Source organism: Azospirillum brasilense, assembly GCF_003349955.1.
Lineage (GTDB): Bacteria > Pseudomonadota > Alphaproteobacteria > Azospirillales > Azospirillaceae > Azospirillum > Azospirillum brasilense_B.
This window is the reverse complement of the sequence record NZ_QLKQ01000015.1, coordinates 1-98513: the sequence shown is the minus strand read 5'-3', so window position 1 is coordinate 98513 and position 98513 is coordinate 1. Positions and strand designations below refer to the sequence as shown.

General features: G+C 68.2%; 89 protein-coding genes, 1 tRNA gene and 1 pseudogene. 46 read left to right on the top strand and 45 right to left on the bottom strand.

What is annotated here, in order from left to right:
* Nucleotides 1-159: 159 nt before the first annotated feature.
* Complete coding sequence (locus DXK32_RS09445; protein ID WP_114858279.1) at nucleotides 160-702, bottom strand: DUF2934 domain-containing protein; 543 nt, start codon at nucleotides 700-702, stop codon at nucleotides 160-162.
* 162 nt (nucleotides 703-864) lie between these two features.
* On the bottom strand, nucleotides 865-1401 hold the full coding sequence (locus DXK32_RS09440) for an acyloxyacyl hydrolase (RefSeq protein WP_247877071.1): 537 nt from the start codon (nucleotides 1399-1401) through the stop codon (nucleotides 865-867).
* A 284-nt stretch (nucleotides 1402-1685) separates the two neighbouring features.
* Between DXK32_RS09440 and DXK32_RS09435 the strand changes: the two genes are divergently transcribed.
* The 4 genes from DXK32_RS09435 (at nucleotide 1686) to DXK32_RS09420 (ending at nucleotide 5247) form a co-directional block, all read left to right on the top strand.
* Nucleotides 1686-3245, top strand: a complete 1560-nt coding sequence (locus DXK32_RS09435; RefSeq protein ID WP_205215681.1) for an AAA family ATPase — start codon at nucleotides 1686-1688, stop codon at nucleotides 3243-3245.
* Nucleotides 3246-3383: 138 nt separating this feature from the next.
* On the top strand, nucleotides 3384-4250 hold the full coding sequence (locus DXK32_RS09430) for a universal stress protein (RefSeq protein ID WP_114858264.1): 867 nt from the start codon (nucleotides 3384-3386) through the stop codon (nucleotides 4248-4250).
* 152 nt (nucleotides 4251-4402) lie between these two features.
* Nucleotides 4403-4663: a hypothetical protein gene (locus DXK32_RS09425; RefSeq protein ID WP_114858263.1), complete on the top strand. Its 261-nt coding sequence runs from the start codon at nucleotides 4403-4405 to the stop codon at nucleotides 4661-4663.
* Nucleotides 4664-4887: 224 nt separating this feature from the next.
* Nucleotides 4888-5247, top strand: coding sequence for a hypothetical protein (locus tag DXK32_RS09420; RefSeq protein WP_114858262.1), 360 nt, complete (start codon nucleotides 4888-4890; stop codon nucleotides 5245-5247).
* 73 nt (nucleotides 5248-5320) lie between these two features.
* Here the strand turns inward: DXK32_RS09420 and DXK32_RS32605 are convergent, their stop codons facing one another.
* The 3 genes from DXK32_RS32605 to folK form a co-directional block, all read right to left on the bottom strand.
* A complete protein-coding gene (locus tag DXK32_RS32605) occupies nucleotides 5321-5479 on the bottom strand; it encodes a hypothetical protein (protein WP_205215680.1) in 159 nt (52 codons plus the stop codon).
* Nucleotides 5480-5686: 207 nt separating this feature from the next.
* Nucleotides 5687-6109: a dihydroneopterin aldolase gene (locus DXK32_RS09415; protein ID WP_247877070.1), complete on the bottom strand. Its 423-nt coding sequence runs from the start codon at nucleotides 6107-6109 to the stop codon at nucleotides 5687-5689.
* Nucleotides 6110-6221: 112 nt separating this feature from the next.
* The gene (folK, locus tag DXK32_RS09410) at nucleotides 6222-6728 is read right to left on the bottom strand and encodes a 2-amino-4-hydroxy-6-hydroxymethyldihydropteridine diphosphokinase (RefSeq protein WP_114858261.1); all 507 of its coding nucleotides are present in this window, start codon (nucleotides 6726-6728) and stop codon (nucleotides 6222-6224) included.
* A 280-nt stretch (nucleotides 6729-7008) separates the two neighbouring features.
* On the opposite strand from folK, the gene DXK32_RS09405 reads away from it, so the two are divergent.
* From DXK32_RS09405 to DXK32_RS09395, 3 genes are all read left to right on the top strand, one after another.
* Nucleotides 7009-7470: a hypothetical protein gene (locus DXK32_RS09405; protein ID WP_114858260.1), complete on the top strand. Its 462-nt coding sequence runs from the start codon at nucleotides 7009-7011 to the stop codon at nucleotides 7468-7470.
* Between the two features lie 103 nt (nucleotides 7471-7573).
* A complete protein-coding gene (locus DXK32_RS09400) occupies nucleotides 7574-8224 on the top strand; it encodes an SRPBCC family protein (protein ID WP_114858259.1) in 651 nt (216 codons plus the stop codon).
* A 129-nt stretch (nucleotides 8225-8353) separates the two neighbouring features.
* On the top strand, nucleotides 8354-8734 hold the full coding sequence (locus DXK32_RS09395; RefSeq protein WP_114858258.1) for a c-type cytochrome: 381 nt from the start codon (nucleotides 8354-8356) through the stop codon (nucleotides 8732-8734).
* 84 nt (nucleotides 8735-8818) lie between these two features.
* Here the strand turns inward: DXK32_RS09395 and pepN are convergent, their stop codons facing one another.
* On the bottom strand, nucleotides 8819-11476 hold the full coding sequence (pepN, locus tag DXK32_RS09390; protein ID WP_114858257.1) for an aminopeptidase N: 2658 nt from the start codon (nucleotides 11474-11476) through the stop codon (nucleotides 8819-8821).
* A 114-nt stretch (nucleotides 11477-11590) separates the two neighbouring features.
* On the opposite strand from pepN, the gene DXK32_RS09380 reads away from it, so the two are divergent.
* Nucleotides 11591-11911, top strand: coding sequence for a CopG family ribbon-helix-helix protein (locus tag DXK32_RS09380; RefSeq protein WP_162801122.1), 321 nt, complete (start codon nucleotides 11591-11593; stop codon nucleotides 11909-11911).
* Nucleotides 11908-12204: a type II toxin-antitoxin system RelE/ParE family toxin gene (locus tag DXK32_RS09375; RefSeq protein ID WP_114858254.1), complete on the top strand. Its 297-nt coding sequence runs from the start codon at nucleotides 11908-11910 to the stop codon at nucleotides 12202-12204. Before DXK32_RS09380 ends, DXK32_RS09375 begins: the two co-directional genes overlap by 4 nt.
* Before the next feature lie 53 nt (nucleotides 12205-12257).
* Here DXK32_RS09375 and DXK32_RS09370 read toward each other — a convergent pair whose 3' ends face one another.
* From DXK32_RS09370 to DXK32_RS09320, 11 genes are all read right to left on the bottom strand, one after another.
* On the bottom strand, nucleotides 12258-12614 hold the full coding sequence (locus tag DXK32_RS09370; RefSeq protein WP_114858253.1) for a HesB/IscA family protein: 357 nt from the start codon (nucleotides 12612-12614) through the stop codon (nucleotides 12258-12260).
* A 16-nt stretch (nucleotides 12615-12630) separates the two neighbouring features.
* A complete protein-coding gene (locus tag DXK32_RS09365; RefSeq protein WP_114858252.1) occupies nucleotides 12631-13038 on the bottom strand; it encodes an iron-sulfur cluster assembly protein in 408 nt (135 codons plus the stop codon).
* Between the two features lie 23 nt (nucleotides 13039-13061).
* Nucleotides 13062-13529 carry a Fe-S cluster assembly sulfur transfer protein SufU gene (sufU, locus tag DXK32_RS09360; RefSeq protein WP_109069516.1) on the bottom strand — a complete coding sequence of 156 codons (468 nt, stop codon included), beginning with the start codon at nucleotides 13527-13529 and terminating at the stop codon, nucleotides 13062-13064.
* Nucleotides 13526-14800 carry a cysteine desulfurase gene (locus DXK32_RS09355; RefSeq protein WP_114858251.1) on the bottom strand — a complete coding sequence of 425 codons (1275 nt, stop codon included), beginning with the start codon at nucleotides 14798-14800 and terminating at the stop codon, nucleotides 13526-13528. Before DXK32_RS09355 ends, sufU begins: the two co-directional genes overlap by 4 nt.
* Nucleotides 14801-14814: 14 nt before the next feature.
* On the bottom strand, nucleotides 14815-16170 hold the full coding sequence (gene sufD, locus DXK32_RS09350) for a Fe-S cluster assembly protein SufD (RefSeq protein ID WP_114858250.1): 1356 nt from the start codon (nucleotides 16168-16170) through the stop codon (nucleotides 14815-14817).
* Nucleotides 16171-16172: 2 nt separating this feature from the next.
* Complete coding sequence (sufC, locus tag DXK32_RS09345) at nucleotides 16173-16925, bottom strand: Fe-S cluster assembly ATPase SufC (RefSeq protein WP_114858249.1); 753 nt, start codon at nucleotides 16923-16925, stop codon at nucleotides 16173-16175.
* A 32-nt stretch (nucleotides 16926-16957) separates the two neighbouring features.
* Entirely contained in the window at nucleotides 16958-18445 is a 1488-nt protein-coding gene (gene sufB / locus DXK32_RS09340) for a Fe-S cluster assembly protein SufB (protein ID WP_114858248.1), read from the bottom strand.
* Between the two features lie 49 nt (nucleotides 18446-18494).
* Nucleotides 18495-18977 carry an SUF system Fe-S cluster assembly regulator gene (locus tag DXK32_RS09335; protein WP_109069511.1) on the bottom strand — a complete coding sequence of 161 codons (483 nt, stop codon included), beginning with the start codon at nucleotides 18975-18977 and terminating at the stop codon, nucleotides 18495-18497.
* A gap of 265 nt (nucleotides 18978-19242) precedes the next feature.
* Nucleotides 19243-20256, bottom strand: coding sequence for a hypothetical protein (locus DXK32_RS09330; protein ID WP_114858247.1), 1014 nt, complete (start codon nucleotides 20254-20256; stop codon nucleotides 19243-19245).
* Between the two features lie 7 nt (nucleotides 20257-20263).
* Nucleotides 20264-20680: a phage holin family protein gene (locus DXK32_RS09325; RefSeq protein ID WP_114858246.1), complete on the bottom strand. Its 417-nt coding sequence runs from the start codon at nucleotides 20678-20680 to the stop codon at nucleotides 20264-20266.
* On the bottom strand, nucleotides 20677-21588 hold the full coding sequence (locus DXK32_RS09320) for a hypothetical protein (protein ID WP_114858245.1): 912 nt from the start codon (nucleotides 21586-21588) through the stop codon (nucleotides 20677-20679). The genes DXK32_RS09325 and DXK32_RS09320 overlap by 4 nt, the downstream gene beginning before the upstream one ends.
* Before the next feature lie 262 nt (nucleotides 21589-21850).
* On the opposite strand from DXK32_RS09320, the gene DXK32_RS33000 reads away from it, so the two are divergent.
* The 7 genes from DXK32_RS33000 (at nucleotide 21851) to DXK32_RS09285 (ending at nucleotide 31254) form a co-directional block, all read left to right on the top strand.
* Nucleotides 21851-23302, top strand: a complete 1452-nt coding sequence (locus DXK32_RS33000; protein ID WP_247877069.1) for a hypothetical protein — start codon at nucleotides 21851-21853, stop codon at nucleotides 23300-23302.
* Between the two features lie 811 nt (nucleotides 23303-24113).
* Nucleotides 24114-24653, top strand: coding sequence for a hypothetical protein (locus tag DXK32_RS09310; RefSeq protein WP_114858274.1), 540 nt, complete (start codon nucleotides 24114-24116; stop codon nucleotides 24651-24653).
* A complete protein-coding gene (locus DXK32_RS09305) occupies nucleotides 24646-25446 on the top strand; it encodes a response regulator transcription factor (RefSeq protein WP_205215679.1) in 801 nt (266 codons plus the stop codon). Before DXK32_RS09310 ends, DXK32_RS09305 begins: the two co-directional genes overlap by 8 nt.
* Nucleotides 25447-25528: 82 nt before the next feature.
* On the top strand, nucleotides 25529-27082 hold the full coding sequence (locus DXK32_RS09300; protein WP_247877068.1) for a sensor histidine kinase: 1554 nt from the start codon (nucleotides 25529-25531) through the stop codon (nucleotides 27080-27082).
* Between the two features lie 145 nt (nucleotides 27083-27227).
* Entirely contained in the window at nucleotides 27228-29813 is a 2586-nt protein-coding gene (locus DXK32_RS09295; RefSeq protein ID WP_114858242.1) for a cation:proton antiporter, read from the top strand.
* 16 nt (nucleotides 29814-29829) lie between these two features.
* Nucleotides 29830-30741 (top strand): DMT family transporter, encoded by a 912-nt coding sequence (locus DXK32_RS09290; protein WP_114858241.1) that lies wholly within the window; start codon nucleotides 29830-29832, stop codon nucleotides 30739-30741.
* Nucleotides 30742-30858: 117 nt separating this feature from the next.
* Nucleotides 30859-31254, top strand: a complete 396-nt coding sequence (locus DXK32_RS09285; RefSeq protein WP_114858240.1) for a hypothetical protein — start codon at nucleotides 30859-30861, stop codon at nucleotides 31252-31254.
* Between the two features lie 16 nt (nucleotides 31255-31270).
* Here DXK32_RS09285 and DXK32_RS09280 read toward each other — a convergent pair whose 3' ends face one another.
* From DXK32_RS09280 to rimI, 5 genes are all read right to left on the bottom strand, one after another.
* A complete protein-coding gene (locus DXK32_RS09280) occupies nucleotides 31271-32755 on the bottom strand; it encodes an alkaline phosphatase D family protein (RefSeq protein WP_114858239.1) in 1485 nt (494 codons plus the stop codon).
* 261 nt (nucleotides 32756-33016) lie between these two features.
* Complete coding sequence (locus DXK32_RS09275) at nucleotides 33017-33244, bottom strand: anti-sigma factor family protein (RefSeq protein ID WP_247877067.1); 228 nt, start codon at nucleotides 33242-33244, stop codon at nucleotides 33017-33019.
* A gap of 333 nt (nucleotides 33245-33577) precedes the next feature.
* Complete coding sequence (locus DXK32_RS09270) at nucleotides 33578-34051, bottom strand: sigma-70 family RNA polymerase sigma factor (RefSeq protein WP_035676146.1); 474 nt, start codon at nucleotides 34049-34051, stop codon at nucleotides 33578-33580.
* Nucleotides 34052-34506: 455 nt separating this feature from the next.
* The gene (locus DXK32_RS09255; RefSeq protein WP_114858237.1) at nucleotides 34507-35988 is read right to left on the bottom strand and encodes a RimK family protein; all 1482 of its coding nucleotides are present in this window, start codon (nucleotides 35986-35988) and stop codon (nucleotides 34507-34509) included.
* Nucleotides 35988-37193: a ribosomal protein S18-alanine N-acetyltransferase gene (gene rimI / locus DXK32_RS09250; protein ID WP_247877066.1), complete on the bottom strand. Its 1206-nt coding sequence runs from the start codon at nucleotides 37191-37193 to the stop codon at nucleotides 35988-35990. The genes DXK32_RS09255 and rimI overlap by 1 nt, the downstream gene beginning before the upstream one ends.
* Nucleotides 37194-37494: 301 nt before the next feature.
* Between rimI and DXK32_RS09240 the strand changes: the two genes are divergently transcribed.
* The gene (locus DXK32_RS09240; RefSeq protein WP_114858235.1) at nucleotides 37495-39993 is read left to right on the top strand and encodes a glycogen/starch/alpha-glucan phosphorylase; all 2499 of its coding nucleotides are present in this window, start codon (nucleotides 37495-37497) and stop codon (nucleotides 39991-39993) included.
* 285 nt (nucleotides 39994-40278) lie between these two features.
* Entirely contained in the window at nucleotides 40279-41295 is a 1017-nt protein-coding gene (locus DXK32_RS09235; protein WP_114858234.1) for an aspartate-semialdehyde dehydrogenase, read from the top strand.
* A 72-nt stretch (nucleotides 41296-41367) separates the two neighbouring features.
* Here the strand turns inward: DXK32_RS09235 and DXK32_RS32065 are convergent, their stop codons facing one another.
* A complete protein-coding gene (locus DXK32_RS32065; RefSeq protein WP_162801121.1) occupies nucleotides 41368-42009 on the bottom strand; it encodes a hypothetical protein in 642 nt (213 codons plus the stop codon).
* 271 nt (nucleotides 42010-42280) lie between these two features.
* Here DXK32_RS32065 and DXK32_RS09230 point away from each other — a divergent pair, with 271 nt between their 5' ends.
* The 3 genes from DXK32_RS09230 (at nucleotide 42281) to DXK32_RS09220 (ending at nucleotide 46084) form a co-directional block, all read left to right on the top strand.
* A complete protein-coding gene (locus DXK32_RS09230; RefSeq protein ID WP_103039104.1) occupies nucleotides 42281-43888 on the top strand; it encodes a peptide chain release factor 3 in 1608 nt (535 codons plus the stop codon).
* 206 nt (nucleotides 43889-44094) lie between these two features.
* On the top strand, nucleotides 44095-45684 hold the full coding sequence (locus DXK32_RS09225; RefSeq protein ID WP_247877065.1) for a sensor histidine kinase: 1590 nt from the start codon (nucleotides 44095-44097) through the stop codon (nucleotides 45682-45684).
* Nucleotides 45677-46084, top strand: a complete 408-nt coding sequence (locus DXK32_RS09220) for a response regulator (RefSeq protein WP_183178585.1) — start codon at nucleotides 45677-45679, stop codon at nucleotides 46082-46084. Before DXK32_RS09225 ends, DXK32_RS09220 begins: the two co-directional genes overlap by 8 nt.
* A 10-nt stretch (nucleotides 46085-46094) precedes the next feature.
* Here DXK32_RS09220 and DXK32_RS09215 read toward each other — a convergent pair whose 3' ends face one another.
* From DXK32_RS09215 to DXK32_RS09180, 8 genes are all read right to left on the bottom strand, one after another.
* Nucleotides 46095-46874: a LamB/YcsF family protein gene (locus tag DXK32_RS09215; RefSeq protein ID WP_114858270.1), complete on the bottom strand. Its 780-nt coding sequence runs from the start codon at nucleotides 46872-46874 to the stop codon at nucleotides 46095-46097.
* A complete protein-coding gene (locus tag DXK32_RS09210) occupies nucleotides 46871-47968 on the bottom strand; it encodes a biotin-dependent carboxyltransferase family protein (RefSeq protein WP_114858232.1) in 1098 nt (365 codons plus the stop codon). Before DXK32_RS09210 ends, DXK32_RS09215 begins: the two co-directional genes overlap by 4 nt.
* Nucleotides 47965-48687: a 5-oxoprolinase subunit PxpB gene (gene pxpB / locus DXK32_RS09205; protein WP_114858231.1), complete on the bottom strand. Its 723-nt coding sequence runs from the start codon at nucleotides 48685-48687 to the stop codon at nucleotides 47965-47967. The genes DXK32_RS09210 and pxpB overlap by 4 nt, the downstream gene beginning before the upstream one ends.
* Nucleotides 48688-48698: 11 nt before the next feature.
* Nucleotides 48699-50000, bottom strand: a complete 1302-nt coding sequence (locus DXK32_RS09200) for a TRAP transporter large permease (RefSeq protein ID WP_114858230.1) — start codon at nucleotides 49998-50000, stop codon at nucleotides 48699-48701.
* Nucleotides 50001-50003: 3 nt separating this feature from the next.
* On the bottom strand, nucleotides 50004-50513 hold the full coding sequence (locus tag DXK32_RS09195) for a TRAP transporter small permease (RefSeq protein WP_114858229.1): 510 nt from the start codon (nucleotides 50511-50513) through the stop codon (nucleotides 50004-50006).
* Nucleotides 50514-50670: 157 nt separating this feature from the next.
* Nucleotides 50671-51657, bottom strand: coding sequence for a TRAP transporter substrate-binding protein (locus DXK32_RS09190; RefSeq protein ID WP_114858228.1), 987 nt, complete (start codon nucleotides 51655-51657; stop codon nucleotides 50671-50673).
* A gap of 19 nt (nucleotides 51658-51676) precedes the next feature.
* Nucleotides 51677-52522, bottom strand: coding sequence for a putative hydro-lyase (locus DXK32_RS09185; protein ID WP_114858227.1), 846 nt, complete (start codon nucleotides 52520-52522; stop codon nucleotides 51677-51679).
* Nucleotides 52523-52565: 43 nt separating this feature from the next.
* A complete protein-coding gene (locus DXK32_RS09180) occupies nucleotides 52566-53528 on the bottom strand; it encodes a LysR family transcriptional regulator (protein WP_114858226.1) in 963 nt (320 codons plus the stop codon).
* Nucleotides 53529-53691: 163 nt separating this feature from the next.
* On the opposite strand from DXK32_RS09180, the gene DXK32_RS09175 reads away from it, so the two are divergent.
* On the top strand, nucleotides 53692-54876 hold the full coding sequence (locus DXK32_RS09175) for an efflux RND transporter periplasmic adaptor subunit (protein WP_247877064.1): 1185 nt from the start codon (nucleotides 53692-53694) through the stop codon (nucleotides 54874-54876).
* Nucleotides 54873-57995 (top strand): efflux RND transporter permease subunit, encoded by a 3123-nt coding sequence (locus DXK32_RS09170; protein WP_114858224.1) that lies wholly within the window; start codon nucleotides 54873-54875, stop codon nucleotides 57993-57995. Before DXK32_RS09175 ends, DXK32_RS09170 begins: the two co-directional genes overlap by 4 nt.
* A gap of 151 nt (nucleotides 57996-58146) precedes the next feature.
* Here the strand turns inward: DXK32_RS09170 and DXK32_RS09165 are convergent, their stop codons facing one another.
* Nucleotides 58147-59088: a LysR substrate-binding domain-containing protein gene (locus DXK32_RS09165; protein WP_114858223.1), complete on the bottom strand. Its 942-nt coding sequence runs from the start codon at nucleotides 59086-59088 to the stop codon at nucleotides 58147-58149.
* 100 nt (nucleotides 59089-59188) lie between these two features.
* On the opposite strand from DXK32_RS09165, the gene DXK32_RS09160 reads away from it, so the two are divergent.
* Entirely contained in the window at nucleotides 59189-59938 is a 750-nt protein-coding gene (locus DXK32_RS09160; RefSeq protein WP_114858222.1) for a sulfite exporter TauE/SafE family protein, read from the top strand.
* Between the two features lie 4 nt (nucleotides 59939-59942).
* Here DXK32_RS09160 and DXK32_RS09155 read toward each other — a convergent pair whose 3' ends face one another.
* Genes DXK32_RS09155 through DXK32_RS09145 form a run of 3 tightly spaced genes read right to left on the bottom strand, consistent with a single transcriptional unit; the run spans nucleotide 59943 to nucleotide 64922 of the window.
* On the bottom strand, nucleotides 59943-63089 hold the full coding sequence (locus DXK32_RS09155; protein ID WP_114858221.1) for an efflux RND transporter permease subunit: 3147 nt from the start codon (nucleotides 63087-63089) through the stop codon (nucleotides 59943-59945).
* Nucleotides 63090-63105: 16 nt separating this feature from the next.
* A complete protein-coding gene (locus tag DXK32_RS09150) occupies nucleotides 63106-64266 on the bottom strand; it encodes an efflux RND transporter periplasmic adaptor subunit (RefSeq protein WP_114858220.1) in 1161 nt (386 codons plus the stop codon).
* Nucleotides 64263-64922 (bottom strand): TetR/AcrR family transcriptional regulator, encoded by a 660-nt coding sequence (locus DXK32_RS09145; protein ID WP_114858219.1) that lies wholly within the window; start codon nucleotides 64920-64922, stop codon nucleotides 64263-64265. The genes DXK32_RS09150 and DXK32_RS09145 overlap by 4 nt, the downstream gene beginning before the upstream one ends.
* Before the next feature lie 342 nt (nucleotides 64923-65264).
* On the opposite strand from DXK32_RS09145, the gene DXK32_RS09140 reads away from it, so the two are divergent.
* The 3 genes from DXK32_RS09140 to DXK32_RS09130 all read left to right on the top strand — a co-directional run bounded on the left by DXK32_RS09140 (nucleotide 65265) and on the right by DXK32_RS09130 (nucleotide 69660).
* Entirely contained in the window at nucleotides 65265-66350 is a 1086-nt protein-coding gene (locus DXK32_RS09140) for a lytic transglycosylase domain-containing protein (protein ID WP_114858269.1), read from the top strand.
* A gap of 214 nt (nucleotides 66351-66564) precedes the next feature.
* Complete coding sequence (locus tag DXK32_RS09135; RefSeq protein ID WP_247877063.1) at nucleotides 66565-68568, top strand: methyl-accepting chemotaxis protein; 2004 nt, start codon at nucleotides 66565-66567, stop codon at nucleotides 68566-68568.
* A gap of 102 nt (nucleotides 68569-68670) precedes the next feature.
* Nucleotides 68671-69660, top strand: coding sequence for a small ribosomal subunit Rsm22 family protein (locus DXK32_RS09130; RefSeq protein WP_114858218.1), 990 nt, complete (start codon nucleotides 68671-68673; stop codon nucleotides 69658-69660).
* Nucleotides 69661-69663: 3 nt separating this feature from the next.
* On the opposite strand, the gene DXK32_RS09125 is transcribed toward DXK32_RS09130, so the two are convergent.
* Entirely contained in the window at nucleotides 69664-70782 is a 1119-nt protein-coding gene (locus DXK32_RS09125) for a DNA topoisomerase IB (protein ID WP_114858217.1), read from the bottom strand.
* A 145-nt stretch (nucleotides 70783-70927) separates the two neighbouring features.
* On the opposite strand from DXK32_RS09125, the gene DXK32_RS09120 reads away from it, so the two are divergent.
* The 3 genes from DXK32_RS09120 to DXK32_RS09110 all read left to right on the top strand — a co-directional run bounded on the left by DXK32_RS09120 (nucleotide 70928) and on the right by DXK32_RS09110 (nucleotide 74214).
* Nucleotides 70928-71239 (top strand): hypothetical protein, encoded by a 312-nt coding sequence (locus DXK32_RS09120; RefSeq protein WP_114858216.1) that lies wholly within the window; start codon nucleotides 70928-70930, stop codon nucleotides 71237-71239.
* A 74-nt stretch (nucleotides 71240-71313) separates the two neighbouring features.
* Nucleotides 71314-72939, top strand: a complete 1626-nt coding sequence (locus DXK32_RS09115) for an alpha-glucosidase family protein (protein WP_114858215.1) — start codon at nucleotides 71314-71316, stop codon at nucleotides 72937-72939.
* A 168-nt stretch (nucleotides 72940-73107) separates the two neighbouring features.
* On the top strand, nucleotides 73108-74214 hold the full coding sequence (locus DXK32_RS09110; protein ID WP_114858214.1) for a TRAP transporter substrate-binding protein: 1107 nt from the start codon (nucleotides 73108-73110) through the stop codon (nucleotides 74212-74214).
* 63 nt (nucleotides 74215-74277) lie between these two features.
* On the opposite strand, the gene DXK32_RS09105 is transcribed toward DXK32_RS09110, so the two are convergent.
* Nucleotides 74278-74898: a glutathione S-transferase family protein gene (locus DXK32_RS09105; protein ID WP_247877062.1), complete on the bottom strand. Its 621-nt coding sequence runs from the start codon at nucleotides 74896-74898 to the stop codon at nucleotides 74278-74280.
* Nucleotides 74899-75104: 206 nt separating this feature from the next.
* On the opposite strand from DXK32_RS09105, the gene DXK32_RS09100 reads away from it, so the two are divergent.
* From DXK32_RS09100 to DXK32_RS09090, 3 genes are all read left to right on the top strand, one after another.
* Complete coding sequence (locus DXK32_RS09100; RefSeq protein ID WP_114858212.1) at nucleotides 75105-76946, top strand: extracellular solute-binding protein; 1842 nt, start codon at nucleotides 75105-75107, stop codon at nucleotides 76944-76946.
* A gap of 32 nt (nucleotides 76947-76978) precedes the next feature.
* Entirely contained in the window at nucleotides 76979-77368 is a 390-nt protein-coding gene (locus DXK32_RS09095) for a response regulator (RefSeq protein ID WP_247877061.1), read from the top strand.
* A gap of 222 nt (nucleotides 77369-77590) precedes the next feature.
* Nucleotides 77591-78043, top strand: coding sequence for a hypothetical protein (locus tag DXK32_RS09090; protein ID WP_114858210.1), 453 nt, complete (start codon nucleotides 77591-77593; stop codon nucleotides 78041-78043).
* Nucleotides 78044-78089: 46 nt separating this feature from the next.
* Here the strand turns inward: DXK32_RS09090 and DXK32_RS09085 are convergent, their stop codons facing one another.
* The gene (locus tag DXK32_RS09085) at nucleotides 78090-79292 is read right to left on the bottom strand and encodes an E22 family MetX-like putative esterase (RefSeq protein ID WP_114858209.1); all 1203 of its coding nucleotides are present in this window, start codon (nucleotides 79290-79292) and stop codon (nucleotides 78090-78092) included.
* 410 nt (nucleotides 79293-79702) lie between these two features.
* Here DXK32_RS09085 and DXK32_RS09080 point away from each other — a divergent pair.
* From DXK32_RS09080 to DXK32_RS09050, 7 genes are all read left to right on the top strand, one after another.
* A tRNA-Gln gene (locus tag DXK32_RS09080) sits at nucleotides 79703-79776 on the top strand.
* 412 nt (nucleotides 79777-80188) lie between these two features.
* Nucleotides 80189-80824 carry an XRE family transcriptional regulator gene (locus DXK32_RS09075; RefSeq protein WP_114858208.1) on the top strand — a complete coding sequence of 212 codons (636 nt, stop codon included), beginning with the start codon at nucleotides 80189-80191 and terminating at the stop codon, nucleotides 80822-80824.
* Between the two features lie 341 nt (nucleotides 80825-81165).
* Nucleotides 81166-82104, top strand: coding sequence for a YqaJ viral recombinase family protein (locus DXK32_RS09070; RefSeq protein WP_114858207.1), 939 nt, complete (start codon nucleotides 81166-81168; stop codon nucleotides 82102-82104).
* Nucleotides 82105-82134: 30 nt separating this feature from the next.
* Nucleotides 82135-82944 carry a hypothetical protein gene (locus DXK32_RS09065; RefSeq protein WP_247877060.1) on the top strand — a complete coding sequence of 270 codons (810 nt, stop codon included), beginning with the start codon at nucleotides 82135-82137 and terminating at the stop codon, nucleotides 82942-82944.
* A 39-nt stretch (nucleotides 82945-82983) separates the two neighbouring features.
* A complete protein-coding gene (locus DXK32_RS09060; RefSeq protein ID WP_247877059.1) occupies nucleotides 82984-83295 on the top strand; it encodes a hypothetical protein in 312 nt (103 codons plus the stop codon).
* A 39-nt stretch (nucleotides 83296-83334) separates the two neighbouring features.
* The gene (locus tag DXK32_RS09055) at nucleotides 83335-83655 is read left to right on the top strand and encodes a hypothetical protein (RefSeq protein WP_114858266.1); all 321 of its coding nucleotides are present in this window, start codon (nucleotides 83335-83337) and stop codon (nucleotides 83653-83655) included.
* Between the two features lie 89 nt (nucleotides 83656-83744).
* Entirely contained in the window at nucleotides 83745-84380 is a 636-nt protein-coding gene (locus DXK32_RS09050) for a LysE family translocator (protein WP_114858205.1), read from the top strand.
* A gap of 25 nt (nucleotides 84381-84405) precedes the next feature.
* Here the strand turns inward: DXK32_RS09050 and DXK32_RS09045 are convergent, their stop codons facing one another.
* Together DXK32_RS09045 and DXK32_RS09040 are read right to left on the bottom strand one after the other, a co-directional pair.
* Complete coding sequence (locus DXK32_RS09045; RefSeq protein WP_114858204.1) at nucleotides 84406-85515, bottom strand: diguanylate cyclase domain-containing protein; 1110 nt, start codon at nucleotides 85513-85515, stop codon at nucleotides 84406-84408.
* Between the two features lie 106 nt (nucleotides 85516-85621).
* Complete coding sequence (locus tag DXK32_RS09040) at nucleotides 85622-88015, bottom strand: Tex family protein (protein ID WP_114858203.1); 2394 nt, start codon at nucleotides 88013-88015, stop codon at nucleotides 85622-85624.
* A gap of 396 nt (nucleotides 88016-88411) precedes the next feature.
* On the opposite strand from DXK32_RS09040, the gene hyfB reads away from it, so the two are divergent.
* Genes hyfB through DXK32_RS09005 form a run of 6 tightly spaced genes read left to right on the top strand, consistent with a single transcriptional unit; the run spans nucleotide 88412 to nucleotide 95625 of the window.
* Complete coding sequence (gene hyfB / locus DXK32_RS09030) at nucleotides 88412-90469, top strand: hydrogenase 4 subunit B (protein WP_114858201.1); 2058 nt, start codon at nucleotides 88412-88414, stop codon at nucleotides 90467-90469.
* Nucleotides 90466-91422: a respiratory chain complex I subunit 1 family protein gene (locus DXK32_RS09025; RefSeq protein WP_205215677.1), complete on the top strand. Its 957-nt coding sequence runs from the start codon at nucleotides 90466-90468 to the stop codon at nucleotides 91420-91422. The genes hyfB and DXK32_RS09025 overlap by 4 nt, the downstream gene beginning before the upstream one ends.
* A gap of 1 nt (nucleotide 91423) precedes the next feature.
* A complete protein-coding gene (locus tag DXK32_RS09020) occupies nucleotides 91424-92086 on the top strand; it encodes a hydrogenase-4 component E (RefSeq protein WP_114858200.1) in 663 nt (220 codons plus the stop codon).
* Nucleotides 92083-93540 carry a hydrogenase 4 subunit F gene (locus tag DXK32_RS09015; protein WP_114858199.1) on the top strand — a complete coding sequence of 486 codons (1458 nt, stop codon included), beginning with the start codon at nucleotides 92083-92085 and terminating at the stop codon, nucleotides 93538-93540. The genes DXK32_RS09020 and DXK32_RS09015 overlap by 4 nt, the downstream gene beginning before the upstream one ends.
* A 10-nt stretch (nucleotides 93541-93550) precedes the next feature.
* Nucleotides 93551-95092 carry a nickel-dependent hydrogenase large subunit gene (locus DXK32_RS09010; RefSeq protein WP_114858198.1) on the top strand — a complete coding sequence of 514 codons (1542 nt, stop codon included), beginning with the start codon at nucleotides 93551-93553 and terminating at the stop codon, nucleotides 95090-95092.
* Nucleotides 95093-95103: 11 nt separating this feature from the next.
* Nucleotides 95104-95625: an NADH-quinone oxidoreductase subunit B family protein gene (locus DXK32_RS09005; RefSeq protein WP_114858197.1), complete on the top strand. Its 522-nt coding sequence runs from the start codon at nucleotides 95104-95106 to the stop codon at nucleotides 95623-95625.
* 7 nt (nucleotides 95626-95632) lie between these two features.
* Here DXK32_RS09005 and mazG read toward each other — a convergent pair whose 3' ends face one another.
* From mazG to DXK32_RS32600, 5 genes and pseudogenes are all read right to left on the bottom strand, one after another.
* Nucleotides 95633-96442 carry a nucleoside triphosphate pyrophosphohydrolase gene (gene mazG, locus DXK32_RS09000; protein ID WP_114858196.1) on the bottom strand — a complete coding sequence of 270 codons (810 nt, stop codon included), beginning with the start codon at nucleotides 96440-96442 and terminating at the stop codon, nucleotides 95633-95635.
* Between the two features lie 174 nt (nucleotides 96443-96616).
* Entirely contained in the window at nucleotides 96617-97036 is a 420-nt protein-coding gene (locus DXK32_RS08995; RefSeq protein ID WP_114858195.1) for a hypothetical protein, read from the bottom strand.
* Nucleotides 97037-97108: 72 nt separating this feature from the next.
* A complete protein-coding gene (locus DXK32_RS08990) occupies nucleotides 97109-97375 on the bottom strand; it encodes a hypothetical protein (RefSeq protein WP_247877058.1) in 267 nt (88 codons plus the stop codon).
* A 133-nt stretch (nucleotides 97376-97508) separates the two neighbouring features.
* On the bottom strand, nucleotides 97509-98321 hold the full coding sequence (locus DXK32_RS08985; RefSeq protein ID WP_114858193.1) for an inositol monophosphatase family protein: 813 nt from the start codon (nucleotides 98319-98321) through the stop codon (nucleotides 97509-97511).
* Nucleotides 98318-98513: pseudogene (locus DXK32_RS32600) on the bottom strand (hypothetical protein); the annotation flags it as partial. The pseudogene DXK32_RS32600 and the gene DXK32_RS08985, both read right to left, overlap by 4 nt.

The following is a 98513-nucleotide window of genomic DNA, read 5'->3' as shown; positions in this document are numbered from 1 at the left end:
GGGCGGGGGAGAGGGGGGGCGCGGTCACGCCCGAATGCTATCAAGCGCAACCACCCGCGTCACGTTGCCGCGACACGGGCGGTCATGTCCTGACGGAATGGCCGGATTGCGGCGCCATGCCGATCCGGCCGCCTTGCGGCCCCGTCAGCGGTTGTTCAGTCAGCGGTTGTTCAGCAGGTTGGCGATCTCGGCCTCGGCCAGCAGCCAATGGTCCATCTCGCGCCCGTTCGGCCGGCCCTCGCGCTCCCAAATCTCATAGGCGCGCTCCTGCACCAGGCGGGTCTTCTGGCCTTGCAGCAGGCCTTCCGCGATGTGCATGTTGATGCGCGACAGCGAGACCATCTTGCTCGCCTCGATGGAGCCCTTGGTCGCTTCCATGGTGGTGACGGTCACGTACTGCGCGAGATTGCGCAGGTTCGCCTTCACCTCGGAGTCCAGGGTGTTCTCCTCGTTCTGGAGCACCGTCTTGATGGCGACCCAAAGGCGCAGGTTGTGGTCCAGCGCGTGGCTCGCCTTCTCCGGCGTGTCGGCCTCGACCAGCAGGCTGGCGGCGTGCAGCAGAGCGACCGCGTCCTGCTCGATCGCCGCGAAATTGGTGTTCAGGACGATTTCCGCCCCGGTGTCGGTGGCGAGCGCCTCGGCCGCTTCAAGCGACGGAGTGGCTTCGACGGTCTTTGCGGTGGCGGTCTTGCGCTTGGCCATGATCGAATCCCCGGCGTTGGTCCCCGAGGTCAATAGAACCAGCCGTCATTAACAAGTGGTTAAGGCGAGTATTGCCAACCCCTTTGCGCAGCCTGCGCGGCAGAGGACAGGCCAAGTGATTCGCGGATGGTCATGTTGCGCCGCAAAACAAACGGCCATGTCTCAGCGTCCGGTGAACGCCCCGAACGGCATGCGGTAATAGAGTCCGAAGACGTTGTTGGCCGGTGTGGCGGCGTCCGCGGTGGGGCCGCTGGTGTCGATGCGGCTGTAGCCCAGGCTGAAGCGGGCTTGGTTCTCGAACTGGTAGCCGAGTTCAAGTTGGGAGCGGAACTCGACCACGCTTCCCGCCGCCGCCGGATCGCGCGGGGTGATCGGAAGGGTTCCGGCGCCGAAACTGGGCGTGAAGACGAAGGACGATCCTCCCAGGGGAACGTCGATCAGGATGCCGCCCATGCCGTGCAGGTTGCCGCCCGGCGCGGCGGGGGCCAGGGACACCCAGGGGCGCACCTCCGCGTAGCCGTCGAGCTTGGGCAGGAGGGAGGAGCCGATGCGGATCTTGTTGTGCAGATCAGACACCTTGGTGTCCGGCGTTTCCCCCATGCTGTAGGCGAGGCCGCCGATCTTCCAGTCGCCGATCCGGTCTTCGGGCATGGACACGGTCTGCGCGCCCGCGGGACCGGAGAGCGCGAGGCCCGCCATGGCAACCACCAGACAGAGGCACGAGGTCCCATGACGCACGGCGGCCTGCTCCCGATCGATCGTTGACCGTCCTACTCCGGCTGCTCCAGCCTACCGCGTCCGATCCCGGCGCGGTTGTGGCATTACGCGTTGCACCGCACCCCCGCGCAAGCGCGTAACGGTGCTACTCCCAGATGTCGTGCGCGCCGCCGCCCGCGTCAATGGTGGCAGGGCCGCCCTGTTTGCGGGGCCTGGGCGGTTGGCGGGACTCATCGGGGACCGCGGCGGCGTGCTAGACTGCCGTCATGCAGGACCCCGCTTCCGATACGGCGCAGGACCCGACGCCGATGGTGGCCGCCTTCCTCGCCGATCCGGCGAGCCACGGCGGGGCGGCGGTGGAGCTTGTCGAAACCCACGCCGCCATCGTCTTCCTGGCCGGCAACCGGGCCTACAAGCTGAAGCGCGCGGTCCGCTACCCCTATCTGGATTATTCGACGGTCGAGCGCCGCCGCGCCTCCTGCGAGGAGGAGCTGCGCCTGAACCGGCGCACCGCGCCGTCGCTCTATCTCGGCCTGGACTCGGTGGTGCGGCGGCCGGACGGCGCGCTCGCCTTCGGCGGCGGGGCGGCGGCGGGTGGAACGGCGCTGGACTGGCTGGTCGTGATGCACCGCTTTCCGCAGGACGCCCTGCTGGACCGCGTGGCGGAGCGGGGCGCGCTCGGCGACGACCTGGTCCGCGGCCTGGCCGATGCGGTGACGGCCTTTCACGCGGCCGCCGAGCCGCGCCCGGACGGCGGTGGGGCGGCGGCGATGCGGGAGGTCGTGGAGGGCAACGTCGCGGAGTTGCGCGCCCGCCCGTCCCTGTTCGAACCGGAGCGTGTGGAGCGGCTGGCCGAGCGGTCGGCGGACGCGCTGGAGCGTCTGGCCCCGCTGCTGGAGGACCGGCGGCGCTGCGGCTTCGTCCGGCATTGCCACGGCGACCTGCATCTGCGGAACATCGTGCTTCTCGAGGGAAGGCCGGTCCTGTTCGACGGCATCGAGTTCGACGAGCGGCTGGCGGTCATCGACGTCGCCTACGACCTCGCCTTTCTGCTGATGGATCTGGAGCGGCGGGGGCTGCGCCCGCAGGGCAACGCCGTGCTCAACCGTTGCCTGGACGCGACGGAGGACTACGGAGCCCTGGCCCCGCTGCCCCTGTTCCTGTCGGCGCGGGCGGCCGTCCGCGCCAAGATCGCCGCGACCACGGCGGCGCTGCGCCCCGGCGCCGATGCGGCGCGGAGGGCGGAGCGGGAGGCGGTGACCTATCTGGAGCGGGCGGTGGCGGCGCTGGAGCCGCCGCCGCCGCGGCTGGTCGCCGTCGGCGGCCTGTCCGGCAGCGGCAAGACCCGGCTGGCCCGCGCCCTGGCGCCGTCGCTGGGGGCGTCGCCGGGCGCCGTCGTCCTGCGCTCCGACGCGCTGCGCAAGCGCCTGTTCGGGGTCGGGGAGACGGAGCGGCTCCCCGCGGACGCCTACACGCCCGCGGTGACGGAGCGGGTCTATGCCGGGCTGCTGGAGCGGGCGCGGACCGTGCTGGCCGCCGGGCACGCCGTGGTGCTGGACGCCGTCCATGCCCGGCCGGAGGAACGGTCCGCCGCCGCCCGTCTTGCGGCGGACGCCGGCGTCCGATTCGACGGGATCTGGCTCGACGCGCCGCTGGACGCGCGGGTCGCCCGCATCGCCGCCCGCCGTGGCGACGCGTCGGACGCCACGGCGGAGGTGGCCGAGCGGCAGGCTGTCTATGATCTGGGCCCGATTGAATGGCTGCGCACGAATGCTGGCAGGGATGCGGGGGAAACGCTTGCGGCCGTGCTGGAGCGACTGGTGTAATTCCAGGTGGAACGGGCGCCGCCGGCTCCCCATGGTCTAGTATAAGGGCGGCGCGGCGCTGGAAACGGTGCATCCAGCCGCCGTTCCGACAGGCACCGTCCAGAAGATGGGCCGGCGGAAACGGCCCGGGGGGAGATCATGTCACTCAAGACGATCCTTGTGCCGCTGGCCGGACTCGACGGCGACACGGTGGCGCTGAACGCCGCGCTGAAGATCGCGCGCGAATTCGACGCCCATGTCGACGCCCTGTTCGTGTCGCTGGACCCGCGCGACGCCGTGCCCATGCTGGGCGAGGGCATGTCCGGCGCGATGGTCGAGGAGATCATGCGCGCCGCCGAAGGGGAGTCGAAGACCCACCTCCACACCGCCCGCCGGACCTTCGACGACGTGATCCGCGCCGCGGACATCGAGCTGCGCGACATGCCCACCGGCGTCGAGGCGCCGACCGCCCAGTGGCGGGAGGAAACCGGCCGCGTCGAGGAGGTGGTGCCGCGCGAGGGACGGCTGGCCGACCTTCTGGTCTTCGCCCACACCACGCTGGACAGCAACACCCAGGCCTACGCCACGGTGGAGAGCGCCCTGCTGGGGGCGGCCCGCCCGCTGCTGCTGGCGCCCGCCACCCTGCCGGACGAGATCGGGCGGACGGTGGCGCTCGCCTGGAACGGCAGCCCCGAATCGGTGCGCGCCCTGGCCGGGGCGATGCCCTTCCTGACCGGCGCGGACACCGTCCATGTGCTGACCGCCGAGACGTCCAACACCCAGGCTGCGGCAGGTCGTCGCATCGCCCACTATCTCGCTTGGCACGGCGTTAACGTTCAGGTAACCATATTGAAGCCGGGATCGGAACCCGTCGGCCAAGCCATCGTGAACAAGGCCGCGGAACTTGGGTCCGACCTCCTCGTGATGGGGGGCTACGGGCACAGCCGGATGCGGGAAATGATCCTGGGTGGCGTGACCCGCTATGTGCTGAATCACGCCGGACTGCCCGTGCTGATGGCCCACTGACGACGGGGCCGCTCTTTCAAAACAGCCGGGCTTCTTCGATCCGACGCGCGGCGCCGCGATGACGGGCGCCCTCCACGCCGATGGTTTTCAACCACAAGGGCCACCCGGACTCCGGTCCGGGCAAGGCCCGGCAATCGGGAAGGAAACGCGCCATGTTGACGATCGACGATTGCATCGCGCTCAGCGATCTGACCGAAGCGGAAATCGACGCCATCGCGGAGCATGAGCATCTGCCGGAAATCCTGGCGGTGGAACTGGGCTGCTGCCTTGCCCACGACGCCGAAGGCATCCGGCGGATCGCCCGCATCATCCGCGAGGACATCGAACGGGCCCGCAGCCATGGGCAGACCGTCCACGCCCGTCATCTGACGGTCGTCCTGGACGGCTTCGTGCACGAGCATCCGGCCCTGTAGCCGCCGCCCTGCGGGGGACGTCGACAGGAAGGAAACGCCCCACCCGCGCCGTGACGGCGGGTCGGGAAGCGGGGAGGCGCGGAACAACCGGCCCCCCGTCCGGTTGGCATTGGCGGGTTCGCGTCGGGGGGACGGCGGGGAGCGCGCTTGGCGCGCTCCCCCAACCGTCTGGAACACCGCGACGCGCTCTGTCTTGTTCCGCCGCCAGCAAAGGACGAACGCCCGTGACCTTGAAAACCATCCGCCTCGAACTGGCCCGCACCGCCGACCATCCGGAAGGCAGCGCGGAGCATGGCTATGAATTCACCGCGCCGCTGACCGCGGACGGCCACCTCGACCTTGAGGAATGGCGCAGCCGGAAATCGGCCTGCACGGTCCGCCGCTTCTGGCGCGGGGAGGACGAGCAGACCGGCCATCTCGCCCATCGGGGCAAGGGATGGCTGTTCGATTACGACGCCGACGACAGCGACGACGACGAACCGATCTTCCGCTTCGACCGTCACACGCTGGTGGAAGGGGAATACATTTCCATCACCGAGCATGACGGGGTGCAGCGCCCCTTCCGCGTCGTGTCCGTCCGCTGAGCGCCGGCGGGTGTCCGCGGTGGCATGCCTGTTCCGCCTGCCCGTTCCGGACCCGCAGCGCCCTTCCGCCCGGTCAGGCGGCCAGACGTTCCTCGCGGTCGCGCAAATTGCGCCCGACCTGTTCGAGGAGTTCGCGAAGCGTCTCGGCGGTCATGCCGTCGCGCGTCATCAGGGCGACGATGATGGGCTCGTCCAGGATTTCCGACAGGGTCGGAGCCGTCAATTGGTCCATGTTAACCCTCCCTGTTCATTCCGGCCGGCCTTGATGGCGGCGTCGTTTCCATTGTACGCAAGATACGGTATTTCGCAACAATGATGCGCCGCGAAATAAACTATCACAGTCGACGCAAGGGTAAAAAAGCGCTGACTGTTCTTGCCTGAACACGGCGGCGATGCCTACGCCGGCAATGGGGGTACCACGATGGAAGGGCGCGCGGGCTCAGCGGCCCGCGTCGCGGCTTCGCGTGAGCGTGACTCCGGACCCGGCGGTGTCGGGAAGCAGGGACGAAAGCTCCACGTCGACACGCACCTGGCGCACCTTCGGGTAGGCCAGGCACAGATCGGCGGCGCGGTCGGCCAGATAGTCGGGACCGGGCAGTCCCTCCTGCGCGCACAGCCGGCGCAAATCCTCGACGATGTCCTCGTAGGACATGACGGCGGCGATGTCGTCGGGGAAGCTCAGGCCGGGGTGGCTGACCTTCAACTCCAGGCTGATGTGGACGGTGGGGCGCCCGGAGCGCCCGGCGACCGACACGATCGCCGTGAAGTCACGCAGCAGGATGGTGTAGGTCGCCGCCGCGCCGGACAGGTCGGCGCCGAAGGGTCGGGAAACTGGGTCTCGGGAAACTGGGTCGTTGGCCAAAAAAAGCATCTCCTGGCGGGTGGCGGCCCTGGTCCATGCCCCCGCCAGGGGGTGGCCGCCTCGTCGCTGCGCCGTGCCCACTATAACGCAGGCGCCCGCCTGTTCGGCAAGGTCAGACCGTCACCGGAAGCTCCGTGCCGGTGCGGACCACCGTGTCGCGGCCTGGGACGGTGGCCAGCAGATCGTCGACGCTGCGCGCAATGGCCGGGTGCTGCAGATCGCCCGCGATGTCGGCGAGGGGGGCCAGCACGAAGGCGCGCTCCGCGATGCGGGGATGGGGGATCTCCAGCTCCGGCGCGTACATCACCAACTCGCCATAGAACAGGATGTCGATGTCGATGGGGCGTGGTCCAAAGCGGAGGCCGCCTTTCAGGTCGCGGCCCATCTCCGCCTCGATGCTCTTGACGTGGCTCAGGAGTTCCCATGGGCCGAGCGCCGTCTGGGCGCGCAACACCATGTTCAGGAAGGCCGGCTGGTCGGTCACGTACATCGGGGCGGTTTCGTAGACGGGCGACGCCAGAGTGACCCGGGCCTGCGGGGCAAGTCGCTGCTGCGCCGCCGACAGATTGGCGGCCCGATCGCCCAGATTGCTGCCAAGCGCAAGGTAGACCGTGGTCATCGCAGAACCGTCGCTAGTCGAAACCATACCCGTGTCAGTCATACCATGATCCTCCGTTCCATCAACCGTCAAAGCGCCATCACATCCAAAAGCCGTCGCAGCCAAAAGCCGCCACAGCCAAAAGCCGTCACATCCAAAACCGGCATTCCGTCCCCCGGAGTGGGCCTGGTCGGGGGCGGCGGGAGCACGCTCCGGTTTAGGTAGCCGGCTTTCTCCGGGAACCGCAAGCGGTGGGCGGGGTTGTGCCAGTCGTGCGATGATGCGTGGGAGGACGAGGGTCATGATGCTTCGGCATGTCGGAACGGCGGCGCTTCTCGGTCTGGCCGCGGCGCTTCTGGCGTCCTGCGCCACGGGACCGGACCCGCAGATCGCCCAGCGCGCCCAGACCGAACTGGTCGGGATGCCGAAGGAGCGGCTGTTCGCCTGCGCCGGGGTTCCGGCGCGGCAGGCCCAGGCCGGCGGGCGGGAATACTACACCTACGTGTCCGATCCCGGCGTCGCGGTCAGCCCGCTCGGCGGCAGCAGCATCGGGGTCGGTGGCTTCGGAGGGGGCGGGTCCAGCGGCGTCGGCCTCGGGCTGGGGTTTGGCCTCCCGCTCGGCTCCTCCTCGCCCGGCCTGTGCGAGGCCACTTTCGTCCTGGGGCCGAGCGGGGTCGTGGAGCAGGTGTCCTATCCCGGCAACGCGTCGCTGTCCGCCTGCACGACGATCGTCCAGAACTGCGTTCCGCCCGCCCCGCGCTGAACGGTGCCTTCCTGGCTGAAAGGGGGACTGTCGCCGGTCGCGGCCTTGCCGTATCGTCCGGCTATGGCTTGGCTGTGAGAACAAGGCAGGGGAGGACAACGGCATGGACATGAGCGGCAGCCAGCGCATCACGGCCCCGCGCGACAAGGTCTGGGCGGCGCTGAACGATCCGGACATCCTGCGCCAGTGCATTCCCGGCTGCGAGGAGGTGCAGAAGACCTCCGACACGGAATTCACCGCGAAAGTGGTCGCCAAGGTGGGACCGGTCAGCGCCAAGTTCTCCGGCAAGGTGACGCTGTCGGATCTCGACCCGCCCAACGGCTACACCATCACCGGCGAAGGCTCCGGCGGGGCCGCCGGCTTCGGCAAGGGCGGCGCCAAGGTCTCGCTGGAACCCGACGGCGAAGCGGCGACGGTCCTGTCCTACACCGCGCACGCCACGGTCGGCGGCAAGCTGGCGCAGATCGGTTCGCGTCTGGTGGACGCGACGGCGCGCAAGATGGCCGACGATTTCTTCAACCGCTTCACGGCTGTGGTGGGCGGACCGCCGCCCGAGCCGGCTCCCGCTTTGGTTGAGGAGCCTGTCGCGCGGAGCGCCGCGGCCCCGCAACCGGTCACGCCCGCCGTGGCGGCTCCCGCCCCGGAAATTCCGATTCCGCTTCCCGCCGCCCGCGGGCGCGGCGGCTTCTATGTGCCCTGGGCGGCGCTGGTCGTGGTGGCCGTTCTTGTCCTTCTTCTCGCCTGGATGAAATAACCCGTATTTGGTGTTTGTGCTTTGGGCGCGACACGTTGGGGGGTTGGCCTTAACCACAGAATGTGTATGCTGCGCCCGAACCTGCCGGCTCAAGAACGCCGGCCTCATCCGGAAGGGGGAATCTGACCAATGAACAAGCATATCCTGGGCGCCGCCCTGATCGCCGGCATTGCCATGGGCGCGGGCGCCGCGCAGGCCGCTGACGCCGCCGCCGGTAAGGACGTCTTCAAGCAGTGCATGGCCTGCCACACCGCGGAGCAGGGCAAGAACAAGGTCGGCCCGTCGCTGTTCGGCGTCGTCGGCCGCCCGGCCGCCTCGATCGACGGCTTCAAGTATTCCAAGCCGATGCAGGAGAAGGCCGCCGGCGGTCTGACCTGGACCCCGGACAACCTGAAGGCCTACATCACCGCCCCGAAGGAAGTCGTTCCGGGCGGCACGATGGCCTTCGCGGGCATCAAGGACGCCGGCAAGGTGGACGATCTGATCGCCTTCCTGGGTGAGCAGAAGTAAAGACGCCCGCGTTTCGGCGCGGGGTGGGGAAGGGCCGGAGGGGAAACCCTCCGGCCCTTTTCTTTTGGACCGACCGGCTTTGGGTCAGCCGGCGGCCTCCAGGCTCTTGCTCGCCACTTCGAAGACGTCCGGCGACAGGCCCGGCGTGGCGACGATGCGCTCCAGTTCGGCCTTCATCAGGGCGCGGCGCGGCGCGTCGTAGCGGCGCAGGCGCGAGAAGGGGCCGACCATGCGGGCGGCCACCTGCGGGTTCATCGGGTCGAGCCGCAGGACCTGGTCGGCGAGGAAGCGATAGCCCGCTCCGCTGGTGTCGTGGAAACGCACCGGGTTGCCGCCCGCGAAACCGCCGATCAGGGCGTAGACCTTGTTCGGGTTGCGGATCTCGAAGGCGGGGTGGGAGAGCAGGGCGGTCACCCGTTCCAGCGCGTCGGGCCGGTGCGAGGTCGCCTGCACGCCGAACCACTTGTCCACGACCAGCGCCTCGCCCTTCCAGCGTTCGTAGAACGCGGCGATGGCCTCGTCCCGCTCCGGAGCGTTGGAATTGCTGAGGAACTGGAGCGCCGCCATCACGTCGGTCATCGCCTGGGCGCCGCGATACTGGCCGAGGCAGAGGCCGAGCGCCTCCTCGTCCTCCAGCGCCATGAGGTAGGCGAGGCACAGATTCTTGAGAGCCCGCCGCCCGATGGCCGCGGCGTCCACCGAGAAGGGCTCGTTGCCCGCGTTGCGGCGGTGGGTGTCCAGCCAGCCGGGCCGCAGCGCCTCGGCCAGCCGGCGGCGGGCGAACTCGCGCACGGCGTGGATGGCGTCGGGGTCGATCACCTCCATCTGCGTGCCGAGGTAGCTCTCGGTCGGCAGCACCAGGGCCTGCGCGGCGAAGGCCGGGTCCTGGTCGGCGTCCTTGAGGACGGCGCCCACCGCGTCGATGAAGCTCTGGGGCAGCGCCAGCTCCCGCCCGGCCTGCCGGTCGGCGACGAGGGAGAGCAGCAACCGGGTCGCCAGCGTCTGCCCGGCCTCCCAGCGGTTGAAGGCGTCGCTGTCGTTGGCCATCAGGAAGGTCAGGTCACCGTCCGTCAGGTCGGCCCGCAGCTTCACCGGGGCGGAGAAACCGCGCAGCAGCGACGGCACCGGGCGGGCCGGCACGTCGACGAACGTGAAGGTCTGCTCGGCCTCGGTGATGTGCAGGGTGTGGCTGGCGCCAACGGGTTCCGCCTCGCCGGTCAGGCGCAGCGGCAGGTCCGCCCCGTCCGGACCGAGCAGGCCCATGACCAGCGGGATGTGCATCGGCTCCTTCACCGGCTGGCCGGGGGTGGGCGGCACGGTCTGCTTTACGGTCAGCCGGTAGGTCTTCGCGGCGTCGTCATAGGCGCCGCTCACGTCCAGCTCCGGCGTGCCGGCCTGCCGGTACCAGCGCTTGAACTGGGTCAGGTCGACGCCGGTGGCGTCGGACATCGCCGCGGCGAAGTCGTCGCAAGTGACCGCCTGCCCGTCGTGGCGCTGGAAATACAGGTCCATGCCCTTGCGGAAGCCCTGCGGCCCCAGCAGCGTGTGGTACATGCGGATGACTTCCGACCCCTTGTCGTAGACGGTGGGGGTGTAGAAGTTGTTGATCTCCACATAGCTGTCCGGGCGCACGGGATGCGCCATGGCGCCGGAATCCTCGGGGAACTGCACGGTGCGCAGGCGCTGCACGTCGGCGATGCGCTTGACCGCCCGCGAGTTCATGTCACTGGAGAATTCCTGGTCGCGGAAGACGGTCAGCCCTTCCTTCAGCGACAGCTGGAACCAGTCGCGGCAGGTGACGCGGTTGCCGGTCCAGTTGTGGAAATACTCGTGCGCCACCACCGCCTCGATGCCCAGGAAGTCCTGGTCGGTGGCGGTTTCCGGCTTCGCCAGGATGTATTTGGTGTTGAAGACGTTGAGGGACTTGTTCTCCATCGCCCCCATGTTGAAGTCGCCGACCGCGACGATGTTGAAGATGTCGAGGTCGTATTCCAGACCGAACACCTCCTCGTCCCAGCGCATCGACTTGATGAGCGAGCGCATGGCGTGGTCGACCTTGTCCTCGTTCCCCGGCTCCACATAGATGCGCAGGGTGACGTCGCGGCCAGACGCGGTGCGGAAACGGTCCTCCTGGTGAACCAGCGTGCCGGCGACCAGGGCGAACAGGTAGCAGGGCTTGGGGAAGGGGTCCTCCCACACGGCGCGGTGGCGCCCGTCGGGCAGGTCGCCGGAGTCCACCAAGTTGCCGTTGGACAGCAGCACCGGATAGCGCGCCTTGTCCGCGGTGATCGTGGTGGTGTAGCGGGCCATCACGTCGGGCCGGTCGGCGAAATAGGTGATCTTGCGGAAGCCCTCGGCTTCGCACTGGGTGCAGAAGTTGCCGGAGGACTTGTAGAGCCCCTCCAGCGCGGTGTTCTCCTGCGGCTTGATGCGGACGACGGTTTCCAGCGTGAAGGTCTCCGGCACGCTGTGGACGGTCAGATGGTCCGGCGTGACGGTGTAGTCGGCATCGCCCAGCGGCTGCCCGTTCAGCGCCACGGACACCAGTTCCAGCCGCTGCCCGTCCAGCGTCAGCGGCAGCGCCGCCGCGTCGTCGCGCGCCGGGTTGCGCCGCAGCCCGAGCTGCGCGCGGACCGTGGTCGCCTCCTCGCCGAGGTCGAAGAACAGATCGACCGTGTCGATCAGATGCGCGGGCGGGCGGTAGTCCTGCAGGCGGATGGCCTTGGGCGTGCCTTTGTCCATGGGGCTTTTCTCTAACCTTGTTTTGGCCGTGTCGGCGTCGCGGGGACGGACTCTAGCATGGAGAGTGGGGACGCGGGACGCCGTTGGACAGGGGGTGTTCCCCAACGGGAATCAATGGTGTCGCGCTGGGGTGCCGCGCTTGTCGGCGATGTGGAGCGTGACTATCATGAAGCGCGGAGGTGGACGATGGGCAAAACCGTTCGTGTGAATGCCGAAATCAGCGAGGACCTCAACGCCAGCCTGCAACGGCTTGCGGATGAGCATGGCTGGTCCAAGGATGTTTTGATCGAACAGGCGTTGCAGGCCTTTGTCCGCACCGAAGAACAGTTTGCAGCCGCGGTTCAGGACGGCATCACCGCTTGGCAGGCCGGCGATACGGTCGAGCATAGCGATGTCATCGCGGATTTCGAACGCCGCTATGGCCGAGCCCAATGAAGCAACCCCGCTGGACGCAACCGGCGCGGAACGACTTCCTTGGCATTTGTGAGTGGATCGAACGGCAGAATCCTGGCGCGGCGGGGATCGTTGGCCGCAAAGTGCTGGACGCTGTTGAGCGCATCGGCGGCACGCCCAGGATCGGGCGGACCGGACGTGTCCCAGGAACGCGGGAACTGGTGATTCCTGGCCTGCCTTACATCATCGTCTATCTGATCGATGGAGACGGGCCGGACGACGCCGTTGCCGTTCTCCGCATCATTCACGGCGCCATGCGTTGGCCTGACGAATAAAGAAGCCCCTGTTCAAACCGTACAGGGGCTTCTTTCAACGGCGATCCGTAACCTCAAACGTGGAAGCTCTCGCCGCAGCCGCAGCGGCCCTTCTCGTTCGGGTTCTTGAAGACGAAGCCGGTCTGGAACTTGTCGTCGACGTAGTCCATCTCGCTGCCGATCAGGAACATCACGGCGGCGGGGTCGATCAGGACGGTGACGCCCTTGTCCTCGACCACCTCGTCGAACTTCATCTTTTCCTTGGCGTACTGCACGTCGTAGCTGAGGCCGGAGCAGCCCTTCGCCTTCACGCCGATGCGCAGGCCGATGTAATCGTCGGTCGCCTTCGACATCAGCATCCGCACGCGCTCCGCGGCGGCGTCGGTGATGGAAAGGGCCTTGGGGAGAGAGGTCGTGGAAGCCGTGGCCATGGGGATCTTCGCCTCCTTAAAACATATCCAGTTGGACCCGCGCGACCTCGGACATCATGTCCTGGCGCCAGGGCGGTTCCCAAACCAGTTCCACCTTGCATGTGGTGACGTCCTCGACGGACTCAACCGCCTGCTGCACCTGCATCGGCAGTTCGCCGGCCACCGGGCACATGGGGCTGGTCAGGGTCATGTCGATCTCGACCTCGTTGTTCGGGCCGATGTCGACGCGGTAGATCAGGCCCAGTTCCCAGATGTCCACGGGGATTTCCGGGTCGTAGCAGCTCTTCAGCGCCGAGATCACCGCCTCGCTCAGCGCGGCGCGCGGATCGTAGGCGGCCTTGGCCGCCGCCATGTCCGCTTCGGTCTGGTTCATCGGCCTGGCCTCCGCGGCGTCGGCGTCCTTGGAGATCGCGTCATCGGGCATCGCGTTTCACCGTTTCCTGCAACTTACTCGCTGCTCGCCTTGTCCTCGCCTTCGATGGCCGCGTTCATCGCGTGCCAGGCGAGGGTGGCGCATTTCACGCGCACCGGGAACTGACGGACGCCGGACAGCACCATCAGCCGTTCCATGGCGTCCTCGTCCACCGGGCCGTGGTCGCCATGCTCGTGGTCGTCCTTGGTGCACAGGTCGTGGAAGGTCTCGAACAGGGCCTTGGCCTCCGCCTCGGTCTTGCCCTTGACCACCTCGGTCATCATGGACGCGCTGGCGGTGGAGATGGCGCAGCCGCGGCCCTGGAAGGCCACATCCTCGACCACCCCGTCCTTCAGCTTCAGATAGACCATGAAGCGGTCGCCGCACATGGGGTTCTCACCCTTGGCCTCCCGGTTGGCATCGTCGGGATGCCGGAAGTTCCGGGGGTTCTTGCCGTGGTCCAGGATCACCTCCTGGTACAGCTCGCGCAGTTCGTCCATCATGCTCCGAAGAACTCCTTCACCGCGATCACCGATTCGACCAGAGCGTCGGCTTCCGCCCGCGTGTTGTAAAGGGCGAAGCTGGCCCGCGCCGTGGCGCCGACCCCGAAACGCTCCATCAGCGGCTCCGCGCAGTGGCGGCCGACCCGCACGGCGACGCCGTACTGGTCCACGATGGTGCCGAGGTCGTGCGGGTGCACGCCCTCCAGCGTGAAGGAGATGATCGGGCCCTTGCCCGGCGCGGTGCCGTAGACGCGCAGGCCGTCGATCTGGGAAAGCTGCTGCGTGGCGTACTGGAGCAGGTCATGCTCGTGCGCCGCGATGGCCTCGCGGCCCAGCGATTCCATGTAGTCCAGCGCCACGCCCAGCCCGATCACCTCGGTGATCGCCGGGGTGCCTGCCTCGAAGCGGGCCGGCGGGGCCTTGAAGGTGGTGCCTTCGAAGCTGACGCTCTCGATCATGTCGCCGCCGCCCTGGTAGGGGGGCATCTTCTTCAGCAGATCGTACTTGCCGTACAGCACGCCGGTCCCGGTCGGTCCGTACAGCTTGTGGCCGGTCATGATGTAGAAGTCGGCGTCGATGTCCTGCACATCCACCACGCCGTGCACCGCGGCCTGGCTGCCGTCGAACAGCACCGGCACGCCGCGCTCGTGCGCCATGCGGGCGATGATCTTGGCCGGAGTCACCGTGCCCAGCACGTTGGAGCAGTGGGTCATCGCCACCAGCTTCGTGCGGTCGGACAGCAGGTCCTCGTAGGCGTTCAGGTCCAGCACGCCGTGTTCGTCCACCGGGACGACGCGGATGCGGATGCCCTTGTCCATCTGGAGGAGCTGCCACGGCACGATGTTGGCGTGGTGCTCCATGACCGAGACGATGATCTCGTCGCCTTCCGACAGGAAGGTCCGGCCATAGCTGTGGGCGACGAGGTTGACGGCCTCGGTCGCGCTGCGGGTGAAGACGATGTTGCGCTCCGACGGGGCGTTCAGGAAGCGGGCGACCTTGCGGCGGGCCTCCTCGAACTGGTCGGTCGCGGTCTGCGACAGGAAATGGACGCCCCGGTGGATGTTGGAATAATCCTCCTCCAGGAAGCGGGTCATGGCGTCGATGACCTGCCGCGGCTTCTGCGCGGAGGCGGCGCTGTCCAGATAGACGAGCGGCTTGCCGGGCTTGCCCTTCCGCTCGTGCACGCTGCGCGACAGGATGGGGAAGTCGGCGCGGACGCGCTCGACATCGAAGGTGGGGGCGGAGGTGGGGAGGGCGATCTGGGTGTCCATATCCGGGTCCCTCCTCAGCGCGCGTTCTGCCAGTTGGCGACGTAGCTCTGGAAGGCGTCGCGGACGCTCTCCTCGGCGATCTCCTCCAGTGCTTCGGACAGGAAGGCGCCGATCAGCAGGCCGCGCGCCGTGTCCTTGTCGATGCCGCGGGCGCGCAGGTAGAAGAGCTGGTCGTCGTCCAACTCGCCCACCGTGGCGCCGTGGCTGCACTTCACGTCGTCGGCGTAGATCTCCAGCTCCGGCTTCGCGTCGATCTCCGCCGTGTCGGAAAGCAGGAGCGCGCGGTTCTGCTGGTAGCCGTCGGTCTTCTGCGCGTTGGGGCGCACGATGATCTTGCCCTGGAAGACGGCGCGGGCCTGGTCGTCGATCACGCCCTTGTAGACCTCGCGGCTGGTGCAGCAGGGCTTGGCGTGGTCGATGAAGGTCGTGGTGTCGACATGCTGGCCGCCGCGCACCATGTAGGCGCCGCTGACATGCGTGTCGCCTTCCTCGCCGTCGAGGACGCTGGTCACCTCGTTGCGCGACAGCTTGGCGCCGATGGTCAGGATGAAGTTGTCGTAGATGCCCTTGCCCGCCACCTTCGCCGCGGTGTGCGACAGGTGGAAGGAGTCCGTGTGCTCGCGCTGGACCTTGTAATGGTGGACCGACGCGCCCGCGCCGACGAAGACCTCGGTCACGCCGTTCGACAGGGTGGTGCAGGAGCCCAGGCCGACGTGATGCTCGACGATCACGGCGCGGGACTCCGCCTCGGCGACGATCAGGCCGCGCGGGTGGAAGGCGGTCGGCTGCGCCTCGGTGCCGACGGAGACGAAGACCAGCTCGATGGTCTCGTCCACCGTGACGCCGCGCGGCACATGCAGGACCGGGCCGTCCGCCAGGAAGGCGGTGTTCAGCGCGACCAGCGGCTGATCGTCGGGGGCGGCGATGCGGCCCAGATGCTCGGCCACCAGATCGGGCTTGCGCGTCAGGGCGTCGGCGAGATTCAACAGTTCGACACCCGCCGGCAGGCCGGCGGTGGAGGACAGCTCCGCCCGGAAGCGGCCGTCCACGAAGACCAGCCGCGGCCCGGTCGCGCCGTCCGCGCGCACGGTCGGCAGCAAGTCGAAGCGGACGGCCTCGCCGGCGTCCGTGGCCGGCTGGAAGGACAGCTTGTCGAGCGCGCGCAGGTTGGTGTAGCGCCAGGACTCGTTCTTGACGGTCGGCAGGCCGAGCGCGGCGAAGCGGTCATGGCCCTGGCCGCGCAGGTCGGTCAGCCAGGACAGGCCGGCGCCGGGCAGGCCGTCCTTGACCCGGTCGAACTGCTCCAGGAAGGGCTTGGCCGCCGCCGGGTCGTAGCCCCGCGGCGCCTTGGTGAGGGTTGTCGTCGCCATGGTCAGGCCGCCTCGTTCACGCCGAACTCGGCGTAGCCGTTCTTCTCCAGCTCCAGGGCCAGCTCCTTGCCGCCGGAGCGCTGGATCTTGCCGAAGGCCAGCACATGGACATGGTCCGGCACGATGTAGTCGAGCAGGCGCTGGTAGTGGGTGATGACCAGCATCGACCGCTCTGGCGAGCGGAGCGCGTTCACGCCCTCGGCGACGATCTTCAGCGCGTCGATGTCCAGGCCGCTGTCCGTCTCGTCGAGGATGGCGAATTTCGGCTGGAGAACGGCCATCTGGAGCGTCTCGTTCCGCTTCTTCTCGCCGCCCGAGAAGCCGACGTTGACCGCGCGCTTCAGCATCTCGTCGGTCATGCTCAGCGCCTTGGTCTTCTCGCGCACCAGCTTCAGGAACTGCATGGCGTCCAGCTCCGGCTCGCCGCGCTTCTTGCGGATGGCGTTCAGGGCGGACTTCAGGAAGGTGGTGTTGGCGACGCCGGGGATTTCGACCGGATACTGGAAGGCCAGGAACAGGCCGGCGGCGGCGCGCTCCTCCGGTTCCATCTCCAGCAGGTCCTTGCCGAGGAAGCTCACCGAGCCCTCGGTGATCTCATAGCCGTCGCGGCCGGCCAGCACGTAGCTGAGCGTGCTCTTGCCCGAGCCGTTGGGCCCCATGATGGCGTGCACCTCGCCCGGGTTGATCGTCAGGTCGATGCCCTTGAGGATTTCCTTGCCGTCCACCGAGGCGTGCAGGTTCTTGATCTCGATCATCGTTTCTTCTTCCTTCGCGATACGGTGGGCGGTCAGCCGACGCTGCCTTCGAGGCTGATGCCGACGAGCTTCTGGGCTTCCACGGCGAACTCCATGGGCAGCTCCTTCAGCACTTCCTTGCAGAAGCCGTTGACGATCAGCGACACGGCGTCCTCTTCCGACAGGCCGCGCTGGCGGCAGTAGAACAGCTGGTCCTCGCTGATCTTGGCGGTCGTCGCCTCGTGCTCGACGCGGGCGGTGCGGTTGCGGTTCTCGATGTAGGGCACCGTGTGGGCGCCGCACTGGTCACCGATCAGCAGGCTGTCGCACTGGGTGTGGTTGCGGGCGCCCTCCGCCTTCGGCAGGATCTTGACCAGCCCGCGATAGGTCTGCTGCGCACGCCCGGCGGAGATGCCCTTCGACACGATGGTCGAGCGGGTGTTCTTGCCGATGTGGATCATCTTGGTGCCGGTGTCGGCCTGCTGGAAGTTGTTGGTGATGGCGACCGAATAGAACTCGCCCACCGAATTGTCGCCCTGCAGGATGCAGCTCGGATACTTCCAGGTGATGGCCGAACCGGTCTCCACCTGGGTCCAGGAGATCTTGGAGTTGCGGCCGCGGCAGGCGCCGCGCTTCGTCACGAAGTTGTAGATGCCGCCGACGCCCTCGGCGTTGCCCGGATACCAGTTCTGGACCGTCGAATACTTGATCTGCGCATCGTCCAAAGCGACCAGCTCGACCACCGCAGCGTGCAGCTGGTTTTCGTCGCGCTGGGGCGCCGTGCAGCCTTCCAGATAGCTGACGTAGCTGCCCTCATCGGCGATGATCAGCGTCCGCTCGAACTGGCCGGTGTTGGCCTGGTTGATGCGGAAGTAGGTCGACAGCTCCATCGGGCAGCGCACGCCCTTCGGGATGTAGACGAAGCTGCCATCGGTGAAGACCGCGCAGTTCAGCGTCGCGTAGAAATTGTCGGTGTAGGGCACGATGGAGCCGAGATACTTCTGGACCAGCTCCGGACACTTGTGCACGGCCTCGGATATGGAGCAGAAGATGATGCCCATCTCCTCCAGCTTGGCCTTGAAGGTGGTCGCGACCGAGACGCTGTCGAACACGGCGTCCACGGCGATGGCCGGGCTCTTGCCCTCGGCCCCCTCGACGCCGGCCAGGATCTCCTGCTCGCGCAGCGGGATGCCCAGCTTCTCGTAGGTCTTCAGCAGTTCGGGATCGACCTCGTCCAGCGACTTCGGGCGGTCCTTGGTCTTGGGCGCGGCGTAGTAGTGCGCGTCCTGATAGTCGATCGGCGGGTAGGACAGCTTCGCCCAGTGGCGCGGCTCCTCCATCTCCTGCCAGACGCGGAACGCCTTCAGGCGCCATTCGAGAAGCCACTCCGGCTCCTCCTTCTTGGCGGAGATGAAGCGGACGGTGTCCTCGTTCAGGCCCTTGGGCGCGACATCCGATTCGATGTCCGTCGTGAAGCCGTACTTGTACTTCTGCTCCGTGACGGCGCGGACCTGTTCGACGGTTTCGGTCGTGGCGGCCATGCTTGTCTCTCGTTCCCTGAAAGCGTTGTCCGATGAAGGCGCCGAAACGTCAGACGGCGGCGCGCCGTGCCGGGCTGGGGCCGGCTCCAATGCTGTCGAGCGGGCCGGGTGGTCCCTCCGCCCAAGCGGGCGGTCCCATCATGTCGGCCAGCGTCACCTGTTCCAGCGCGCCGCGGATGGCGCTGTTGACCTTTTCCCAGCCGCCGCGCATCGGGCACAGGCGCTGGACGCCGCACTGGCTGTCGCCGCCCTCGACACAGGCGGTCAGCGCGATCGGGCCGTCGAGCGCCGTGATGATCTCGGCGATAGAGATTGCATCGGCGGCGCGGCTGAGCGCATAACCACCCGCGGCGCCGCGGTGCGAGGTCGTGAGGCCCGCCGGGGTCAGCGTCTTCATGAGCTTGGCGACCGTGGGGGAGGGCACGCCCGTGCGCTCCGCCAGATGGGAGACGGTGTGAACCGTACCCACATGGCGCGCCATTTCGCTCATCACGACGATGGCGTAGTCGGTCAGCTTGCTCAGCCGGATCATGACCACCCCGATACAGGACTAAATTGGTCCTGATTAAGTGGCCATCATAGGACCTTTGTCAAGCGGAACCGGCGCCGGATAACCGGGAAAAACACTCGGGTATAAGGATGGCAGGACTGCGCGCGGCGCACGCTGCGGCGAACTGTCGCGGACGGTGCGCCACGGACGGAAACCATGCGGGGCGGTCGGACAAAGAAAAACCGGCCCCGCGGTCGAAGCCGCGGGGCCGGTGCGGAGCTCGAAGGGAGCCGTGAACGGGACCGGATCAGCCCGGCTTGCGCACCTCGTCCCGCGCCGCGTCGCTGGCCGCGCTCACCGCGTCGCCCACCTCCTCCTTGGCGGCTTCGACCGCCGCGCGGGCGGCGCGGGTGCCGCGGTCCATGGCGTCACGGGCCATCTCCTTGGCGCGGTGCGCCGCCTCGTCGGCGTACTCGCCGACCCAGCGGTCCTCGTAGCGGGAGGACGGGATGCTGGCGCCCAGCGCGGCGCCGAGCGCGACGCCCATCATGCCGGCCACCACCGGGTGGTCGTCCACCATCTCCCAGAAACGTCCGGTCGCGCTGTGCAGCCGGTCCGAAGCCCGGAAATGGCTGGCGCCGCCATGGTTGCCGATGTGGCTGTCCACGCGGCTGCTCATGTCCCGGCGCATGTGGTGCGCCCGATCGCGGGCGTGATCGGTCAGGTCATGCGCCCGGTCGCGGGCATGGTCGGCCAAGCCGCGCACGCGGTCGCCGGCCTCGTCCACGGCGTCGCTCGCCCGTTCGTAGACGTGGCCCGCGGCGTCGCTGGCGCGCTCGTAAGCGTGGCTGGCGGCCTCGCGCACGCTGTTGCCGGCGCTGTAGAAGGTGTCGCGGGCGTACTGCGCGGCGCTGCCGGCGCGATCGCGGACGTTGTGCATCGTGCCGCTGCGCGCGATGCGCCGGTCGTAGCCGGAGGCGGTCAGGGCCAGCCAGCCCAGACCGATGCCGATCATGGCGAGCGGGATCGGGTTGCTGCGCATGGTCTCGCCGACCGAGTGAGACCGCTGGTGGGTCTGGTTGCGGATCGGTTCGTAATAGCGGTCCTGGGCGCGTTCGCCGTAGCCGCCGGGGGTGCTGTGCATCCGGTTCATGGTCTGCTCCATCAGGTGACGGGGGGCGAGCCGCGCAGTCTTGCGCTTCAGCACCTGGATCGTGTCGCCGATCCTGGCTTGGCGTTCGCGGATCTCCCGTTGCATCGCGTCGTAGTCGCGGGGCGTTCCGCGCCCCTTTTCACCGCCGTTTTCAGATCCGTCGTTCATGGGTCGCTCATCGCGCGAGCTGGGAACGGGCCCAGCGCTTGTCGTCCCGAAGCGTCTGGATGGTGCGCTGCGGCTGGAGATTCTCCGGGCTGAGCCGCTTCTTGCCGATCATCGCCAGCACGCCGCCGATGACCAGAACGAGCGCCCCGACGATGACGGCGGCCAGCCAGGGCTCGACCACCTTCGACAGGGCGAGCACCGCCGCGGCCAGCAGCACCAGAACGCCAGCGAAGGCGATTAGCCCTCCGGCGACGACATAGGCCGCCCCGCCCGCCGCCTGTCCGGCCTTCTCGGTCAGTTCGGCCTTGGCCAGTTCGATTTCGGTGCGGGCGAGGTTGGTGGTTTCGCGCGCCAGATCGGCGAACAGGCCGGCGATGGGTCGGTCTTGCCGCGGATCGTAGGAACGGTCCTCCGCAGCGCTCATGGTTTGGTCCCCTGGATCGGCGAGCCGGATACCGGCTTGTTGGCATCGGAGGCGGCCCCCGTCGGCGTGCTGGAGGCGGTGCCGGGGGGCGTGCCGGCGACCAGTTCGGCGGCGTCACGCGCGCGGGCGGCGGTGGTCGCCGCGGTGGCGGCGTTGAGCGGGCGCGGGCTTCCCTGATGGGGAGCAATCCCGCCCCCCGCCCCGCTCCCGGCCGCGGTCATGGCCGCGGCCGAGGTCGTGCTGCGGGGATTGCCGGCCAGATCGTGGTCGGTGCGCAGAGCTTCCTGCCCGGTGCGGTCCGCACCCCGCAGACCGAAGTCGCGGTAATCGTGATGGTCCCGATCATGGTCGTGGCGGGCGCGGTCATGGCGGCCGTAGCCGCCCGTCAGGTGCGACGACGACGCGCCGCGAAATCGCCGCTCCCCCGAGCTTTTCACGAAGCGAGCGACCAGGAAGCCGACGGCGAAGGCCGCGCCCACGAACACCTCCGGCTGGCGCCGCGCGAAGCGTTCCACCTGCCCGACCATGTCGTCGACACTGGAGTTGCGGAGCATGTCGGCCACCCGCTCCACCCGGTCGGCGGCCTGCCCGGCGTAATGGGCGGCGGTGCCGTTGTTCTCCTCGTTCAGCTGTTCCGCGGCCTTGTGCAGGGCGTTGGCGACGCTGCCCAACTGGTCGGCGGCGCGGTCCGTCTGCATCTCCAGCAGCGAGCGGATGCGACCCTGGGCGGCTTCGAGGGTGTCGCGGCCGGCATCGGCGGCTTCGCCGGCCATGCGGTTCATATCGTCCGAGGATCCCCGGTGCTGCGAACGGTCGTTGCTCAATCCACTGCTCAATCCACTCTTCGCCATCGGGTCCGGCGTCTTGCGGTTCGGTTCGCCGGTGCCCAACGTATCGCGGTCTGCCATCTGTTTTCCTCCTCGGGGGTCGGCTGCGGATGTGTCCCGGCCAGCAGCCTGCGGCAATTTGCCGCGCTCTGCGGCGTCCGATCTCGGGAATCAAACACCCTCATGGGCATCGGAGTTCCGGGGTGTGTATTGCGTTCATGCGAGGCAACGCGGGGTTGCCGGTGCCGTTTCTCCGGGCGCTGTCGGAATTGGACGGGGGTCGAAACTGTGCTAAACTTCCCCGCGAATTCGCGAAGGTTCCGATGAACCGGAGGAGGCGGCCGTGAACGGCATTTTTTCCGCTCTGAGCAACGGCCAGAACAGCCTTTTCCAGCTCCAGAAGGCCAAGAAGGACTGGGAGCGCGCCCTGGAAGCCATGGAGGGCAAGGACGCCAAGCAGATCCTGACCGAGAAGGCCGATCAGGCGAAGCTGCCCTTCACCATGACTCCGGAGCAGCAGAAGAATTTCACCGCCGTGGTCAACGCGCTGGAGGAAGCCAAGCGTGTCGGCGGGCCGAAGGCCGTCGCTGCGCAACGGCTGGATGAGGTCGAGCGCAAGATCGAAGAACTGAAGATGATGATGCGCCACAGCCGGGGCGACCGGGAGAAGCTGGTGCAGCTGGCGCGGGAGGCGGCGATCCTCGCCAAGCAGGCCGGACGGGCGGCGAAGGAGTATGGCGCCGGCGTGGCCGCCGCTGCGGAGATGGGGCTTCCCGGCGGGGCCGGGGCGCCGTCCCTCGGCGGCATCACCATCGAGCGGACGACCACACGCACCTCCATCACCATGGTCCAGACGGAGATCGCCGTCGACGTGACGGTGACCATCCGCGGCGACGACGCGCCCGCGGAGGGGGCTCCGGCCGACGGGGCGCCGCCGGACGTGTCCACGGCGCCGTCTCTTCCGCTGCCGCCGACGGACGGGGCGTCCGCGGAAGGCACCACCACGGACGCGGACATGGCCGCCGGCGAAGAGGCGGCGGAAGACGGGGACGCGCGCGCCGCCGAGGCCGTGGCGGCGGAGGCGGCCGGTCTGGCCGGGCAAGCCACAGCCCAGGGTGTGCCCACGGATGGCAAGGCGCCGTCCGGCGAGGGGGCCGCCGGAAAGAGCGCCGCCGAAAAGACCGAACAAGAAAAGGAAAAGGAGCGGGCCGAGGGGAAGACCGACGAGGAGGCCGACGAGGAGGCCGAGGCGAAGGCGGCGGACGGGCAGGGGAACGACCTGGAGCGGTTGATGGCGGAGGCGGCGCCCAGCCTGACCCCCACCCCCAACGCCCCGCAGGGCGACAGAATCCGCAATTACATCCAGCGGATGATGGCCGACAACGACCTGAAGATGTCGCGCTACCGCGAGGCCGACGAGTTCGGGCGCCGGGTCGAGGCTGTACTCGCGACAGCGAAGTCGATCATCGCCGAAGCGAAGGCCGCCAACGAGCTGGATCAAGCCGAAGAGCGGCGCAAGGCGCGGCGGGAGTCGTTCAAGGATTACGACAAGATCATCGAAGAATCCCAGGACAACGTCAACGAACTGCGCCAAGCGGCGTTCGGGTCCAGCACGACCCTCAAGGATTTCGTCGAGGCCATGACCGACCCGAACGGCACGGACGGCGGCTCCGGCGAGCCCGAAGGGTCAGCCGCGGGGGACGCGATCACGGCCTCGGCGGACAGCCTGCCGGCGTTCGGTGGAGGCGATCTGGGGATGCCCGCCCTGTCCGGTTCGGTCAATCTGCTCGCGTAGCGGCGTTGGTGCGCCGGCGCCGGGGCTGCCGCAGGGCACCCCCTTCGTGCGCGTTGGGCGAATGCCTTCGGAAGTATCGCCATCAGAGTTAACCCAGCCCATTTCGCAGGCAATGCAGTCTTGACGAGGGCGTCGGGCCGGGGCAGGATGGTGTCCGTGAAGGTTGATGCTCAAAAAGCATTGTACGCACAGCGCCGACCGGCGGTAACGCCGGCCGGATAGAAGGCTGGAGTTCAAGCGGCAACATCCTGTGAGACGCCACCACGGCGTTCTCATCTTACCGATACTGTTGCCCGTCCGGCTGACCGGCGGTGGGGCCATACCCGGGTGGCTCCGCCGCCGATTGTTTTTTGGGCTCATTTTCGCCCTTTCCTTCTCCCTTCCCAACCGCCGGTTTTCACGCCCTTGGGCGCACGGTGCTACGCGCCGTGTGCGCAAAACCCTTTGTGCGTCTCCCGTCACAGGTTAAGCCAAAGGGAAGTGTGGGTATTTGAGGCGACCGGCGCCCTGCTGTCTAACCCACAAATAGGCAAATTAGTTCGAAATCCGACCTATCGATAGGAGTAGGAACAAAAATTGGCCGCAAATGTGCGCAAAAAGGGGGTATCAAACAGGGGTTTAACGCCACATTAACCAGACTGGACTGACCTTGATCTCACGGAGGCGGCAAGTGCAGGCATGGGGCCAGCAACACCGCCCGCGAATTCAACCACGATGCTTGAAAGGCCCGACGATGACGATGACGGGTACCATATGCGAAGTGGCTGGAACCAACGCCGGAGTGGGGTGCCGGCGGCGGAAGGCGGGCCTTGTGCTGGCGGTTCTTCTGCTGGCCGGGTGCCCCGGCACCACGGTTCCTCCCGAAACGCAGACCGCCGGACCGACCGCCATGGCCGTTCCGGTGCCGAAGACGAAACCTGCTCCTCCGCGCGTCAAGACCGCGGGCAAGGATCAGGCGGCCACGCCGGCGGTGAACGGTCCGGGGACCGGCCCCGCCGCCGCGGTCATCGCCATGGCTGGGACAGAGGTGGCGGGGCTGCCCCCCGTACCGTTCGGCGGCGCCAGCCCGCCCGCCACCCTGTCCCCCGAAACGCTCGTCGGCCTGGACCAAGTCCAGACCCGGCGTCTCCTGGGCACCCCTGCCGCAACGGAAGAGGCGCCACCTGCAAAGGTGTGGCATTACGCTAAGGGCGACTGTTCGCTCAAAGTCTTCTTCTTCATGGACATGACGTCCTCCCAGGACTTCCGTGCCCTTTCCTACGATATGAAGAGCAGCGAAAATGTCCCAGATGTCGATAAACGATGCTTCGCTCAACTCCTTGCCCAAGGCTGGGATGTCCGCAATGACTGAGCCCGCCGTCGCCCGCGTGGCGCTGGTCGACGACGATGACCTGTTCCGCGAATCCCTCAGCCTCAACCTCGCCGACGAGGGGTATGAGGTCATCACCTTCGACCGTGGCGAACCCGCGCTCGACTTCTTCGCCGAGGGCGGTTCGGTGGACATCGTCCTGCTGGACTGGCGCATGCCGAAGATGGACGGCATCGACGTCCTCCGCCAGATGCGCTCCCGCGGCATCGACCTGCCGGTGATCTTCCTCACCGTGCTGTCGGATCAGATTTACGAAGAGGCCGCGCTGGCCGGCGGCGCGCTCGACTTCGTGGAGAAGTCGCGCAGCCTGTCCATCCTGCTGAAGCGCATGCGCCTCATCGTGGACGGCTCCAAGGGCACGCCCGAGGAGGCCGAGGGGCCGAAGGAATCGGTCTATGCGCTCGGCAACCTCGACCTGCGCCTGGACAACAGCCGCGCCCTGTGGAACGGCAAGCGCATCGACCTGACGCTGACCGAGTTCAACATCGTCAAGCTGATGGCGACCCGTCCGGAAGAGGACGTGTCCTACCGCGAGATCTACGACCTCGTGCATGGCAAGGGCTTCCTGGCCGGTTACGGTCCGTCGGGCTACCGCGCCAACGTCCGCGCCTTCATCAAGCGCATCCGCCAGAAGTTCCGCGTGGTGGACGCCGAGTTCGATTGCATCGAGAACTATCCGGGCTTCGGCTACCGCTGGGGCAACGGCACCGGCGGCACCGGCCGCACGCGCGACGACGACGCGGATGTGATGGCCGATGGCGCTGCTGCCGATTGAGGCCCGCGGGCCTGACGGGGTGCCCGACGGCGGGCCTGACGGCGCGCGGGACGGGGCGGAACCCACCAAGGGAGGCTTCTCCATGGCGGGTTTCCCCGGCGGCCGGTTGCGGTGGCTGTGGCACTCGCTGGCCAGCCGGCTGGCGCTGCTGACCATCGTCTTCCTGGCGGTTCCGGTGCTGATCTACGATCAGTTCCAGCGCGCCGACACCACGACGCAGACCCTGCTGTTGCAAAGCGCGCAGCGGCAGGGCGAGCTGATCGCCCGCGCGCTGGAGCCGGACCTGTCCCGCGCCAACCGCGCGGCCCTGCCGCAGCTTGGTCCCATCCTGCGCCGCTTCGCGGATGGGAACACGCGGTTGAAGCTGCTGGTCCGGCCGCGCGCCCTGGCCGGCAACAACCTGATGGGCAGCGACGGCTTCTATTACGTCGCCGCCGCCCCGTCGGTGCCCACCGACGACCTGGACGCCGAACGGCACCAGCTCCTCGAACAGGGCGTGCTGGACCGGCTGGGCGCCTCCTGCGCCGGGAACGAGCCGCTGGCCCTGCGCCTGCCGCGCGCCTCCGGCGGTTACGAGATCCTGACCTCGGTCACGCCGATCAACACGGCCTTCGGCTGCTGGGCGCTGGTGACCAGCCACACCGCCGGCGGCTATCTGGAATCCTCCCTGGGACGCCCCTACTGGAGCACGCCGGTCGTCCAGGCCGCGGCGATGATCTACATCGTCATGGCGGCGCTGGTGATGGCCGTCCTGCTGGGAGTCTGGCGCAACCTGCACCGGTTCGGCGATCTGGCGCGCGACATCGTGTCGGGCGGCATCGGCGAGAGCGGGCAGGGGTCCTTCACCAACCGCAACACCGTGCCGGAGCTGTCCGGGGTGGCCGAGGACTTCGACCGGCTGGTCGACACCCTGCGCGAGAGCGCGCGGTCGCTGCGCCGCGCGGCGGAGGACAACGCCCACGCCTACAAGACGCCCATCGCGGTCATCCGCCAGTCGGTGGAGCCGCTGCGCCGCTCTCTTCCCGCCGAGGACAACCGCAGCCAGCGCGCCCTGACCATGATCGAGAAGTCGGTGGACAAGCTCGACGGTCTGGTCTCCTTCGGCCGGCGCATGGACGAGGCCGCCGCCGACCTGCTGGTCCCGCCGCGCCGCCGCGTCGACCTGTCCGATCTGGTCGAGCGCATGGCCGGCGGCTACACCAGCCTGCTCGCCGAACGGCAGCTCCACATGCGCTCGCGCATCGAATCCGGGGTTGTCGTCCGGGCCAGCGAGGACATCCTGGAGACCGTCATCGAGAATCTGGTGGAGAACGCCGTCAGCTTCTCGCCGCCGGACGGCACCGTCAGCGTGCGGCTGACCCGCAACGGCGCCTGGGCGGAACTGGTGGTCGAGGATGAGGGGCCGGGCGTCGATCCGGCGAACCTGCCGCGCATCTTCGAGCGCTATTTCTCCCAGCGCGAGCCGGGACGCGGCATGCCGGAGGACGCGGCGGCCCAGAACCAGGCCGAAGCGACCCATTTCGGCATCGGCCTGTGGATCGTGCGCCGGAACATCGAAGCCTTCGGCGGCAAGGTCCGCGCCGAAAACCGCGCCACCGGCGGCTTCCGCATGACGGTGACCCTGGCGGTGGCGTAGGCCCGTACGTTCCTCTCCGTACCCGTGTGGCCGGACCGTACGTCCGGTCACACGTACGGAACAGCTTTGTCCCTTATCCTGACCTTGCTCCCGCCCCAATCGGGCGATACCGTGCGGCCCGTGCCTCATCCGGCAAGGCAGCCCCATGCACGTCATCGTCATCTATGTCCTCGCGGTTTCCGGCCTCCTGGCGCTGGTCAGTCTGCTGCCGCCATTGGCGTCCCGGCTGCGGGTTCCCTACACGGTGCTTCTGGCCGCCGTGGGCGTGGCGCTGGGGCTGGCGATCCAGACCTTTGCCGGGCAGGGCGGCACCGGCCCCTTCCACGACTTCCTGAATTCCCTGGCCGAGATGGACATCTCGTCCGAGGTGCTGATCTACATCTTCCTGCCGGTGCTGCTGTTCGAAACGGCGCTGGCGGTGGACGTGCGGCGGCTGCTCGACGATGTTTGGCCGATCCTGCTGATGGCGGTGGTGGCGGTGTTCGTCTGCACCTTCGCCGTCGGCTACGCGCTCAACCTCTTCACCTCGATGGGGCTGATCGCCTGCCTGCTGCTGGGGGCGATCGTCGCCACCACCGACCCGGCGGCGGTCGTCAGCATCTTCCGCGACCTCGGCGCGCCGCGCCGCCTGACCATGCTGGTCGAGGGCGAAAGCCTGCTGAACGACGCCGCGGCCATCGCGCTGTTCACGCTGCTGCTCGGCATGCTCACCCGCAACGCCCATGGCGGGGCGACCGAAGCGGCGATGGAGTTCCTGCGCGACTTCGCCGGCGGCGTGGCGACCGGCTATGTCTGCGGGCGCGTGGTCTGCATGATCGTCGAGCCGGTGCGCGACCAGCCGATGGCCGAAATCACGCTGACCGTGGCGCTCGCCTATCTCAGCTATGTGCTGGCGGAGCATTACGTCGGCGCGTCGGGGGTCGTGGCGGTGGTCACGGCGGCGCTGGTCGTCGGCTCGATCGGGCGCACGCGCATCTCCCCGGCCACCTGGGGGGCGCTGGAGCATGTGTGGAAACAGCTCGGCTTCTGGGCGAACTCGCTGATCTTCCTGATGACGGCGCTGCTGGTGCCGCGCCTGCTCGGCGGCATCGGCTGGAGCGACGTCGGGCTGGTGCTGGTCGTGGTCGGGGCGGCCACGGTGTCGCGGGCGCTGGTGCTGTTCGGCCTGCTGCCGCTGCTGTCCGGCGCCGGTCTGGCCCAGCGGGTCAGCCACGCCTACAAGGCGGTGATGCTGTGGGGCGGCCTGCGCGGCGCGGTGTCGCTGACGCTGGCCCTGGCCGTCACGGAGAACGGGCGTGTGCCCGACCGGGTCCAGGGCTTCGTCGCCGTGCTGGTCACCGGCTTCGTCTTCTACACGCTGTTCATCAACGGCACGACGCTGCGCGCCGTCATCAACCTGCTGGGCCTCAACAAGCTGTCGCCGGTCGAGCACGCCATGCGCAACCGCGCGCTCGCTTTGTCGCTGACCGGCGTGCGCGAGCGGGTGGAGGGGCTGGCTCATCGCTACGAGGTGGACGAGCAGGCCGTCGGCTCCATCGTGTCGCAATACGGCGACCGGCTCGACGCCATCGTCCGGGAGCGGTCGACCGAGGCGCCGCTGAGCAACGAGGACCGCGTGACCATCGGCCTCGTCATCCTGGTGAACCGCGAGGAGGAGCGCTACTACGAGCATTTCCGCGAGGGCATCCTGTCGCGCGGGGTGGCGGAGCTGCTGAACCGCCGGACGGGCCGCCTGCTCGACGCGGTGAAGGCCCAGGGGCGCGCCGGCTACCGCGCCTTCGAGGAGCCCTTCATCTCCTTCACGCCCTGGATGCGGGTGGCCAGCCTGCTGCACCGCCGGCTGGGCATCCACGCGCCGCTGGCGCGCCGGCTCGCCTTCCGCTTCGAGATCCTTCTGGGCGTGCGCACCGTGCAGCGCGAGCTGCTGGAGTTCATCAACGACAAGGTCGGGCAGGTGCTGGGCACCGACGTCGCCTGCGAGCTGGAAGGCATCCTGACGGTGCGCCTCGCCATGGTCGAGCAGGCCCTGGCGGCGCTGAAGCTGCAATACCCCGACTACGCGCTGATCCTGCAGAGCCGCTACGTCAGCCGCGCCGCCCTACGGCTGGAGGAGGCGGATTACCGGGCGCTCTTCGCCGAATCGATCATCAGCCAGGAGATCCTGAGCGACCTGCAACGCGATCTGGACGACCGCCGCCGCGCGCTCGACGCCCTGCCGAAGCTCGATCTGCGGCTGGATCTGATGGACCTCGTCGGGCGGGTGCCGCTGTTCGAGGGGCTGGAGGGCGACCGCCTGCGCGGCATCGCCACCCTGTTGAAGCCGCGGCTGGTCCTGCCCGGGGAGACCATCGTCCGGCGCGGCGAGCGCGGCGACGCCATGTTCTTCATCGCGTCCGGCGCCGTCGAGGTGCTGGTTCCGGGGCTGGACGAGCCGGTCCAACTGGGCACCGGCGAGGTGTTCGGCGAGATGGCCCTGCTGACCCGCCAGCGGCGCAACGCCGATGTGCGCGCGATGGGCTATTGCCAACTGCTGGTCCTGGATGTGAGAGACTTCCATCGGCTGGTGAAGAAGGACGCAAGCCTGCGCGCCCATCTCCAGTCGGTGGCCGAGGCGCGGCGCAACCCGCCGCCGAAGCCGGCCGAGGCCGCTCAGGAGGTTGCGACACCGGTGGCGGAGGCGCCCGCGGTGGTCGAGGCCCCCGCCGCCGAAAGCGCGCAGGCACGGGGATAGGAGACGACGAGAGACGATGACCGTGCAAGCGACCACCGCCGCCACGGGCGGGCGGCCCGATTGGGTGCGCCTGATGCCGGGCGTCTTCGTCCTGCTGTGGAGCACCGGGTTCATCGGCGCCAAGTACGGCCTTCCCTACGCGGAGCCGCTCACCTTCCTGCTGGTCCGGCTGGGGCTGGTCGCCGTGATCCTCGGCATTGTCGCCCTGGTCACCGGCGCGCCCTGGCCGAAGAGCTGGGCCGAGGCCGGGCGGATCGCGCTGGCCGGGCTGCTGGTGCACGGCGTCTACCTGACCGGCGTGTTCTGCGCCATCGCGAAGGGGATGCCGGCGGGGGTGACCGCGCTGATCGTCGGCATCCAGCCGCTGCTGACCGCCGCCCTCTCCGGCCCGCTGCTGGGCGAGCGGGTGAGCGGACGGCAATGGGTGGGGTTCCTGATGGGGCTGGCCGGAGTCGGGCTGGTGGTGGGCGAGAAGCTGCACTTCGACTCGACCGACGTGCTGGGCATCGGGCTGGCGCTGGCCGCCCTGCTGGGCATCACCTTCGGCACGCTCTACCAGAAGCGCCACGGCACGGCGATGGACCTGCGCAGCGGCGCCGCGATCCAGTACGCCGCGACCGCGGCGGTGCTGGCGGTGCTCGCCCCGCTGTTCGAGACCATGCGCATCAATTGGACCGGCGAATTCGTCTTCGCCCTGCTGTGGCTCAGCTTCGTGCTGTCGGTGGGAGCGATCTTCCTGCTGTTCCTGTTGATCCGGCGCGGTGCCGCGGCGCGCGTGGCGAGCCTGTTCTATCTGGTCCCGCCGGTGACCGCGGTGATCGCCTGGGCGATGTTCGGGGAGCGGCTGGGGCTGTTGGCCCTGTCCGGCATGGCGCTGGCGGTGGCCGGGGTCGCCCTGGTGAACCGGAGTGCCAAGCGTACGGTCTGACGCCGTGCGCATTGCCTCGGCGGGGCGGTCCGACTATGCTTCCCCGCACCGGCAACATGTCCGGCGGCGTCCGCCGGTTCAACCACGCTTCGGCAAACCACATCGGAAGTGAGTGTCATGGACGGCCTGGAGCCCATCTCGCTCGATGACAACCAGACCCTGCAGGCCATCGGCATCCTGGCTGACGTCCTGGACGGGGTGGACGGCCCCGGCGGGCTGGACACGGTTCTGGTTTCCAAGGCGCTGCGGCAGGTGATCGCCACCAAGTCCCAGCCGGCCTTCGAATTCGCCACCCGCGCCTTCAACACGCTCGACGCCGACGTGCGCCGTCAGGTGGCGGAGACCGCCGATCAGGCCGCCCACGATTCGGTCGAGCTGCGCGCCCGTGTCGGCGGTTTCCTGGCGACCTCGGCCAAGGCGCCGGGGGGCGGCCCGGCCACGCCGGCGCAGGCCACCAGCTTCCTCAACGCGCTCAATCTGCGCAACCGCCGCCGGTCACCGCCGTCGGAGTGATCCGGTCCGGCTTCGCTCAGATCACCTGTGTGTAGCGGTTCGGCTGGCCCTCGGCGGACCAGCGGGCGTGAATCTGCCCCTTGCCGTCGAAGATCAGCGACAGCCAGTTGCGTTGCCGGATGATGCGCTTGCCCGATTCAGGGAAAGCCGGCATTTCGAAGACAGAGCCGTTGGGCAGGGTTTCCTTGCGGCCGGCCAGCCATTCCAGGGCAAAGGCGGTGGCCTTGGCGGGCGGCGGATGGACGACCCCCGACGCGATGAGCTGCCAGATTTCCACCCCGCCGCCGCGCAGCACGGCCCGCGCGCCCGCGTGGATTTCGCCCGATACGGACGTCACCCGGCACCCGGTGCGCCGCGAGAATTCCGCCAGCAGGCCGAGCAGGCGCAACCACTCCTCGGCGTGCGCCGGACTGCGCCACTGGTCGCGCAGATCGTCCTCGATCCCGACGCGGACGGGTGACAGGCTGACCGCCCGTTCCATCACGCCGGTGTCGAGGTAGAGCAGCGGCACGCTGGACATCAGGATCAGATGGCGGCAACCCTTGAAGCGCTCCAGCCATTCCGGCAGGGCGTCCCACACCCGGTCCGACAGAACGCGGCGGGGGGTGCGGTCGCTGCGCATGTCCAGCGCCAGAACGCCGACGTCGCCGAGCCGGAACCCCTGGCTGAACGAATCCATGGGGGCGCCCCACACGCATTCCGGTTGGGCGCCCTCCATGGCGGCCAGCTGGAACAGCGAGAAGTGGCGGCGGGCGGCCGCATAGACGCCGCGCCAAGCCGGCGACATCATCTCCTCGTCGGGGTGGGAGCCCCAGCCATCGAAGATGTCGTGGTCGTCCCACATCATCACCGAGGGAATGCGCGCCGTCACCGCCGCGGTTTCCGGTTGGCCCCAGACCCGAAGATAGAGGTCGAAATAGAAGTCCGACGCCTCTTCGGCCATGGCGTGGGTGAACGGCTCCTCCAGGCGGGCGGCGTCGGTCCGCTTCTTCCAGGCGCTGAGCAGCGGCGGCTGGCGCCACACCGCGTCGGCGTAGAGCTGGTCGCCGCCCTGCAGCAGCAGGTGGAAGCGTTCGCTCTCGTGGCGCCGCCGCAGGTCGCCCCACAGGGCGTTGCGCGGCGCGTCCAGCCCGGCGATCTTCTCCTCGTCCTCGACACCGTTGCAGGAGACATAGGCGATCCGCGGCGGCGACGCGCGTCCCGGCACGGTCACCGCCCAAGTGTCCCCCGGCGACGCGCCGTCGGTGAAGCCATAGGCGGCCTCGACGTCGCGTGCACCGCGCGGAATGGCGAAATCGAAGCGCCAGACGTGCCGGTTGCGCCATTGCGCCAGATGGCGGGGCGGAACGGGCAGGGTGACGCCGTCCACCCGCAGATCGTAGGGTTCGGCCTCGCCCTCCAACACGAAGAGGGCGGAGAGCCACCAACGGTCGCCCTGCTCTCCCCGGAAATAAAGGACGGGACCCAGAATGATGTTCGGTGCCGGCCTGCCGCGCGCCATGGACGCTGTTCATCCTCTTCGTTCCCGCCGGTCCGGGCGCCCATGGCCCAGCTTCCGTTTCCGCGGCTCCTGTTTATGGGAAAAGCCGCTGGTCTGTAAAAGGGGCAAGCGTTGATCCGAAGGGGGAGGCCGCGTGGAAATGCGGGAGGCCCCGCCGCACCCACGGGAAAACCGGCGCGCGGGCCGAAGGGCGGGCAAAAAAAGCGGGCGGCCGAGTCACCCGGTCGCCCCTATGTGACGATGAAATGCGGGAATCGGGGGCTAGCTCTTGCGGCGTTGCCTCAGAAGCTCGAGCATGCGCGCCGGCACCGGTTCTTCCAGCACAGGATCGTAAAGGCGGTGGAGCTCATCCACATGGCTTCTGTGGAAGGTCACCACGGCCTTCGCGTCGGCATCGTCCTCTACGGACTGCTCGAACTCCTGACGCTCCTTATCGTCCAAGGCACCGTCAAGATATGCGTTGATATGGTTCATCGTCACACGCTTCATATCTTTTGATCCCGGAACGCCTCCGGAGGCCATCCCCCCGAGACGGAAACGATCCGCGACGCAGAGTTCAATATAGTGTGGCGGGCACGGCGTCGGGAGTGGTTTCCTACCTCATCTTATGGGGATGGTCACGGTACCGCCAAATGGTTGGCGGAGCCTATCCGTTCGTTCCCCATGGATGTTCAGCCACTCCGCGGCAGCCCTGCTCGTCTCGCTCGCGGGATGTAACAGCCACTCCGTTCGGTTGTTCCGGCGACGGATTGTCCGGACGCGACGGAAGAATCAACCTGTTGTACGGCTGCCATACCCCGCGGCGCATTCCCTGCGGTTCCCTTAGGCGGCCATCAGGTTGTTCAGCCGTTCGCGGGCCCGGCACAGGCGGGACCGGATGGTGCCGATGGAGACGTTCAGCTTCTCCGCGGCCTCCTGATAGGGGCGGCCCTCGATGGCGACCAGCTTCACGACCTTGCGCTGGCTGGGGGTGAGTGCGCCGAAGGCGCGGTCGACGTCGCGGAACACCAGCCGGGCGATCTGGGACGCCTCGACCGACATGGCGCCGTCCCACAGTTCGACCTTGGTGACGTGCTTTTCACGCTGGAGGTTGTTGAAATGCAGATTCTTCAGCATCGTGGTCAACCAGGCCTGCATGTTGGTGCCGGGCTCGAAACGATGCTGGCGGGACAGGGCGCGGGCAAGACAATCCTGGGTGAGATCCTCGGCAGCACTGACGTCGCGCGTCAATTTGCAGGCATAACGCTGCAGGTTCGGCATGCAACGGATCAGTTCGGATTCGAAACAATACGCCATTGTCGCTCTTCCTCCAGCTTCTCTTCATTCGGCGGGGCTGCCGGTCGGTGGTGACGGCGCCCCGGTCCCGAGTTCGGTTCCCGAGGGTTCGGTGGGCGATGATCGCCGTGTCGACGCGTGGTCTCTTCCGGCGCCGGCCGTATGGCCGCGCCGGTCCCGTGATTCAGTGTCGGTTGGGTGGATTCCGGTGGTGCTGCCTAGCAGTGTCCGGGCATCGGTCCGGCGCAGCACATCGAGCAGTTCGTCGTCATCAACGGTCTCCCGCTCTCCAGCCTGGGCAACTCCAAAGCGTTGATGCGCTTCGGTGTTGCTCCCGTTCGTGGTGACGTTGATTTCATAACGCGGTGGGAAGAGGCTTGTTCCCCGGCGGCCACAGCCGAAAACATCTTAGGAGGAGAAGTGATTGGAATGTGGGGGTCATCCAAACGGATGGCGGAACTGCCCGAAGGAGGATTTCAGGCGCCAGAGCCGGGCTTGCGCGGCCGCGATTCCAGGCGGCGCAGGAATTCGCCCATGATGAGGCGGTACAGCCCGTCCTTCAGCTTGGCGTCCTCGACGCCGAGGTCGATGCTGGGGTTGTCGTTGATTTCGATGACGAAGACGCCGCGCTCGCTCTGCTTCACGTCCACGCCGTAGAGACCGTCGCCGATCAGGCCCGCCGCCTTCACCGCCGTCTCGATGACCTCGCGCGGCGCCTCCTCGACGGCCAGGGTGCGCGAGGAGCCCTGTTCGGCCCGGCCGTTGCCGCCGTGCTTGACGATCTGCCAGTGCTTCTTCGCCATCAGATACTGGCAGACATAGATCGGCTGCCGGTTCAGCACGCCGACGCGCCAGTCGAACTCGGTGTACATGAACTCCTGGGCCAGGATCACGTCGGACTGCTCGAACAGGCTTTCGGCGGTCGCGTCCAGCTCGCTGCGGGTCTGCACCTTGAAGACGCCGCGGGAGAAGGAGCCGTCCGGAATCTTCAGGACGATGGGGTAGGGGATCTCCTGGTCCAGCGTCGCCAGCCCGCGCTTGTCGAAGATCACCGTCTTGGGCGCCGGGATGCGGTTGGCGCGCAGCAGCTCGGCCAGATAGACCTTGTTGGTGCATTTGAGGATCGAGTTCGGGTCGTCGATCACCGGCATGCCTTCCGCCGCCGCCTTCTTGGCGAAGCGGTAGGTGTGGTGGTCGAGATTCGTCGTCTCGCGGATGAACAGCGCGTCGAACTCGGCGAGGCGGGCGTAGTCCTTCTTCTCGATCAGCTCGAGCGCGATGCCCAGGCTTTCCCCGGCCTTGACGAATTTCTGGAGCGCGCGTGGGCTGGAGGGAGGAAGCTCCTCCTTCGGGTTGTGCAGGATGGCCAGCGTGTAGCGCGGCGGCGCCTTCGCCGTCGGCTCCCGCCAGGAGGTCCGGGTGTGGGCGTCGAGCGCCGCCTGGAACAAAGGTTCCTGGTCGGGGCGCAGGTCGGCCAGCGACAGCGGTTCCAGGGCGTGGATGGCCCAGCCCTCCTTCAGCCGCACCTGAACCTTCAGCAGGGGGCAGCGGAACAGATCGAAGATCGTGCGGGCGATGTCCTGGAACCGGGAGTCGTCGGCGTGGCCGAAGAAGAGCGTCAGGTTGAAGGACGCCTCCGGCGGGTGGTCCATCCGCTTGATCGTCTTGCGCAGCGCCTCCTCCACCTCGGCCAGCTGGCCGCGGTAGAAGGTCTTCTGCGACAGGTCCAGGATGGTCCGGACCGAGGGGATCACCCGCTCGCCGCGCGCCTCCGCCAGCAGCGAGACGTAGTAGCCGGTGCCCAGATAGCGGTAGCTGCGCGACAGGTTCAGCACCCGCGCGCCGCGCGGCGTTTGCTCCGGATGGGCGATGTAGTCGCGGGCGCTGACCACCGGCAGGCCGTCCTTCGCCCACTTCACGTCCGCCCGGCGGTCGACGACCAGCAGATGCGCCGGCATCAGGCGGCGGACCCCTTGGCGGCCCCATCGGCAGCCCGATCAGAAAGCTGGGGGCGGAGGAGAAGGGCGGCCTTCAACTGGGCCTTGCCGTAGCGGGCCATGCGCTCGAAGTCGGCTTTCGGGATCGGCATGTTCATCCGGTCGATGTGAGCGTGGTGACGATCGTACACAAGCGGATCATGAACATAGAGAAAGCGGTCGTCGGCACCGGTCACGACGACCCAATGCGGAAATTTTTCGTGATAGATCCGGTAGGAGCTGATGAGCACGATGGGGATGGCCCCGCCCGCCACCGCGTCGGCCATGTCCTGGGCGGTCAGGGTGTTGTGGCGGACGGTGGCGCCGCTGCCCTCCAGCTCGTCGAGGAAGTCCTCGTGCACGATGCGCATGACCTCCTTCTTCTCGTCGCTGCGCACGCTGTCCAGGAAGGGGGTGGCGTTGTCCTTGATGTGGATGTCCACCGCGAAGCCGCGCCGCGCCGCCGCCAGCGCCAGCCCGAACGGGCCGCAGCCGCCATGGCCGGAGGTCATGAAGACGGTCGTCGATTCCCGCCACAGGCGGATTTCCAGCTTGCGCCCCAGCTCGATCTCCGCGGGCTTCAGCGCCTTCATCGCCATCATCAGGGCCGACGGGCCGCAGGTGAAGTCCAGGGTCTGCTGGTAGTAGGGGACCAGGGGCCCGCCCAGCGGCGCGCTGGGGCCGCTGTGGCCGAGGCGCTTCTCCAGCCGCAGCGCCTCCATATGGTCTTCATAGTAATCGGTGTAGACGCCGAACTCGCGGTAGCCGGCCTTCTTGTAGAGGTCGATCGCCGCGGCGTTGTCGCGCCGCACCTCCAGCCGCAGATAGATGCAGTCGCGCGAGCGGGCGGCCTGCTCCGCCGCGGCGAGAAGGCGCTTGGCGACCCCCTGGCCGCGGTGGTCGGGATCGACGGCGAAGGAGTAGAGCCGGGCGAGCGAGGTTCCGGAATGGAAGGACACCAGCGCGTAGCCGACGACCGCCCCGCTGTGGACTTCCACAAGTCCTGTGGCCTTGGCTTTCGTCAGCAAATAATGAAAACTACGTCGGGTCAGACGGTCGGTGGCGAAGCACCGCTCCTCGATGGCCAGCAGCGCGGGAATGTCCGCCGGCTGGGCCTGACGGAGCAGGATGGTGGCGTCGCCGGGCAGGTCCTGGCGGGAATCCGCCGATACGGTATTGTCGAGCATCGGGAGGTTCAAAGAGGCTGACACGGATGCCATCTTACTCCCTCCGGCGGGGCTTCGCAGCGATTACCGACCCACGCTGCGCCGCGGGGATGGTTTGCGTTTTGACACAGCGCGTGTGGCACAAGGGCAAGTCTTGGCTGTTGCTCTGGACGAACGGCCTAGGCGATTCGACAGGTCGATTCGACTGGTTGGCGCAGCGACTTAAACGTTGCTTAACCATGGACCCCGGAAACTGCCGCCGATGGAAGACCGGCTGAATAACCGCCGCTCCAGTTGGCCCTGGAAAGAAGAAAGTCAAGACATGGACGCTCGGTATAAGTCCCGCGAGATCGAACGCCGCAGTCTGGATGTCGACGGGCTGAAGCGCTCGTTTCTGGAGTGGCTGGTCTATTCCGTCGGCAAGGACGCGCGGGCGGCGACCCGGCGCGACTGGTTCCACACCGTGGCGCTGGCCGTGCGCGACCGCCTCGTGGATCGCTGGATGGACACGACGCGGACCTATTACCAGCAGGACGCCAAGCGCGTTTACTACCTCTCGCTGGAATTCCTGATCGGCCGTCTGCTGACCAACAGCCTCGCCAACCTCGGCATCACCGACCAGTGCCGTCAGGCGCTCGACCGCATCGGCCTGAACCTCGACGACGTGGTGGAGGCGGAGCCGGACGCGGCGCTGGGCAACGGCGGTCTCGGCCGTCTGGCCGCCTGCTTCCTCGACAGCATGGCGACGGAGGGGCTGCCCGGCTACGGCTACGGCATCCGCTACGAGTTCGGCCTGTTCGAGCAGCGCTTCGAGCATGGCTGGCAGGTCGAGTATCCGGAGCAGTGGCTGCAATTCGGCAACCCGTGGGAGTTCCCGCGTCCGGAGGTGCTGTACCCCGTCCAGTTCTACGGCCGCGTCGAGGAGTTCCGGGATTCGGTGGGTGAGCGCGCCTACCGCTGGGTGGACGCCGAGCGCGTGCTGGCCATGGCCTATGACACGCCGGTGGTCGGCTACGGCGGCGACACGATCAACACGCTGCGCCTGTGGTCGGCCCGCGCCACCCGCGACTTCAATTTCGGCCACTTCAACGACGGCGCCTACATGAAGGCGGTCGAGCAGAAGGTGCTGACCGAGAATCTGAGCCGCGTCCTCTACCCGAACGACGCGACGGAGGGCGGCAAGGAGCTGCGGCTGAAGCAGGAGTATTTCTTCACCTCCGCCTCGCTCCAGGACATCCTGCGCCGCTACCTGCAGCACCATTCCAACTTCGACAGCCTGCCCGACAAGGCGGCGATCCAGCTCAACGACACGCACCCGGCCATCGGCATCGCCGAGCTGATGCGGCTGCTGGTGGACCAGCACGGCGTGACCTGGGACAAGGCGTGGGACATCACCCGCGCGACCTTCTCCTACACCAACCACACGCTGCTGCCGGAGGCGCTGGAGGCGTGGCCGGTGCGCATGATGGAGCGCGTGCTGCCGCGCCACATGCAGATCATCTACGAGATCAACGCCAAGTTCCTGAACCGCTCCAAGGCGCGGGCGGCCGGCGACAACGGGCGGCTGTCCCGCCTGTCGCTGATCGACGAGCGCGGCGACCGCCGGGTGCGCATGGGCAATCTGGCCTTCCTCGGCTCGCACAAGGTCAACGGCGTGTCGGCCCTGCACACCGAGCTGATGAAGCAGACCGTCTTCGCCGATTTCCACGCGGAGTTCCCGGAGCGCATCAACAACAAGACCAACGGCATCACGCCGCGCCGCTGGCTGCATCAGGCGAACCAGCCGCTGGCCGCGCTGATCACCAGCCGCATCGGCAACGGCTGGATCAAGGACCTCAGCCAGATCAAGGCGCTGGCCGAGAAGGCCGACGATCTGGTCTTCCGCGAGGAGTTCCGCCGCGCCAAGCGGAAGAACAAGAAGCGGCTGGCCGCCTACATCGCGCGCCAGACCGGGGTGGACGTGCAGGTCGACAGCCTGTTCGACGTGCAGGTCAAGCGCATGCACGAGTACAAGCGCCAGCTCCTGAACATCCTCCAGGCGATCGCGCTGTACAACGAGATGCGCGACAACCCGACCGTGTCCTGGGTGCCGGTGACCAAGATCTTCGCCGGCAAGGCGGCGCCGAGCTATCACATGGCCAAGCTCATCATCAAGCTCATCAACGATGTGGCGAAGGTGGTGAACCATGACCCGTCGGTGCACGACAACCTGAAGATCGTCCTGCTGCCGAACTACAACGTGACGGCGGCGGAGATCATCATGCCGGCGGCCGACCTGTCGGAGCAGATCTCCACCGCGGGCATGGAGGCGTCGGGCACCGGCAACATGAAGCTGGCACTCAACGGCGCGCTGACCATCGGCACGCTGGACGGCGCCAACGTCGAAATCCGCGAGCATGTGGGCGAGGACAATATCTTCATCTTCGGCCTGACCGCCGAGGAGGTGAACGATCTGCGGGCCAGCGGCGGCTTCAACCCGCGCGACGTCATCGCGTCGAACCCCAGCCTGAAGCGGGCGCTGGACATGATCTCCACCGGCGTCTTCTCGCCGGACGATCCCAACCGCTACCATCCGATCCTCCAGGCGCTGACCGACGGCGGCGACCATTTCCTGGTGACGGCGGACTTCTCCGAGTACTGCGAGGCGCAGCAGAAGGCCATGGACCTCTACCGCGACCAGGAGGAGTGGACGCGCAAGGCCATCCTGAACACCGCCAACATGGGCTGGTTCTCCTCCGACCGCACCATCATGGAGTACGCGACGGAGATCTGGGACGTGCATCCCGTGAAGCCGGAGCATGCGACCGAAACCGAGGGCTGACGCGGCCTCGTCCGGAGCCGGACAAAAATTGCGGTACGAAGGCGCGGGCGCTTTACAAGCCCCGCGCCTTTCGTTTATCTAGCGGGTTATGAATCGCTCGCTCGCCATCACCACCACCACGACCAAAACGACCCGCTCCGGCGGGCCGTCGGACGGTGGCGTGCGTTGATCGAGTAAGACGCTTCACCCACCACGAAGGCCCCGCCGGACACGGACGGGGCCTTGGTGTATCCGGGGCCGCCGTCCACGCTCGATGCGGGCAAGACCAAAGGACGGACCACACCCATGAGCACCTCTTCTCCTTCTCCTCGCCGCGTTGCCATCGTCGGTGCCACGGGCGCCGTCGGCCGCGAGATGGTCGATGTTCTTCACCGCCGTTCGTTCCCGGTCGCGGAACTTGGCCTGTTCGCGTCGGAGCGCAGCGCCGGCCGGACCGTCGAGACCCCGTTCGGCGAGAAGACCCTCGTGGCGTTCGACGTCGAGAAGGTGAAGGGGTACGACATCGTCCTGCTCGCCGTGTCCGGTGATTTCGCCAAGGAGCATGCGCCGGCCATCGCCGCGGGCGGGGCGCTGGTGATCGACAACTCCTCGGCCTTCCGCTACGACGACAACGTCCCGCTGATCGTGCCGGAGATCAACGCCCACGCCATGGGCGACGCCAAGCTCGTGGCCAATCCGAACTGCACCACCGCCATCGCCGTCGTGGCGCTCGGGCCCCTGCACAAGGCCTTCGGCCTCAAGCGCGTGATCGTCTCCACCTACCAGGCGACCAGCGGCGCCGGTGCGGAGGGCATGGCCGAGCTTGAGGAGCAGACCCGCAACCAGCTCGACGGCAAGCCGGTCGTCAACAGCGTGTTCCGTCACCCGATCCCCTTCAACCTGATCCCCCAGATCGACGCCTTCCAGGAGAACGGCTACACGAAGGAGGAGATGAAGGTGACCTGGGAGACCCGGAAGATCCTGGAGATCCCGGACCTGCCGGTGAGCTGCACGGCGGTGCGCATCCCGACCTACCGCGCCCATTCCGAGGCGATCACGGTCGAGACGCTGTCGCCGGTGACCCCGGACGCCGCCCGCGCCGTCCTGGCCGACGCGCCGGGCGTGGTGGTGAAGGACGTGCCGGCCGACGGCGTCTACCCGATGCCGATCAACGCCACCGGCCAGTTCGACGTCGAGGTCGGCCGCATCCGCACCAGCCTGATCTTCGGCGACCACGGTCTCGACCTCTTCGTCTGCGGCGATCAGCTCCTGAAGGGCGCCGCACTCAACGCGGTGCAGATCGCTGAACTATCGCTGTCCTAATGATTCGCTTCCGTGCTGGCGGCTTTGTCGCCAGCACGGAAGCGAATTCGAATTAACCTTATAATATAAAACCTATTTTGCCGCCTCTACTTCTATAGAGCAGATATCTATTTCTATTTCAGATGCCCTTATAAGATAGTTTTTGTTTTTACTCGCAATGTTTATTGCCCTTTTTTTACTTAATATTATGCTTGCCGAGCTTCCTGTGAATTGTATTCGGCAATCCGCATTTTTCCCATAGATTTGTATTCCTTCTAAGTAGATATAAAAATTTTCTTCTATCAATCCTATGCTCCCTACTGCAAGAGGGATGTTCTTTTTTATTAATACTTTCTCTTTGTTAAGAATTTCATTCTCTAAAATCAACGAATTAATCACTTTGTTTTTTTCAGAAATAATTGAATTAATTTCATCCATTCTGTCCTTCAGATTTTTATTTTCTTCAGATGCTAGATTGAGGTTTTTATATATTAAATCGATTTCGCTTTTTTTCTCTTGAAGTTCTTTTATGGAAACTTCGCGAGACTCTATAATATCAGCTATCTCTTTGTTTGTCTTTCCAGACAAATCAAGAAGAAACGAAAACACCCTATTTCCTAGGTTTGTTTGGCTTGATAATCCAAAAATAATCGCACAGGCAATAAATCCAATTAAAAAAGACAGAAAATTTTCCTTAACTTGCGGCCAATATTTTTCTATAATCTTATCGAACATGGGTTGCTTCTTTCGTTATATCTGGCGTGGTTTTTGATTTTTCATTATCAATTTTTTACTGACATCAATATATTATCTCCTTGATAGAAGATTATAGCTAAATCTGTTATTGATAGCGTTGACGAATTTAGCGCGAATATGGAAAAAGTTTCAACGCTGGAACCTTGTCGTCCACGCTGCTATCTATACGTCCGAACGAAGAGGGCCGTGGGGCGTTCCGCCTCCCGGCCCTCTTCGCCGTTGTCTGCACCGCTGAGTTACGGGAACGCGCATGTCCGAGCTTCTGGACGCTGTTTCCCGGCGTCGAACCTTCGCGATCATCGCGCACCCCGACGCCGGCAAGACCACCCTCACCGAAAAGCTGCTGCTGTTCGGCGGCGCCATCCAGATGGCCGGCGCCGTGAAGGCCCGCGGCGAGCAGCGCCGCGCCAAGTCGGACTGGATGAAGGTGGAGCGCGAGCGCGGCATCTCCGTGACCGCCTCCGTCATGACCTTCGATTACGAGGGGCGCACCTTCAACCTGCTGGACACGCCGGGCCACGAGGACTTCTCGGAGGACACCTACCGGACGCTGACCGCGGTGGACAGCGCCGTCATGGTGATCGACGGGGCGAAGGGCATCGAGAGCCAGACCCTGAAGCTGTTCGAGGTCTGCCGCCTGCGCGACGTGCCGATCATCACCTTCTGCAACAAGATGGACCGCGAGGCCCGCGACCCCTTCGACCTCATTTCCGAGATCGAAAGCTCGCTGGCGCTGGAGGTTACCCCGGCGAGCTGGCCCATCGGCATGGGCCGCGACTTCCTGGGTTGCTACGACCTGATCCGCGACCGCCTGATCCTGATGGACCGCACCAAAGGCGACGAGATCGACGACGGCATCGAGTGCAACGGCCTCGACGACCCGCGCCTCGACGAGCTTCTGCCGGACCATGCGGTGGCGAAGCTTCGCGAAGAGGTGGAGATGGCCCGCGGGCTGATGCCGCCCTTCGACCTGGAGGCCTACCGCGCCGGCCATCTGACGCCGATCTATTTCGGCTCGGCGATCAACAACTTCGGCGTGCGCGAGCTTCTCCAGGGGCTGGCCGAGAACGCCCCGCCGCCGCGCCCCCAGCCGGCGGAGCAGCGCTCCGTACAGCCGGACGAGGGCAAGTTCAGCGGCTTCGTGTTCAAGGTCCAGGCCAACATGGACCCCAACCACCGCGACCGCATCGCCTTCGTGCGCATCTGCTCGGGCAAGTTCAAGCGCGGCGCCAAGCTGAAGCATGTCCGGTCGGGAAAGCTGATGGCGGTGAACAACGCCGTGCTGTTCCTCGCCCGCGACCGCGAGTTGGCGGAAGAGGCGTGGCCCGGCGACATCATGGGCATCCCCAACCACGGCAGCTTGCGCATCGGCGACACGCTGACCGAGGGCGAGGACCTGCGCTTCACCGGCGTGCCGAGCTTCGCGCCGGAACTGCTCCAGCGCGTCCGGCTGGAAGACCCGATGCGCGTGAAGCACCTGCGCAAGGCGCTGGAGCATTTCGCGGAGGAGGGCGCCTCCCAGGTGTTCAAGCCGCTGACCGGGGCGGACTGGGTGGTCGGCGTGGTCGGCCAGCTGCAGTTCGAGGTGCTGGCCGCCCGCATCGAGGCGGAATACGGTCTCGCCGCCCGCTTCGAAGGGGCGGGTGTGGACGCCGCCCGCTGGATCGAGACGGACGACGAGGACCAGCTCAAGAAATTCCTCGACCTCAACCGCTCGGCGGCGGCGGAGGACCATGACGGAGCGCTGGTGTTCCTGGCCCGCAACGCCTGGCACCTGAACCGCACGCAGGAGGATTTCCCGGCCCTGCGCTTCCTGAAGACCCGCGAGCAAAACCGTAAGGTGCACACAGCGGCGTAACACTCATCCGGAGCCATGCGGAGCGCGCTGACCAAAGGCTGGTATCGCGTTCCGCGTGTTGCCCCGCCCGTGTGATTCGAGTAGCGTTCGCCGATGCAGCCTCCGCGGCGTGGTGCTGCAAGGCGTTGTGCTTCAAGCTTTTGTGGCGAGATCAAAGAAACGGCGGAATTACCGGACCCGGCTGAACCGTGGCCGGAGACCGAAAAATGAGGGGCGGCATGTTCGGTGGCGTGGAAGCCTTCTTCGACACCAGCGCGTACTTGCCTCACGGCGTGTGCCTGTTCTGGCGTCCGGAAATCCTGACCCTGCACATCGTATCCGATGTGTTGACTGGTCTTTCCTATTATTCGATTCCGGTCGCGCTGCTTTACTTCGTTCTGAAGCGCCGAGACGTCGCCTTCACCTGGATCGTCTGGCTGTTCGCCGCCTTCATCCTGGCCTGCGGCACGACGCATTTCTTCAGCCTGTGGACCTTGTGGTACCCCGACTATGCCGTGGAAGGCATCGTAAAGGCGCTGACCGCGCTGGTGTCGGTGCTGACCGCCGTGGCCCTGTGGGTGCAGATGCCCAGGGCGCTCGCTTTGCCCAGCGCCACCCAGCTCGCCGACGCCAACGGAGCCCTTCAGCGCGAGATCGAGATCCGGCGCCAGGCCGAGCTGCGCTACGCCAGCTTCTTCAACAATCTGGCCGAGGGGCTGTTCGTCGTCACGGTTCTGCCGGACGGCGCTTTCGCCTTCGACACGCTGAACCCCGCCCACGCGCGGGCGACCGGGATCGATCCGGAGACCATCCGTGGCCGGCTGGTCCGCGAGGCCGTTCCGCCGGAGACCGCGGAGGCGGTGGTCGAACGCTACAGCGCCTGCGTCGCCGCCGGTGGCCCGATCGATTACGAGGAGACGCTGGACCTTCCGGTCGGACGGCGCACGTGGCACACCGTTCTGGTGCCGGTGCGCGGCGAGGAGGGGCGGGTGGTCCAGATCCTGGGCAGTTCCCGCGACATCACCGACCGCAAGAGACTTCAGGAGGAGCTGGTCCAGACCTCCAAGCTGGCGACGCTGGGCACGCTCGCCGCCGGCATGGCCCATGAGATGAGCCAGCCCCTGAACATCATCCGGATCTGGGCCGAGAACGCCCTGTCCCGCCTGCGCGACGGCGATACCGACACCGCGCGCCTGGACAAGGTGCTGACCATCATGTCCGAGCAGGCGGAGCGCATGGGCCGCATCATCGACCATATGCGCACCTTCAGCCGCCGCGACGGCGCGACCCAGCGCTTCGAACCCGCGGCTTGCGTGCGCTCCGCCGTCGAGCTGGTGTCCAACCAGTTCGCCCTGGAAAACATCGAGATCGTGAGCGACGTTCCGACCGTCGACTGCGTCACGCGCGGGCGCCCGCTGCAGTTGGAGCAGGTTGTGATCAATCTGCTGTCCAACGCGCGCGACGCGATCCTGGAATGGCGGGCCGACCCCAACGGGTCGCCGGCGGCCGGGCGGATCGCCGTCGGGATGCGCTGCGACCTCACCGCCGGCCGGGCTGTCATCACCATCACCGACGACGGTGGCGGCATCGATCCGGACATCCTGCCGCGCATCTTCGACCCCTTCTTCACGACCAAGGAGGTCGGAAAGGGGTCGGGCCTCGGCCTGTCCATCGGCTACGGCATCGTCGATTCGATGGGCGGCCGGATCGACGCCGCAAACGTAAGCCACGACGACGGAAGCCGCGGCGTCCGTTTCACCATCACCCTGCCGGTGTCCCATCCCTCCGTTCAGGACGTGGAGCGCGCTCATGCCTGACCCCGTCACCGCTCCGCTGCATGTCCTGGTGGCCGAGGACGAAGCCCTCGCCGCCATGGCGCTGGAGGATTTCCTGTCCCGCAAGGGATACCGCGTCACCCTGGCCCAGGACGGGCAGGAGGGGCTGGAGCGCTACAGCGCCGACCCTGCCGACCTCGTCATCACCGATCTGCGCATGCCGCGGATGGACGGCCGTGCCCTGATCCGCGAGCTGCGGACCCGGGCGGCCGGGCTGCCGATCCTGGTGATGACCGGCTTCCTGTCGATGGAGGCGGGGGAGGACGACCTGACGTCTGACCGCTGGCAGCCGCTGGTGGTGCTGCGCAAGCCGGTCAGCCCTCAGGTCATCCTGGACACGCTCGCCAGCCTCGCCCAGGCGGCGAAGCTGCGGCCGGCGTGATCCCAACCCGTCAGAAGCGGTCGCGCAGATCCGGCAGCGGAACGATGCGGACCCCCTTGGCCTCAAGGGTGCGGCGCAGGTTGCCGGCCATGGCGACGGCGCTCGGCTCGTCGCCGTGGACGCAGACGGAATGGACGGTGCAGGGAATGCGCGTGCCGGTCACCGACAGGATCACGCCGTCCTCCAGCATGCGCAGGACGTTGGCCGCCGCCACGTCCGGGTCGTGGACCATCGCGCCGGGCTGGCCGCGCGGCACGAGGTTGCCATTGTCGTCGTAGGCGCGGTCGGCGAAGACCTCCTCCGCCGTCGGCAGGCCCAGCGTCCGCCCGGCCCGCGCCATTTCCGACCCGGCGGTGGCGAGATAGATCAGGTTGGGATCGACGCCCTTGATCGCCCGCCCGATCGCCAGAGCCAGCCCCTCGTCCACCGCCGCCATGTTGTTCAGCGCGCCGTGCGCCTTCACATGGGTGACCGACCCGCCGGCAGCGGCGGCGACGCCCATCAGCGCGCCGATCTGATAGGCGACCATCGCCTCGACCTCCGCCGCCGACATGCGCAGCGGGCGGCGCCCGAAGCCTTGGAGATCGGGGTAGGAGGGGTGGGCGCCCAGGCTGACGCCCTTCGCCACCGCGTTCCGGACGGTCCGCGTCATCACCAGCGGGTCGCCCGCATGGAAGCCGCAGGCGATGTTGGCGGAGGCGACGATGCCGAGCATGGAGTCGTCGTCGCCGATGTCGTAGGCGCCGAAGCCCTCGCCCAGGTCGGCGTTCAGATTCACGGTGATGGTCATGGTGCCCTCCCGCACATCTCTTCCCGGTTCAGGATGTCGCCGTTGCCGTTGACGATGTCGACGACCCCGGACACGAGGTTTTCCGCGTAAAGCGCGTCCAGATCGACGCCGCCCGCCGGACGCACCGGGCGGATGGCGCGGACCCAGGCGGCGATGGTCTGTTCCTGGCGCCGCCGGATCGCCTCCGCCTCCTCCACCGTGACGGCGCGGAAGCTGAGGGCGCCGCCGGGGCTCAGCCGGCCGACGCGGGGCAGATCGGCGGAGATCACCGTGGCGATCTTGGCGTAGCCGCCCGCCGTCTGGTGGTCGTTCAGCAGAAGGATCGGCTGGCCGTTGCCCGGCACCTGGATGGAGCCGGTGACCAGCCCGTCCGACGGAATGTCGGCCGAGCCGGTGTGGGCGAGCGTCGGCCCGTCGAGCCGCAGGCCCATGCGGTCGGCGTCCTTGCCGACGCGGTAGCTGGCCGACAGGAAGGTCTCCAGCGCCTCCGCGGTGAAGCGGTCCTCCTGCGGACCGAGCACCACCCGCACCGGCCCGCCGCCATAATCGGGCGGTTCCGGCAGTTCCACATCGGTGCCCGGCGGGGCGTCGTTGCGGTTGAGCGGCAGGCGCGCCCCGTCGCCCAGCGGCTTGCCGCCGAGCGGCCCGATGCCGGCGCGGACGTAGGTGGACAGGCTGCCCAGGAAGGGCTCCAGCGCGAAGCCGCCGGCGACCGCCAGATAGGCCACCGCCGCCCCGCTGACGGCGCCCAGCTTCAGCACGTCGCCGGGCGCCAGCGTGTGGCTGCGGTGGGGTTCCAGCGGCTGCGGCGATTGCCCCTCGCGCTCCAGGCTCAGCGCCATCGGGCCGACGACGGCGATCCGGACGCCGTCGGCCTCCACCTTCAGGGCGGGGCCAAGCAGGGCGATTTCCACTCCCGCCGTGCCCTCGGGGTTGCCGACGAGCGCGTTGGCGAGGCGCAGGGCGATCGGGTCCAGCGCGCCGGCCACCGGCATGCCGAGTTCCTGATGGCCGAAGCGGCCGAGGTCCTGGATGGTGGCGAACAGCCCCGGCCGGACGATGGTGAGGCAGGGGGCAGGGGAGGGCGCGCTCATGGCTCGGCCCTCAGCGTGTCGGGATCGAAGCGACCCGCCGCGGCCTCGCGGGACAGCGCGTCGAAGCGGTCGCGGTCCACCGCCTCGAACCGCACCCGGTCGCCGGCGGCGAGCAGGACCGGCGAGGGGCGGGCGCCGTCGTAAAGCGGCACCGGGCAGCGCCCGATCAGGTGCCAGCCGCCGGGGCTCTCCCAGGGATAGACGGTGGTCAGCCGCCCGGCGGTGGCGACGGAACCCGCCGGCACACGGACGCGCGGCTCGCTCCGGCGCGGCTTTTCCAGGTCCGCCGGCAGGTCGCCCATGTAGGCGAAGCCCGGCATGAAGCCCAGCATGTAGACGAAATACTCGGTCGATCCGTGGAGGTCGATCAGCCGCTCCGCCGACAGGCCGAGCGACGCGGACAGCTCCGCGAGGTCCGGCCCCAACTCCGCGTCGTAGCAGACGGGCAGCCGCCACAGCGTGCCGTCGGCCGGCGCGTCCCCGGCGTGGGCCAGTTCCGCCTCCACGGCAGCCTGAACCTCGTGGCGGCTGGTCACCGCCGGGTCGTAGACGACCTGGAGCGAGCGGAAGGTCGGCACCGTCTCCACCAGACCCGGCGGGGCGGCGGCCTTCAGGCGGGCGTGCAGGGCCATGACGCGGGCGTTGGTCGGGCGGTCGATGCCCTCGCCGAACTCCACGTTGAAGGCCGTGTCGCCCGCCGTTGTGAAACGGACGTCCATGATGCCGCTCCTCAGCCGATCATCAGCGAGGGCAGCCACGTCACCATGCCCGGGAAGATCCAGAGCAGCGCCACCATCAGGATCATCAGCATGAAGAAGGGCAGGCTGGCCTTGCCGATCGTGAAGATGCTCTTGCCCGTCATCGATTGCAGGACGAACAGGTTGAAGCCCACCGGCGGCGTGATCTGGGCCATCTCCACCACGATGATGATGTAGATGCCGAACCACAGCAGGTCGATCCCGGCGTTCTGCACCATCGGCAGGATGACCGAGGTGGTCAGCACCACCATCGAGATGCCGTCGAGGAAGCAGCCCATGACGATGAAGAACAGCGTCAGCACGACCAGCAGCGATGCGGTGGAGAGCTGCATGGAGGTGATCCATTCCGCCAACAGGCGCGGAATGCCGGTGTAGCCCATGGCGACGGTCAGGAAAGCCGCCCCCGCCAGGATGAAGCCGATCATGCAGGAGGTGTGGGCCGCGCCCATCACGCTGTCGCGGAAGGTTGCCCAGCTCATCGTGCCGGTGACCATCGCCAGCAGCAACGATCCCAGAACGCCGATGCCCGCGGCCTCCGTCGGCGTGGCGATGCCCGCGTAGATGGAGCCGAGCACGCCGGCGATCAGCAGCATGACGGGGATCAGCGACCCGGTGTCGCGGATCTTCTCCATGAAGCTCTGGCGCGCCTCGCGCGGCGGCACGCGGTCGGGATTGAGCAGGGACCAGCCGCCCACATAGAGCATGAACAAGCCGGTCAGCACGATGCCTGGAATGACGCCGGCGATGAACAGCCGGGCGATCGACACGTCCGCCGCCACGCCGTAGACGATCATGATGATCGAGGGCGGAATCAGCAGGCCCAGCGTGCCGGCGCCGGCCAGCGAGCCGACGATCATCATCGGGTCGTAGCCGCGACGGGTCAGTTCCGGAATGGTCATCCGCCCGATGGTCGCGGCGGTCGCGGCGGAGGAGCCGGAGACGGCGGCGAAGATCGTGCAGCCGACGATGTTGACGTGCATCAGCCGTCCGGGCAGCCAGCCCGTCCAGGGCGCCAGCCCCTTGAACATGTCCGACGAGATTCGCGTTCGGAACAGGATCTCGCCCATCCAGATGAACAGGGGCAGGGCGGTCAGGGTCCAGCTCGTGCTGGCGCCCCAGATGTTGGTCGCCATGACCATGCCGACGGGGCGGGTGGTGAACAGCGCCATGGCGACGAAGCCGACGCCGGCCAGCGCCAGCGCCACCCAGATGCCGGTCCCCAGCATCAGGAGCATCGTCACCACGACGACGATGGAAGCGGTCGTCTGGTCCATCGGTCAGCCCTCGCTCTGCATGCCGGCGCTTTGGTAGGACGCCTCGCGCCCCTGGATCACCGCCAGCAGGTCGTCCAGGAAGGCGACCACGAGGATCACCAGCCCGACGCCCATGGCGGCCTGCGGAATCCACAGCGGGATGGGCAGCACGCCCTGTCCCAGATCGCCGAAATCGTAGGAATCGTAGGTCATGCGCAGCCAGTACCACGCGAAGTAGCCGCTCAGCGCCGTGCCGAAGCCGAGACAGACCAGCTCCACGACGCGCCGGGGGCCACCGCGCAGCCGGTCCACCAGAACGCCGACGCGGATGTGCGCGCCGCGGCGCAGCGCCGGACCGAGCATCAGGAAGAAGGAGGCGGCCATGCAGTAGCCGGCCAGCTCGTCGGCTCCCGGCACCATGCGGTTGGCCAGCCGGGCGAAGACCTGGGACACGATCAGCACGGCGATCAGCACCAGGAACACCGCGCCCAGGATCTCGGCGGCGCGGTAAAGGAAGGTCAATGCGGTGCGCATGGCGCGACCACCTCCGGGTAGGGCGGGCGGGATTTTTTTTGGTGGTGGGCGTATTGCCCCCACCCCGGCCCTCCCCCGCTAACGCAGGGGAGGGAGTTTAAATCCCCTCCCCTGCGAAGCGGTGGAGGGTTAGGGTGGGGGCCAGCGTCGCCGCCGCTTACTTCCGGAAGGCCGAAATGATCGCCTCGCCGTCGGCGCCGGCGGCCTTGGTCCACTCGTCGGTCATCGTCTTGCCGATGGCGGCGAAGCCGTCCTTGATCGCCGGGGACGGGGTCAGCACCTTCATGCCGTTGCCGGACAGCGTCTGGTTCAGCTCCGCCGTCTTCTTCTCCCACTCGGTCCAGCCGGTGGCCTCGGCCTTGGCGGCGGCCTGCTCGACGGCCTTCTTCGTGGCGTCGTCCAGGCCCTTCCAGACCTCGGTGCTGACAAACACCATGTTGCGCGGCAGCCAGGCCTGCACGTCGTAATAGACGTTCACGAAGTCCCACGCCTTGGTGTCGACGCCGGTGGCGGCGGAGGTCATCATCGCGGTGACGATGCCGGTGCCGAAGGCCTGCGACACCTCGGCGGCCTCGATCTTGGTCGGCACGGCGCCGGCCAGCTCGGCGATGCGGGTGGTCGCCGGGTTGTAGGCGCGGAACTTCTGCCCCTTCAGGTCCGCGACGGAGCTGATTTCCTGCTTCACGTAGAGGCCCTGCGGCGGCCACGGAATCGAGTAGAGAAGCTTCAGGCGCTGACGCTCCAGCTTCTTCTCCAGATAGGGCTTCGACACCTCGTAGAGCTTCTTCGAGGCGGCGAAGTCGGTCGCCAGGAAGGGCACGGAATCGAGGCCGTAGAGCGGGTCCTCGTTCGCCCAGGAGCTGATGAGCACCTCGCCGATCTGGGCCTGGCCCGACTGGACGGCGCGCTTGATCTCCGGATGCTTGACCAGCGAGCCGTTGGAATGAACGGTGATCTGGATCTTGCCGTTGGTCGCCGCCTTCACGTCCTCGGCGAACTGGCGCACCGTGATGGTGTGCAGGTTCGTGTCGGGGTAAGGGGTCGGCATGTCCCAGGTCTCGGCGAAGGCCGCGACCGGTGTGGCGCAGAGGCCGATTCCGAAGGCGGCGGCGGCAAGGCGGGTCCGCAGGGTGATCGCGGTCATGTGATGAAACTCCCTGTTCTTATCGGAAAAGTTGCGCGACCGAAGGGGGCACGCCCTCCAGCTCGGCGTTCAGCCGGTCGGTGACCAGCATGTGGCCGGGGCTGTGGGCGATGGCGAAGGGCAGGCGGGCGGCGGCGAGCGCCACCTGGGGGGTGACCCCGCAGGCCCAGAAGACGGGGACCTCGCCGGGGGCGAGCGGAACGGCGTCGCCGAACTCCGGCTGCGACAGGTCGCGGATGCCGAGCGCCGCCGGGTCGCCGATGTGCACCGGCGCGCCGTGGACGGCGGCGTAGCGCCCGGTCACCGCGGCGGCGCGTTCGGCCTGGGCGGGCGTCATCGGACGCATCGACACCACCATGCGGCCGGCGAAGGGCGGGACGGCCACGCAGTCCCGGTCGGTCACGTACATCGGCACGTTGCAGCCGCGCTCGATGTGGCGGACCGGCAGGCCGGCGGCGAGCAGCGCCTCCTCGAAGGAGAAGGAGCAGCCGATGGCGAAGGCGACCAGATCGTCGCGCCAGACCGACAGCAGGTCCTCCGGCTCCTCGGCCAGCCGGCCGTCGCGGTAGACGCGGTAGCGTGGGAAGTCGGTGCGCAGGTCGAGGTCCGCGCCAAGCTCCGCGAAGCGGTGATCACCCGGCGCCGACACGGCGAGCAGCGGGCAGGGCACCGGGTTGGCGCGGCAGAACCGCTCGAAGGCAGGGGCCACATCGGCGGGGACGATGGCGAGGTTTGCCTGCACATGGCCCGGCGCCAGCCCGGCGGTCGGCCCGCGATGCTCCCCCCGGCGGATCGCCAGCCGGGCCAGCAGGGCGGTGGACGCGGTATCGTGTGGAAACGGGGTGCTTGGGGTCACGGACTGCATGGCGGGCAAAACCTCGGTGACCGAACTGTTGTGTCCTAAGGGTTCACGCATCGGACCGATCCGTCAAATTTTCATTTTGGATCGTTTGCGATAAACGGCGTTTATCAGTGGGCGTCCCGTGCCGCTGCGCCCTCACGATCTCCAATGCCATGTCCGCCACGATGGGCACCAGCGGGTTGTCGCTGTCCACCGGGTGGCAGATGGTGAAGTCGAGGTCGGGCAGCGGGTCCTCCGCCGGGATCAGCCGCAGCAGCCCTTCGGCCAGTTCGCGCTCGATCACGGCGGGCGGGATGGCGCTGATGCCGATGCCGTCCAGGGTCATCCGCACGATGCTGGCAAGCGAGCTGTTGCCGTAGAAGCGCAGCGGCGGCAGGCCGGGCCGCTTGAACATCTGCTGGATGGCCACCGACGGCTTGGTCTGGCGGGAAAAGGTGATGACCGGGTAGCGCGCCAGATCGGCCAGCCCCAGCCGCCCGGCGGGCAGGTCGAGCGACGGGCTGGCCACCCAGGCCATGGGATAGCTGCTCAGCGCCTCGTTGCGCATGTCCGGCTCGGCCACCGGTCCCAGCATGAAGGCGATGTCGAGGTCGTGCGTCAGCAGCCCGTTGCGCAGGTGGATGGAGGTGTCGACCTCGATCTCCAGGCTGACCAGGGGAAAGCGGTTGTGCAGCCGCTCGATCAGGCGGCTGAGCCAGGTGTGGACGATGGTTTCCGCGACGCCGAGCCGGATCAGACCGCGCAGGGTCGTGGATTCGGCGACCGCGTGGACCAGCTCGGCCTGGAGCGTCAGCATCCGCTCGGCGTGGTCCAGCAGTTCCATGCCCTTCAGCGTCAGCGTGACCCGCCGCGTGCCGCGGTTGAACAGCTGGACGCCCAGCTCCTTTTCCAACTGGGCGATGCGGGCCGAGATGGCGGGCTGGGTGGTGTTCAGCCGCCCCGCCGCGGCGCGGAAGCCGCCCAAACGGGCGATCCACACGAAGGCTTCCAAATTCTTTAGGTCCAGCATCGCCGAATCGCTCCGCAGCCCATACCCGCTGTTACAGTCTGTTACCAAATGGCTGTAGGATGGACATTAACCTGCAAAGCCTCTCCTGCGATAATGGGCCGCATTGCCTTATGGCGGGATGGCGCGCTCCGGCCGGACCGGGCAGCCCCACCGGGAGTTCGATGTGACGAAACGCATAGCGCTGTTTGCGCTTCTGCTGGCCGCCCTGATGGGCGGCGGTTACTGGTACACGCACCGGGCGGGCGGGGCCGACGCGCAGACGGCCAAGGCCGCCGCCCCGGCCGGACCGCGCGCCCTCCCGGTGGTCATCCGCCCGGTCGAGCAGCGCGCGGTGCCGGAGCGGCTGGGCACCATCGGCTCGGTCCAGCCGCTGGCCGCCATCGCCATCAAGGCGCGCGTCGATTCGGTCGTCGAGACGGTTCATTTCACCGAAGGGCAGGAGGTGAAGGCGGGCGACCTGCTCTTCACCCTCGACTCCCGCGCGCTGGAGGCTCAGCTCCGTCAGGCCCAGGCCAATCTGGAGCGCGACCGCGCCAACCTCGACAAGGCGCGCGGCGACGTGAAGCGGTACGAGCAGCTCGTCCGCTCCAACACCGTGGCGCGCCAGCAGTACGACGCGGCGGTGGCCGCCGCCGACGCACTGGAGGCCACGGTGAAGGCCGGGCAGGCGGCCATCGAGGCGGCCAAGGTCTCGCTCAGCTTCACCCGCATCACCGCCCCCATGGACGGGCGCACCGGCGCGGTGAACGCCAAGGCGGGCACGATGGTCCGCGCGGCGGACGCCACCCCTCTGGTCACGCTGACCCAGCTCCGCCCGATCACCGTCGCCTTCAACGTGCCGGAGCGCCATCTGCCTGCCATCCGCGCGGCGATGGAGACGAGCACGCTGGCGGTCACCGCCGGCATTCCCGGCGCCGCCGTCCCACCCGCCGAGGGCGTCCTGAACTTTGTGGACAGCCAGGTCGACCAGCAGACCGGCACGATCCTGGTGAAGGGCCAGTTCGGCAACGCCGACACGCGGCTGTGGCCCGGCCAGTTCGTCGACGTGGTGCTGACCCTGCGGGTCGAGCCGCAGGCGCTGACCCTGCCGGAGGAGGCGGTGCAGACCGGCCAGCAGGGCCGTTTCGTCTATGTGGTCAAGCCCGACGACACGGTTGAGATCCGCAACGTCGCCGTGGCGCGCAGCCAGGAGGGCGTCGCCGTCATCGCCGACGGGCTCCAGGCCGGTGAGCGCGTGGTGGTCGACGGCCAGTCCCGCCTCTATCCCGGCGCCAAGGTCGCCGCCGCCAAGAATGGCGGCAAGGAGGGCGCCAACGGCAAGGCTCCGCTCTCCGGAGGCGCGTCATGACCCTCTCGGAGCTGTGCATCCGCCGTCCGGTGATGACCATCCTGCTGACGGCGGCGCTGGTTCTGGGAGGCCTTGCGGCCTACCGGCAACTGCCCGTCGCGGCGCTGCCGCGGGTGGATTTCCCGGTCATCAACGTCTCCGCCACGCTGCCCGGCGCCAGCCCGGAAACCATGGCGGCCTCGGTCGCCAGCCCGCTGGAGCGTGAGTTCTCGACCATCGCCGGCATCGACACGATCACCTCGACGTCGAGCCTCGGCAACACCTCGATCACCATCCAGTTCGTCCTGGAGCGCGACATCGACGCCGCCGCCCAGGACGTGCAGGCGGCCATCGCCCGCACCCAGCGCCGCCTGCCGGCGGAGATGACCACCGCCCCCAGCTACCGCAAGGTGAACCCGGCCGACCAGCCGGTGCTGATGCTGGCCCTGTCGTCGCCGACGCTGACCCTGTCGGCGCTCAACGATTTCGCGGAGACCGCGGTCCAGCCCAAGGTCGCCACCCTGCCGGGCGTCGCCCAGGTGCAGATCTACGGCGCGCAGAAATACGCCGTGCGCGTCCAGGTGGACCCCAACGCGCTGGCCGTGCGCGGAATCGGCATCGACGAGCTTCAGCGGTCGCTGGCCGCCGCCAACGCCAACACCCCGGTCGGCACGCTGTCCGGCGCCAAGCAGCAGCTCGTGCTGGCCGCCAACCCGCAGCTTCCCGACGCCGAGGCCTTCCGCGGCCTGATCGTCGCCTACCGCAACGGCGCCCCGGTCCGTCTGGGCGACGTGGCGACCGTGCTGGACAGCGTCGAGAACGCCCGAACGGCTAGCTGGCACAACGGCACCCGCGCCATCGTCATGGCGGTGCAGCGCCAGCCCGACGCCAACACGGTGGACGTGGTCGACCGGGTGCGCAACCTGCTGCCCAGCTTCCGCGCTCAGCTTCCGCCCAGCGCGAAGGTCGAGGTGGTGAACGACCGCTCCACCTCGATCCGCGAGGCGGTGGAGGACGTGCAGTTCACGCTGGGCCTGACCATCGCGCTCGTCGTTCTGGTCATTTTCCTGTTCCTGCGCCGCCTGACCGCGACGATGATCCCGGCGCTGACCGTTCCGATCTCGCTGATTGCGACGGCGGGCGGGATGCATCTGATGGGCTTTTCCATCGACAACATCTCGCTGATGGCGCTGACGCTGGCGGTCGGCCTCGTCGTCGACGACGCCATCGTGATGATGGAGAACATTGTCCGCTACGTCGAAGAGGGGATGCAGCCCTTCGAGGCGGCCCTCAAGGGCTCGCGGGAGATCGGCTTCACCATCATCTCCATCACCCTGTCGCTGGTGGCGGTGTTCATCCCGATCCTGCTGATGGGCGGGGTGGTCGGGCGCGTCTTCCACGAGTTCGCGCTGGTGGTGACCATGGCGATCAGCGCCTCGGCCTTCGTGGCGCTGACGCTGACGCCGATGATGTGCGCCCGCATGCTGACCCACGAACCGCATGGCGCCAAGGAGGGCTGGTTCGGCCGCGTCCTGGAGGGCGGATTCAGCGCGCTGCACCGCGGCTACGCCGTGACCCTGCGGATGGCGCTGAGGCACCGCCCGGTGATGGGGCTGGTCATGATCGCGACGGTGGTCGGCTCCGCCCTGCTGTTCCAGGCGATTCCCAAGGGCTTCTTCCCGACCGAGGACATCGGCCAGATCTCCGTCTCGACGGAGGCCGCGCCCGACATCTCCTTCCCGGCGATGGCCGAACGGCAGCAGGAGGTGGCGCGGATCATCCAGGCCCATCCGGCGGTGGCGGACATGACCTCGTCGGTCGCCATCGGCGGCAATTCGGTCAACACCGGCCGCATGTTCGTCGTGCTGAAGCCGCGCGCCGAACGCCCGCCGGCCGGCGAGGTGATCCAGCAGCTCCGACGCCAGCTCGCCGGCATCCCCGGCATGGCGGTCTACATGCAGCCGGTGCAGAATCTCCGCATCGGCGGCCGTTCCTCCAAGAACGAGTTCCAGTACACGATCCAGGGCCTGAACACGGAGGAGCTGTACGCCTGGTCCGCAAGGCTGGAGCGTGCGATGCACGACATCCCGATCCTGCAGGACGTGACCAGCGATCTTCAGCTCAACAGCCCGCAGGCCTATGTGCATGTGGACCGCGAGAAGGCGGCGACGCTGGGGATCGGCGTCGATCAGGTGCGCTCCACCCTCTACAGCGCCTTCGGCCAGCGGCAGGTCTCGACGATCTACACGCCGACCAACGACTATCAGGTGCTGATCGAGCTGGCGCCGAAGTACCAGCAGGACGACAACGCGCTGTCGCGAATCTATGTGCGCTCCGGCTCCGGAAAGCTGGTGCCGCTGGACGCCTTCGCCAGCGTGCAGCGCACCGCCGGTCCGCTGACGGTCAATCACCAGGGCCAGTTGCCCGCCGTGACCCTGTCCTTCAACGTGGCGCCCGGCCATTCGCTGGGCGAGGCGGTGAACGCCGTCCGGCAGGCGGAGATGGAGATGGCCCTGCCGCCGGGCATAACCACCGGCTTCGCCGGCACCGCCCAGGTGTTCGAGGACGCGCAGAAGAGCCAGGGGCTGCTTCTGCTCGCCGCGGTGCTGGTGATCTACATCGTGCTTGGCGTGCTGTACGAGAGCTTCATCCACCCGCTGACCATCCTGTCCGGCCTGCCGTCCGCGGCCATCGGGGCGCTGGCGACGCTGATGGTGTTCGGGCAGGAGCTGAGCGTCATCGCGATCATCGGCATCCTGATGCTGATCGGCATCGTGAAGAAGAACGCGATCATGATGATCGACTTCGCCATCGACGCGCAGCGCAACCAGGGCATGACCGCGCGCGAGGCGATCGAGCAGGCCTGCCTGCTGCGCTTCCGCCCGATCATGATGACGACCATGGCGGCGATCATGGGCACCCTGCCCATCGCCGTCGCCCACGGCGCCGCCGCGGAGCTTCGCCAGCCGCTCGGCCTTGCGGTGGTCGGCGGCCTGTGCGTGTCGCAGATTCTGACGCTCTACATCACGCCGGTGCTGTTCCTTTACATGGAGGACGCCGGCAACGCCGTCTCCCGTCTGTGGAAGCGCCGTCACGGCGCCGCCACGGAAGCGCCGCAGCCGGTGCCGGGCGCGGAGTGATATCTCCACATGGTTGTTTTCCCTCTCCCCTCCGGGGAGAGGGTTAGGGTGAGGGGGTTGCGCGTGGCGGATCGTCCGGCACAAGCGCAACCCCCTCACCGGCTCTCAGCGGATGCCAGAGGCATCCGCCTGCCGCCGTCAGCGCTGGCTTTCAGCCAGCGCGAGAGGCCCTTCGGGCCACCCTCTCCCCAGAGGGGAGAGGGTTTTTGACAGCGCCGGCCAGCCGCTTTACCAGCTCGCGGCTGTGGCTGGGCAGGGCGTCCAGCCGGCGGACGCAGACGACCAGCGAGCGGACCGCCCAAGGGTCGGTCAGGCGCACCGCGCGGATTTTCGTGAAGCGGCGGCAGCGCTTCGCCGAGGCTTCCGGAACGATGCCGAGCCCCACCCCCTGCTCGACCATCCGGCAGATCCCGTCGAAGCCACGCACCCGCACGCGCAGCTTCAGCGGGCGGCCGGCGCGGATGGCGTGCTCGTTGATGTGCTGCTGAAGGGCGTTGCGCGCCGCCAGCCCGACGAAATCCTCCTCCAGAATCTCGCGCAAGGCGACGCTGCGGCGGTTGGCCAGCGGATGGCCGTGCGGCGTGACCAGCACCATGCGGTCGGTGCGGAAGGGAAACACCTCCAGCCCCGACAGGTCGGCGTGATCGGACACCACCCCGGCGTCGGCCAGACCCTCCGCCACCGCCCGCACGATCTCATGGCTGGGCCTTTCCTCCAGGTCGATGTCGATGTTGGGGTGGGCGGCGAGGAAGGGCGCCAGGGCCTCGGGCAGGAATTCGGCCAGGGCGGCGGTGTTGGACAGCAGCCGGACATGCCCTTTCAGCCCCTTGGCGTAATCGCCCAACTCGCCGCGCATCCGCTCCACCTGCTGGAGGAGGAGACGGGCGTGGTGGACCAGCGCCTCGCCCGCCGGGGTCGGGCGGACGCCGCGCCGCCCGCGCTCCAGCAGCGGCACGCCGAGCGTCTCCTCCATCCCGCGGATGCGCGCGCTCGCCGAGGCGAGGGCGAGGTGCGTGCGCTCCGCGCCGTGGGTGATGCTCTCCGCCTCCGCCACGTTCAGGAACAGCCGCAGGTCGGTCAGGTCGAAGCGCATGGGGCGGGTCTCCGGCGGAGGCTCAGCCTTCGTTTGAGCCGAAGGCTGGCTGTGTGACATCCACATTGCCGGAAGCCGTGGGCGGGCTTCAAGTGGTGGCATGACCGACCTTCCCATCCTCATCATCGCCGCCATGGCCCTGACCTTCCTGCTCGCCGGGTTCGTCAAGGGCATGATCGGCCTGGGCCTGCCGACCGTCGCCATGGGTCTGCTCGGCCTCGTCATGCCGCCCGCCGAGGCGGCGGTGATCCTGATCGTGCCTTCGCTGGTGACGAATCTCTGGCAGTTGGCCTTCGGCCCCGGCCTGGGCGCCACCATCGAGCGGTTCTGGCCGATGATGCTGGGGATCACGCTGGGCACCTGGGCCGGGGCGGGGCTGCTGGCCGGCGCCTCGTCGGGGCAGGCCGCGGCGGCTCTGGGCGGGGCCTTGGCGGTCTACGCCTTGGCCGGGCTGGTGAAGCTGCCGCTGCGGGTGCCGCCCGCGGCGGAATCCTGGCTGTCGCCGCTGGTCGGCGTGGCGACCGGCGTGGTGACGGCGGCCACCGGCGTCTTCGTCATCCCCGCCGTGCCCTACCTCCAGGCGCTGGAGCTGGAGCGCGACCGGCTGATCCAGGCGCTCGGCCTGTCCTTCACGGTGTCCACGCTGGCTCTGGCGGCCGGGCTGGCGCAACACGGGCTGTTCGAGGGCACGCTGGCCTGGGGATCACTGGCCTCGCTGCTGCCGGCTCTGGCCGGGATGGCGCTCGGCCAGAGCCTCCGCCGGCGGGTGCGGGCGGAGGCGTTCCGGCGCTGCTTCTTCCTCGGCCTGCTGGCGCTCGGGCTGTTCCTGATGCTGGAGCATCTGGGGTGAAGAGCTACTCCGCGGCCGTGCCCTGTGCAGCCGTGCCGTGCGCCACCGCGTCCGGGTCCTTGTGGGCGAACCAGCGCTTGAAGCGCCGGGACAGCGCGTCGAGGTAGGTGAGGATCACCGGAACCACCAGCAGGGTGAGCAGGGTGGAGCTGATGAGGCCGCTGATCACCGCGTGGGCCATGGGCGCGCGCTGCTGCGCGCCCTCGCCGATGCCGAGCGCCAGCGGGATCATGCCGAAGATCATCGCCATGGTGGTCATGACGATGGGGCGCAGGCGGATGATGCCGGCCTCAACCACCGCGTCGCGCAGCTCCACCCCGCGGGCGCGGGCCTGGTTGGCGAAGTCGACCAGCAGGATCGCGTTCTTGGTCACCAGACCCATCAGCATGATGAAGCCGATGGCGCTGAAGATGTTCAGAGTGGAGCCGGCGACCAGAAGCCCCAGGAACACCCCGACCAGCGACAGCGGCAGCGACATCATGATGGCGATGGGCTGAAGGAAGCTGCCGAACTGGGAGGCCAGAATCAGGTAGATCAGGATCACCGCCAGCAGCAGCGCCTGGGTGGCGTAGCCCGTCGTCTCGGCGATGTCCTTGGTCGAGCCGCCGAAGACGATGCGGTAGCCGGGCGGCAGCTTGATCTCCGCGATGGCCGCCTGAAGCTCCTTGCCGGCGTCGCCGGCCGGACGGCCCTGGACGTTGGCCTGGACGTTGACCTCGCGCGACAGGTCGCGGCGGTTGATCTGCGACGCGCCGAGCGTCGTCTCGACCCGGCTGACCTGCGACAGCGGCACCATGCGCGGCGCCCCCTCGGCGTCGTTGGAGCCGGTCAGGTAGATGCGGTCGAGGTCGGCGCGGCCCACCCGGTCGCTTTCCGGCAGACGGACCAGCACGTCGTAGGTCTCGCCGTCCGGCGCCTTCCAGGTCGACACCTTGTCGCCGGCGAAGAGGGGACGCAGCGTGTTCGCCACCTGCGCCGTGCCGATGCCCAGATCGCTCGCCAGATCGCGCTCCAGCCGCACCGACAGGGTCGGCTTGGCCGCCTTCAGGCTGACGTCCACGTCGACGAAGCCGCGGATGCCGGCCATGGCGGCGGTGACCTGCTTGCCGATGCGGTCCAGCTCCGCGATGTCGCGGCCCTGGACGGACACCTGGATCTGCTTCTGCACGCCGCCGACGCCGGGAATGCCGATGCCGATCTGGACGCCGGGGATCGCCGACAGCCGGTCGCGCAGCGGCGGGGCCAGCGTGTTGGGTGTGCGGGTGCGCTGGTCGATCGGCTTCAGCCGGACATAGACGCTGCCCCGGTTCTTGCCGACCGACGCCCCCGTGTTGACCGTGGAGTAGGTGTAGGCGACCTCCGGGAACTCGCGGATCGCCGCCTCGACCTGCCGCAGCTTGGCCGCCGTGTAGTCGAGGGACGAGCCGACCGGCGTCTCCACATCGACGATGGACTCCCCGAGGTCGGCGGCGGGCACGAACTCCACGCCGATGCGCGGCACCAGGAAGAAGCTGCCGACGAAGATCCCGAGCGCCATCAGCAGGACGAGCCAGCGCCAGCGCAGCGCCCAGCGGAGCGTCCGGCCATAGACCCGCGCCAGCGCGTCGAAAGCGGCCTGGAAGCCCGCCGCGAAGCGCCCGAAGACGCCGCGCCCGTGCCGCCCATGGGCCGCCGGGTCGTACCACAGGCTGGACAGCATGGGGTCCAGCGTGAAGGACACGAACAGCGAGATCAGCACCGCCGCCGACACGGTGATACCGAATTGCAGGAAGAAGCGCCCGATGATGCCGCCCATGAAGGCCACGGGCAGGAACACCGCCACGATGGTCAGCGTGGTCGCCAGCACCGCCAGACCGATCTCCTTGGTCCCGTCCAGCGCCGCCTGCCGGTGCCCCTGGCCCTTGCCCAGGTGGCGCATGATGTTCTCGCGCACCACGATGGCGTCGTCGATCAGGATGCCGATGGCCAGCGACAGCGCCATCAGCGTCATCGTGTTCAGGGTGAAGCCGAAGGCCGCCAGCACGCCGAAGGTGCCCATCACCGCCACCGGCAGCGTCAGCGCCGTGATCACCGTGCTGCGCCAGGAGCCCAGGAAGACCATGACGATGGCGATGGTCAGCACGCCGCCCTCGACCAGCGTGCGCTGGACGTTGGTCAGCGAGTTGGTGATCCCGCGCGAGGTGTCGCGCACCACCTCCAGCGCGACGTCGGAGGGCAGGGAGCCGTCGCGGCGCAGCTCGTCCAGCGCCTTGTAGAGGCCGCGCGCCACCTCCACCGTGTTGGAACCCTGGATCTTCACCACATCGACGGCCAGCGCCGGCTGCCCGTTGAACAGGGCGACGGAGTCCTGCTCCTCCTGGCCGTCCAGCACCTCGGCGACCTGGCGCAGCCGCACCGGCTCGCCGCCGCGGCGCGCGACGATGATGTCGAGAAGCTCGCGCGGATTGATGACCCGGCCATCGACCTGGACGACGCGCTCCGCCCCGTTGCCCGAGACGGTGCCGGCGGGGATGTCCTGGTTCTCGTCGCGGATCGCCTTCAGGACCTGATCGACGCCGACGCCCAGCGCCTCCAGCCGTTCGGGGCGCAGCCGCACCTGGACCTGCCGCTTGACCCCGCCGGCGATGGTCGCCCGCCCGACGCCGCGCACGTTCTGCAGGCGCTTCAGCACGATCTGGTCGGCCATGGTGGTCAGGTCGCGCAAAGACCGGATGTCCGACTTCACCGCCAGGGACAGGATGGGCTGGTCGTCGGGGTTGAAGCGGGTGATCTGCGGGTCCTTCACCTCGTCCCGGAACTTGGGGCGCAGGGCCGACACCTTCTCGCGCACGTCCTGCAACGCCTGGGTGGAGGCGGTCTTCAGGTCGAACTCGGCGATCACCACCGACTGGCTCTCGTAGGAGCGGGAGGTCAGCGTCTTGATGCCGGCGATGGTGTTGACCGCGTCCTCGACGGGACGGGTGACGTCGGTCTCGACCGATTCCGGGCTGGCGCCGGGGTATTCGGTGGAGATGACGACGAGCGGGAAATCCACGTCGGGAAACTGGTCGACGCCCAGCCGGTTGTAGGAGAACAGGCCAAGCACCATCAGCGCCACCATCATCATGGTGGCGAAGACGGGGTTGTCGACGCTGATGCGGGTGATCGGCATGGCGCGGCGCGTTCCCTTAAGACCCCATGACCTTGACGGCCCGCCCGGCGGTCAGGCCGGGCAGGGGGGCGGTCACCGCCAGATCGCCGTCGGCCAGCCCGCGCACCTGCACGAGATCGCCGCGCGACCAGGCGCCCAGCACCTCGACCTTGCGGCGCTCCACCCGGTCGCCGGAGACGACCAGCACGAAGTCGCCGTCCTGGTCGTGGCGGACGGCGGCCGGGGGCAGGGCGAAGGCGCCCTCCACCTCGTCCACCACCGCGTCGCCCGCGGCGAACATGCCGCCGCGCAGCGAGCCGTCGGCGTTGTCGAGGACGATGTAGACGGGGATGGCGCGGGTGCCGGCGCGGGCCATCGGGTTGATGCGGGCGATCCGGCCGACGAAGTCGCGCTCGCCGAAGCCCTCCACGCGCAGCCGCACGGTCTGGCCGGGCTTCAGCCGGGGCACGTCGTCGGCGGGCACCGCCGCCTCGACCTCGACGCGGCTGAGATCGACGACGGAGAACATCTTGGCGTTGACCGCCAGCGTCTCGCCGGGGTTGACCGCCCGCTCGGCCAGCACGCCGTCGATCGGGCTTGTCACCACCGCGTCGCGCAGCGCCTTGCGGGCAAGGTCCACCTGGGCCTCCAGCGCCGCGACGGTGGCCTGCTGGAAGCGGAAGGTGCTCTGCGCCTGGTCCATGTTGGTTTCGGACACGATGTCCTTCTGCCGCAGCGCCAGATTCTTGGCGCGCGTCTTGTCCGCCAGGACGAGCTGCGCCTTGGCGCCTTCCAGATTGCTCAGCTTCTCGTCCAGCTTGGCCTGAAGCTCCACCGTGTCGAAGCGGGCCAGCACCTCGCCCCTCCGGACGGCCTGCCCCTCGCGCAGCGGCACCTCGACCAGCCGGGCGGCGACCTCCGACTTCACCATGGACTGCTCCATCGGCTTCACCGAGCCGCTGAGCCGCACCAGCTCGGTCAGGCGGCGCGGCGCCATGCGGGTCAGCTCGACGGGCGACAGCTCCACCGCCCGCTCCGCCGGGGGCAGGCCGGCCACCGCCGGGGAGACCGCGTCGTGGCTGCTCGTGGCCTTCCAGGCGACCCCGCCCGCGGCCACAGCCCCGACGATCAGCAGGGGCAGCAGCAGGCGGCGCCGCGGCTTGGCGGCGGGACCATCGGAACGGGCGGCGTCGATCATGGGGTGCGGTCCTTGGGTTCGGCCCTCAGCCCGTTGAGGACGAGGTCGAGATAGGCGTCGAGGTAGGATTCGGCGGAGGCCGCGGCGGGGTCCGGCTCGAACGGCCGCAGAGAGTGGTTCCACAGCGACAGCATGCTGAGCGGGGCGGCGATGACGCGGGCCATCTGCTCGACGTCGACCGGCCGGAACTCCCCGCGCTCGATGCCGCGGCGCAGGATGCGCGCGAAGAAGCGCCGCCCGCGCAGGACGACCTCCTCCATGTAGAAGCGGGCGAGGTCGGGGAAGTTCTGCGCCTCGGCGATGACCAGCTTCGACAGTCCGGCGTTGGGGCTCTGCTCCATCTCCCAGAAGCCACGGGCGAGGCCGCGCAGGAACTCCTCGCTGCTGCCGGTGAAGCCGTCCAGCAGATCCTCGCCCATCTGGAACTGCGGCAGGATGGACTGCCGGACGACCGCTTTGAACAGCCCTTCCTTGTTCTCGAAATAGAGGTAGGGCAGTCCGACGCTGACGCCGGCCCGGCGGGCGACATGCTCCAGCTTGGTTGCGGCAAATCCGCGCGAGATGAATAGGTCACGCGCCGCCTCGATCACCTCGGCGGGGCGGGCCTCCTTGCGCCGGGACCGCCGGGACGGGGGAAGGGGAGAGCTGTCGGGCATCGCTGAGCGTCTATAAATGAACGTTCATTCAATATGGAATGGACTCTGAAAAGTCAAGCGGTTGCCGGGGCTGCGGCGATTGGTCGTGCAAGTTAAGGGCGTGACAGGAATGGGTATCTCGCCTGCCCCGGCAAAGACCGCAACAGTGTCAAATGGGGCAGAAAAAGGGCGAATACGGATGAACAGCATTTGCCTGAAAACCATTCCAATGGGCTATGAAAAAGGGAAAGGCCGTGGAATCAGGACATTACACCCGCCTTGTTGCTTGACAGCCGACACCATTACATCGCAAAGAGAGGGTAACGCTTTCGATCTTTGTGCAACCAGCACGGACTCCTCCTCGTGGCTTATCGCGACTTCACCGCGGCCCGCGCCGCCGGTGCCGCCCTGATTCTCGCCCTCGGCTTGGCGGGTTGCGCCTCGAACGCTCCGGAAACGGCGGAGCTCGTCGTCAAGGCCCCGGAGGTGGCCGAAATCCCGATCGATCCGAAGGACCCGCTCGGCCGCTGGGTCCCCCACATGCGCGAGGCGTCGGAACGGTTCGACGTGCCGGAGAAGTGGATTCGCGCCGTGATGCTGCGCGAGAGCGGCGGACGCTCCGTCGTGAACGGCCGCACCATCACCAGCCACGCCGGCGCCATCGGGCTGATGCAGGTGATGCCCGGAACCTACGACATGATGCGCACGCAGTACGGGCTGGGGTCCGATCCGTCCGATCCGCGCGACAACATCCTGGCCGGCACCGCCTATCTGCGGGAAATGTACGATCTGTTCGGCGCGCCGGGCTTCCTCGCCGCCTACAATTGCGGCCCGGCCTGCTACGCCTCGCACCTCGCGGGCAAGCAGCGGCTGCCGCGCGAAACCCGGATGTACATCGCGGCGTTGACGCCGAACCTGCGCGGCGCCGCGCCGCGCGAGCCGTCGCAGGCGGCGGGCGCCAGCGCGATCGAGGTCGCCATCGTTCCGGCGAGCGCCCCCACGCCGCCGCCCGTGGCCGTCGCCGCCAAGCCCGCCGTCAAGCCGGCGGCTCCGGAACCGGTCGCCGTCGCCGCGGTGGTCCCGGAACCGGTGGCGCCGGTGCCGCAGACCCCGGCCACCCCGGCGCCGGTCGCCGTGGCCGCCCTGGAGCCCCGCCCGGCTCCGCTCGTGGTGGAACCCATGGGTCGCGGCGAGGCCCGCCCACCCGCGGAATTCGTCGCCGCCACCGACCGGGACGCGCCGTCCGCCACGGCGGCCCGCTCCGGACGGGCGCCGTCGCGGACGGTGGAGACCCTGGTCGCCGAGGCGATGCTGCCGCCGCACGCGGTCGGCAAGGGCGAGCGGGTGGTCATCCGCTTCGTGTCCCAGCGCAGCGGCGGCTGCGGCAGCCTGGAGGGCCGGGACCGCGTCTGCGTCGCCCTGGCCGGAGGGGAAGGCGCCGGCCTGTAACGGCCTCGCCCGCTCCCGTTTCACAAGCATCGGCAACAACCAGAGGCGGCGCCCACCGGACGGTCGGGCGCCGTCTTCGGTTTTCCACAATAGCCTCACACCCACATCCCCGAGCATATAGGTAATCAAACAATAAAGCCCCGGAGGAGCCGCCCCGCGCGATTCATCCGGAACAACGAAGAATTCGGGGAAACGCTGCGGATGAGGTGTGGAGATGGTGGCCGGTGCAGGTGAGCGGGCGAAACGCTCGACCTTTCAAGTCGTTGTGGTGGACTGCCTGATCGCGGGCGTCGTGGTGGCCGCCTTGGCGGTGTTCGGTGGCATGACCGCCATGGAGGCGACGCGCATCGCCGACGGCAACGCCGAGCTGGCCCAGCGGGTGGCCGAAAACCAGAGGATCGCGCTGGAGGCCGAACGGCTCGCCAAGCTGGGCGAGGCGGTGATCGTCAGCGGCGACGCGGCGACGCGGGCCGAGGCGCTGTCCGGCCTGGACGCCCACGCCGCGCGGATGTCCGCCAACGCCGCGCCGGACATCGCGCAGACCGTCGCCAAGGCGGTCGCGGCGAGCCGGGAGGCCGCGGCCATCGGCGCCAAGGTCGAGGCGCTGGACAAGAAATTCGGCTTCAACATCAGCCGCGCGGAAAGCCTGTCGGGCGACATCGCCCGCGGCCTGTCCGCGGCGATGCGCGCGACGACGCAACCGGCGGACGAGCAGGCGCTCGCCACGCTCTTCTCGACGGTCCGTGACGCCAAGTTCCTGCTGACCCGCCTGCCGTCCCAGCTCTACCCGCCGGCGGTCGGCAACGACCTGCGCCAGTTCCGCGAGCATATGGCCAAGGCCATGGAGCTGCGCCGGCACCTGCCGGACGCCGACGAGTTCGAGAGCGTCGCCGACGACATCGCGTCCTTCGCGGCTCTGGACGAGGCCTTCGCGCAGCGCACCGAAACGCTGCGCCTGACCACCGAGGCCCACGCCCACAACCAGGAGGTCCGGACGCTGGTCGACGGGCTGGTGCAGGGGATGAACGCCGCTTCCGACGCGGTGACCGCGCGCAGCCAGGAGGGGGCGGCGGCGCTGACCACCGTGCTCGACCGGCTGACGCTGATCGCGCTGGGGGCCTTCGTGCTGATCGGGCTGATCGGCGGCCTGAACATGCTGCTGGGCTACCGCTTCATCATGCAGCCGGTGCGCGACGCCAGCCGGGCGCTCCAGGCGCTGACCCACGGCGAGAGCGCGGTGCCTCTGCGCCCCTCGCCGCTGCGCGAGATCGCCGACATCCACGGCGCGGTCGAGGCCTTCCGCGAGGCTCTGGACGCCCGCCAGCGGGCGGAGAAGACCCGGCGCGACCAGGAACGGCGCGCCGAGGAGGAGCGCCGCGCCCTGATGACGACACTGGCCGACGGGCTGGAACGCACCGTGCAGGCGGTGGCCGGCTCGCTGTCCGTGGCGGCGGCGGAGGTCACCGGCTCCGCCCGCGCCGTGGCCGGCATGGCGTCGGACACCGCCCAGCGCACCCGCGCCGCGGCGGACGCCGCCGGCACGGCGACCAGCAACGTCGGCGCCGTGGCCTCGGCCAGCGAGCAGCTGTCCGCCTCCATCGACGGGATCGGACAGCAGATCGCCCAGTCGCGCAGCGTGGCGGAGGACGCCGTCGCCGAATCCCGGCGCGCCGATGGCCTGACCAAGGGCCTGTCGGACTCCGCCCAGAAGATCGGCGAGGTGGTCGCCATCATCACCGCCATCGCCCAGCAGACCAACCTGCTGGCGCTCAACGCCAGCATCGAGGCGGCGCGGGCCGGCGACGCCGGCAAGGGCTTCGCCGTCGTCGCCACGGAGGTGAAGGCGTTGGCCTCCCAGACCGCCTCCTCGACGGAGGAGATCGCCACGCTGGTCCACGGCATCCAGCAATCGACCATGGGGGTGGTGGACGCCATCGCCCGCATCGGCTCCACCATCGGCGTGATCGGCGAGAGCGTGTCCGGCATCGCCGCGGCGGTCGAGCAGCAGCGCCAGGCCACCTCGGAGATCACCCACAACGTGCGCATCGTGGAGTGCATGAACACCGACGTGTCGTCCAACATCGGCGACGTCAGCCGGGTGGCGGTGGACACCGGGCGCTCCGCCGACGCCATGATGGGGGCGGCCGACCGCCTGTCGGAGCTGGCCGGCACGCTGAACGGCGCGGTCGACGATTTCCTGCGGCAGGTGCGGGCGTAACCGCCGGTTCGCTGTTTTGTCCCATTCCCTGTTTTGTCCATGTGCGCGGGGCGGGCGGCGTGCTAACAGGCGGAACGAGACCACGCCTGCCCCTCCGGACCCATGGAACTCCCCCCTTCGCTCCGCCACGCGGTGGACCGCGCGCTCGACGGCATCGCCCTGTCCGACCTGAAGCGCGCGGCCGACCGCCTTTCCCAACGCTACCGGGCGGAGGTGCGGGACGGGCGTTTCCACCTGTCGGACGATCTGGCGGCGCGGGCCTATCTCGCCACCCGCCTGCCGGCCACCTTCGCCGCCGTCCGCTCCAGCATGGAAGCTGTGGCCGAGGCGCTTCCCGACTTCGCGCCGGTCACCGCCCTGGACGTCGGGGCCGGGCCGGGAACCGCGCTGTGGGCGGCGTCCGACTGCTGGGCCAGCCTGGACGACGCCCTGCTGATCGAAGGCAGCCCGGCCATCCGCGCGGTCGGCGAGACTCTGTCGCAAGCGGCGGCGCCCGCGCGGATCGCATGGCGGGCCGGCGACGCCACGGGTGACCTGCCCAATCTGGAACCGCGCGATCTGGTGACCCTGGCCTATGTGCTGGACGAATTGGCGGAGCCGGCGCGCGACCGGCTGGTGGACCGGCTGTGGTCGCTCACCGCCGGGACGCTGCTGATCGTCGAGCCCGGCACGCCCGCCGGCTGGGCGCGGATCGTCCGGGCGCGGGAGCGGCTGGTCGCCGCCGACGCCCATCTGCTGGCGCCCTGCGTGCACAGCGCCGCCTGCCCGCTGGCCGCCCCGGACTGGTGCCATTTCTCCCGCCGGGTCGCCCGGTCCCGCCTGCACCGCATGGCCAAGGGGGCGGAGGTGCCGTGGGAGGACGAGAAGTTCGTCTACATCGCCGCGTCCCGCCAGCCCGGCGCCCGCCCCGAGGCCCGCATCATCGCGCCGCCCTGGAGCGCCGGGAACGGGCGCATCGGCTTCAAGCTGTGCGGCCGGGACGGTGTGCAAACCGAACGGATTCTCGGAAAGCGCGACGGCGCCGCCTTCAAGGCCGCGCGCCGGCTGGACTGGGGCGACGGGCTGTCCACGCCGGACCAGCCGGAGTCCTAGGCCCTACGCCGCGCGCCGCCGCCGGCCCTCGCTGGCGCGGGACCGGCGCTCGCGCTCCAGCCGGCCGCGCAGGAAAGCCAGGACGGCGGCCTCCTCGGCCTCCAACTCGGGCAACTCCTCGCGCAGTTCGGTCTCCACCTCGCGGGTCAGGGAGTCCAGCAGGTTGCCCTCCAGATAGGCGTCCAGAATCTCGGGATGGACGTAGCTCTTGCGGCAGACGCTGGCGGTGTTGCCGAGGCGGGCGGCCACCTGCTCGATGGCGTGGGTGACGTTGCGCTTGGCTTTGGCGGCGCTGTCGAAACTCTCGAATTCCCGCAGCGCCATGGCGGCCAGGACGGTGCCGGCCCAAGTGCGGAAATCCTTGGCGGTGAAGTCCTGGCCGGTGGCGGCGCGCAGATACTCGTTCACGTCGCCGGAACTGACCGCGTGGCGCTGCCCGTCGCGGTCCATGTACTGGAACAGCTCGTCCCCCGGCACATCGCGGCAGGCGCGAACGACGCGGGCGAGGCGGCGGTCCCTCAGCGCGACGTTCCATTCCTTCCCGGACTTGCCCTTGAAAGTGAAGCGGATTTCCGCCCCCTCGATGTCGGCGTGGTCGTCGCGCAGGGTGGTCAGGCCGTAGCTGCTGTTCTCGCGCGCGTAGCTTTCGTTGCCGACGCGGATCAGCGTGGTCTCCAGCAGCCGGACCACGGCGGCCAGAACCTTCTCGCGCGGCAGGCCGCGGCGGGCGAGGTCACCGTCCACCTGACGGCGGATGGCGGGCAGGGCGCGGCAGAAGTCGAGCATGCGCCCGAATTTCGTGCCCTCGCGCATCTCGGTCCAGCGCGGATGGTAGCGGTACTGCTTGCGCCCGCGCGTGTCGCGGCCCGTGGCCTGGAGGTGGCCGTCCGGGTCCGGGCAGATCCAGACGCCGCGGTAGGCTGGGGGGATCGCCAGCTTGCGGATGCGGTCCAGCGTGTCCTCCTCGGTCACCCGCGTGCCGTCGGGCCAGCGGTAGGAGAAGCCCTTGCCGGCGCGGCGTCGCCGGATGCCCGGCTCGTCGTCGCAGACATAGCTCAGCCCGGCGCAGGCCGCGGCCTCTTCCGCGTCGGTGCGGGGATCGGTGACCATCACTCCGTCCATGCTGGAATCCCCATCGGTTGCCAGCCCATCGGCTGCCAGCGGGAAACATCGGCGCCGCGTTTTGGTTGCATGGTTGCGGCGGGCGCGCCGTTCGGCGACCATGGCCCCGGCCAAGAGGCCCGCCGGCACCGAAGGGAAGAGGACGATGGAAGAGACCAAGCTGACCGCCGCCCTGCCGAACCTGGACATCCAGATCCTGCACCGGGACGACCCGGAGCGCGGGGCCGAGACGATCGCCATCCAGATCACCGCCACGCCGTCCTTCGACGCGCTGCGCGGGATGATGGGGCCGGCGCTGCTGGGCTCGGCCAACCCGCTGCTCAACCCGGCCCTCGCCAACGCCAACCCGATGCTGGCCCTGTGGACGGCGCCGATGCGGCTGTGGAGCGACGCCGTGCGGCAGGCCTGGGCGCCCTGGCTGCGCCTGACGCCATCGCCGGACGCTCGGAAGCCGTGACCAAAACCGGCTCGGTAACCGATCGTTAGGGCTATGGGTGGACCCTTTCCACGAGTCTCTTGTGGAGGGTCCTTATGTCCCAGGCGTCTTCGTGGCTGCGCGGTGCCGCGCTGTACCAGATCTATCCCCTCAGCTTCCTCGACCGGAACGGCGACGGCTGGGGCGATCTGGACGGCGTGTTGGACGGCCTCGGCCATGTGGCGTCGCTCGGCGTGCAGGGCGTGTGGATCAGCCCCTTCTATCCGTCGCCGCAGAAGGACTTCGGCTACGACATCACCGACCATCGGGCGGTCGATCCGCGCATGGGCCGGCTTGAGACGGTGGACCGCATCATCGAGGCGGCGCACGGCCACGGACTGAAGGTGATCCTGGATCTGGTCTGCGGCCACACCTCGGACGCGCACCCGTGGTTCAGCGACAGCCGCCGGTCGCGCGGCGGCGCGTTCGCGGACTGGTACGTCTGGGCCGACCCGCGCCCCGACGGCACGCCGCCCAACAACTGGCTGTCGGTGTTCGGCGGCCCTGCCTGGACCTGGGAGCCGCGGCGGCGCCAGTACTACCTGCATCATTTCCTGTCCAGCCAGCCCGCCCTGAACCTGCACGACGAGGCGGTGCTCCAGGCGCTCGGCGACACCGCGGCCTTCTGGCTGGAACGCGGGGTGGACGGCTTCCGCATCGACGCGGTGGATTTCTTCGCCCACGACCCGCAGCTCCGCTCCAACCCCGCAGCGGCCTGGAGCGGGGCGGAACCGCCGGCCAAGCTGTTCGCCCTGCAACAGCATCTCTACGACATGATGCACCCGGCCATTCACACCGTGCTGGCCCGGCTGCGCGCCGTGGTCGACCGCTATCCCGACCGGGTGCTGCTGGGCGAGCTGTCGAGCCAGCCGGGCGCGGCGCGGCGCATCGCCGCCTATTGCGGGCCGCAGGGGCTGCACGCCGCCTACACCCTGTCGCTGGCCAAACAGCCCTTCACCGCGCAGAACTTCGCCGGGGCGCTGACCGGCACGCCGCAGCCGGAGGCGATCTGCTGGAGCTTCTCCAACCACGACGTCGAGCGCGCCGCCAGCCGCTGGCTGCCCCCCGGCGCCGATCCGGAGCGCTTCAACGCCCTGCTGGCCACCCTGTTCGCCACGCTGCCCGGCACCGTCTGCCTCTACCAGGGCGAGGAGCTGGCGCTGCCCAACGCGGTGCTGGCGCCGGAGGATCTGCGCGACCCCTTCGGCATCGCTTATTGGCCCGACTTCCAGGGGCGCGACGGCAGCCGCACGCCGATGCCCTGGCGGTCCGGCGCCGCCAACGCCGGTTTCTCCAGCGCGGTCGAAACTTGGCTTCCGGTGGCGGACTCCCACCATGCCCTGGCGGTGGACGCTCAGGAGCGGCGCACCGGAAGCCCGCTCGACGTCTGGCGGGACGCCCTGCGCCTGCGCCGCCGTCATCCGGCGCTGACCCAGGGCGGCGTGGCGGCGGTGGAGGAGGCCGGCAATGTCCTGGCCTTCGAGCGCGCGGCGGAGGGCGAGGAGCTGCTGGCCGTCTTCAACCTGTCCGACCAGCCGGCGGAATACGCGCTGAAGCGCAAGCCGGCGATGGCGGCGCTCGACCTGCCGCGCCCGCCGGGCGCGCCGGTTCCCGAGATCACGGCGGACGGGCGGACGCTGGTCCTGCCACCGCTTTCCGCCTTCCTGGGTCGGCGCGGCTGAGCAGCGCGCGTAATCCGTGGGACCGGGGGTAGACCTGTCATGCGCTTTTGTGCGATGAATCGGAACGAAAACGCTGCTTTGTTACAGTTGTGAAAATTCCCTCGCAACAAGCGGTCCGACGGGCTGCTTGAAACGAAAAGGGAAGGCGGAGTCCACGGGAGAAGAATCGTGAAAAGACGTGCGTTTCTGAAGTCGGCGGGTGCGGGCGCCGCGGCCGCGGGTGCGGGGCTGGCGGTGGCCGGCGTGGCCGCGCCGGCCATTGCGCAGTCGCAGCCGGAAATCCAGTGGCGCCTGGCGTCGAGCTTCCCGAAGAGCACCGACATCCTGTTCGGCGCGTCGGAACTGATCGCCCGCCGCGTTGCCGAGAGCACGGACGGCAAGTTCCAGATCCGCGCCTTCCCGGGTGGTGAGCTGGTGCCCGGCCTCCAGGTGCTCGACGCCGTGCAGAACGGTTCGGTCCAGTGCGGCCACACCTGCGGCTATTATTATGTCGGCAAGGACCCGACCTTCGCCTTCGACACGGCCATTCCGTTCGGCCCGAACGCGCGCCAGACCACCGCCTGGTTCCAGGCCGGCGGCCTTGAGCTGATGCGCGCCTTCATGAAGAACCACAACGTCATCCAATTCCCGGCGGGCAACACCGGCGCCCAGATGGGCGGCTGGTACCGCAAGGAAATCAAGACCGCCGCGGACTTCCAGGGCCTGAAGATCCGCATCGCCGGCATCACCGGCCAGATCATGTCGAAGATGGGCGCCACCCCGACCCAGATCGCCGGCGCGGACGTCTATCCGGCGCTTGAGAAGGGCACCATCGACGCGACCGAGTTCGTCGGCCCCTACGACGACGAGCGTCTGGGCTTCCATCAGGTCGCCAAGTACTACTACTACCCGGGCTGGTGGGAAGGCGGGCCGAACGTCTCGCTCTACGTCAACCTGCAGGAGTGGGAGAAGCTTCCCAAGTCCTACCAGTCGATCCTGACGGCCGCCTGCGCCGAGGCGAACACCTACATGATCGCCCGTTACGATTCGGAGAACGCCAAGGCTCTGAAGCGTCTGGTCGCCAAGGGCACCCTCCTGCGCGCCTACCCGCGCGACCTGATGGAGCAGGCGCACAAGATCGCCTTCGAGTATTACGACGAGCTGGCGAAGACCAACCCGAACTTCAAGACCATCTACGAGAGCTGGAAACCGTTCCTCGACGAGACCCAGCTCTGGTTCCGCGTCGCCGAGCTGCCGTACGACAGCTTCCTCGCGTCCGCCGGCACCAAGAAGTAAGAGTGTTCGCTTAAAGAAGGGCCCCCATCCGCATCGCACGGGTGGGGGCCTTTTCTTTGGGGATCAGCCGACGTCCTGCTGCGGCATCAGCGCCATCTGGCGCTTGGCGCCGGGCTGGTCCAGCATGCGGGCGTGCCACGCCTGGACGTTGGGGTAGGTGGCGATGTCGATGCTCGACTCCTCCACGAGGTCGATCCACGGGAAGGCGAAGATGTCGGCGATGGTCACCCGCTCGCCCTCGATGAAGGTCCGCCCCGCCAGATGACGGTCGAACTGGGCGAGCCCGCCGGCGGCCGCGGCGTCGATCCAGGGCAGGGCGTTGGCGTCGCCGTGGAACTTGCGCACCGCGCGGGCGCGCTGGACCGGCAGCAGCACGTCGGCCAGCCATGACAGCCATTCCGCCAGCCGGATCCGCTCCGCCTCGTCCCGCCCGCCGAACTTGCCGGTCTTTTCCGCCAGATAGGTCAGGATGACGCCCGATTCGGAAATGCTGAGGTCGCCGTGGACCAGGGTCGGCACCCGGCCGAAGCGGTTGATGGCGAGATAGTCCGCGGACTTCTGCTGGCCGCCGCGCAGGTCGACATGGCGGTAGGCGTAGGGCACGCCGGCCATCGACAGGAACAGGACGACGCGGGTGGCGGGCTGCGAGTTGAGATTTCCGTAGACGGTGAATTCGGCGGACACGGTCGAAGAACCCTCCATGCTGATCGCGCTTGGCCGCGCGGATTGCCGAAAACCATGACGGCAAGCCCGCCGGGACACCAGAGCAAATCGCGGGGCGCCATGTCGCGGGGCGGGGAAGGGGGTTTCGCACCGCCTCAACCCTCCCACATGTTATCAGAGCGGAACCGGGGCCGAGCGCCCTGGAGCGAACGATGGGAGGATGGGGCATGCGCCGTATGGCCGCTGGACTGTTGATCGGGCTGATCGCCGCCGCCGTGGCCGGACCGGCGGGCGCGCAGACACAGCAGGGCATGGCACAGCAGGGCATGGCGCGGCACGGCATGGCGCTGTACGGCGAGCCGAAATACGGGCCGGACTTCCGGCATTTCGATTACGTCAACCCGGACGCCCCGAAGGGCGGCAAGGTGACCCTTCAGGCCATCGGCTCCTTCGACACGCTGAATCCCTTCACGCTGCGCGGTGTGCCGGCGGCGGGGGCGGCGCTGATCTACGACACGCTGATGACCGGATCGGCGGACGAGCCCTTCACCGAATACGGCCTGCTCGCCGAAAGCGTGGAGATGCCGGAGGACCGCTCCTCCATCACCTTCAACCTGCGCTCCGGCGCGCGGTGGCACGACGGGAAGCCGGTCACCGCGGATGACGTGGTGTTTTCCTTCACCATCCTGACGGAGAGCCATCCCTTCTACCGCAGCTACTACGGCGCCGTGGACAAGGTCGAGGCGGAGGGGGAGCGCCGCGTCCGCTTCACCTTCAAGCCGGGCGACAACCGCGAGCTTCCGATGATCGTCGGGCAGCTGCCGGTGTTGCCGAAGCATTACTGGGAGGGCAAGGAGTTCCAGGCGACCACGCTGGAGCCGCCGCTGGGCAGCGGTCCCTACCGCATCGCGTCCTTCGATCCGGGCCGCGGCATCACCTATGAGCGGGTCGCCGACTATTGGGGCCGGGACCTGCCGGTGAATGTCGGGCGGAACAATTTCGGCAGCATGGCCTACGAGTATTACCGGGACGCCAGCGTCGCCCTGCAGGCCTTCCGCGGCGGGCTCTACGACTTCCGCCAGGAGAACGTCGCCAAGACCTGGGCCACTGGCTACGACTTCGACGCGGTGCGCAACGGCAAGGTGGTGAAGGAGGAGATCGCCAACGAGGTGCCGGCGGGCATGCAGGGCTTCGTCTTCAACACGCGCCGCCCGGTCTTCGCGAATCCGAAGGTGCGCCAGGCCATCGCCTACGCCTTCGACTTCGAATGGACGAACCAGACCCTGTTCTACGGCGCCTACAAGCGGACGGAGAGCTATTTCGAGAACTCGCCGCTCCAGTCCAGCGGGCTGCCGCAGGGCCGCGAACTGGCCATCCTGGAGCCGCTGCGCGGGAAAATCCCCGCCGAGGTCTTCGAAAAGACCTATCATCCGCCCAGCACGGAGGGCCAGAACGGGCTGCGCCGCAACCTCCTGGAGGCCAAGCGGCTGCTCGACGAGGCGGGGACCGACGTGCGCAACGGGGTGCGGGTCGACGTCGCGACCGGCAAGCCGCTGGACTTCGAAATCCTGCTCGACAGCCCAACCTTCGAGCGGGTGACTCTGCCCTTCATCGAGAATCTGAAGCGCCTGGGCATCCGCGCCGGCATCCGCACGGTGGACACCACCCAGTACGAGAACCGCACGCGCGACTTCGATTTCGACATGGTGGTCCATATCTGGCCGCAGTCCCTGTCGCCGGGGAACGAGCAGACCGGCTATTGGGGATCGGCCTTCGCCGACCGTCCGGGAAGCCAGAACATGGCCGGGGTGCGCAGCGAGGCGGTCGATCATCTGATCGGTGGGATCGTCCGCGCCAACAGCCAGGAGGATCTGAAGGCCGCGGTGTCGGCGCTCGACCGGGTGCTGCTGTGGAACCATTACGTGGTGCCGCACTGGTACTCGGGCGTCTACCGCGTGGCCTATTGGAGCCGCTTGAAGCGCCCCGACACCGTGCCGCCCTATTCGCTCTCCTTCGACGCCTGGTGGCTGTCGGACGCCTCGTCCGCCGGCCCTGGCAAGACGCCGTAACGGGTGGGGCGGACGCTATGGAGTCCCATTCGTTGGCCGGAACGCGGACCATCCTCGTCGTCGATGACAACGCACTGATGCGCAAGCTGCTGGTCCGCTGCCTGGAGGAAGGCGGCCACGGCGTCGCCGAGACGGACGACCCGCGCGGCGTCCTGGAGCTGATGCGCGCTCTGAAGCCCGATCTGGTGATCATGGACGTGGTGATGCCGGGCCTGTCCGGTGTCGATCTGGTTCGGATGATCCGCGCCGACCGGGCGTTGGCGCGCACGCTGGTCGTCGCGGTCACCAACCTGTCCACGCCCACGGACATGCTGCGTTTTTCCGACGCCGGATTCGACGGCCATGTGCCCAAGCCGATCCAGCCACGGGATTTCCTCGCGACGATCACCCGCTATCTGAACGGCAAGGGAGAACGGATATGAATTCTCTTTTGAAACAGTGTTTTATCGGGTCCTCATAAGATAGTTGTTTAATGATGCATGTTGGAAATTTCTGATAAACAGAGTTAAGAATGCGATATAAGATCTTTTGAAATAAGAGATTTTATCGGTTATCGCTGGCGATTGGCCGGCGATCGGTCCCCGCCGGCGGCAAAGCCGTGCTATAAGTCCCGCCGTTCCTGGCCATTTTCGATCGCTCGTCTCATGAGGATCATCGTCGCCATTGCGCTTCTGCTCGGGCTGCAGGCTGTGTCCGCGGCGGCGGACCCGATGCGGGTCGAGCGGACCGATCCCGGTCATCTGCGTGCCTTGAGCCGTTCATTCCTTCCCCAGGAGGTCATTCCGCCCCGCATGCGTTACGTGCGCAGCCAGGCGGTCTACAATCTGCCGAAGGGGCTGGACGGTCTGACCCGTTACGACGCCGCCCTGTCGCGCCTGTGCCAGCGCGGTGCCTTCGGGCAGGAAACGGACGGCTTCTATTGGGCGCGGACGCCGGACAAGCGTTATGGCGTGGCCTTCTCCGGCGGGGCGAACCTGGCGGACCCGCAGAACAAGCGGAAGACCGGTCAGGTGTATTTCTTCGACGGCCAGGACAGCCGGTGCGCCGTTTATGTCGGCGAGCAGGCGAAGCTGATGCCGCATTACGTCGGCCCCTGAAAAGACCCCGCCGGGCGATCCTCGCCGGGCGGGGCGGCTGGGGCGATCACTTCGCCATGAACGTCGACAGGGTGTCCCCGGCCTTGGCGATGTTGGCGATGCCGTCGAGATGGCCGAGGCTGGTGGTGATCGCGTCGGTGTATGTGACCGCGACGCCCTGCTTCTCCAGCCGCTCCTTCAGCGGGTGCATGGCGCGCTCCGGTGGGAAGACGAGGTCGTCGGCGGAAGGGATCAGCAGGACCGGCGCCTTGATCTTCGCCAGCCCCTCGTCCAGCGATCCGCCGCCGCCCACCAGGAAGGTCTGGTTGGCCTTCACCAGATACAGGAAGTGGTTGGCGTCGCTGACCGCGGCGCGGGCCGCCGCCGCTTTGTCCAGCCACGCTTCGATGGCGTACTGATTGTTCATGCTGGCCGCTGGGTCCTTGCCTTCCTCCGCCCAGCCGCGGCCGAAGGTGGCGTCGGCCCATTTCCAGTGCCGGGCGTGCAGCGTCACCAGCTTCAGCGCCTCGGTCAGACCGGCCTTCGGCTCCGCCTTGCCGTAGTAATCGCCGCCCTGCCAGTTCGGATCGACCCGGATGGGGGCAGCCCACAGGTTCAGCCAGCCGATGAGGAAGGGGTCGGCCTCGGCCCCGCCGATCACCGCGACCACGCGCTTGACCATCTCCGGATGGGAGGCCCCCCATTCCAGCGCTTGGAGCGACCCCATGGAGCCGCCCATCACCGCATGCAGAGACTTTACATTAAGGCTATCCAGCAATGCCTTCTGAACATTTACAAAATCGCGGATGGTGACGACCGGAAAGCTCATGCCGTAGGGTTTGCCGGTGTCCGGATTGACGCTGGCCGGACCAGTGGTGACGACGGTCGGGTCCTTCGGCGACAGGTTCACCAGCGTGTCGGAACTGACGATGAAGAACTTGTCGGTGTCCAGCGGCTTGCCCGGTCCGATGATGGAGTCCCAATAGCCGGCGGCCGGGTCCTCCATCTTGTACTTGCCGGCGGCGTGGCTGTTGCCGCTGAAGAAATGGGTGATCAGGATGACGTTGTCCTTGGCGTCGTTCAGCTTGCCATAGCTCTCCCAGCCGATCCGGACGTTCTTGATCGTGCCGCCGCCCACCGTTGTGTAGGACGGCATCTCGAACACCTTCTTCTCCACGAGGCCCTCGAAGGCCAGGGCCGGCGCCGTGCAGAAGCAGAAGAGGCCGGCGGCCAGGGCCAGGCCGCCGAGCCGTTTCGCCAGAGAACGCATGTCGTCCCTCCCGTTTCTCAGGTCCCAATCGATGCGGGGAGGGAGTGTAAGGAGGCGCGACCGCCCGTCCAGACGGGCAATCGGCCTAAACGATTGGGGGAACTCGGCCCCGGACTTTTTCCCCGGAATGTAAGGACACCGGGTTGCACGGCCGGTTCCATCGCGGGTTGTTCCATCGGCGCGGCCCGCACTTGAACTCGCCTGTGGAAAGCCGCGGTTTCGTCGTCGTATCCGTCTCACCGTCCCCGCAGGGAGCTTAACGACGGTGTTCGCCGAGCCGCAGGCGGCCCTTGAATCGACTGGCCTTGCCCTGTGAGCCTTTACGAAAAAAGAGCTATACAAGCCCTGTCCGCTTTGCTAAAAGGTCGCCCCACGACGGAACGCGGCCTTGAGCCGATCCGGCGACGGTTTGGGGGATCGTCTAGCGGTAGGACAGCGGACTCTGACTCCGCCAGCCTAGGTTCGAATCCTAGTCCCCCAACCAATTCCCAAGCTTTTGAAAGCGATCGCACAGGCCCGCCGTTCCGGTGGGTTTTTTTGTTTCTGCGTCTGGCAGAATGATCCAAAAAACAAGAAGAATCAATGCTTTGCGGGCGCTTTTGAAGTTTACGTACGACGCTCACGCAACAGAGTGCCGGACTGTATCGTTTCCTTTTTTGATCCCATGCCGATCCAACTTGGCATGAGGGCGACTCGGTCTCCGTGTGAGCGGCTTCCAAGCCAGAGCTTGATGCCAAGCGCATGACGGCTTCGCAGGCGATCCGGAGCGGAGTCCGCCCCGATGCTGCGAATTCGCAGGGCATCCTTGGCGAAATTGCGACATAAGCGAAGAAACCTTGCGCGTTCCTTCAACGTTCTCTCTTATAAGGCGCTTATTCGGCGGGGAGGGCGGCGGTATGGACGACACACGGCGGGCGATCCTGCGCTGGATGACCGGCGTGATGGAGGCCCAGGGCTGGAGCGCCGGAGCCTGGGCGCGGCTGGCCGAGGTCACGCCGACCAACATCACCCGTTTCCTGCGCGACCCGGCGCGCGGCAGCGTTCCCAGCGCGGAGACGCTGGGCCGGCTGGCCCGTGTCGCCGGGGCGGAGCCGCGCTTCCTCGACGAGACCGCTTATCCGCCGGTCGCCCGTGTGCCGTTGCTGTCGGTCGAGCAGGTGCGGGCCTTCCTGGAACTGGGACGGCGGGCTGGCGAATCCTTCATCGCCGCGGCGCTCAGCGGCGGCGCGCGGGGCATCGCCGTGGACCGCCCGGCCTCGCGCCGCGCCTTCGCGCTGACCATCGCCTCCTCCAGCCTGAACGCCGCCGGCGTCCTGCCGGACGACTGCGTGGTGCTGGAACCGTTGGACGTGCTGGCTCCGCAGGCCGGTGACGTGGTGGTCACGGTGGGCGACGGAACGGTGTGCGGCTACCGCTTCTTCCCGCCGCATCTTCTTCCCGTGAGCACCGATCCCGGTTGCCGCCCGACGCCGATCGAGCGCGCCGACGTCGCCGGTGTCGCGGTGCACATCATGCGCTGCCTGCGCGCCTGACCGCGCGTATTTGGCGGGAATCTGGAAGAAAAAACCGCTAATTTTCGCGGTCAAATTCTTTTCCGCCGACCCCTTTGACACCACGAATCCATACCCATCTGTGCCGAGTCGCCCGACTCGGACACAGCGGGACCGCGGCTGCGCTGCATTCTACTTAGTTTTTTGAAAAGGTTCGAAGATTCGATCCTACGGCCAAGTCGCAGGTTCTCTTTTTGTTCTTGAACCCTGCGCGTTCGCAGCCCATATTCACGATACGCTTTATGGTTAACGGCGATGACGCTGCGAAGACGCATCGACGAGATGCCAGAGACGCACCGAAACGGCTGGGGGCCGGCAGGGGAATGGCGATTACGGACGCGCAGCGCGCCGCGCGGGCAGGGCGGATCGGGTCTTCCGACGCCACCCGCGTCATGGCGGGCGATTGGCTGAACCTGTGGCGCGAGAAGACGGGGCGGTCGGCCCCGGCCGACCTGGACCTCGTCGCCGCGGTGCAGATCGGCATCGCGACCGAGCATCTGCACCCCCGCTTCGTGGAGAAGGCCACCGGCCTTCCCTGCGTGCCGGCGGAACGGACCTGGGTTCATCCGGAGCATGACTGGATGGTCGCCCACCCGGATTTTCTGACCTGGGAGGGTGACACGGACACCGGCGAGCCGGACACGCTGGTGGAAGCGAAATTCACCGGTGGCTTCCAGACGGACGCGGAGCTGGCCCAGCGCTACCACTGGCAGGTCCAGCACCAGCTGGTGGTCACCGGGCTGGACCGGGCGATGCTGTCGATCCTGCGCCCCACCGGCCACGCGCTTGTCCGGGTGCCGCGGCGGGAGGCCGACTGCGGGCGGCTGATGGCGACGTTGGACGCCTTCTGGTGGCACGTCGCCAACGACGTGGAGCCCGGCGATCCGCTGCCCGCGGAGGCTCCGGCCTACGAGACGCGCCGGGTGGTCGACATGGCCCGGCACAACCGCTTCGCCGCCCTGGCGGCGGAACTGGTCGACCGCCGCGCCGCCGCGCTCGCCGCCCGCGAGGCGGAGACCGCCCTGAAGGCGCTGATGCCCGCCGACGCGCGCATCGCCTTCGTGGCGGGGGATGAGCCGGGCCGCGGCCTGTACCTCGCCCGCGACCGCGAGGGACGCCTTTCGCTGCGCTACGGCGCGCCGCCCCGGCGGGCGCTCGACACCGCCGAACCTTGGACCGCCACGGCCGATCCGTCCCCTGACCCGAGCCTGGACGCTGTGCTCAGCGGCGGCTGGGGTGAGGGGAGAGACGAACGCTACTGACCAAAGGGGAACCCGACGACCATGGGACGCATGAGCAAGACCGACACCGTTGCCGAGACCGAGAAGACCGTCAGCACGGCCGCTCCGAAGATCGCGGGTTCCCAGACCGCCACCGCTGGGCCCGCCACTGTGGACCCTGCCGCCGCGGACCCCATGCATCTGTGGAACCGGCTGAAGCGGACCGACCCGAAGGCGACCAAGCCCTTCACCCGCTCCGGCGGTTTTCGCGGCACGCAGATCGACCCGACTTGGCGCCTGATGATGATGACCGAGGTGTTCGGCCCGGTCGGCAAGGGCTGGGGTTATGAGCAGATGGACTGGACCATCGCCGAACGCATGGTCTTCATCTGCGCCCGTGTCTGGTACCTCGACCCGGAAACGGGCGAGAAATGCTGGACCGGCCCGCAGTGGGGCGGCACCGAGATGGTCCGCCGCCGCAACGGCATCGAGGCGCCCGACGACGAGTGCTTCAAGATGTCGATGACCGACGCGGTGGGCAAATGCCTCGTCCAGCTCGGCCTCGCCGCCGACGTCCATATGGGCCAGTTCGACGACAGCAAGTACCGGGAGGAGGCCGAGGCCTTCTACGCCGCCAAGTCCAATCCGGACCTGCAGCCCGCCGCCATCGCCGCCTTCGAGGAGGAGATCCGCAAGAGGCTCGGCGCCTGTCTGGACCTGGACGACCTGGAGGAGCTGTGGCGCACCGGCGCCGGCACCCGCCTGCGCGAGATCGGCACGGTGGACCGCACGGCCCAGCACCGCATCACCAGCCTGTTCGCCCGGAAGAAGGCAGAGATTCTGAAGCAAGACGAAGAGGGCGGCGATCTGGAGGCCGCCTGAGCCACGCCATTCCTGCGGCGTGGAAGGGAGAAGCCCTGAATGACACCCGCAAGCAGCACCACCGAACGTTCTCCCAGCGGCCTGTTCCGCATGAGCGCCTGGGAGGGCGAGATGGAGCGCAGCCACCCCCAGCTTCCGCGCTGGTATTGGAACGAGGCGGAACGCCGCAAACAGTACGCCCGCTGGGTCGAGGCGGAAGCGGAATCGCTGGCCCTGCGGCTGGCCGGGCTGCTCCGCCCCGACACCCCGGCGGACTCCGCCGGCCCGGCCCGTCTGCTGGTCGAATCGCTGGCCCGCGACGCCGAATGGGCGCGCAGCCTCGAAGACCGGCTGCTCCGCAACGCCGCGTGATCGAAAGGCCGCCTGATGTTCAAGAAGGATGCACGCGCCATGACCATCGAAGAGGTCCAGTCCCGGCTGCGCGCGGCCCATGCCCGGATCGGGCATGAGGGACGCTTCGCCCTGACCCTCACCCTGAGCGGGGCCGAAGACGGCTACATCACCCACTGGTTCCGCCCCGACCCGCACGCCTTCGAGGATTGCCGGGCGGTCGGTTCCGGGTCGATCGCCGAGTGCCTTGCCGCCTTGGACCGCTATGTGGAGACCTACCGGCGCCAACCGACGACCGAGGAGATCGGTCGGACGATCGGGCTGTCGGACATGCCGCCGCGCGGCCATCACGGCGCGAGCTTTCTGATGGCCGCGGAGTGAGCGGGCAGGGCGGTGCGATCATTTTGCCGGCTGACGATCCCGTTCGCCGTCCTTAAACTACGGCTTTCCCGAACAGCGGAGCCGCAGCCATGGATGGGTCCGTTCTTGCTCTTTCGAGCGTTCTCGGCGCCTTGGCCATCGGCGCCATCAGCCCCGGCCCCAGCTTCGTCTTGGTGGCCCGCACCGCCATCGCCGTGTCGCGTGGCGCCGGTGTTGCCGCCGCCGTCGGCATGGGGGTCGGCGGCGTGGTCTTCGCCACCTTGGCCCTCCTTGGTCTGCAAGCCCTGCTGACCCAGGTCGGGTGGCTCTATCTCGCCCTGAAGATCGCGGGCGGCCTCTACCTCGTCCATCTGGCGGTGCGGATCTGGCGTGGGGCGGCGGAATCCATCCGCGTTCCGGACGGGACAGCCGATGGGAGCGGCGTCCTGCGCTCCTTCGGGATCGGTCTGGCGACGCAGATCAGCAACCCGAAGACCGCCATCGTCTATGCCAGCATCTTCGCGGCCCTTCTGCCGGCCTCGCCACCGGCCTGGGTTCTGCTGGCCCTGCCGCCCGCCGTGTTCCTGGTCGAGACGGGTTGGTACGCCATCGTCGCCGTGGCCTTCTCCGCCGGCCGTCCCCGCGCCGCCTATCTGCGGTCCAAGGCGTGGATCGACCGGCTGGCGGCCTCGGTCATCGGCGCGCTGGGCATTCGGCTGGTGATGGACGCGGCCAAGCCGTCCTGACGGCCACCCCAAACCGCTGCCCCGGTCAGGCGGTGCCCAGCTCCAGCCGGTTCTTGCCCAGGCGCTTGGCGCGGTACATGGCCTGATCGGCGCAGCGCAGCAGCACGCCGGCGTCGGCGCCGTCCGACGGGTAGAAGGCCATGCCCACGCTGGCCGACACCGACAGGTCGAGGCCGGGCAGGGGCCGGTCGATGGAGTCGATGACCTTTTCCGCCACGGCCCGTGCGTTCTCGACGGAGATGTCCCCCTCCAGCAGCACGGCGAACTCGTCGCCGCCGATGCGGGCGGTGGTGTCGCTGTTGCGCAGCGCGCCGGACAGGCGTTGGGCGGTGGTCACCAGCACCTCGTCGCCCTTCTGGTGACCGTGGGTGTCGTTGACCTCCTTGAACCCATCGAGGTCGAGGAAGAGCAGGGCGAAGCTCTTCTCCTCGCGCTTGGCGCGGGCGATGGCGTGCTCCAGCCGGTCTTCGAAGCGGATGCGGTTGCACAAGCCCGTCAGCGCGTCGTGCCCGGCGAGATAGCGCAGCCGCTCTTCCAGATGGTGCTGGGCGGTGGTGTTGCGGGCAATCCCCTCCACCCCGATGGGACGCCCGGCGGGATCGCGGCGGATGTAGGCGTTGGCGGAAATCCAGAAGACGGTGCCGTCCTGCCGCCGCATCGGCATACGGTGGTCGCGGACCTCGCCGCCCGCCTCCTCCAGCGCCGCGAGGAATTTGGCGCGCCCGTCCACCTCAACGTAATGGTCGGCGATTCGGGTGCCGATCACCGTTTCGGGAGTCAACCCGAATTCCCGCGCGAACTGGGGGGAGGCCATGCTGACCCGACCGTCGAGATCCGTGCGGAAGAACGAATCCGGCAGCTTTTCGATGACCGAGCGGAGGTCGGCCTCCGACTGGGCCAGCCGCTCCAGCGTGGAGCGCAAGGCGTCCTCCGACCGGGTGCGGCGCTGGAACTCCTGGCGCATGAAACCCCACAGCACCAGGGCGGTGAACAGGACGAAGGCGGTGCCCTTGACGTTCTGGATCAGCACCACCTCGCCCAGACCGGCCGCGTCCAAAAGGCGGTCGGACCCCACCACCCACGCGGTGGCGAGGACCGCGTACAGTCCGACGATTCGGGTTGCCGAAGAGAACATGGGCGCCCATGCGGTTGGCGTCGGTGCACACTAGCCTTCGGCGCGCGAACCGTCCATGGGGAGAGTACCGGAGTGTGTCCGGCACCCGCCCCACGCTTGCGGAGCCTTACCGCTTCTTGCCGGCCTGCGCCCGCGCGAAGGCTTCGGCGAAGGCGTTGTTGACGGGCTCCGGTGCCTTCGCCGGTTTGGGGGCCGGTTTGGGGGCCGGCTTCGCAGCGGAGCCGCCCTTGCCGGGCGGCGGGCCACGGCGGTCATCCCGGCGGTCGTCCCGGCGCTTGTCGTCGCCACGCTGGCCTTCCGCACGGCCTTGGCCACGCTCGGAGCGCGGGGCGGCGTCGGTCAGGCGCATGGTCAGGCCGATGCGCTTGCGCGGGATGTCCACCTCCATCACCTTGACCTTCACGATGTCGCCGGCCTTCACGACGGTGTGCGGGTCCTTCACGAAGCTGCTGGACAGCTGAGAGATGTGGACCAGCCCATCCTGGTGCACGCCGATGTCCACGAAGGCGCCGAAGGCGGTGACGTTGGTCACCACCCCTTCCAGAACCATGCCGGTTTGGAGGTCCTTCAGCTCCTCGACGCCATCCTGGAAGGTGGCGGTCTTGAACTCCGGACGCGGGTCGCGGCCGGGCTTCTCAAGCTCCTTCAGAATGTCCTCGATGGTCGGCACGCCAAACCGCTCGTCGGTGAAGTCCTCGGCGTTCAGCCCGCGCAGGAATCGGGCGTCGCCGATGACGCTGCCGAGATCCTTGCCGGTCTTCTTCAGGATGCGTTCGACCAGCGGGTAGGCCTCGGGGTGGACGGCGGAGGTGTCCAGCGGGTTGTCGCCCTCGCGGATGCGCAGGAAGCCGGCGGCCTGCTCGAAGGTCTTCGGGCCGAGGCGCGCCACGTCGAGCAGCTGCTTGCGCGAGCGGAAGGCGCCGTTGCGGTCGCGGTGCTCCACGATGTTGCGGGCGATCGTCTCGTTCAGACCGGACACGCGGGTCAGCAGCGGAACGGACGCCGTGTTCAGGTCGACGCCGACCGCGTTCACGCAGTCCTCGACCACCGCGTCCAGCGAGCGGGCGAGCTTGCCGCCCGACACGTCGTGCTGGTACTGGCCGACGCCGATGGACTTCGGCTCGATCTTCACCAGCTCGGCCAGCGGGTCCTGAAGGCGGCGGGCGATGGAGACGGCGCCGCGCAGGCTGACGTCCAGCTTGGGGAACTCCGCCGCCGCGGTCTCCGACGCGGAATAGACCGACGCGCCGGCCTCGCTGACCACCAGTTTGGTGAGCTTCAGCTCCGGGTGGCGCTTGAACAGATCGGCGACCAGCTTGTCCGTCTCGCGGCTCGCCGTGCCGTTGCCGATGGAGATGAGTTCCGCCTTGTGACGCACCGCCAAGGCGGCGATGGCGGCGATGGAGCCGTCCCAGTCGTTCCTCGGCTGGTGCGGGTAGACGGTGGCGGTGTCGACCAGCTTGCCCGTGGCGTCGACCACGGCGACCTTCACGCCGGTGCGGATGCCGGGGTCGAGGCCGATGGTGGTGCGCGGGCCGGCCGGGGCGGCCAGCAGCAGGTCGTGCAGGTTGCGGGCGAAGACGCGGATGGCCTCGTCCTCCGCGCGCTCCCGCAGATCGCCCATCAGGTCGGTCTCGACATGCGGGCCGATCTTCAGCTTCCAGGTCCAGCGCACCACGTCGGACAGCCACTTGTCGGCCGGGCGGCCCTGGTCGCGGATGCCGGTGTGGAAGGCGATGGTGCGCTCCGCCGGGTGGGGCTGTCCCTCCTCGACCGGCAGGTCGAGGCGAATGTCCAGAACGCCCTGCGTCCGGCCGCGGAACAGCGCCAGCGCGCGGTGCGACGGCACCTTCGCCCAGGGCTCGTCGAACTCGAAGTAATCGGAGAACTTGGCGCCCTCCGCCCGCTTCTCCTCGATCACCTTGGCGGTCACCACGCCCTTGTCGGCCATGGCGGCGCGCAGCTTGCCGACCAGTTCGGCGTCCTCGCCGAAGCGCTCCACCAGGATGTGGCGGGCGCCGTCGAGCGCCGCCTTGACGTCGGCCACACCCTTGTCGGCGCTGACGAAGCCGGCGGCCTCGGCGTCCGGCTGGAGCGACGGATCGGCGAGAAGCCGGTCGGCCAGCGGCTCCAGCCCCGCCTCGCGGGCGATCTGCGCCTTGGTGCGGCGCTTCGGCTTGTAGGGCAGGTAGAGGTCTTCCAGGCGCGTCTTGGTGTCGGCCTGACGGATCTGCAGCTCCAGCTCCGGCGTCAGCTTGTCCTGCTCGCGGACGGATGACAGGATCGCCGCGCGCCGGTCTTCAAGCTCGCGCAGGTAGGACAGCCGTTCCTCCAGCGTGCGCAACTGCGTGTCGTCGAGCCCGCCCGTGGCCTCCTTGCGGTAACGGGCGATGAAGGGGACGGTCGATCCCTCGTCGAGCAGCTTGACGGCCGCGGCGACCTGGGATTCGCGGACCGAAAGCTCGTCGGCGATGCGTTGGCTGATGGACGTGGACGGCATGGAGGACCGGTGACTGGTGAAAGGGAAGGGTGCCTCCTATAGCGCGAAGGGGGCCTTCCCGGCCAGTGCCGATCTGGGAGAGGCCGGGGAGACCGGTCCGGATCGGACGCGCGAATCCGCGGCCCGGTCCCTGCGAAAAAGTATAGTTAAAGAAAAACCCTACACGATTCACGCGTCGTTAACCTTAACGGGCGCATATCTTCCCCTGCAACTTGGTTGCGTTTCCTCCCGAACAGACTTCGGCGGCTCCCAATATGGTGAGCCGCCTTTTTTCTGTGCGCGTGGCGCCCAAAGCACGCGCACTCGCAAGATGAACGCGACAGAGTTTTTCCCCTTGCGTTCGTTGGGAGAAACATCCTTACTGATTGTGGGTCTAATCCAAACGGATTCGCTGCCTTGGGACTGGTCGTTTCGGCAATCGCCTTCCTGTTCGCTGTGGCCATTGCCGGCGCCGTGGCGAAGCGGCTGCCGCAGGCGTCCACGGTGGTCTATGGCGGAACGGCGGCGGCCTGCGCGCTGATCGCGCTGTGGGCGGCGCTCCGGCTGGCCGGGGGCGGGCCGGACGCGGCGCTGGTGCTGCCGGTCGGGCTGCCCTGGATCCAAGCCCATCTGCGCGCCGACGCGCTGTCCGCCGTCTTCCTGATCGTCGTCAATCTGGGCGGCATCACCGCCAGCCTGTTCGGCTGGGGGTACGAGCGGGCGCACCACGAGTCCCACAGCACTTCCCAGGGCGGTTCCCAGGGCCATTCTCAGGATGGCCCGGTGCTGCCGCTCTACCCGCTGTTCCTGGCGGGCATGAACATGGTGCTGATCGCCGCCGACGCCTTCACCTTCCTGCTGTCCTGGGAGTTCATGTCGCTGGCCTCCTGGCTGCTCGTGCTCTCCACCCATCGGGACCCGGAAACGCCGAAGGCCGCGCGCCTCTACATCATCATGGCGAGCTTCGGCACGGCCTGCCTGCTGCTGGCCTTCGGGGTGCTGGCGACGGCGCACGGCGACTACAGCTTCGCCGCCATCCGCGCCCACGCTCCGGCGGCGGGGGCCGCGGCGCTGGTCGTGGCGCTGATCCTGCTGGGGGCGGGGTCGAAGGCCGGGCTGGTTCCGCTGCACGTCTGGCTGCCGCTGGCCCATCCGGCGGCCCCCAGCCATGTGTCGGCCCTGATGTCTGGCGTGATGACCAAGGTCGCCGTCTACGCGATGATCCGCGTGCTGTTCGACCTGCTGGGCGAGCCGGAGTGGTGGTGGGGCGGCGTGACCATGGGATTCGGCGCGCTGACCGCCGTGATGGGTGTGCTCTACGCGCTGATGCAGGACGACGTGAAGCGGCTGCTCGCCTATTCCACGGTGGAGAACATCGGGGCCATCGTCATCGCGCTGGGGCTGGCGCTGGTCTTCAAGGCCGCCCACACGCCGGTGATCGCCGCGCTCGCCCTGGCGGCGGCGCTGCTCCACGTGGTCAACCACTCCCTGTTCAAGAGCCTGCTGTTCTTCGCGGCGGGCGCCATGCTGACCGCCACGGGGTCGCGCGACCTGAACCGGCTGGGCGGGCTGATCCACCGGATGCCGACCACCGCCGTGCTCGCTTTGATCGGCGCCGCGGCGATCTCGGCCCTGCCGCCGCTGAACGGTTTCGTCGGGGAGTGGCTGCTGTTCCAGGCCATCCTGAACGCCCCGGCCCTGTCGGAATGGTCGCTGAAGATCGAGATCGCCGTGGTCGGCGCCGCCCTGGCGCTCGCCACCGCGCTCGCCGCCGCCTGCTTCGTCCGGCTCTACGGAATCGCCTTCCTGGGACGGCCACGGTCGCGCGCCGCCGCGGAAGCGCTGGAGGTCGGACGGGCGATGCGATTGGGCATGGCGGTTCCGGCGGTGCTCTGCGTCGTTCTCGGCGTCCTGCCGACCCCGCTGATCCGCCTGTTCGAGCCGGCGCTGCGCCTGCTGGTGGAGGCCGGGCCGTTCGACGGGCGCGCCTACCAGCCGTGGTTCTGGCTGGCTCCGACCTCGGCCATCGGCAACTCCTACAACGGCCTGATCATGCTGGTGGTGATCGCGCTGCTGTCGGTCGTGCTGGTGCTGGGCATCCACCGCAAGGCGAGCGACCGGGTGCGCTGGTCGATCCCCTGGGGCTGCGGCTTCGACGGGCCGGACCCGGCGGCGGTCACCCAGTACACGGCCTCAAGCTTCGGCCAGCCGATCCGCCGCGCCTTCGGCAGCACGGTGTTCCGCGCCCGCGACCATGTGGACATGCCGGCGCCGGGCGACACGCGCCCCGCGCGACTGTCGGTGACCTGGACCGACCCGGCCTGGGTCGTGGTCGTGGAGCCGCTGGCCCGCGCGGTGGGCTGGCTGGCGGAGAAGGCCAACCGGCTGCAGTTCATGACCATCCGCCGCTACCTGACCCTGATGTTCCTGGCGCTGGTCGTGCTGCTGGTGATGGTGGCGGTGACGCAACGATGACGCCGCTGCTCGCCACCCTCTACCAGATCCTGCAGATGCTGCTGGTGCTGGCCCTGGCGCCGCTGCTGACCGGCTGGGTGCGGCTGGTCAAGGCGCGGCTGGTCGGACGGCGGGGGCCGTCCATGCTCCAGCCCTACCGCGACCTGCTGCGGCTGCTGCGCAAGGAGGTGGTGCTGGCGCGCAACGCCTCCTGGCTGTTCCGCTCCGTGCCCTACATGATGTTCACGGCGATCTGGCTGGCCGCCGGGCTGGTTCCGGTCTTCACCACGCAGCTGGCCCTCGCCCCCACCGCGGACCTGATCGCGCTCATTGCCCTGCTCGGCTCGGCGCGCTTCTTCCTGGCGCTCGCCGGAATGGACACGGGGACGAGCTTCGGCGGCATCGGCTCGTCGCGCGAGATGATGATCGCGGCGCTTGCCGAGCCGGCGATGCTGATGATCGTCTTCTCGGTGGCGATCCTGGTCCGCAGCACCTCGCTGGCCGAGATCGCCGATTTCATGATGGCAGGCGCGGTCGGGCTGCGCATCTCCCTGGCGCTCGCGCTGATCGCCCTGGTCATGGTGGCGATCGCCGAGAACGCCCGCATCCCCATCGACAACCCGGCGACGCACCTGGAACTGACCATGGTGCACGAGGCCATGGTGCTGGAATATTCGGGCCGCCACCTCGCCCTGGTCGAGGCGGCGAGCATGCTCAAACTGCTGCTCTACATGGCGCTGATCGCCTGCGTCTTCGCGCCCTGGGGCATGGCGACCGCCGGGTCCGGCGTGGCGGCGGCGCTGGGCGGCGTGGTCGTCTTCGTGGCGAAGCTGGCCGTCGGCGGGACCCTGCTGGCGCTGTTCGAGACCTCCATCGCCAAGATGCGCGTCTTCCGGGTCGGCGAGTTCCTGGGCGGCGCCCTGCTGCTGAGCCTGCTCGGCGCGATCTTCCTCTACGTGTCGCGGGGGGTGTGAGGTGAGCGACCTGGGTTATGACGCCGCGCACATGCTGGGGGCCGTCGTCCTGCTGATGAGCTTCGCCCTGCTCTACCAGCGGCGGCTGTTCTCCCTGCTCAACGTCTTCACCATGCAGGCTCTCGCCCTGACCGCGACGGCGGCGTGGCAGGCCTATTCCCACGGGGAGCCGCATCTCTACATCACCGCGCTGCTGACGCTGGTCCTGAAGGCCATCCTGATCCCGGTGGCGCTGCACCGCATCATCGTGAAGATGAAGATCCACCGCACCATCGAGCCGGCGCTGGGCATCGGGCTGACCATGGTGGCGGGCGTCTCCCTGGTCACCCTGTCGATCCTGCTGGTTCTGCCGGTGACGGCGGACGCCACCGCCCTGACCCGCGAGAATCTGGCGCTGTCGCTGTCGGTCGTCCTGCTCGGCCTGCTGATGATGATCTCCCGGCGCAACGCGGTCAGCCAGGTGGTCGGCTTCATGTCGATCGAGAACGGGCTGATCCTGGCGGCGGTCGGGGCGGCCGGCATGCCGCTGGTGGTCGAGATGTCGGTGGCCTTCTCCGTCATGGTGGCCTTCATCATCTTCGGCATCTTCCTGTTCCACATCCGCGAGCGGTTCGACACGCTCGACATGCAGAAGATCGAGAGCTTCCGGGGGGAGAGCGATTGAGCGCCGTCGCCGTCATCGTCGCCACCCCGCTGATCGGCGCCGCCGTCCTCGCCCTGGTTCCCGGCCACCGGCTGGGCGCGCGGCTGAACATCGGCTTTTCCGCCGTCACGCTGCTGGCGTCGCTGGTCCTGTTCGCGCTGGAGCCGTCGAGCGGCGCGCTGTTCGTGGTGGACGCCTTCAACATCTACCTGATCGCGCTGACCGCCTTCGTCGGCCTGACCACCAGCGTCTTTTCCGCCGGCTACATCGCCCACGAGATCGCGGTGGGGAAGCTGGACGAGCGCAAGCTGCGCTTCTACCACGCCATGTACCAGGCCTTCATGTTCACCATGCTGCTGGCCCTGTCGGCCAACAACCTGGGCGTCATGTGGGTGGCGGTGGAGGGGGCGACGCTGACCACCGTCCTGATGGTCAGCCTCTACCGCACCGCCGCCAGCATCGAGGCGGCGTGGAAATACTTCATCCTGTGCGGCGTCGGCATCGCACTCGCCCTGTTCGGCACCATCCTGATGTACATGGCCGCCCAGCCGGTGATGGGGCCGGGCATGGCGGCGATGACCTGGACGGAGCTGATGGTCCACGTCGCCAAGATCAGCCCGGCGATCCTCAACTTGGCCTTCGTCTTCCTGCTGATCGGCTACGGCACCAAGGTCGGGCTGGCGCCGCTGCACGCCTGGCTGCCGGACGCCCACGCGGAAGGGCCGACGCCGATTTCCGCGGTGCTGTCGGGCCTGCTGCTGAACGTTGCGCTCTACGCCGTGCTGCGCTTCAAGATGCTGCTGGCGGCGAACGGGCAGGCCATCGCGCCGGGGCCGCTGATGATCGCCATGGGGCTGGCCTCGCTGCTGCTGGCCGGGCTGATGCTCTACCGGCGGCGCGACGTGAAGCGCTTCTTCGCCTACAGCTCCATCGAGCATATGGGCATCATCACCTTCGCCTTCGGCATGGGAGGGCCGCTCGCCAACTTCGCCGGGCTGCTGCACATGGCCATGCACAGCCTGACCAAGTCGGCCATCTTCTACGCGGTCGGCCACGCCGTGCAGGTGACGGGCACGCAGCGGATCGAGCGGATATCCGGCCTGACGGTCAGCCATCCGGCGCTCGGCTGGGGCCTGCTGGCCGGGGTGGTGGCCATCGCCGGCCTGCCGCCCTTCGGCGTGTTCATGAGCGAATTCCTGCTGGTCACCAGCACCTTCGCGCGGGAACCGCTGCTGGCCTTGCCGCTGGTCGCGGGCATCCTGGTCGCCTTCGGGGCGCTGGTGCTGCGGGTCCAGCAATTGTGCTTCGGCGCGCCTGGCACGGTGGAGGGCAGCGGCGTCCCGGTGGCGTCGGTGCCGTTGCAGGGAACGCTGGTTCCGCTCTACGCGCATCTGGCGCTGGTTCTGGTGGCGGGGGTCTGGCTGCCGGGGCCGCTGGTCGCGTGGTTCCAGACCGTCGCGGCGCTGCTGGGGTAGGGGAGGCGGCATGTACGGGGAAGAACCGCTGTTCGGCCTGTTGAACCGCATCGGCACGCCGGTCGAGAGCCACCGGCCCTGGCCGCGCTACCGGCTTGGCCGCGACGGCTGGCTGCGCCTGATCGAGGAACTGGCCGGCAACGGCTGGAGCCTGCTCGGCCTGTGGGGGGAACCGAAGGCGGTCCACGCCGCCTTCCGCGAGGATTTCTCCGGCGACGTCGCGGTGGTCAGCCTCGACTGCCCGCAAGGCCGCTTCCCCAGCCTGAGCGCCGTGCGGCCCGCCGCCAACCGGCTGGAGCGCGCCGCCCACGACCTCTACGGCTTGGTGGCGGAGCGCACGACCGACCCGCGCCCCTGGCTGGACCATGACGCCTGGGGCGTGCGCCGTCCCCTGTCCGAGCAGCCGGCGGCCCCGGTGCCCAGCCCCGGCCCCTACACCTTCCTGCCGGTGGAAGGCGAAGGGTTGCACCAGATTCCGGTCGGCCCCGTCCATGCTGGCATCATCGAGCCCGGCCATTTCCGCTTCACCGCCAACGGCGAGACCGTCGTGCGGCTGGAGGAGCGGCTCGGCTACGTCCACCGCGGGGTGGAGGGGCTGATGCAGGGCAGGCCGGTGGCGGAGGCGGCGAGGTTGGCCGCCCGTATTTCCGGTGATGCGACGGTGGCGCACAGCCTCGCCTTCGCCCGCGCGGTCGAGGCGGCGCTGGGGATCGAGGTGCCGGCGCGGGCGGTGTGGCTGCGCGCCCTGATGGCCGAGCTGGAGCGGGTCGCCAACCATCTGGGCGACATCGGGGCCATCTGCAACGACGCCGCCTTCGCCTTCATGCTGGCCCAGACCAGCCAGTTGCGGGAGCGCGTGCTGCGCACCGCGGACGCCTGCTTCGGGCACCGGCTGATGATGGACCGGGTGATCCCCGGCGGCGTCGCCACCGACCTGCCGGAGCGCGGCGCGGGCCTGCTGCGGGACTTGGTGGCGGAGCTGCGCAAGCGCTTCCCGCCGCTGGTCGCCATTTATGACGGCAAGGCGTCCTTGCAGGACCGCACGGTCACCACCGGGTTCGTGTCCGCCGAGCTGGTCACCCGCTTCGGCGCCGGCGGCCACGTCGGGCGGGCGTCCGGCCGCGACCAGGATTCCCGCCGCAGCCCCGGCTACGCACCCTACGACGAGTTGACGTTCGAGGTGCCGGTGCTGACCGAGGGCGACGTGAACGCCCGCGTCTGGGTCCGCATCCGCGAGGTGGAGCAGTCCCTGTCGCTGATCGAGCAGATCGTCGTCCGCCTGCCGGCGATCTCGCGCGGTCTCGACCATCCGTCGGTTCCGGTCGAAGCCGGCCGGGGCGGGGAGGGCATGGCCCTGGTGGAATCCTTCCGCGGCGAGATCATGACCTGGGTGCGGCTGGACGGGGAGGGCGCCGTCGCCCGCTGCCACCCGCGCGACCCGTCCTGGTTCCAGTGGCCGTTGCTGGAGGCGGCCATCGGCGGCAACATCGTCGCCGACTTCCCGCTGTGCAACAAATCGTTCAACTGTTCCTACGCGGGACACGACCTGTAAGGAGGCCGCCGATGCTGAAGCACATCCTGACCTCCCTGACCGGCGGCCCGGTCACCGAAGCCGCTCCGTCCCCCGCCGATCCGGCCTTGGCGGAGCTGGCCGGAAAGCTGGACAAGGCCGCCAAGGCGCGGCTGGGCCGCAGCCTGTCGATCCGTGAGGTCGATGCGGGGTCCTGCAACGGCTGCGAGCTGGAAATCCACGCGCTGAGCAACCCGATCTACGATCTGGAGCGGTTCGGCATCCGCTTCGTCGCCTCGCCGCGCCATGCCGACGTCCTGCTGGTTACCGGCCCGGTCGCCCGCAACATGCGCGAGGCGCTGATCCGCACCTGGGACGCCACGCCCGGCCCGAAATGGCTGGTGGTCTGCGGCGACTGCGCGGTCAGCGGCGGCCTGTTCGCCGGTGGCTACGCCTGCGTCGGTCCGGTGGAGGAGGTGCTGCCGGTGGACCTGCGCATCCCCGGCTGCCCGCCGCGGCCGACCGATCTGTTGGCCGGCCTGCTGGCGCTGCTGGAAACCAGCGCCGCGCGGTGACGGCGGTTCAGGACTCGCCGCGTTCCTCGCGCTTGGCCTGCTGCCAGAAGGCTTCCATCTCCTCCAGCGTCGCCTCCTTGGGCGTGCGGCCCTGTTCGGACAGCAGGGCCTCGATGCGGTGGAAGCGGCGTTCGAACTTGGCGTTGGTGCCGCGTAGCGCGGATTCCGGCTCGACCTTCAGGCGGCGGGCAAGGTTGACCAGCGCGAAGAGCAAATCGCCCAGTTCGTCGGCCACCCGGTCCGGGGCGGAGCCGCTGTCCATCTCATGCCGCAGTTCGCGGACCTCCTCCTCGATCTTGTCGAGGATGTCCCGCGCGTCGGTCCAGTCGAAGCCGACGCGGGCGGCGCGGTTCTGCAGCTTGAGGGCACGGGTGAGGGCGGGGAGGCCAGTGATGACGCCCTCCAGTGCGGACGGGGCGCGGCCTTCCTCGGCGGCCTTGGCGGCGCGTTCGGCCGCCTTGTGGTCCTCCCAGCGCGAAGTCTGCATGTCGGCGCCCTTGACCTCCTCGGCGCCGAAGACGTGCGGGTGGCGGCGGATCATCTTGTCGGCGATGACGCCGGCGACCTCGTCGAAGTCGAACAGATTCTCCTCGCGGGCCATCTGGCTGTAATAGACCACCTGGAAGAGCAGGTCGCCCAACTCCTCGCGCAGCGCCGGCATGTCGCCTTTCTCGATGGCGTCGGCCACCTCGTAGGCTTCCTCGATCGTGTGCGGCGCGATGGTGGCGTAGGTCTGCTCCAGATCCCACGGGCATCCGCCGTTGGGGTCGCGCAGGCGGGCCATGACGTCGATCAGGCGGTCGATGTTGCGGGCCATGGAAAGGTCTTCTTCGGCAGCGGGATGGGACGGGACAGCGACCTTAGCCGACCCATGGCGGTGAGAAAAGGGAACACGCCCCGCCGGCCAGTGGAAATCATATAAGTAAGATTATGGAAAATAAGTTCGGAGAAGCGAGGAGGGCGGTTCTGGCCACCCTCCGCTACCGATGCTTCAGCCTCCGCGAAACCCCTTCAAGCTTTCGGCGGGCGGCGGCGGCGGGAAATCCGCGTCACGGGCGGCCTGGATCAACGATTCCAGGAAGGTCCGGTAAGGATCGCCGGAGGTCTTGGGAGCCTCCGCCGGTTCGATCGGCCCGTCATAGCCGCTGGCGCTCGGATCGAGCGCTCCATACTCGGAGTTCTCCAGGGTCGGCGACAGGAAAATCGAGTGGGTCGTCGTCTCCGGCTCGCCGACGTGACGTTGGGAGGGCTTCAGCGAGAAGTTCCCATCGGCGTCCGGCATCGACAGGATCATCACGCCGTGCTCCACCGCCTCCTTGTCCCGCGCGTTCTGCCGCGCGTCGTTGTCGAAGGCGCTTCGTGGATAGACGCTCTCGATGCTCAAGGGATCGTGGATGTTGGCCGTTTGCATGGATCACCCGCCGTTGTTGCGTTGGTCCAACACAGGGTGGCGATGGCGGGTTCCGAGGGATCGCGGGCCTTTTCACTCCATGGAATGCGCCTGCGCGGCGGGCCGCGCCTTCCGGCGCTGCGGCGGTGCCACGCTGAGCGCCGGTTCGGCGTCAATCGCGCGGACCACCTCGTGATCCAAGGCGACGTCCGCTGTTTCGGACTCGGTGGAGCATTGCGCCGCGCCGGCGACCGAGGCCATCCCGCCTGATGGCTGACATTCGGCGATCCGCTCCGCGCAGGCCGTGGGCGCCAGCAGTGACGCCACCAACAGCACGCGCTTCAGGGCAATGGCCTTCATGATCGGGCGCTCCGCAAGGCTCACGGCGGCCGTTTCCGGCATCCTGGCACTATAAGGCCGCCGTGCCCGTAGAGTTCCCACCGAATCCGGTCCCCGCCGGAGGACGTGTGCGGTAGTCCGGTGCGTCCCCGCCTTAACCGAACAGATGCCGGTGCATCGCTTCCCAACTCGCACGGTCGGGGGTCAGCATCACCCCACCGTTGAGGACGGTCGGACGATAGGGCGAGCCATCGAACAGCGCGCTGTAGCCGCCGGCCTCCGCGTGGAGCAGAACGCCCGCCGCGTGATCCCACGGCATCAGGCGATGGTACATCGAGAAATGCGCCCGGCCGTCGAGCAGGCGCAGATACTCCTGCGCGGCGCTGGACAGGCAGACGCGGGGGCCCAGAGAGCGGCCACGCTCGTCCAGTTGGCGCCCGAGATCCTCGGCGCAGAATCGCGTCGACAGGGCTCCGGTCATCTCGGCCAGGGGGACCGCCGGGGCGACCGTCACGCGCGTGCCGTTCAGGTAGGCGCCCTGCCCTTTCACCGCCGTGGCGATGCGACCGTCGCACGGGTCGTAGATCCAGCCGGCCACCGTCTCGCCGCGGCAGGCCAGGGCGATGATCACCGCGAAGAGCGGGCGCCCGTTCGCGAAGTTCAGGGTGCCGTCGATCGGGTCGATGATCCAGACCGGCGCGTCGCCGTGGATGCGGTCCAGCAGGGACTTGTCCTCGGAGACGGCTTCCTCCCCCACCACCGTGCTTCCGGGAAGCAGGTCCAGCAGGCGCGGCGTCAGGGCGCGCTCGCCCGCCTCGTCGGCCAGGGTCACGAGATCGGCCGGTCCGGTCTTCTCGCGGATGCCGGCGTTCGCCAGATCGCGGAAATAGGGAAGGATTTCGCTTTCCGCGACCTCGCGGATGATCGCGGAGACACGGTCGACGTCGGGAATCGGAAAATCTGTCACGGTTTCGGTGCCGCTTTGTTGGATCGGGGGTCTAGTCTCAGGACCGTTCCGCCATCCTTCGGCGGTTCCGGCAGCATGACTTTGCCGTCCAAGCCACTGTCTTTCAACGCTTTGACCAGCGCGTCATAGGTGGCCTGATCGGCCGCGGGGTTGGGGGCGGGCGGCGGGCCGGTCAGCGGACCGGGTTCCGGC

Bases quoted from the DNA above. Each gene is read 5' to 3' on its own strand.
- DXK32_RS09380 (WP_162801122.1), top strand. From the start codon at position 11,591: ATGGTGTCGCGCTGGGGTGCCGCGCTTGTCGGCGATGTGGAGCGTGAC.
- DXK32_RS09275 (WP_247877067.1), bottom strand. From the start codon at position 33,244: ATGAAGCGTGTGACGATGAACCATATCAACGCATATCTTGACGGTGCC.
- DXK32_RS09155 (WP_114858221.1), bottom strand. From the start codon at position 63,089: ATGCCGATCACCCGCATCAGCGTCGACAACCCCGTCTTCGCCACCATG.
- DXK32_RS09230 (WP_103039104.1), top strand. From the start codon at position 42,281: ATGTCCGAGCTTCTGGACGCTGTTTCCCGGCGTCGAACCTTCGCGATC.
- DXK32_RS09255 (WP_114858237.1), bottom strand. From the start codon at position 35,988: ATGCCGGCGCATCTGCTGGTCGTCGACCGCCGGGCGGACGTGAAGTGG.
- DXK32_RS09085 (WP_114858209.1), bottom strand. From the start codon at position 79,292: ATGCGTTCTCTGGCGAAACGGCTCGGCGGCCTGGCCCTGGCCGCCGGC.
- DXK32_RS09135 (WP_247877063.1), top strand. From the start codon at position 66,565: ATGGTGGCCGGTGCAGGTGAGCGGGCGAAACGCTCGACCTTTCAAGTC.
- DXK32_RS09120 (WP_114858216.1), top strand. From the start codon at position 70,928: ATGGAAGAGACCAAGCTGACCGCCGCCCTGCCGAACCTGGACATCCAG.
- DXK32_RS09190 (WP_114858228.1), bottom strand. From the start codon at position 51,657: ATGACCGCGATCACCCTGCGGACCCGCCTTGCCGCCGCCGCCTTCGGA.
- DXK32_RS09040 (WP_114858203.1), bottom strand. From the start codon at position 88,015: ATGCCGTCCACGTCCATCAGCCAACGCATCGCCGACGAGCTTTCGGTC.
- DXK32_RS09430 (WP_114858264.1), top strand. From the start codon at position 3,384: ATGTCACTCAAGACGATCCTTGTGCCGCTGGCCGGACTCGACGGCGAC.
- DXK32_RS09225 (WP_247877065.1), top strand. From the start codon at position 44,095: ATGAGGGGCGGCATGTTCGGTGGCGTGGAAGCCTTCTTCGACACCAGC.
- DXK32_RS09180 (WP_114858226.1), bottom strand. From the start codon at position 53,528: ATGCTGGACCTAAAGAATTTGGAAGCCTTCGTGTGGATCGCCCGTTTG.
- DXK32_RS09150 (WP_114858220.1), bottom strand. From the start codon at position 64,266: ATGATCGACGCCGCCCGTTCCGATGGTCCCGCCGCCAAGCCGCGGCGC.
- DXK32_RS09290 (WP_114858241.1), top strand. From the start codon at position 29,830: ATGACCGTGCAAGCGACCACCGCCGCCACGGGCGGGCGGCCCGATTGG.
- DXK32_RS09130 (WP_114858218.1), top strand. From the start codon at position 68,671: ATGGAACTCCCCCCTTCGCTCCGCCACGCGGTGGACCGCGCGCTCGAC.
- sufU (WP_109069516.1), bottom strand. From the start codon at position 13,529: ATGATGGACGAACTGCGCGAGCTGTACCAGGAGGTGATCCTGGACCAC.
- DXK32_RS09010 (WP_114858198.1), top strand. From the start codon at position 93,551: ATGTACGGGGAAGAACCGCTGTTCGGCCTGTTGAACCGCATCGGCACG.
- DXK32_RS08995 (WP_114858195.1), bottom strand. From the start codon at position 97,036: ATGCAAACGGCCAACATCCACGATCCCTTGAGCATCGAGAGCGTCTAT.
- DXK32_RS09400 (WP_114858259.1), top strand. From the start codon at position 7,574: ATGGACATGAGCGGCAGCCAGCGCATCACGGCCCCGCGCGACAAGGTC.
- DXK32_RS09060 (WP_247877059.1), top strand. From the start codon at position 82,984: ATGACACCCGCAAGCAGCACCACCGAACGTTCTCCCAGCGGCCTGTTC.
- DXK32_RS09125 (WP_114858217.1), bottom strand. From the start codon at position 70,782: ATGGACGGAGTGATGGTCACCGATCCCCGCACCGACGCGGAAGAGGCC.
- DXK32_RS32605 (WP_205215680.1), bottom strand. From the start codon at position 5,479: ATGGACCAATTGACGGCTCCGACCCTGTCGGAAATCCTGGACGAGCCC.
- DXK32_RS09145 (WP_114858219.1), bottom strand. From the start codon at position 64,922: ATGCCCGACAGCTCTCCCCTTCCCCCGTCCCGGCGGTCCCGGCGCAAG.
- DXK32_RS09440 (WP_247877071.1), bottom strand. From the start codon at position 1,401: ATGGCGGGCCTCGCGCTCTCCGGTCCCGCGGGCGCGCAGACCGTGTCC.
- folK (WP_114858261.1), bottom strand. From the start codon at position 6,728: ATGACCACGGTCTACCTTGCGCTTGGCAGCAATCTGGGCGATCGGGCC.
- DXK32_RS09240 (WP_114858235.1), top strand. From the start codon at position 37,495: ATGGACGCTCGGTATAAGTCCCGCGAGATCGAACGCCGCAGTCTGGAT.
- DXK32_RS09160 (WP_114858222.1), top strand. From the start codon at position 59,189: ATGACCGACCTTCCCATCCTCATCATCGCCGCCATGGCCCTGACCTTC.
- DXK32_RS09055 (WP_114858266.1), top strand. From the start codon at position 83,335: ATGACCATCGAAGAGGTCCAGTCCCGGCTGCGCGCGGCCCATGCCCGG.
- DXK32_RS09200 (WP_114858230.1), bottom strand. From the start codon at position 50,000: ATGGACCAGACGACCGCTTCCATCGTCGTCGTGGTGACGATGCTCCTG.
- DXK32_RS09210 (WP_114858232.1), bottom strand. From the start codon at position 47,968: ATGAGCGCGCCCTCCCCTGCCCCCTGCCTCACCATCGTCCGGCCGGGG.
- DXK32_RS09325 (WP_114858246.1), bottom strand. From the start codon at position 20,680: ATGAGCGCTGCGGAGGACCGTTCCTACGATCCGCGGCAAGACCGACCC.
- DXK32_RS09165 (WP_114858223.1), bottom strand. From the start codon at position 59,088: ATGCGCTTCGACCTGACCGACCTGCGGCTGTTCCTGAACGTGGCGGAG.
- DXK32_RS09305 (WP_205215679.1), top strand. From the start codon at position 24,646: ATGACTGAGCCCGCCGTCGCCCGCGTGGCGCTGGTCGACGACGATGAC.
- DXK32_RS09065 (WP_247877060.1), top strand. From the start codon at position 82,135: ATGAGCAAGACCGACACCGTTGCCGAGACCGAGAAGACCGTCAGCACG.
- DXK32_RS09395 (WP_114858258.1), top strand. From the start codon at position 8,354: ATGAACAAGCATATCCTGGGCGCCGCCCTGATCGCCGGCATTGCCATG.
- DXK32_RS09280 (WP_114858239.1), bottom strand. From the start codon at position 32,755: ATGGCGCGCGGCAGGCCGGCACCGAACATCATTCTGGGTCCCGTCCTT.
- DXK32_RS09075 (WP_114858208.1), top strand. From the start codon at position 80,189: ATGGACGACACACGGCGGGCGATCCTGCGCTGGATGACCGGCGTGATG.
- DXK32_RS09235 (WP_114858234.1), top strand. From the start codon at position 40,279: ATGAGCACCTCTTCTCCTTCTCCTCGCCGCGTTGCCATCGTCGGTGCC.
- DXK32_RS09070 (WP_114858207.1), top strand. From the start codon at position 81,166: ATGGCGATTACGGACGCGCAGCGCGCCGCGCGGGCAGGGCGGATCGGG.
- DXK32_RS09220 (WP_183178585.1), top strand. From the start codon at position 45,677: ATGCCTGACCCCGTCACCGCTCCGCTGCATGTCCTGGTGGCCGAGGAC.
- DXK32_RS09045 (WP_114858204.1), bottom strand. From the start codon at position 85,515: ATGTTCTCTTCGGCAACCCGAATCGTCGGACTGTACGCGGTCCTCGCC.
- DXK32_RS09215 (WP_114858270.1), bottom strand. From the start codon at position 46,874: ATGACCATCACCGTGAATCTGAACGCCGACCTGGGCGAGGGCTTCGGC.
- DXK32_RS09365 (WP_114858252.1), bottom strand. From the start codon at position 13,038: ATGCCCGATGACGCGATCTCCAAGGACGCCGACGCCGCGGAGGCCAGG.
- DXK32_RS09100 (WP_114858212.1), top strand. From the start codon at position 75,105: ATGCGCCGTATGGCCGCTGGACTGTTGATCGGGCTGATCGCCGCCGCC.
- DXK32_RS09115 (WP_114858215.1), top strand. From the start codon at position 71,314: ATGTCCCAGGCGTCTTCGTGGCTGCGCGGTGCCGCGCTGTACCAGATC.
- DXK32_RS09355 (WP_114858251.1), bottom strand. From the start codon at position 14,800: ATGGACACCCAGATCGCCCTCCCCACCTCCGCCCCCACCTTCGATGTC.
- DXK32_RS09005 (WP_114858197.1), top strand. From the start codon at position 95,104: ATGCTGAAGCACATCCTGACCTCCCTGACCGGCGGCCCGGTCACCGAA.
- DXK32_RS09295 (WP_114858242.1), top strand. From the start codon at position 27,228: ATGCACGTCATCGTCATCTATGTCCTCGCGGTTTCCGGCCTCCTGGCG.
- DXK32_RS09170 (WP_114858224.1), top strand. From the start codon at position 54,873: ATGACCCTCTCGGAGCTGTGCATCCGCCGTCCGGTGATGACCATCCTG.
- rimI (WP_247877066.1), bottom strand. From the start codon at position 37,193: ATGCTCGACAATACCGTATCGGCGGATTCCCGCCAGGACCTGCCCGGC.
- DXK32_RS09330 (WP_114858247.1), bottom strand. From the start codon at position 20,256: ATGAACGACGGATCTGAAAACGGCGGTGAAAAGGGGCGCGGAACGCCC.
- DXK32_RS09050 (WP_114858205.1), top strand. From the start codon at position 83,745: ATGGATGGGTCCGTTCTTGCTCTTTCGAGCGTTCTCGGCGCCTTGGCC.
- DXK32_RS09370 (WP_114858253.1), bottom strand. From the start codon at position 12,614: ATGGCCACGGCTTCCACGACCTCTCTCCCCAAGGCCCTTTCCATCACC.
- sufD (WP_114858250.1), bottom strand. From the start codon at position 16,170: ATGGCGACGACAACCCTCACCAAGGCGCCGCGGGGCTACGACCCGGCG.
- DXK32_RS09270 (WP_035676146.1), bottom strand. From the start codon at position 34,051: ATGGCGTATTGTTTCGAATCCGAACTGATCCGTTGCATGCCGAACCTG.
- DXK32_RS09425 (WP_114858263.1), top strand. From the start codon at position 4,403: ATGTTGACGATCGACGATTGCATCGCGCTCAGCGATCTGACCGAAGCG.
- DXK32_RS09320 (WP_114858245.1), bottom strand. From the start codon at position 21,588: ATGGCAGACCGCGATACGTTGGGCACCGGCGAACCGAACCGCAAGACG.
- mazG (WP_114858196.1), bottom strand. From the start codon at position 96,442: ATGGCCCGCAACATCGACCGCCTGATCGACGTCATGGCCCGCCTGCGC.
- DXK32_RS09025 (WP_205215677.1), top strand. From the start codon at position 90,466: ATGACGCCGCTGCTCGCCACCCTCTACCAGATCCTGCAGATGCTGCTG.
- DXK32_RS09300 (WP_247877068.1), top strand. From the start codon at position 25,529: ATGGCGGGTTTCCCCGGCGGCCGGTTGCGGTGGCTGTGGCACTCGCTG.
- DXK32_RS09090 (WP_114858210.1), top strand. From the start codon at position 77,591: ATGAGGATCATCGTCGCCATTGCGCTTCTGCTCGGGCTGCAGGCTGTG.
- DXK32_RS09435 (WP_205215681.1), top strand. From the start codon at position 1,686: ATGCAGGACCCCGCTTCCGATACGGCGCAGGACCCGACGCCGATGGTG.
- DXK32_RS09195 (WP_114858229.1), bottom strand. From the start codon at position 50,513: ATGCGCACCGCATTGACCTTCCTTTACCGCGCCGCCGAGATCCTGGGC.
- pxpB (WP_114858231.1), bottom strand. From the start codon at position 48,687: ATGGACGTCCGTTTCACAACGGCGGGCGACACGGCCTTCAACGTGGAG.
- DXK32_RS08990 (WP_247877058.1), bottom strand. From the start codon at position 97,375: ATGAAGGCCATTGCCCTGAAGCGCGTGCTGTTGGTGGCGTCACTGCTG.
- DXK32_RS32065 (WP_162801121.1), bottom strand. From the start codon at position 42,009: ATGTTCGATAAGATTATAGAAAAATATTGGCCGCAAGTTAAGGAAAAT.
- DXK32_RS09185 (WP_114858227.1), bottom strand. From the start codon at position 52,522: ATGCAGTCCGTGACCCCAAGCACCCCGTTTCCACACGATACCGCGTCC.
- DXK32_RS09335 (WP_109069511.1), bottom strand. From the start codon at position 18,977: ATGATCCGGCTGAGCAAGCTGACCGACTACGCCATCGTCGTGATGAGC.
- DXK32_RS09445 (WP_114858279.1), bottom strand. From the start codon at position 702: ATGGCCAAGCGCAAGACCGCCACCGCAAAGACCGTCGAAGCCACTCCG.
- sufB (WP_114858248.1), bottom strand. From the start codon at position 18,445: ATGGCCGCCACGACCGAAACCGTCGAACAGGTCCGCGCCGTCACGGAG.
- sufC (WP_114858249.1), bottom strand. From the start codon at position 16,925: ATGATCGAGATCAAGAACCTGCACGCCTCGGTGGACGGCAAGGAAATC.
- DXK32_RS09405 (WP_114858260.1), top strand. From the start codon at position 7,009: ATGATGCTTCGGCATGTCGGAACGGCGGCGCTTCTCGGTCTGGCCGCG.
- pepN (WP_114858257.1), bottom strand. From the start codon at position 11,476: ATGGACAAAGGCACGCCCAAGGCCATCCGCCTGCAGGACTACCGCCCG.
- DXK32_RS09285 (WP_114858240.1), top strand. From the start codon at position 30,859: ATGGACGGCCTGGAGCCCATCTCGCTCGATGACAACCAGACCCTGCAG.
- DXK32_RS09375 (WP_114858254.1), top strand. From the start codon at position 11,908: ATGAAGCAACCCCGCTGGACGCAACCGGCGCGGAACGACTTCCTTGGC.